This window comes from Vibrio sp. HS-50-1 (assembly GCF_024747315.1).
GTDB classification, from domain to species: Bacteria; Pseudomonadota; Gammaproteobacteria; order Enterobacterales; family Vibrionaceae; genus Vibrio; species Vibrio diabolicus.
This window is the reverse complement of sequence record NZ_JAMPZF010000004.1, coordinates 57672-172000: the sequence shown is the minus strand read 5'-3', so window position 1 is coordinate 172000 and position 114329 is coordinate 57672. Positions and strand designations below refer to the sequence as shown.

Sequence of the window (114329 nt, the reverse complement as noted above, 5' to 3'; positions counted from 1 at the left end):
TTTACAATGTAAATCGGGCTTTTTTTGACCTATTTTTTACCTCGAAAACTTGTTGTTCCTGATTGAATCAGGCAAGCTCGCTGGTTTGTTTATCATCAATCGCTAATGCATTGGGGAGCCACACATGTTGAAAAGGCTTAAGTCATTTCTATTTAAAATGGTGTTGATATTACTGATCGCCCCAGTCGTTTTGGTTGGTGTGGTGAAATATGTCGATCCGCCAATATGGGGATGGAAGTTAAGCCGCATTGTTGCGCCACCAAAGAACTATCCAAATAGCAGCCAACACGAATGGGTACCCTTGTCGCGTATTTCAAAAAATATGCAGTTAGCGGTGATTGCGACCGAAGACCAAAAATTCCCTCATCACTATGGATTGGACTTCGAATCGCTATTCGACGTGATTGCCGAAGCAGGTGACAATGGCCCGTCGAGAGGCGCGAGCACGATTACCCAACAAGCCGCGAAAAATGTGTTTTTGTTTCCTTCTCACTCCTACGCTCGCAAGGCTTACGAGCTTTACTTTGCTTTGCTGATGGAGCTGATATGGAGTAAAGAGCGCATTCTCGAAGTGTATCTAAATGTGGTTGAATTTGGTCCCGGTATTTACGGTGCTGAAGCGGCGGCGCAGAATTATTTTGGTGTCAGTGCAAAGCAACTCTCGAAGTGGCAAGCAGCGCGTTTAGCCGTGGTGTTGCCAAACCCATATCGAATCAAAGTCTATCCACAAAGTGATTACACTGCTCGCCGCACAAGATGGGCGATGAATCAAATGAGCAATCTTGGCAGCGTGCAACTTTAAGTCCCTCAATCCATTGCGCTTAAATAGAACTACGCCCCTATATCAATAAAATGTGAAGCGTCACGACCTTTGGGGCGTAGGCAGTTAGAATGATGTGTTCAGTTTCTTATCTAGGCACAATTAGTGTGAATAAAACTAATAAATGTGCATGGTTACCATGTGCTGCCAATGGACTGAATGATGAAACTGAACCTGATTACCACTACTTTACTGCTTGCGTCGGCAAGTGCCATCGCCGAGCCTAACATCACCATTTCTACCACGACCAACAGCCGTGACTTCCCGCTAAGTGTAGAGCAGCCTTTGGTTGTGCCTCTAACCAAAGACGGATACACGCTTAAAATCACGGGCGTTGAAGGCGACTGCATTGCCCCCGATGGTCAGAAAGTGAAGTTCAATAAACCTCTTGCGCTAAACTGCGGTAAGCCAACGGAGCTGCCATTAAAAATCCGCTTTACCGGCGATTACTCTTTTGCTTTTGATGCAGAAGCCAAAACACTGCGTTTTAAGCGTGAACCTAAGAAAGCCGCCAAAAGTGAGTTCAAACGCCCAATTCCACAAGTACAATGTGAGGTTTACCAAGGCGGAGAAGTCACCATTGCGTTAGGTGACAGTTTCCCGGATGGCACCAAGTTGCGAGATGCTTACTCGGGGCAAATGGTTGAAGTGCAAGATCAGCAAGTATCGCTGACGCCAAGCAAAGATTCCGGCGGTTTGGTGCTACTAGAGCCAGTAAAGAAAACCAAAGAAGCAGTGCCGTTTGATTATCGCAATGCCAACATTTACTTCGTGATGGTTGACCGTTTCAACAATGCTGATACGAGCAATGACAACAGCTATGGACGCAAGAAAGACGGCAAAGATGAAGTCGGCACGTTCCACGGCGGTGACCTTAAAGGTGTAATTGAGAAACTGGATTACATCAAGAGCCTAGGTACAGACGCGATTTGGTTGTCGCCAATCGTTGAACAAGTGCACGGTTTTGTCGGTGGTGGCGATAGTGGCTCATTCCCGTTTTATGCTTACCACGGCTACTGGACGCGCGATTTCACCAAGATTGATGAGAACTTCGGTAACGAAGAAGATTTAAAAACGCTGGTGGAAGAGGCGCACAAGCGTGGCCTCAAAGTCTTGATGGATGCGGTTATCAACCATTCTGGTTACTCAACATTGGCGGATCTACAGTTTGATGGTATCGATGTGTTAAAGCCTAATGCCGAACTGCCCAAGAAATGGGGCGACTGGCAACCAAAAGCAGGCGAAAATTGGCATAGCTACCACCAGAATATTGATTATCAGAGTCCGAACTGGGCGAAGTGGTGGGGCGGCGATTGGGTAAGAACCGGCTTGCCAGGTTACCCAGCTCCGGGCAGTAGCGACATCACCATGTCATTGGCGGGGCTGCCTGACTTTATCACCGAGTCAGGCAAAGCTGTAAAACCAGCTCAGTGGCTATTAGATAACCCTGGCACTCGCGTAGAAGCTCGTGACAACTACACCGTGGCGGATTACTTGATTGAGTGGCAAACCGATTGGGTGAAACGCTTCGGCATTGATGGCTATCGCGTCGATACGGTGAAACACGTCGAAGGTGAAGTTTGGAAGCGTATAAAAGAAGAAGCATCGAACAGCTTAGAACAGTGGCGTAAAGAAAATGGCAAATCAGGTCAGCCGTTCTGGATGATGGGCGAAGTCTGGGGACACACCGCGTATCGTAGCCCTTATTTCGATGATGGTTTTGACGCGTTGATCAACTTCGATATGCAGAAGAAGCTAGACAAAGGCGCGGCGTGCTTTAGCCAAATGGCAGACACTTACCAAAGCTATGCGGACACTATCGCGAACGAGAAAGACTTCAACCCAGTCAGTTACATGTCTTCTCACGATACGGAGTTGTTCTTCTCACGTTTTAAAGATTACGGCATGCAACGTAATGCCGCGAACGCATTGCTCCTTAGCCCAGGAGCGGTTCAGGTTTATTATGGCGATGAAGTAGGCCGTAACATTGGCCCTTACGCGGATGATTTCCACCAAGGCACACGTTCAGACATGGTTTGGAAGCTATCTGATGACAAACAAGCTTTGCTGAAACACTGGCAAACCCTTGGTCAGTTTCGTAAAGCGCACCCAGCGATTGGTGCGGGTCAGCACGAAGTGATTGAACAAGAAGGCGCGTATGTGTTCTCTCGTTCACTTGGCAATGACAAAGTCGTCGTGGCGTTTGTAGGACGTGATAAGTAACTAAACGCTCTTTATGTCGATAAATAAAAAGCCCTTCCTTGAGTTATCAAGGAAGGGCTTTGTTGTTTTAGTTCGCCAGTTCTTGGTCGATGACTTTTTCTAGCTCGTCAAACGGCACATAGCCAGGAATGACTTGATCATTAATGATCAACGCAGGCGTGCCGCGTAAACCAAGTTGCGTGAAATACTGATAGTTCTTATCAAGCAGCGCTTTGGTCTCTTTGTCGTCGACAAGCTGCGCTTCTGTCCCCGTTTTTTTCGCGATTTGTTTTAACGAACGTGCATCATGTGCGCCCGGCTTTTTCACCAGTAACTCATGCACTTGTTCGTACTTATCTCGCTGGTTTTGCCAAACATTTAATGCGTAACTTGCCGAGTTGTAGCCGTTTTTCTCGTATTGTTCTTTAAAAGAGACATTGAGGTTAAGCACTTTTATCTGCGGATATTCTTTGCCAACTTTGACCAGTTCTCCTTCTAAACGTTTACAAAAAGGGCAACTGTAGTCCGTTACGTTAATAATGGTTAACTCAGGGTTTTCAGCTCCAAAAGAGGAATGTTTGCCATCACTTAGATAGTGACGAACCTCCTTCAAGGTATCTCCAAATGACTGTTGATACGCAATGTACTCTTGAAGGTTTTGGTGTAATGAATCAAGAATTTGAGGATTCTCTTTTAGTATCTGAGTAACTTCCTCTAGCTTTTGTTCTGCGGTCTTTTCTGATGCGAAAGATACGGCAGGTACGATAGCCATCATTAACGTCAAAAGTGTACGAGTGAATGTCATAATATTTCCTAAAACTTTTAGATTTCGTTGTTTGTTATGTGAAGTGAATAAAATACGTACAAAAGTCAGGCGAGAAGGTCTCTCGCCTTGCTAGGTTTATTCTCTAAACACACAAAGTTTTAGGTGAACCCGACACTTTTCCGGTATCGGTTCTGTGTATTCCAGATAATGAATTGCTGTGGATGCCATCGGCAGCGCCACAATCAAAGCAAACAGAAAAAATGGAATAAGAATATGGTCCAACTGGTGTTGGTACGCTTGAACTAGCTTCTCTGAAAGGTCGCAAGATGGTGATAAATTCACGCTTTCATCTTGCTGACTCTGTATTTGGTGAGCCTTAGGGCAGCTTTTCGAGAAGCCGGAATTTTGGCTTAAACATACCATCACCACCCAAAACACGAGGGCGAGTGTCCACTTGGCTATTTTAGGTTGTGAGCGTAACAATGGGCTGCCTAGTCCTGTTGATTCTGGTTTATGCCGTTTGCATATGACCGGACAATCCTAACCTAAATTTCATTATGGAATGTTACTTTCGAGTTAATCGATATCGCCTCAATGCCAAAGTATGAAGTACGTCATGAATGTTGTAGAAAGCAATATTCGTTGGAATCATTGGTCTGATTGATGAAGAAGTCCAGAGGTATCGATATAGATTAATATACCTAATTGTTAGCACAAATTTTTATTATCTTTCAAATGTGATTAAAATCATAAAACAAAACTTCATAACTGAGTCGCTAGAATGTTCGGCAGGCGGATTGATTTTGATCATCTCTCTAGCACATTATTCGAGTGAACATATGTGTCCTGTCCCACATGTGTAGGTAATGTTATGAAAAATCCTGTTCAAACCGAGCGCAAGGTTACGCTGGGGTGCTACGTTGCACTGGCGTTTGCGGTCGTCTTCTTTTCTGGTCTCATGCAATCGAACGAATGGTATGGCGTATTTGATTTCACCACGTTGAATGGCTCTTTCGGCAAGGTGGCTTATGGTGTCACCGAAACGGCTGACGGTGTGCAAGTTGCAACAACGTCGCTTCGTGGTACTGGTGGTAGCGGTGCACGTGACGGTTTCATTTTTGCACTTACTTTGATTCCTACCGTTATGTTCGCACTGGGTATGATCAATGTACTTGAGCACTATGGCGCACTAGAAGCAGCACGCAAACTGTTAACGCCGCTTCTTCGTCCAACTATGGGTATTCCGGGTAATTCTGGTTTGGCTCTTATCGCTTCGCTGCAAAGTACCGACGCAGGTGCGGCGATGACTCGTCAGCTTAAAGATGAAGGCCATCTTACCAAACGCGAAACCGATGTGTTCACTATGTTCCAGTTCACCGCTGGTGCCACCATTGTTAACTTTTTTTCCTCAGGGGCGGTGCTGTTTACGCTGACGATGGCGGATGGTTCGCTTGCCGTAACGTCTTCTATTGGTTTGGCGGTTGTGGTGATGTTCTTATTTAAAATTGTGGGCGCGAACTTATTCCGTATCTACCTAAACATCACAGAAGGTAAAGAAGACAAGCAAGATCAAAACAAATCTGAGAACTTAAAAGAGGAGACGGCGTAATGAGTGACGTAAAAGCAAGTAAGCCGATGGTGACGGATATTTTCGTTGAAGGCGCTAAAAAAGGCTGGGTTATTGCGACAACATCAACCGTGCCTAACGTTCTTATGGCGTTTGTCATCATTAAAGCGTTACAGATTACTGGCGCGTTGGATTTGATGGGCTCGGTATTTTCTCCAGTAATGGCGGTTTTTGGTTTGCCAGGTGAAGCTGCTGCGGTGCTGATTGGTGCTTGGATGTCGATGGGCGGCGCAGTTGGCGTGGTTATCACATTGTTTGACCAAGGCATCTTGAATGGTACGCACATCGCGATTCTTGCACCTGCAATTTACCTAATGGGCTCACAGGTTCAGTACATGGGTCGAATTATGGGACCTATCGGTACTGAAGGTCGTTATATCCCAATTATGATTGCGATTTCCGTATTGAACGCATTTGGCGCAATGCTAGTCATGAACTTATTTGTTTAGGGGGCAATCATGCAGTTTTCTCTCAATGAATATCTCGAAGAACTTCGTCCTCTCATCAATGTCGATTGTGGCACGTACACGACTGATGGCATTGAGTTCATCGCTTCTCAATTTGAAGAGAAGTACCAAGCGATGTCAGGTTGGAGCGTAAAACGCATCGACTGTGGCAGAGCGGGCATCGGTCTTGAAGTTCGAAACAAGCCTGAGGCTGAGCAAGTTGACGTGATGCTGATTGGTCACATGGATACCGTGTTCCCTGTCGGCACCGCTGAATTACGCCCTATGTCTCAAGACGCTGACAAAGCGTACGGTCCGGGTGTCTCGGACATGAAAACTGGCTTGCTGAATATTGTGTACGCGATGCGTAACCTCGACCAGGCGGTGTTGGATAAACTGTCGATTTGTATCTGCATGAACCCAGACGAAGAAACCGGATCGTTAGATTCGGTCGACTGGATTCAATCTGTTGCAAAAAATGCGAAAAACGTATTGGTGGCAGAAGCAGCACGCGCAGACGGAGGTTTAGTCAAAGCGCGCAAAGGCATGGCGCGTTACAAAATCACGTTTAATGGCATTGCAGCCCACGCTGGCAACGAGCCAGAAAATGGCCGCAGTGCAATCACCGAGATGGCGAACTGGATTCTCGTAATCAATGCCATGACGAACTTCGAATCTGGCACCACATTAAACGTGGGTATTGTGTCTGGCGGTAACGGCGCAAACATCGTCCCTGAGCACGCTGAAGCGATCGTGGATGTGCGTTTCTGGAGTAATGAAGAATACGATGATGTCGATAGCAAGCTAAACGGCATGCTGGAAACACCATTCGTTGATGGCGTTAGCATCGAGTTGGTTCGTGAAGCTTACAAACCTTCTATGGTGCCAAGCGCGCAAACCGAAAGCCTGATGGCATTAGTTGAAGACGCAGCAAGTGAACTGGCTATCGACATCAACTGGAAAGAAGTGGGTGGCGGCTCTGATGCAAACAATACGGCAATTCTTGGCGTTCCAACTTTGGATGGTCTAGGACCTATCGGTGCAGGTTTCCACAGTGACCAAGAGTACTTGTTGCTTGAGTCTATCGAACCACGTATCAAAATGCTGATGCGTGTACTGGAGAAGATTGCTCAATAAGGCATTCTGCTTCTAAAGCTTGGTTCCCAAGACAATAATCCCCGGACTTCGGTTTTGGGGATTTTTCTATCTGTGTTTTTGTTTCACTTTACTATCATTTCTTGTTATTAATCTTGCGTTCAGGTTCGATTTATTAATATGTTGGCCACAGTCATAAATTTCGGAGGCAACGATGAGCACAACAATGTCTGTAAAATCGGCGCCGAAAGACGCCAAAGATAAAACGATGCAAGCGCCAGATGAGAAAACATTCTGGCGCAAAATGAAAGGGTCGGTTAAGAAAGCGGGTGAAGAAATTGCCGTTATGGGCATCAAATCATGGCTCGCGATGACAGATTCCAACACCGCCGTTCGCCATAAGGCGATTTTAGGTGGCGCATTGGCTTACTTCGTATTACCCACCGATATGGTGCCAGATGTGTTAGCAGGCGTCGGCTTTACCGATGACATGGCAGCGCTTACGTTAGCCGCTAACTCTGTCGGCAATGCCATCACTAAAGAACACGAAGAACGAGCCAGAGAAAAATTGAATTCGATGGCGGATTAGAAAGAGCGTTTCTAGACGCGGAGAAAACAAAAGCCCCGATGTTTCCATCGGGGCTTTTGTTTTAGACAGGACTATATAATTTCAGAATGGTAATCGTAAAACGATTTAGGCGTCAGCACGTTTAAGGTGCACTTCTTCTTCGGCTACGCCTGCCATTGGGTCGTTGAAGCGAGCTTCATCCAATGCACCTTCTGATTTTGCGACAATGACGGTAACTGCACTGTCACCAGTAATGTTTACCGCAGTACGAATCATATCAAGTAGACGGTCAACACCCATGATGAGCGCGATACCTTCAAGCGGCAGACCAACTTGGTTCAATACCATGGCTAGCATTACAAGGCCAACACCAGGGACACCCGCAGTACCGATAGATGCCAATGTAGCTGTCATGATTACCATGAGGTAATCGCCCATAGTTAAATCAATATTGAAGGCTTGAGCAATAAAGGCGGTTGCTACACCTTGCATGATCGCCGTACCGTCCATGTTCACGGTTGCACCAAGTGGTACTGTGAACGATGATACGCGGTTCTCAACCCCCATACGGTGCTTAGCCGTTTCCATTGTCACTGGAATCGTCGCGTTTGATGATGCGGTCGAGAAAGCAAACATGATCGCGTCTTCCATCTTACGTAGGAACGTAATGGGATTTAGACCGGTGAAACCTTTTAACATTAAGCTGTAAGTGACTAGGCCGTGCAGGACAAGCGTACCCGCCAGTACTAAGAAGTACTCTGCCAGATTGACGATTGCGCCCAGACCAAGACCAGTAAATAGCTTCGCCATTAAGAAGAACACACCATAAGGCGCCAAGTTCATCAAAATCGCAACCAGTTTCATGATCACTTCATTCAGATCAGAGAAGAACGCTGCAATACGTTCACCAGGTTTGCCTGCTGCGCTGATCGCGATACCAAATAGCACTGCGAAAACAATGACTTGCAGGGTTTTACCTTCAGCCATTGCACTGATAGGGTTGGTTGGGAACATATCGATGATCACCTGACCCAAAGATGGTGCTTCTGCTGATTTGAATGAACTTGCTGCGGTTAGGTCAGCGCCAGCACCTGGCTGGAACAGAGTACCCATAGTTAGAGCAAGCGTAATCGCGATAGCCGTTGTTGTAACGTAGAAAGCGAGGGTTTTACCACCCATGCGACCCAGTGTAGAAAGGTCTTTGAGGGAGCTAGTACCACAAACTAGTGAAACAAACACTAGAGGGACTACGAGCATTTTTAAGCTGGCGACGAAGATCTGTCCACCAACTTCAAATAATCCATTAACAATGTATGCGTCGACAAATCCGTTGCCGGCAAAAAGTGTGCGAATTGCAAATCCTGTCAAGATACCCGCTACCATACCCAAAATTACGCGGCTGGTTAGCGACATCGGTTTCTTGGTATTCATGAGAACACTCCTTATAGTTATGCACCTTGAGTTCACTTCAAAGCGGCGAGCAGAGTAGCAGTGGAGTGAGAAAATACGAAAGAATAATCCTCTAAATGGTTAATAGATGTGAACTTTATCACTAATAAAAATAGAATTTTAACCAAATCTTAACTATTTGACTGGTCGAAAAGTTTGTATTTTAACACTTTTATCGAACATACAACCGATAGGAAGGAGTGTTTACATTTATTTTTAGTAGTAAATGAAGTGCATATTATCTTTAAGGAGTGTTGCTCTTGCATAACTATCTAGATTTTATTCAGGCTAGAAGCCGTCTCTTTTTGACTGTTTTTGTATTGGGCTGAACACAAGGGGTTAACGAGCCGTCTATGCCCCTGCTTATGTTACCTATCCGCTGAATCAATGATGGTTGGTCAATGTAGATAATTGGAGGTGATCCCAACTCCAATAATTCTGATTGGTATTGCTAATACCCCCAACCCAATAGCATTGCTTCGCTAGCATGAAGCCTTCCAAACAATGCTGACCAGCCTCAGTGATATGGACGCTCTGTTCCCACCAGTCCCTTTCACGTGACTCAATCGTGATTAAAGGCGTTTGACATTGTGCTAGAGGGAGGAGTAAGGCGTAAAACATCACATCGCCCAGGTAAGGTAGAGGTTCACGTTGTTGATATTGCTCAAACCAATCTTTGATGAGAATTGAACGATTTTGAGAACTTAGGACCTCTAATGCAATCTGTTGAGTCAAGCTTAATCCTGTTTGTGAATGAGGTAACTCTTGCATATGGCGTATGAGCACGTTGAGCATATTGGGTAAGCAATCTAGATCATGCTGTTCGATCAAATTAACCATAGAGGTGGGTGTCGGTGATGTGACAGCGTGCCAGGAATGTTTAGCCTGACAGAATAATTTGGCTGTCACGGGTTTACGGTATTGCCAACAAGCGCGAATAGCCTCTTTAGGCAACTGCCCCAAACCGATGAATCGCTCAGTGCCAGGGAACTGGTTCAACTCAATGATCTCTATCACCTTGTTTTCTACATTCTCTAACAAGGTTAGGGCACGAAGCAGCATTAATTGGTCATAGCTGTCATGTTCGACCCAAAAGACGATTCGTTCAAATGTATCACTGAGCAGCGTATCAATATTAGCTTGCTCAAATTTGACAATATCTTGCACTGAATCTTCACGCTTCATCACGGGCAGCAGAGTCTCTACGACATATTGGGCACGAATGGCAAGGAAGTTTTGTGGTGTTGCTGGTATGGGGCCAATACAAAGCGGATCTATTAGGGCTAAAAATGCTCCCTCGAATCCGCTGTCTTTAAGCCGTTGCTGAATATCATGCCCACAGCGGACATGGAGCGTTTTTAGCTCGCTATCAAGAGAAGGGAAGTGATTTTTGATGGCGTCTTTGTGAGCTTCTAACTCTTCGACATGCGCTTTTAATTTACTCCAACTTGGTAAACCTAATTCTCTGGCTAGCGAATGTTGAACGTCAGCTAATTGAATTGTATTGGGAGCTAATGATTCTGGTTTGGAGTGAAATCGCTTAACTCGAACCAACATCTCATCATCGTGTTGACGTATAGCTTTGAGCCTTTTTTTAGCAACGGATTTTTGTTGGTTAATGTTGATTAAGAAGCTATTTGTAGAGTTCATTTTTCACCTTTCTTATCTCTTCCACACTCGCCTAAATAGAAGCTAAAAGAAGGTAAAAACAGATTGTGCCTGCTACACAGAGCAGAAGAGTTGCCGTGAACCAAGTTCTTTCCGCGAGTGTTGGGGGCTTTAGGCGTGAGCAGACTGATAGTAGGGTTTCACAATCGATCATGCAACTATTCATGAGAGAACCGCATCACAAAATATCAGCCCCATTAAAGAAGTGCTGAATAGTTTGACAGCCAATGCCTATGTAGATGTGAACGACCATCCGTTTTCTAGTAGATATGCATTACAGGATCCAGTAATAAAAAAGCCCTGCTAGGTCTAGCAGGGCTTTGTAATACATGTAGATATTAATTACTCGCTCTTGTAAGCGTAGTTATAGTAACCGTAACCATATCCGTATGAGTTTGACGCTTTCTTCTCTACGGCGTTTAGAATCACGCCTTTTACTTCCACGCCGGATTGTTCAAAGCGGCCTTGTGCGACTTCAATTTCCTTCAAAGTCGTTTGATCAAAACGAGCTACCATCAATGTTGTTCCTGCGATTGCACCAACAATGCTTGGGTCGGTAACCGCGAGTACAGGCGGCGTATCGATGATCACAAGATCGTACTGCGCCGACATTTCGTCAACAAAGCTCTTAAAGCGAGGATGCATCAAAAGCTCTGACGGGTTTGGTGGTACTTGGCCACGAGTAACCACATCTAGATTGTCGATGGATGTTGATTTAATGATATTGCTATGGGATGTCTTGCCGCTCAAATAATCAGAAAGGCCGTTATCCCAACGTAAACCAAAACATTGCTGCAAATAACCTTTACGCATATCCGCATCGATAAGCAGTACTTTCTGACCTGTTTTCGCAGCGACGGCTGCAAAGTTTGTCGATACGAACGTTTTACCGATAGATGGTGCTGGACCTGAAATCATAAGAACATTGTTCTTCGCTTCCATCATCGCAAAGTGCAGGCTAGTACGAAGACTACGCAGGGCCTCGATGGAAAGATCGGCCGGGTTAGCTTCAGCAAGAAGGACTAGCTCATCGTTGCTGCCTTTGTTTCGTTTAAGCTTGTTTGCAAATTCCAGTTGTTGAATAGATTTTGGAACGCTAGCGTAAACAGGCATACCAATCTGCTCAATTTGATCTGGTGTTTCTACACCACGGTGGAATGCCGCACGAATTAATACGAAAGCCACGCCTGCCATGCCGCCAAGCAGTGTTGCTAGCACAACGATAAGCGCTTTTTTCGGCTTGATTGGCTTCGAGAACGATTGAGCGTTATCTAAGATTCGAACGTTGCCAACGGTTCCTGCTTTAATGATGTTGAGCTCTTGAACCTTGTTCAATAGCTGGATGTAGATTTGTTGGTTTACTTCTACATCGCGCGTCATGCGTAGAACTTCACGCTGTGTTTTCGGTAACTTTTGAACTTGTTTATTAAGACGCTCTTTCTCTTTGAGTAGCGTCTCACGTTTATCAAGCAGAGACTTATAAGCCGGGTGATCTTGTGTAAAGCGCTGGCTGATTTCACTCTCTTTGAATGTCAGCTCATTTAACTGCGCTTCTAGTTCAACCATCACTTTCAGCGTTGATTGAGCTTCAAGGCCTAAGTCGATAGATTCATTTTCTTGACGGAATCGATTTAAAACGTCTTCAGAAGCGGTCAGTTTTGTTTTGATGTCTGGAAGATGGCCTTTCAAGAACTCGAGACTTTGTTCTGCCTCTGCTGAGTTTCTTTGAACGTTTTGCAAGAAGTAGTTCTGGCTAATGTCGTTCAAGATAGCTTGAATCTTAGCGCGATCTTCACCAGAGAAGCTTAAAGAAATAATCCCGGTTTGCTTACCACGTTCGCTTATCGATAAGTTTTCTTGAAGTTTATTAATTGCATCTAATTTGCTGATTTTACTCACGGTAAACGATGCGCCGTCTTGCGCTATCATTTCTGTAGCTAAGAATTGATAGCCATTCTTTTCAATGAGCTCGCCAACCTTACCTTCTAAAATGACGTTATTGTCATCTTCTATAAGTCTGAACGTCTGTTTTTCAGAATCAATAACTTCGAGAGTTAGAGGAATTCCAACTGCGTAAGAAGGGGTATTAAATCGTGAAACGCTCAGACTGATTTGTTCGCCTTGCAGTCGAGCTAAGCCCTTACCGACGATAGGCATGTAATTCGGAGAGACGACCGTGGTTAAGTTGAATTTATCAACTGTGCCACCCAAAATCATACGAGATTTAATGATCTCAATTTCTGTTGTCGCTGATGACTCTGCTGAAAACAGCTCTCCCATATCACCAACCATCGCTGAAATACCACCGGAGCTCTTACTTTCAATTTGGATAAGAGCATCAGCTTTGTAGATAGGTGTTGATAGAATGGCAACGCCGACGCCTATAATTGAAAATAGGACTACGGTACATAGAATGAGCCATTTGGCATCAAGAATGATCCCAAATAACTTTCCCAAATCGATCTCATCGTCGGCTTGACGTGATTGCTTAATAGTTTGTGTTGTCATTACTTTAACTTCTTAAATACCTTGCCATTGGCGTTTATATATTTAGCCTTGCGGCTTATAGTTTTTGAGACCACGCTTTTGCTGCTTTTTCTATAAGCGTATAAGCATGTTCGAAGGCTTCTCTACTTTGTCTGTATGGATCAGGAATGTTTTTTTCACTTATCCATTGTCCAAACAGCATCGTTTTGCCTCGTGCCTCAGGAGCGACTTTGGTTAAGGCTTCTAAATGACCTTTTTCCATAACCAATATCAGATCGTATTGAGCGCAAAGCTCAGGTGTTAATTGTCGTGCTTCGTGTCCATCTAAGCTTACGCCATGTTCGTTCGCGATGGTGGTTGCCATATCATCAGCAGCTTTTCCTGTTAAATGACTTTTATCCACCGCGATTCCCGCTGACGCGACATGTTTGTTTGGTAATAAAGACTGCAAAAGCCGCTCTCCTGTTGGAGAGCGGCAAATATTACCTACACAGACGACAAGAATATTAGAAAACAAATGCTTACCCTATTTTAAATTGTATGCCTATGATCCCAACTGAATTGCTTGCTTCTTTATATTGCACAATTGAGCTACGTAACTATTGAATGCATGCCGCAAGAGATAACTTTCTTGCGGCATGTCGTTTTTACGGCCAAGTGCGTACTCGTAGTACACCTTCGGTTAATTCGTTAAAGCCGGAAATGGTTGGAACAAGTTGAGCAATAACGCGGTTCCAACGGCTAACAGGCGCAGCTGTTACATAGACTATGTCGTATGGGTTGAGATCAAACTCTGTTCCAATCACCAAAGCAGAAGCATCAGAAACATCTAACTGATAGATGTCCGCCATTTTAGCTTCTTCTTTTGAACGTCTGATGACGAAAACGCCAGTGGCATCGGCGGAGATTTCATTAATACCACCAACGCTACTTAGAGCCTCAGTAAGGCTCATACCGCTGCGATCAATTTTGAGTAGCTTCGGATCGTTAACTTCGCCCATAACAAATACTTTTTGTGCATCGTTACGGGGAATATGAACAATATCACCTGGCTTTAGAAGACGGTTTTGAGTTAAGTCGCCTTGTTGCATCAGAGCGTATAAAGAGACATTTTCAACCACACCGTTTCGCGTCAGTGTTGCATTACGCCAATCGGCTTCGGCTGCTAGTCCGCCTGCTCTATTTACGGCATCAAGAAGTGTAAGAGGAATGTTTGTGATTGGTTGTTGCCCTGGCTTGTTCACTTCGCCAGTCACATAAGTCTTTTTAGAACGAAAAGCTGCAACGCTTACATCGACTTGCGGGCTCTCAATGTATTTTGCAAGACGGTTGGCAATGTCTGCACGAATTTGGCGAACGTTTTTACCTTCAACGTGTACAACGCCAATGTAAGGGTAGAAGATCGTGCCATCTGAGTGCACCCAGTTACCTGCTTCGGCTGAACTACGATATGAGCCAGCTGGGATCGTGAGCTCTGGGTGGTCCCAAATAGTAATATTTAAGATATCGCCAGGTCCTACTTCGTATTCATACTTGGCGATTTCAATATCTAACTCTGGATTTGGCTTTGAAAAAGGATCTATTGAATTTAAAGAGGTCACTCGCTCCAAAGTTAAAGGATAAACCGTAACCTGCGATTCTATATCACTCGATTCAGTGCTCATTACTGTTTTGTCACTGACCGAAAGGTGGCTACCAGGCAGAGTACACCCTGTAAGAAGGATAGGAAGTACTGATATCCCCAAAAATTTATTAAATGTGTTCATTGGTTTATAACTACCGAAAGAAAGTTTGCCGACTGAAATTGGTTCATTCTAATTGAACTGCATTTCATCAATGTTGACGATTTACTGCAGTTTTAAGCCTTTAGAAAGCGAGTCCATTCAGAATTATTTGTGTAATAAACACTCCAAATGGCTGCTAGCGACTTAGAGCTCTTAGTTTCATTAATGAAGGTGTAAAAATCTGACCCACAAAAAATAGTCAACTATTATCCATCTGGTTGCAATAAAGGCAACAAGATACTTAAAAAAATACTGACGAATACATGACAAAATTGTGTCTATTTAACGTTATTGAGATGAATGCATGGTTTTGCACAAGTAAACAGGCGGGAATGTGAAAAAACTCATGCCAAAGTTGTATGTATACTATTTACACCATATGCAACTGCCGTTATGCTTCCTGTTGCGGTCGGATATAACAACAAATATTGGAGCTAATTTTGAAAATCAAACTTTTAACGGCAAGTGTGGCAGCAGTCCTACTAGCAGGTTGTGGTAGTGACAGCGACCCTGAGGTAAAAAGATACTCGGTTCAGGCTTATGACCCAGCTGTTATCGGCATGAAGGTTCAAGCTGTATGTGGTGGTGAAACATACGACGCGATTGAAAATACAACAAACTATGAAGGTATGGTTGGTGAAGCGCGTTTTGAAAATATCAATGTCGTAAATGCGCCAGGTGACTGTGCTTTCGTATTGACGCATACTGATGAGAGTAAAGACGCATCAAATGGCAAACCTATTACATCTGACTACAAAATCCCTCAAGGCTTAGCGCAGGCGGATTCATTAGTAACAGGCTCTCCATTTACGACTTTGGTTTCTAACTCTTTGAAAGAAGGTGAGATTTACTCTTCTGATATCGCCGAAAAAGTATTCGAGAACTTAGGTATTGATATCAATGCAAGTGGTAAAACGGTTGATGAAATCCTTCGTGATACAGAGTCAGTAGTTGAAGATCTTCAAGGTGAAGGCGGTAATAGTGCACTTGCTACGAAGTTAGTTGCTACAGCGAACGTTGTATCGGATATCATTAAAGCAAACCCAACAGCTGCACCTGAAGCTGTAGCAGTTGCTGCAAAATCGATTACCGAAGAAGTGATTGCGAAAAATCCACATTACCCTAAAGCTAGTGCGGGTTCTGATGAAGTGATTTACGTAGAGATTTCTGAAGAAGATACAAAGAACGTTGTTGAGCAGGTTGAAAAAGATATCGCTGAAGGTAAACCTGTAGATCAAATTAAACCAACTGTTCCTACAATTCCTGAAGCGAAACCTGGTAAGCCAATTAAACCAGAACCACAACCAGGCGATGGTACTGGCGCGACAGGCGGTAACTAAGCGAGTTTTTGCTGATAAATTCTAAAGGCCTCTTCAGAGGCCTTTTTTGATCCTATCATACTGCGTTCATCACCTTTTAGTGAGCCCTTTACTGTTTAAGTAAGGCAGGATGTGCGGACGTGATTCGCCAGCCAGTTTACTGGTGACTTCTTGTGACCAAGTGCTTTGTTTTTGATTGCTCGAACGGTTTGCATAGTAGTTTTGCATGGTTTGGTCATAAGCCTGAATATCATCCAAATTTAGGTCTTGATATTGATTCTCATGCACCACGACATGAGCAGGTAGACGTGGCTTCACTTCAGGGGCTTGATCTGGATGACCAAGACACATACCAAATAAAATGGCTGTATTTTTAGGTAAGCCTAGTAACTCGTCGACTTTTTGAACATTGTTTCGTAAGCCACCAATATACACGCCTCCTAGTCCCATAGACTCTGCCGCAAGTAAGCAGTTTTGGGCCATGATGCCAGAATCAACAGCACCGATAAGTGTTAACTCGGTGAAATCAGCTTGAACATCAGGATTGATAGTGGCGTGGCGCTGGTAATCAATGCAAAACACCAAAAACTCAGCAGCGCTTTCAACGTACCCTTGATTCCCCGCAAATTGTGCCAATAGCGTACGCTTTTCTTTATCAGTCACGCGGATAATTGAGACGACTTGCAACATACTTGATGAAGACGCCGCAAGGCCAGCTTGTAGAATCGTTTCTAATTGTTCGCTTTCAATAGGTTGTGAGGTGAACTTTCGAATTGAGCGGTGATTGAGAATTGTTTGTATCGTACTGTTCATGGTGACTTAACATCCCCTGTTACATGTAAAGGCTGAAGCCTCACCTTAGCGATATTTGATGAGTCGGTAAACTATCTCAAAAGAAAAACAATGCTTAGCGCATAAGTGTGAAGATGAATAGAGAATACATCACTCGTTCTGCTTGAGAGCGTATATACTGTTTTTAGAATCAACAATTTAACTGCAGTGGAAAATATGAAAGAACTCATCGTTCATACAGTCACGGTGTTTATGGGCTTCTTTGCGATCATGAACCCCATCGCCAATATTCCTATCTTTTTGAGTTTAACGGCTGATGAGGATAGGGAAACCGTACGTTCCATGGCGCTTCGTTCGGTTTTTATTGCATTTGTCATCATTGCGATATTTTCGATCGCCGGTAAATTAATTTTTGATTTGTTTGGTATCACGCTGTACGCCTTGCGAATAACGGGCGGTATCTTGGTGTTTTTGATCGGTTTTAATATGCTTCAAGGTGATTCGACGCATCAGAAAACTAAAGAGAAAGCGTATTCTCCAGCGCAGCAGCAGGCGGCGTTGAGCATTGCCGTTTCTCCACTTGCGATGCCGATATTAGCAGGGCCTGGAACGATTGCTACCGCGATGAACTTTGCTACGGCGGGTGGTTTTGATCAAACCATTATTACCATCGTTTCTTTTGCTGTGTTGTGTGTTATTACCTATATACTGTTTTTATTTGGAGACAAATTGGTCAAAGCAGTTGGACCGAGTGCTCTGAACGTCGTAACGAAAATGATGGGCTTAATCCTAGCGGTTATCGGTACTCAAATGTTTATTGATGGTGCGGGCGAAGCCTATAAAACTGTTTTCTCATAGGCGTCTCCATCTCGTCTAAATCCACACCTACATATCTAGCTGGTGTGGATTTTTTGAACTTTAGTTTTCACTTTCTAAGAAAGAAATAAATAGACTTCACCTATTTCAATAATAAGAATATTCAATTGTTTTGATTGCACGAATTTCATTACTCTTTTGGCAAGAACAATGGGGGAAATATGGCAACAAAAGCAATTGTAGTGGAAGGTGGCGCGATGCGAGGTGTCTTCGCAAGCGGAGTGCTAGATGCGTTTTTAGAGCAGAGTTATAAACCGTTTGATTTTGCCATTGGTGTATCTGCTGGCGCATCAAACTTGATTGGTTATTTGACCGACTATCCGCATCGCAGCATTAATGTCATTACTAAGCTGGCAACGAGTAAACGCTTTTTTGATCCGACTCGCTTCGTTAAAGGTGGGGATCTCATTGATGTGAAGTGGCTGTTTGAAGAGTCTAATCGTTTGTATCCCGTCGATGAAAATAAACTGTTTAATGGTATTCCTTTTCTGGCAGCGACGACGAATGTAGATACAGGACAGGCAGATTATTATCGCGTGACGCGTGATAATTTTCATCATGCGATTGAAGCGACAACAGCGTTACCCATTGCATACAAGCATACCCCTTGTTTTTCTGGAGGCTGCTATACCGATGGCGGGGTTGCAGATTCTATCCCAGTGCGTGAGGCTTATCGTCGCGGGGCTCGCGACATAACCGTTGTGCTTTCTCACCCGCTAAATTATGCCAAGAAGCCAGTAAAAACCACATGGCTGATGAAGAAGTTATTTGCCGAACATCCTAAAATGGCGGACGCGATGTTAAGACGTGCAGATAACTACAATCAATCGTTGGAATTTATTCGTAATCCTCCACCGGGAACCCATGTCAGAGTGATTGCACCACCAAATAATTTTCCTGTTCAGCGCTTATCAATGCGACAAACCGTTCTATTGGAAGGTTATGAAATGGGGCTGATTGAAGGGCGGGCTCATTTGGCTAATTTGTCAGGCGTTCATGGTTTAGATCGGGAAAACTGCCATTTTTGCGTTTGATAATGAAAGAGCCTCATAGCGAGGCTCTTTTTACTTAACGTTCAAAGGGCGATTTAGTTGACTTTATCCCAAGCGATTTCCCAGTGTGAACCTGTTCCTGGTTCGTATTGGTTTGCGCTTTCTTTCCACTGTACACAGTAACCAGAGTATGGGAAGGGTTTACATTGGTAAATGGCACCGTCGCTTGCAAGCACTTTTGTGCCCGCCGTGTAGCTAGATAGCCCTTCAGGGAAGACAAAATCGTACTCGCCAGATGGTGGTGGCGTTACTGACTCTTCTTTTAACTGAAAGTCGAGCGTTTGCTGATCCACCAAGTTGCCATCTTTGTCTTTAATACGAGTCACGAGCATATGGTGACCAGGCTCTGATTTGCTTAAAGCGAGCGATATAGCCTCCACCGAGCCGTCTTTCATTTCGTCTGCCCAGCTTGCAAGTGGCTCACGGTGGTGATTGTACACGGTGAGTTCTGCGTTTAAATCGCCTTCAGCAGTTAGTGTCAGCTCCAACGTTGTCGGTGTTGACTCAATAATATATTCGTCTGTTAAGCCATCTACTGTGAGTGAGTACTCTGGAACGGGAGTTTCTATCTTGTAGCCGACTTCTACACGCTCAAGGCCGCTATTAGCTTGCAGATACACCGGGTTAGTACCATAAACAGGAGTGAATTTATCCTCGGCATACTGTCCAGCTTGCAGTTTAGTTTGCTCTTGGTTGATCTTCGTTGCTAGAGCGTAAGACCAGTTTTTCGCTTTGCCCATGACTGCATCGGTAATTTCTAGCTCGGTTCGATAAGCTATGTTTTCACCCGCCGGATCAAATACGCGTGTATAAACTGAATCTCCAACATTTAAATCCATCGTCGGAATAATTTGACCGCCTTGCGTCCAATCTGGAATGACTGGACTGTCACCATCAAATTTCACATCGATCACGTTATAAAATGAAGCCGCTGTGTCGCCAACATCCCATACCGCCAGAATGACGTGATACCCCTCGCGAGTAGGCACATTACATTGGTGGCTCACCTGTTTTGGAGGTTGAACCATATTGCCGTCGACTACGCAGAAAGGAGTCAGATCAAACGAGTCGCGTGATAGTGAGGCATTTGGGTTCCAATCAGGTTTGGTGATGTAATATTTCCAGTCACGCGTCACATGGTTAGCTGTAAATGTCCATTCAAAAGTCTGTGTACCTGATTGAATAGGACGTTTAACCCAGCGGTCGGCAGTTTGTTCATCAAGAGCGGCAGCTAGAGCGGTTTCGGCACTTGCTATTTTTCCATCGCGAGGCCCTGTTTGTGGAAAACCATCAGGACCTTCAACACTTTGTGGCTCGTATTGAATGGCACCGCAGTTATTATTTTTTTCGTTGGTATCAGGTGTTGGATACTTACATAGTGCCGCGCGACTTGCAGCGACACCATCATTGGTTTCTGATACGTAGCCGTGAGCCGCAGCACTTGAGCTAATGCTTGCAAGTGCTAATGCAAGTACGGATTTGGTTGGGAAGGATTTCATCACATGTCCTCTGTTATGGCTGACAAATTAATGTCACACCTCGGCGCATGCTGAGCATGAAGCAACGCTGCATGAATCCATACTTTGGATAATGTAGTGTTACAACATGGCAACCCCGCTATCATGAGCATTACTTTTGATGATGGAATGCTGACAGACCGGAAGCTTTGTGTCCCACCCTTTCGAATGGTTTGCCGAAATGTGATTGAGCAGCCAAAATTTAGCTCAAGAATTTACATGTGGAAAAGTAAACGACACTGACATGGAATCATGTTCTCAAATTGAAAGGTAACGGTACGCCAACCTCATTGATATTGTGCTTTTTTGTTTCTAAGGTATTGGTTTTAATGTTGTTTTTGTCTTTTTAATAGTTGGAGTGAATGAGTAATTGGTTGTTGGGTCGAAGGTAGGGAAGGGGCAGTATTAAGGATAGAAGAAGCACCGTTTAAAGGGCGGAATATACCGCCCTCTGAATCATGTTATTTAGGCATAATGACGGTATCAATAACATGAATGACGCCGTTTTTAGCTTTCACATCGGTTGCCATTACATTTGCATCGTTGACCATGACTTTGTCGCCCATGGTTTTAATCATCACGTCTTGCCCCTGAACCGTAGTTGCTTTGTCTAGCTTAACAACATCGGCAGCCATTACTTTCCCTGGGACGACGTGATAAGTCAAAATGGATACTAACTTGTCTTTGTTTTCCGGCATTAAGAGCATATCGATTGTACCGTCAGGCAGTTTTGCAAAAGCGTCATCCGTTGGTGCAAAAACAGTAAATGGGCCTTCTCCTTTGAGTGTATCGACTAGATCAGCCGCTTTCACTGCAGCGACAAGTGTATTGAAAGAGCCGTTTTCAGTGGCAACGTCGACAATATCAGCCTTCATCATGCCATGCTCATGAGCCTTGACGGGAAGCATAAAAGATAAAGTCGCCATCAATGTAGCCGTGATAACCAAGATACGTTTAAACATAATGTGTTCCTTACGAGTTGGGGGTCCAACGGTTTCCCTAGAGAATGTCTTCGTTTGTACGCATCTAAATGAAAAGATGATCAACGAGCCCTGCTTTCTTTCGATGGCCTCACGTGTCGCGTTAAAATCCGTTTGCCTTCTTGTTTTACATCGGCCCGTTTCCGCCATGCCCATAGACGCTCCCTTGCATCTTTAGCTGCGCTATTTAGGTCGACAATAGGCACTAGGTAACGGCTATCCGGTTTCAAGTGGTACATGACGGTTTCCATCTGTGTCATTTTCCAGGGCTCGAACAATAGTGGGGTGGGGACCATTTGCAATTCAGGCACCCATTTATAGATGAACGCGCCATCAGGGTCATGTTCTTGGGCTTGCTTAACCGGGTTGTAAATCCGGATTGTATTGGTCCCAGTTACCCCGGCTTGCATTTGGAATTGTGTGTAATGAATACCAGGCTCAAAGTCGAGGAATAGTTGCGCTAAATGCGTCACGCCAGTTCGCCAATCCATGTTCATGTGATGAGTGAGAAAACTAACCAGCATGGCGCGCATGCGAAAGTTTATATAGCCAGTCTGATGCAAACAGCGCATACAGGCATCGATCAAAGGTATGCCAGTATATCCAGATTTCCATGCTGCTAACTTTTCTTCATCGAAAGTGCTACTTTGTTTAATCAACGATTCGTAAGCCCGGTTAACACAGTAAAACTCCATGTCGTATTCCGACTCGAATTTCTGTATGAAATGGCAGTGCCAATGCAGCCGTGAAGACAACGCAATTAAGCTGCGACGAAACCCAACAACTTGCCAGTGTTTCAATAGGTACTGATAAACTTCACGCAAGGATATATTACCCCAAGCGAGGTATGGAGAAAGGCGAGTACAGGCTGTACGTGAGGCTGTGGGACTAGAAATGCTTCGATAGTAATCACGACCTCGACGATTGAAAAAGTCCTCCAGTGTTTTCCAAGCGAGTTGGCTTCCTCCCGTTTGCATTCCTTTGCATTTTGATAGCCAGGATGAAGGTGGCGAAAACGCGCAGCCGAGTGATTCTGCATCCAATGAATGCAACAAGTTGGTTTGCAGCTCAAGAGGGCTTATGGAGGCTCTCATGACCAAATCCCAATGTTTGTCCCAACCCTGCCGGTCTTTTGCTCCTCTAATAACAGCACCGTGCTCGAACTCAAACCACGTGATGTTCTGCTCATGCAGCCAGTCGGCAATTTGCTTATCGCGCTCAAAGGTGCAGTTGAGCCCTATTTCCTGATGAGAAAACACAGCGTTGATTTGATATTGCATTTGAATTGATTGAAAACATGCTAAGGCATCGCCAAACAGAACCGTGATGCGGTGTCCGTAGGCTTTGAGCGTCTCATTCATGTCTTGCAATGATTGCCAAATAAATCGCCAGTGACGCTCAGAATAGTGAGGGTTGTTTAACAGCAACGGTTCAACAATATATAAAAGTACCGTTGGGTGCTTTGACGACAATGCTTGTGTTAAGGGCTGGTGGTCAGTCAGTCTTAAATCTCGTTTTAACCACACAACATTGATTGTTTGCATCGGAATCCTCTTTGTTTCCGATGTTGTACGCAAATGATCCGAAGAGATCTCACCTAATGATCGGTTTTGTTCATTAAAACGTAGAGGTTGCTCACAAGGAGGTGAGATATGTCGATACCACTGAGTAAGTTAGAAAAGTTCTTCTACGTAGATAAATTGATCATTCACTCGCTTGATCTCGCATTGTATCAAGCATCTGTCGTAGTTGATGGGAAAGCGCAATTCATCACTGATGACAACGGTATCTTTTTGAGGGCTCATTCCCTTATCGAGATGCAAAAGAAGTGCAAGAATATCAAAGCAAATAAGCAGGTTTTAGTACATAAAAGTGCTTATGACGAGATGGTGGGGCTACCCGAAGGCAAAAGAGACAATCAACTAGAGGTTTTGGTGAGGGATACAAAACTGTATTGAAAGAGTGTTGGTGCATAGTAAAAGCGAGCCACCTTACGGCAGCTCGCTTAAAATAGAATTAGAGTCGAGCTTAGTCTTGTTTACGCTGAGCTTCTTTTTGTGCGTACTTAGCGGCACGTCGAGCTTCTCTTTGCTTGGCACTTTCGCCACCAACATGCTGCTCGCCTCGCTGTTCTGCAAGAACAATTTGTTTTTCACGTTCGCGGAATCGAGCAATTTGTTCTTCTGAGTGCGTGCCGTGACATTTCGGGCAGCTCACGCCTTGCTCGAACAAATCAGACTGTTTATCTTCTTCAGTGATTGGTAGACGACAAGCGTTACATAAGTCGTAATCTGCTTTTTCTAGCTGGTGGTTTACTGCAACACGGCCATCAAAAACGTAGCAGTCACCTTCCCACATGCTCTCTTCTTGAGGAACTTCTTCAAGATATTTAAGAATGCCGCCTTCTAAGTGGTAGACCTCATCAAAGCCCTGTTCTTTCATGTAAGCAGTTGATTTCTCACAGCGGATGCCACCGGTACAGAACATCGCCACTTTCTTATGCTTTTCCGGGTCCATGTTTTCTTTTACATAGTCTGGGAATTCACGAAAGGTTTCAGTATTTGGGTTTACAGCGCCTTTGAATGTGCCGATCTCGATTTCGTAATCATTACGTGTATCGACAACAAACACTTCAGGATCAGCAATAAGATCGTTCCACTCTTGAGGTTTCACGTAAGTACCCACTACGTGGCGAGGGTCGATGCCTTCGACACCCAATGTTACGATCTCTTTTTTCAATTTTACTTTGGTGCGATTGAATGGCTGGGTCTCAGAATACGACTCTTTGTATACGGTGCCTGTCAAACGAGGCTCGTTGTTTAGCCACTCCAGTAGCGTATCAATACCTGCACGATCAGAGGCAACAGTGCCGTTGATGCCTTCACTTGCCAGCAGTAATGTCCCGCGAATATGGTGTTTTTCCATCAACGCAAGTAATGGCTCGCGTAGTTCTTGATAGTTATTCAGCTCAACAAACTTGTACAGCGCACAAACTACATACTGACTCATGAGGTTTCCTTTAAAAATACAGGTGGTCAACGACCTTAAAATTTTAGCGGCACGAAGTATACCTGACTAAATTAGTCGGAAATACGGACAAATTATGCGGATATTATGGCTAGGCAGGATGTAGCGGTGTTTTGATGCGGCAAAGCGTCACGCGGGTAAAATCGCTATGTGTTCAAATTATAAGCATAAATTGTAGAGAACAAGGTAAGTTGAACTCGACACTTTTGGTTTAAATTTGTACTGTGATTCCTTCTTCGGCTCTTCATTAAAGTTGTGCGCAAGAGCTACAAAATAATAATCGTATCAGTTGGCAAGGAAAGGACATGCAGCAGTTTTATATCAGGCGGCTGAGGGAAGAAGATGCTCCCTTGCTCAAACAATTACTCGTTGAACTCGATACATCGCACTATGAAGCTGAACCGAACTTCTATCGTCCACCCAAGGAATTGGCGCAACTAAGAGAATCATATAGCACCTTCGAAAAGTATTTTGACGGGAGCGTGAGCGCTTTTATTGCTTGCTCGCAAAGAAAGGTCGTCGGTTTTATCTCTGGTTCGGTTCGTAACGTTCAGTCGCTGATTTCACCAGAAAAACGCGTTGGCTTTATTAATGAGCTTATTGTTTCAGAGAACCATCGAAACTTAGGAATAGGTTTATCGCTGATGGATAAGATGGAAAGTGATTTGTGTGCTCAAGGAATAGAAGAAATCGGCTTAACCGTGGCGTCATTTAACCATGAAGGTGAGGATTTCTATCATAAAATGGGCTACCGGGTGATGACGAAACGTATGACCAAGCGCGTAAGAGATTCGTAAAAACAAGATGGTAGGAATGAAACGCCTCTTACCTCTAGAAGAGGCGTTTTTATAGTATTTATTTCAAATTAGCGGCGGTTTGATTCCCCATCGCAATTAACTTATCTAAAACGCGCTCACCGTCGGCACGTAAACCGTTGTGCTCGTACTCGTTAGTGATCCACGCTTTTGAGTTTGGGATTAACGCGAGCGTTTCTCGGCTGATATCCATTTCCACAAACATATCATCGGCGTAAACGGCGCAACTGACAGGCACTTTGTTTTGAGCCAGTTGTGTTTGATCGTACAGCGCAGTCCAATCTTCTTTCGCGGCCAATATTTCAGCGGCATCTTTTAGTGGCTTGAGGTTGACGTATTGATCGAACATCCATGGGAAGACCATTTCCCCCGTAAAGTAAAATGGCTTGCCAGGTTCATAATTAAACTCTGGTCGGGTTTGGCGAACACGGTGTGCACTCCAATTTGACGCAAAGCCTTGGCAATAAATCGATTCATGCAAAATGGCGTAAATCGGGTTGGCTTGGAAGTTTTGTTGCGCCAACATATCGTTCAAGAACTCATAACGAAGTTGTTGTTTGCCGTTCACTTCAATCAATGCACTTTCTAGCCAGTAATAAGTTGGCAAGAAGGTATCACTGACACCAAAGTTAATCCCAATTTGTTGGAACTGTTCGACAGTAAAACGCTGACCATTTGGCAGAAACTCTTCTTGCTCCAATAAGTGATTGGCAATGTTTTGGCAAAGTTGCTGTGCATTGGGAAATTGTTGGAAGAACGCTTGGTTTTTCTCCATGGTGCGTTTGAAGGTGGCTTCATACACATCGTCGGCATGACGCGAGACTGATGGCACGCCACCTGTGATGTAGCTTTGTAGCAAGCTGTCTGGGAACAAAGACAAATAGGTGAGGGAGCAAAATCCACCAAAGCTTTGACCTAAGATCGCCCATTTGTCGACGCCAAATTGCTCACGAATGTATTCCGCGTCGCGCACGATGTTATCCGCTCGGAAGTGGCTTAAGTACTCGGCCTGTTGTTGCGGCGTGAAATGAGCCAGAGTCTGATGATTAACCATCGAACTATTGCCCGTACCGCGCTGGTCGAGAAGCAAAACTCGGTACTCTTGCAGCGCGCGTTTTACCCAGCCGTTATTGCCGTTTTGACGCGGAGAGGGAAAGCCTGGCCCGCCCTGAAAGTAAACCAACCAAGGTTTGGTCGATTCTTCATCGCCAACTAGGCAAACCGCACGAGCGAAGACTTCAATGGTGCCTTTACTCACGTTTTGGTAATCCAGAGGAACGGTAAAACTGTGGGGAGTGTAATGCAATCCTGCGTCGATAAATGATTGAGCGTTCATTGTTATCTTTATTTCCTTATTGATGGGTAGCGCTACTTTACTGCGAATGGCGTGAAGAACCAATGCTATTTCCAAATCGCTTCGTCAGTTCTATACCTTGGTCAAATCAATGTAAGTTCAAGAAAATGAAACGATTAGCGACTGGTGCAACTGGTTGAGTGAGCTATGCTCAATAGAGTTGCGACAAAGTGAGAGCATGGAGGAAGTCGGATGAAAGTGTCACTGGCTCGATGGATTATTGTGACTTGTTTAATAAGCGTACCTACTTTTGCCGTTGTTACGCCCAACCCACCTCAATTAAAGGCGAAAGGTTACGTATTAATGGACTTTCAATCCGGTGCCATTATTGCCGAGCATAACGGGCGAGCAGGCCTTGCTCCAGCTAGTTTAACCAAGTTGATGACCGCTTATGTAGTTGGGCAAGAAATCAAAGCGGGGCGTTTGAAATGGGATGATGTTGTCACCGTGAGCGAAAACGCGTGGTCGGCCAAGTTTCCCGGATCTTCTAAAATGTTCATCAAACCGAAAGATGAAATTAGTGTTGCGAACTTAATGCGCGGTGTGATCATCCAATCGGGTAATGACGCGTGTGTTGCACTGGCTGAGCACGTTGCTGGCAGTGAACGCGGCTTTGTCGCCTTGATGAATGGTTGGGCGGAGAAGTTAGGGCTGCAAGACACTTATTTTGTAAACTCCCATGGTCTCGATAGTGAAGGCATCCAAACCTCACCTACCGATATGGCAAAACTCATGCAGTCGATCATCAATGATGTTCCCGCTGTGTATGCGCTATACAGTGAGAAAGTCTTCAAGTGGAACGACATTACGCAGTACAACCGCAATAAATTACTGTGGGACAATTCCATTGATGTCGACGGGGGCAAAACCGGTTACACCAGCAATGCGGGATACAGTTTGGTGAGCTCGGCCAAAGAAGGGAAAATGCGGTTGATTTCGGTAGTGATGGGCACGCCAAGTAAACAGGCTCGAACGAGCCAATCCAAGAATTTACTCAGTTATGGTTTTCGTTTTTATGACACCAAACAAGTTGCCAAACAAGGGCAGGTTGAGTCTACAGCTCGCGTTTGGAAGGGAAATGCCAATCAAGTTGAGGCGATCTTCGCCAAAGATACCTATCTCACTCTGCCTCGTTCTATGACGGCTGGGCTTGATAAGAGTGTGGTGTTAAATGAACCGTTGATTGCGCCGCTCGCGCAAGGAGATGAGATTGGTAAGGTCGTTTGGAAAAGCGATGACAGTACCGTGGCGAGTTATCCCTTGGTCAGCAGCCAAGCGGTAGAAGAGGGCTCGTGGTTTGGTCAGCTTTGGGACAGTTTGGTGCTGTGGGTGAAATCATTCTTTAACTAGAATAAAAACGAGCAGAAGTGTCTTTCTGCATTCTTTGGTTGATGACCCGCCCAGCTAAACGCTGGGCGGTGTCTTATTTAACGGTTTATTCCGACAAGGTGATGATTGGTAAATCGTCCCAAATCTTACTTTCATCCGATGCGCCACCGGAGAAGTTCCAAGGGCCTTTGTTTTGTTCTAGCGGACGGTAAGTTGCTGAAAGGCCGTCTAAGTCCCAAGTCGTGACATAGAAGCGGATACCATCGAGCGACTCTGGGCGGCCTAGTGCATCGCTAGCAAAGTCCATTGAAATGGTGTTGTTGGCTTTGTCTACTGTCACTGTTGGTGCTGGCGTTACGGCTTCTCCCCATGTCGTCGCATTTGCTCCTTTGGTGTTGTAAATCGAGCTTTGCCAGCCAAAAACAACCGCATTGCGACTCCAGGTTCCGTTTGGCATAGAAGCGTTGATCTTCGGTAGCTCAGACAAGTTAGTTGCGGCTTCTTCAGGTAAATCAATAAAGATGGTGAAACCCACGTGGTCGAAGCCGTTTGGTGGCAACCAAGTGTCGGTGATGTTGTCCATGGTGAAGGTCAAGCGTACGTTACTGCCAACGGTAAACACCTCTGCTTTGTTGATTGCGAGTTGGCTGTTGTCTTTGTCGAACGTTGGATCGGTTGGTAATGAGTAGTTACCGTTAGGACCGCCAGTGCCGTCTTGCGCATCACCTGCATCATCAATGGTGTCATCCGGCGTGTTTGACCAGTTTAGGTTCGAGACAAAACTCACGTCCTCGATGCCTGCTTTTTTCTCGGTGGAATAAATCGCGAAGCGGTGCTGTTGCTCGCCAATCGCAAAATGACGAGTCGACAGCGTGACGCTAAACTGACCATCAGCGCCTACAGTAATGGTTTGCGCTGTTTCCAAGTTACCATCGATGACGAGGTTCAACTTCTCGTTGGCGTTCGCACTACCCGCGATAGCAATATCACCAGTGATGGTTTGTCCTTCCCAATCCTGCGCTAGTTGGATGTTGAGGTCTGGGGTCTCTACAGATTGGTTGTTGCTTGTTTTTGAGTAAATCACTGCAGACTTGGCTGGTAGCTCCAACGTCACATGGCCATTTTCATCTGCGACTAACTGTTCTGGAGCTTCTGCCCAGTTCGACATGATTTGTTGTTTGAAGACGGTGCCGCCAACTTGTTCTACATCGAGTTGGTTCATCAACATTGGCGAGTTGGATGTGTTCATCACAACCAAGACTTCGTCGTTATCCAACGTTCGGGTAAAGGCGAAGACGCCCGCGCCCGCTTTATCGCTGCCAATCACTTTTATTTCGCCACGTGTCATGACTTTGTTTTCAGTGCGTAGCTTAGCAAGCTCTTGGATGAACAAGTACATCTCGCTGTTTTGGTCGAATGAGTCTACGTAGTTGCCATCTTCACGATACCCTCCGGCGAACATCGCATTACGCGCCGCTGACATTGCTTGCTCTGTACCTTGGTAAATCACAGGAATACCCGGTACGCTCATCATGGTGATCAGTGCTTGTTTCATGTCATTCACGCTACCTTGCGACAGAAAGCGCGGCATGTCGTGATTATCAATGAAGTTCGGCATGATGTATGGATTCGGGAACATCTCCATCATTTTCTCAAGACGGAAACGCAAATAGTCGGTCGGTTGCCCTGATGCAAATACGCGCGTCATGGTCGCTTGCAGTGGAAAGTTCAGTACCGAGGTTAGCTGTTTCGGTGAGCCACTTTCACCGATGTAAGTCAACATTTTCTCTTCGCCTTCGGTGTGGTAAGGCGTAGATGTTTCGAATACTTCACCAAAAGTGAGGAAGTTGTCACGACCGGTATCAACCGCTTGCGTCATCACACCATCGTTGGCGTGTAGGAAATCGTTCCAGAAATCGTGTTCAACAAACTTCACCGTATCGATACGGAATCCGTCGACGCCGACTTCGCGAATCCATTTTCGGTAGCTCTCTTTTAAGTAAGCGCGCACTTCGGGATCGGACGTATTAAGGTCATCCAAATCAGAGAGTTGCCAGGTTTTTTCTTGTACCGGATCGTTGTGGTCGGTGATGGTTGGCGTCCAGTGGTAACTACCTGTGCCGTCTGTTTTACACTCGTTCATGTTGAGTGGGTACGGCAGTTCTTGCCCGGCGGGTAGTGCATTTTTTATCAAACGGAAGCCTTGGCAAGGTAGGCTTGGATCATAACTGTAAGGATCATCGTAGGTGAAGAAGTTGCCTACATGGTTGGTCACGATGTCCTGAATTAAGAACATGTTACGCGCATGCACTTCGCGTGCTAACGCTTGGTAGCTTTCCATGTCACCAAAGTGTTCATCCACTTTTTGGAAATCGCGCGCCCAGTACCCGTGGTAGCCGCCGTAGTTTTGCTCTGCATCCCACCATTGGTTAGCAACTGGTGGAGTAATCCAGATAGATGTGGCTCCGAGATCTTCGATGTAGCTTAACTTATCACTCACGCCAACGAGGTCGCCGCCGCTGAATTTTTTATCCGAAGTCGGATCGAATTCGTTTTGCCCTTGATCATTAAGAGCGCTGTCGCCGTCGTTAAAACGGTCGATCATCAGGAAGTAGATGATTTGATCTTGCCAATCAGGAGATGCCACGTGGCTGCCTGTATCTACTGGTGTGGTTTCGTCGCTTCCACAGCCAGAAAGAGCAAGAGCGATCGCTAAAGGAAGTATTTTTATTTTATTCATTGGGTTAGGTAGAGTTTCAAACACAGTTTTTGCCTCCGTTATGCAGCAATGCAGAAACGATAAAGCAAAGGTTTGAAATTGAGAGTGTCATTTTACGCCAAAAAAGACGTGAAATGATGTCACGAAGCGGCGATTTTGATCTGACCGACAGTTTTAATTGAGCGGTTGCACAATAGGATATTGTATCGGGTAATGCTCTTTCGCGAGCTCGTTGTCGGATTCATCATAAAGGCGGAAACGGCACTGCTTTGCAGTTTGAGTGAGCGATAATTGTAGCACCCAACAAGCATAATGTAGCGAGTGTTGGGTCAAGCGCATTGCGTGAGGTGTGGGGCCATCATCGACGTAACCGTCAATCCTCACAACGTTTTCAAGTCGGCATGCCAGTTCGATAACGAGCGTGTATTGCGCCCCAATATTAATCAGCTGCCGAGTCGGGACAATATATTCCGTTGCGCCAATTAAAAGCCCCTTAGAAACCACATAATCACGCTGGTGGTTATTCTCAATGTAACGTTCCCCATCGACTTCATAACACAGGCGAAAGGTAAGGGGATGCGCCACCGGAAGTTCGGTCGTTGCCCAGAGTTCGGTGCCATGACTTAAAAAACGCTCGAAGAAGGCGGGGTAGCGCCGCCATGCGCCATCACGGTCACGGCATTCTACCGAGACCACTTTTTCAAACGCAATATTGTCCACTTCCATCCAGATTTTACCGACAGGTTGGTCGATGTGGTTATCGTCGAAGGTATTGGCTTTGGCGTAGTACAAGCGGATCGGTTGTTGATTTAGTTGAGTTCGGTTATCCAAACATTGTTGGCGATACTGCATTGGTGAAAACGGATACCAACGACGAAAAGTGCGGTGAAAGTTCGATGGTTCTTCATAACCAAGTTGATAGGCGATTTGCTGCGTCGTGAGTTGGGTGTCAGCAAGCAAAGTGAGTGCTTGCTTTCTTTTGGCGAAATCAACGCATTGAGAGTAGTTCATTTGCTTTTCTTGCAGTCGACGTTGCAAGGTGCGTTTGGAGACGCCCAGTTGCCTTGCCGCTTGCTCTAACTTGAGCGCGTAATTGCTGTTTTTGATGAACAAGGCGTTCAAAACACTCAGTAATTCTGGTTGCTCAATTGGCTGGTGAGAAAGCAGCAAATAAACATGTTTCACCAATTCAAACACGTTTGAACTCGTTTTAGAATCTTGCGTTTCCTCTAGAAAAATATCGGCCGCGAGTGGATTGCTGGCTTGAACTTGTACCTGTATTGATTCGCTTAGCTCAAGCATTTCCAATTGCATTTTGAGCAAGCCAAACACCGACTCCGCCCAATTTGGCATATCGGCCGTTCTGCATTCGACTTGCAGATGGATTTGGGCATCACCATGTTGAAATGTGACGTACAAACGGCGGTCGAATAATGAAACACTTTTACTCCACCAAAGCAGCCCTTCTTGGAGGTTAGGCGCTTCTTTCAACATCATGCATTGCAAGGCAACCAACTTCTCAATGTGCCAATATTCGCCGGCAATTCGCAGATGATTGTGACCGAGCTTTTTGCACAGAAAGGATGTAATAACGTTATCTTGAGGCAGCATTAGTTGAGTTCGGTTGCGATCAAACATGCATTATTGCTGAAAGGATGAAGAAGTTCAGTGAGAACGCTCAAAGCCTTTCTTATCGTTTTATTTTCAAATTTATTTTGAAAATGTTTTTAATCGAAATCGGTTTTTCCCTTTATCTCATGAGGTTATGCTGTTACTCAGCTTAAATTCATTAATTGGAGAACCTCATGGATATCGTACAAGCTGCAAAATCTCGTTACTCAACGAAAGTGTTTGACCCAACGCGCAAGCTACCTCAAGAAAAAATCGATGCAGTTAAAGAGCTGATTCGTTTTAGTCCATCGAGTGTGAACTCTCAACCTTGGCATTTCATTCTGGCAAGCACAGAAGAAGGCAAACAGCGCATCGCTAAAGCGGCGCAAGAGAACTACGCGTTTAACGCGGCGAAGATTCTCAACGCTTCTCACGTATTGGTGTTTTGTGCAAAAACAGGCATCGATAACGACTACATTGAAGCGCTAATGGTGCAAGAAGAAAAAGATGGCCGATTCCCAACTGAAGAAGCGAAAGCGGCTGTGCGCGGTGGTCGTAGCTACTTTGTGAACATGCACCGTTTTGATCTGAAAGATGCGAACCATTGGATGGAGAAACAAGTTTACCTCAACGTGGGTACGTTGCTGTTGGGTGCTTCGACGCTAGAAATCGATGCAGTGCCAATTGAAGGGTTTGATCCCAAAGTGCTGGATGAAGAATTTGGCTTGCGTGAAAAAGGTTACACCAGCGTTGTGATCGTGCCGCTTGGCTACCACGCGGAAGATGACTTCAACGCGAAAACGCCAAAGTCTCGCTGGGATGCAGAAACCGTATTCACCGAGATCTAATTCGAGCTTACTTGCAGGTTACGTAGAACCCTGTAATCAATATATAAATCGCAAAAGAGTGATAAAACGATGATCCACTTAGTTGCAGAAGTGAAAGCCTATCCAGATAGTAAGGATCAGGTGGCGAATTTGCTTGCTGGTTTACTAGAGCCAACCCGCAAAGAAGAAGGCTGTTGCCAATACGAGTTGTATCTCGACGAAAAAGTTGAAGGCCTATTTATGTTCCAAGAAATTTGGGCATCGCAAGAGGCCTTGGATAAGCATTTGCAAAGCCCGCACATGGCGACGTTTCTTGAAACATTGGAAGAGAACGATTGGGTTGAATATACCCAGATTCGTCCTCTTCGATTTATCGCCTAATGACAGAAGGTTGCCAGCACGTTGGCGCGTTGCTGGCAGCATTTTTGTTGGATAAAGTCGCGGAAAGTCCGAATCGTTGGCGTCAGTAAGCGACGATCGGCGCACACCATGTAGAGTGGCACTGGGCCGCAATCCCACTCTGGTAACACTCGCACCAATCTTCCCTCGATTAAGTCTCGGCTGATGTCCATCAACGACTTATTCGCAATGCCTTTGCCTTTGATCGCTAACCGATGTGGCAAGTCACTATCGTTGCTCATCAAGTTACCGCTGACCACGACTTGTTCTTTCTCGCCGCCACGCGTGAGCGTCCATTTGTTGTAGACCGAATCCGCGACCATATAGCACAAGCAGTTGTGTTGCATTAAATCGGCAGGAGAGGTGAGTTCTGGGTGTGTAGCTACGTACTCTGGCGATGCACATAAGATCCGTTCGTTTGACCCACACAAAGCCAACACGACCAGATTGGAGTCGGCAGGCTCGCCGTAGCGAATCGCAATATCGACAGGCTTGGTGTACATATCCGTCAAGCTATCGGACAGCTCTAGTTTTATGGAAACATTTGGGTAGAGATCGATGAACTCATCCACCCAATCGAGCAACATATTGCGACCAAAATCGGAGGGCGCAGTAATGTGCAGTTGACCAGATAACTCACCACGCGCACTTGAGATCTGATCCAACCCCTCTTGCAATGTTGCCAACGCTTGCGTGGTTTTGTCTAAAAATAGTTCGCCCTCTGAGGTTAAACGCAGGCTTCGGGTAGAACGCACAAACAGCGGGAAACCGATTTGCCCTTCAAGACGCTTAATCGATGCGCTAATGGCGGCAGGTGTCATGTCCATGCTGTTAGCGGCTTTTGAAAAGCTGCCTTGGCGCGCGGTTTCGACAAAAATATTGAGGTCGTTGAGGGCTTTCATCGTGAAAAGGATGTTTGTGAAGTTTGAGCTACTATAGGGGAGATGAGCAAAGTAATTCAAGCTAAACGCCTTTGAAGGTGAAAACATTAGGTTAAGTGGTCACTTTGAGTTAGATTAGCCCGCCACTTACATCGCTACTGGATCAACAACATGAGCAACGAACAGCCGAATAACCCTCTGCATGGGTTGAGTTTAGAAAAAATCGTCACCCGACTAGTTGAACACTTTGGTTGGAATGGCCTGTATGAGCGCGTTCGAGTGAACTGTTTTAAGAAAGATCCGTCGATCAAATCTTCGCTGAAGTTTTTGCGTAAAACGCAATGGGCAAGAGATAAGGTGGAAGCGCTATATATCGAGACGTTCTGCTGATCACTCTATGGTCTGCAGCAAGCGTTATGTAGATTCTTAGTCTCGCCTTGGCTCGCTAGAATGACGTCACTTTTCTTATCGTGTGGGCTTTAAGAGTGGCTCTGCTGTTACGTCTAAAGCGTGATTCAGAATCTACCCTCAGATTGTATTGAGTTTATTCATCGCTCTAGGGTCTGCAGCAAGCGGTAAGTAGATTCTTAGTCTCGCTTTGGCTCGCTAGAATGACGCAGCTTTTCTTATCGCGTAGGCTGGAAGAGTAGCTCTGCTGATACGTCTAAAGCGAGATTCTGGATGACTCGCTTGTGCTCGTCCGCGATGGTTTTCTTAGATAGTGTTGTAGAGTTCAGAACCTAAACAGGTTCGTCATTCTGAACAGCGAGGAACGAGCGTGATTCAGAATCTACTCTCAGAATATATTGAGTCCATTCATTGCTCTATGGTCTGCAGCAAGCGGTATGTAGATTCTTCGTCGCGCTTTGGCTTGCTAGAATGACGCAGCTTTTCTTATCGCGTAGGCAGGAAGAGTAGCTCTGCTGTTACATTTAAGGCGAGATTCCGGATGGTCACTTAGGCTTGTCTGGAATAGCTTTTTAGATGGTTTTATAGAGGTCAGAGCTAAACTCGAACCGTCATTCTGAACAGCGAGGAACGAGCGTGATTCAGAATCTACTCTCAGATTGTATTGAGTTTATTCATCGCTCTAGGGTCTGCAGCAAGCGGTAAGTAGATTCTTAGTCTCGCTATGGCTCGCTAGAATGACGCAGCTTTTCTTATCGTGTAGGCTGGAATAGTACCTCAGCATTATTCCCGATAGCGATGAAGAAGCGCTGTCGGGAACCTCGCCTTTAATCTCTCGTTTCTTGCTACTCTAAATGATGCGTGCTACCCACAGTTCCTTCCAAGTCTAAAATCGACTGGCGAACGTGGTCTGGAATCGCCGCTTTTACGTTGTTCTTAAAATCAAACATCACACCAGTAGCGGTGGCGATGGTCGCAATCTTACCCCACTTCTTACTCAGCACTTGGTATTCCATCGTGATGCGATCTTCTTGCATGTCGATCACGCGCGAGCCGACTAATAACGTGTCTGGGTAAGTGACAGGAAGCTTGTAGCGGCATTGCGTCTCGCTCAGTACTGGCCCAATTTGCGAGGTTTGCAGGTCGACTAGCAGATTAATTTTGTTGAAGTAATCTAAACGCGCCGTCTCAAAGTAGCGAAAATAGACAACGTTATTGACGTGTTGCAGAGCATCCATTTCACCCCATGCGACTTTGATCTCTGTGATAACGGGAAAGTCCTTTAACAGTGTGTCCATTTTTAGTGCTCCTTTTTCATCTGCATTGCCACAAATTGCGACGCGACTTATCACTTTGAGCATTTATTCTAGATGTAATCATTTAATATGTAATAAAATTGTTTTTAAAATGTGAAATGAAATGGCAATCTTATTATGTAAACTAGAAACTTTACATAATCGAGTTGAAGGCGTAAGTTTAACTAAGAGTAACCAAATAGGAGGTGTCTCATGACTGAGCTGAAAGGTTTCAATCTAGCCAAGGTGGAAAAACGCATTGACTGGACTGGCGAGCTGTTCAGTTTAAGGGTCTCAGGCGCGCCTCTTACCTTTAAAGCCGGCCAGTTCACCAAGCTTGCTTTGCTAGATGATGAGGGCAAGCCGATCAGCCGTGCTTACTCTGTGGTTAATGCACCAAGCGAACAGTTCGATTGGTTGGAGTTCCTAATAGTAGCGGACCCTCAAGGACAACTTTCCCCAAGGCTCCAAAAGCTTAAATCTGGTGATAGTATTTATGTTGGTGAGACCGCACATGGTGACTTAATCCACGACTCTATTCCTAAACAGGCTCATGATCTGTGGCTGCTATCTACAGGTACAGGTATTGGACCGTTTTTATCGCTACTGGATGATATAAACTTACCACCCCATAATGAGCGAATTGTGCTTGTTCATGCGGTTCGCTACGAAAAAGATCTGGTCTACAAATATCTGATTGAGCAACTACAGCAACGATATGAAGGCAGATTAAAGTACATCCCGATAGTCAGTAGGGAAGTGGTGGATGGCCAGTTACAAGGTCGAATTCCCGAACTCATCGAATCGGGTAGACTGTCCAACGCTGCTGATGTGCCATTCTCTGCTCAAAGTAGTTTTGTCATGATGTGTGGGAACCCGCAGATGATCAAAGATACCTTGCCAGTCTTACAAGATCTTGGGTTGGAAAAGTATCGTCCTAAAACAGGAGGCAATATCATCTATGAGCGTTACTGGTAGCGTTTGGTTAAATTGATATAACCATATTGAACACATGATGATCACCAATACCAAAGTCGTTCAAACGTCCTAGCTTGTTCGATCAAAAAAGCCACATGAAGTGGCTTTTTAATATCGATAGAGTCAATCAGACTTATTGTTGATTAACGTACGCTTTAAAGCGAGCTTTGGTTTCTGCGTCTGCTTTTTGGTACCAGAAGTGCAGCATCTCTTCTGCTGTCGAATCTGATTTAACCGCAGTCGCTCTTGCTTGTTGCATATCTTCAGGAATCTTTGCTGGTAGTGTGACTGGTTGAGCAACGGCTGCACCAGCAACAGCGATAGCAGCAACGCCGCCTGTTTTGTTGTAGCTTTCCACTTCACGCACGTAATCACGACCGATTTGCATACCCGGTTTGATCAATTTGTCTTGCTCAACGGCGACGGTGTTGCCTGAATCATCAACGAGTTTCCAATCTAAGTCCTTGATCTTTTCTTCCGCATCGCGAAGGTTGCGGTATTCTGGCATTTGTAGCGTCAGCTCGGCATTGGCAGCGTCAAATCGTGTAACGATAACATCGCTTTCAACACTTAAACGGTCATTGCCTTGGTTAAAGTAAGGGGCGAAGCGAAATACGACTTGGTTAACGCCATCAGGTAACGTTAGTGTTCTTTCCGAGGCGAAAAAACCACCCGAAAGGTCTGCTTTTTCACCGTTAGCCGCTAATACTGAAACGTTGTCAGGAACACTCACGGTTACATCTGCGAATGCCATGCCACTCATTGCGAGAGCAAGCGCACAAGTTAAAGGCTTGATCAATTTCATTGTTTTTATCCTAAGCAAATTAGTGGTCATCGAGAGTGCATCGTTCATTGCCCGATTGCAACTCCCAAGTGTAAGAAGTATGAAAATTTAACAAGAACGTCATTTTTATCGCATTTATTACGGGGAAACTGTGATCCAAATAGAATCAAACCGCTGCAATAGAGCGGTTTGATATCATAAGTTATAGATTAAATTTCTTTCTAACTTATTGATTTATTATATGCCAGCACCGTGTCCAGGCTCTGATTGGTCATCAGAAGCGTCTTGTTGTTCTGCCATTTCTTCTTGCTGTTGTGCTTTCTCAATGCTCAACCACCAAACAAATAACTCATACCAAATCGCCAGGATAACAGCACCTAAGAACAGACCAACGATGCCGTAGAAAAGCATACCACCGATGGCACCGAGCAGAATCACAGGCATTGGTACGTCGACACCACGTCCCATTAACATTGGTTTGAACAGGTTTTCAGAAAGAGCTGCAACTACTACCCAGACAGTAAACATGGTGGCTGTCGTTGTATCTTGAGTCATGTACATAAAGCCGATCACTGGTAGTACGGCAAGCAGCGCTGGTAGCTGAGCGATACACAAGATCATCAGAATCAGAGTGAGCAAACCAGCTGCTGGAACGCCAAATACAAAGAAACCAGCACCGATCAATAGGGCTTGAATCGCCGCCACACCGACTACGCCAAGCAGTACGCTTTTAATGGTTGCTGCGATAAGCGTGGTCCAGCTTTTAGCGTTTTCACCAGCGGTACGAATAGCGATGGTTCTTAGCCCTGATGCTGCAGATTCAGAGTACGTCATAAAACCTGCTGCAATCGCAAGTGACAAGATTGAAAGCAGTAAACTGCCCAATACACCGCCAAGTGTGCCTAGCAAAGAAGTGAGCGCGGACTTTATCTGCGGCATAAAGGTTTGAATCGCTTGTTCAAGGTTAGTCGCGAATAGGGTCCACACCTCATAGAGCTTATCACCTACGACAGGCCAATCCGCAACGGAAGGTTTTGGACCTGGGATCTTCACTTGTCCGTTTTGCAATACTTCAAGCGCATGCGTTGCACCATCCACAATAGAACCTGACACCATAACAAGTGGTGTGACTAAGAGTGCAATACCAAGTAAAGCAATCGTCGTGGCTGCCAGCCCTCTGCGACCGCCATATGCACGCTCCAGCTTTTTTGTAAGTGGCATTAAAGCGACGGCTATAATTGCACCCCAAATAACGGGAAGAATGAAGGGTTTGATGATGTCGTACGTAAACATCAGCAAGACGAAGATCAAGCCAATGCGTATTGCTGATTCCACCATATTACTGATGAAAAGCTTACTGTCGATTTTTACCGATTGTTTATCCATTTTTGTTTACCTGATGATCAATGTTAGAACTGACGAGACTTGAAACAACAATCGCCATATAGAACACACCTGTAATGGCCTCTAAATACACCACGACTTGAGCCAATGGCGTTAGAGGGCTGATATCGCCATAACCAAGCGTGGTTAAGGTGACGAAACTAAAATACGCCGCATTAGAGAAATTCTGCCCCCAAGAAATGGCTTCCATACCAGTGAATGAGGTTGGCGAGAACTCTAGAAGAATGAGATAGGCAATTGCCCACATCAGACCAAGCAGCAAGAAAAGCGCGACTGAGCCAATGACTTTGTTGCTATTGACGTGGCCAGTGAAAAGAATCTGCCTTGCGATGGATTTAAAAGTGCCGAAAAAGAACGCGAAGGTGAGGGCAAGCATCACTACATTCATCTCTCGGATGTTGAAAACGGTCTTGATCACAATCACAAGAACCCAAACGCCAAACAGGGTATAGAGGAAACGAGACCACATTTTGTCGAAGCGAAGGCTGGCAAAACAGACAATGAACGTGAGAACCGTGAACGCCTGCAGTATGTGTTCAATCGTCCCTTCACCCACCACTTGTGCCATCGCACTCCCTAGCAACAAAATCACCAGCGCTAAAGTTAGATAGAAGAAGTTGTTTTCTTCATTAATGTTTTTGAGTTTTTTACCAATGACCATGGTTCTTCTCACTTAGTTACTGTTCATTTTCTGCCGATGAATCTTTCATCACCATGATGGACGCAGAAAGCCCGAATCGAAGATCAACATCTTCTGGAAGTTCTTGGATTGAGATTCGCACCGGAATACGTTGTGCTAAGCGAATCCACTGAAATACAGGGTTCACGTTTGGAAGAAGGTTGTAGCCGACCGTGCCGTCTTTCGGCGCAATACCCCAACCGATAGAGTCAACCGTTGCGTCAATTGGCGTGTCTGGGTGAGACATCAAAGTGACGCGTGCTTGGCTGCCAGGTTCGATTTGCGCGAGTTGGTTTTCACGGAAGAAACCAAACACCCAGAAACTGTTCTTGTCGAGCAGCGCCAGCAGTGGCTGGTTTGCGACCGCTTGCGTACCGTTTCGAATATCGAGGTTAGACACAAAACCATCGACGGTCGCATAAACTTTGGTAAAGCTGAGGTTAAGGCGCGCTGATTTTAATTGCTCTTCTGCAGATTTGATTTGCAGTAGCGATTCTTCGTAAGCGATTTCACGACGAATCAGATCCTTATGAGAAACCGCGCCGCGGTCTTTGGCGCGAATATCTTTAAGGCGGTCGTATTCGATTTTTTTACCGCGAGAGCTAACAATGGCGCGTTCTAGTGCCACTTCGGCTTGAGACAAAGCAACTTCGTAAGTCGCAGGGTCGATTTCAAACAGTAAATCGCCTGTTTTCACTTCTTGGTTGTCTTGCACCGCGACATTTACAATTGGGCCTGATACACGAGGAGCTACTTTGATGACGTTCGCGCGCACTTGGCCGTCGCGTGTCCAAGGGTTATTAAAATACTCTTCAAATTTTTGATAGCCGAGCCAAGCTGCGCCACCAAGAATGACAAGATTGAGTGCGATTACGAATAGTTTTTTCATCTTGTTTGGCACCTAAAATTGAATATAAAAGCTGTCGATGGCCACCACATAACCGACCATGATGGCAATAAACGTCAGAGACGGAAAAGCAATGAAGCGAGACAGACGTGTCTTGTTCAATATCATCACCGTTATCCACGTTGCCGTGACGGCGAGAAAGAGCACCAGTAACGTAGGAGAAAAGTAAATGTCTCCCCAAGAGAGTTCATGAGGCATTAGAGATCCTCCGTTTTGTTCTCATCACTGGTCTCATCCGGAGTTTCGAGGCGCAAAGGCGGCAATACACGGTTTTCTTCATTTAAATAACCATCCCAGTCAGTTCGTTCTGTCATTTGCTTGGCAATAGATTCACTGAGGAAGGGTTTGCCTGTTTGGGTTTGCCAGCCTCCACCTAGGGCTTTGTAGAGCGCTACAACTTGGTTCGCGACGTTCCCTTTGATCGTTGCGTAGCTGTCTTCCGCACGGGTCATTTTCTCTACCGAGTTGAGCAGACGTTCAAAAGAAATTTGGCCGTTTTCGTACTGCGTCATGGAGATGTTGAACGCACGAATGGAAGAGTTGACAGATTGCAAACGTAAATCTTTTTGCTGCAAATACAGGTCATACGCTTCGATCGCATTGGTCACTTCGTTCACGGCTTGCAGCACTTTTTTGTTGTAGTTGGTCAGCGTTTCTTGGAAGCGAGCATCTTCGAAACGAATGTTATTTTTCACGCGTCCGTATTGGAAAATGTTCCAACTGAACGTTGGGCCAACCACCATGGTGAGCGAATCGCTAAAACTGAAACTGCTGCCATCGGGAACCGTACTGTCGATACCGATGGAACCGAACAGCGAAAAGCTTGGGTACAGAGCCGTTTCCGCCACGCCAATCTGCGCACTTTGCGCGCGAGCTTGCATCTCGGAGACTTGCAAATCAGGGCGGCGCATCACTAAGTTCGCGTCCACTTGGGTATCCAACAGCGGTGGGCGCGGCACAATGGAGCGCTCGTCGGTGCCCGATAGCGCCGATTTTCTGCCCGTCGATTTGAACTGTTTTTCGTAGTCAGCAATTTGCTTATGCATTCCATCTGATTGCAGCAGCTCGTCTACTTCTTCCGGTAATGCACCTAGTAATAACGCCAACGCGGTACGTGATTGTTTCATCGCGACTTCGAGACTCGGTAATGCCGCTTTGGTAGTATAGAGTTGGTTTTTCGCCTGCTGAACGTCCAATTCTGTAACGTTGCCAGAGTCGAACTGCACCTGCGTAATGCGGACGACACGCTCTTGAATTTCGATGTTGCGACGAGACAGCAAAATGCGCTCTTGGAACGTGCGATAGTTAATGTAGTTACGCGCCACTTCTGCGGTGATGGTGACCATGATGTCGTGATACGACGCGATGGATGCGTAATAACCCGCTTCTGCCGACTCAATACCGCGAGCATACTTGCCCCAAACATCCATTTCCCAAGCAGCATCAAACGACAAAGTGGCGTTATTCACGCCCTGATCATTCACGTAGGCACGCGTTAGATTTCCTGACACGGTTTGAACTTGCGGGTATTGCAAGCCAGTCGAAATGCCAAGTAATGAACGAGCTTGGACAATGCGCAGTCCCGCGGCTTCTAAATCGAGGTTTTGTTTGCTCGCCAACTCAACCAGCTGATTGAGAGTTGAGTCATTAAATTGCTGCCACCATTGTTGTAGCTGTTGCTCTGATTGCTGCGTATCTTTGGCTGCTTTTTGCACCGACCAGTCACTTGGCATTGGCGCCTGCTTTGGATGAACATAGTCTGGCCCCACAGTGGTACACGCACTGAGTCCGAGCAAAGAAAGTATGGCGAGGCTTGGTTTGGTTAGTTTTGGAAGCATCATATCCCCACCTTTAAAAACGCTTCTGTTGTAAGTTCACCCAATCGATATCCTCGTAGGTTTGCTTGCAATGCTTGATTGCTTCGAACACGTTCCGTTTTAAATTCAGCAAGATATAAAAACCGGCTATCTCAGAATAAGCGTAGTCAGATAAATCTAACTCACTAAAAAAATCTTCCAGTTTATCTTCGAATGATTGGTAATCCTGACTGTATTGGTCGAATACGGAATCGAGTTCTTGTGTTGCTTGATGGCTGGCTAAAGCGCCCGCCATCAAAGGAATGATGGAATCGCGGTGTTGTTGGCGAAGTTGAGTAATCAGCGGATTGGTCAGCAACTTTTTCTCGGCGGCCATTAAGATGTTGATGTGACTACTGAGTACATCACACGCTTTGCTAAACGCGCCGATCGCTTCTGGCGTGGTTTTGTCAAAGTGTTTGTGGTTGATTTTTGAACCCCACACCTTGAGCTTTTTCGATGAAACGTTGAGCGTCACCAAATGCAAGGCCCGTTTGAGCGGCGTAATAATCGAGCTGGACTGCTTCTGATAGGAGTCAAACAGATCCCGAGTGTGCCTAAAATAGCGCTCTTTTATAGTCAAAAAGAGGTGTTCTGGTCGTGAGCTAAACGGGAAGTAGTGCGCGAAAATGATCATGAATACCACCATGTAGAACAGCAGCATGATCGTCATGAGGATCCCGAAGTGATAGAACATGTTGTTATCTAAACCGAGAACAAACAAGCCCACCATGTAGAAAATCGTCACTGGCCCGTTGAACAGATAAAAGCCGATAAAGGTGTAGATAAAGATGAATAGGCCAAGCTCTAACCCTAGATCCAATTGGGGAAGAATGAAGACGTAAGAAGGCACCGCGAACAAGAAGCCGAAAGTGAAAAGCACTAGCAACAAAATCGGGTGCACAGGCACGAACGACAGCAAAGACATAAACATGGTCGAGAAGACCACGAACGAGTAGCCGCCTGGTGGATTGAAATAAATCCAAATCAGTCCTGCAACCCAATAAGTGACAAAGGTTTTGACCGCGGTTTTAAAATTTTCTGCGTCCCACCATAGAAACTTGCCTTTCGGTTTCGGCAGCGGTACGTCAAAGGAGACATTGTTCGTCACAGAGTCAATACAACTAATGCTTTCCGCCAAACGCGACAAGTTTTGATGCATGAGCCCCAAGAGGTGCCCCAGCATAAGCGCAGAGCCTTTCTCTAGGTGCGCTGCGTCTTCAAGCAACGCTTGGTTGTATTCGACTTTGAATTCTTGAGCACGAAAAGCGGGCTCTTTTTCGTCCCACACTTGTTGGCAGGTATCAAATAGCGCGTCAATTTCCGCAACGGCTTGATCAAAGTTGCTGATGCTTTCACGGTCTTGCTGGTGGCTAAAGTGGCTGTGTGCCGCGACGGTCAATTGTTGCGTTATTTGCTTGTTCAAATGAACCGCTAAGCGCCACTCTTTCATGTAGGCCGACACGTCGCTGCATTCCACACTGACTGTGGCAAAACGCTGTTCGAGCGCATTTTGGGCGGCAAACATCTGTTCGATGAGAGTGTCTACGCTAGGTTGTGGCTCTTCCGCTTCTGGATTTTCGTCTCCGCTTTCTTGAGGAGAGATTTGCCCTGCCGATTTTTGCTCGAAATTTTGCAAGATAGCGGAGAACAACGCGCGTTGTGCTTGGTTGAGTTGTTCGATGAGCTGTCTTAGGTTTTGTTCTGTTTTGGTTGGGAATAAGAAAGTCCCCACGAGTGTGTAAACCACCACCCCAAACACCGTCATATAGGCGCGGTCAACGCCATAAAGAAACGCACCTTCTGCGTCACCGCCATTGGACATCATCAACGTCATCACACCGGTCAGCATGAGTAGCGTAGGATCTTTTTGATAGGCATTACGGAAGTAAAAAATGAATGAGACCACAACCGACACGCTCAGCATGTACAGCAAGCGATCTTGAGCAAACAACCCCACCAGTAACAAGCCAACCACGGCACCAACCAATGTACCTAACACGCGTAAGGTACCTTTGGCGAGTGATTCACGACGACTGCCTGTCGATGCAATCAGCATTACAGTGGTTGCGGCCGTCGATGCTTGCGGCCAACCCATGGCAAACGGGATCAGATAAGCCAGAGTTAGGCTAAGCGATACTTTAATAGCGAATTTTATTTTGTCGTTCATAGTGTCAAAGTTTGCTCAGGCTTATCGTTATAAGTTGATGAATTTCTTATGTGAATAATCAGAATATTGTTCTGAATAAATTCGGGGGGCGGAATATAGCGGGTGAAAAAGTGTGCTTTGTAAACCCTTTGTCAAAACACAAAGTGCGTATTTGGCTCGATCTCGCGCTAGCCCTTGGCGTTATTGACGAAACGGCTAAAACGAGCAAAATCTCGATCTGTGACGATTCTCACTTTTGAAACAAAATCGTTGTGTTGTGTGAGCCAATTCTCGCCTTATATCCTTCGCCTGATACTAAAGCAGGCCACTCGTACCATCTGCAATGAGCTTTGCTGCTTTAAAAAGCATAGATGATGAATGGGTATTTGAGAGGGAAAGTTATTATTTTTTATCGGCTTGCCGATTGTTCGCTTGCTTTTTTGGATCGAGATAAAAAACCAAAGCGATGCCACCAAGAATGATGCCACTGGTTAAAAGTGTGTGTAGTGAAAGAGGTTCGTGGAGTACGACGGTACCTAACAGCAAAGCAATGGCTGGCACGGAAAGTTGGCTGACGGCGGCTTGAAGCAAAGAGAGCTTACGTACGACTTGGTACCAAAGTGTATAACCAAGGCCAGAGGCAATGGCGCCAGACGTGATAGCGAGCAAGATTCCACTCAGAGAGAGATGGATTGAGGACAGCATCAACGGCGATAGCAGTATGCCAATCATAGATGCAGCGATAAATCCCCACGTGATGCCACTACTTGGAGAAGGCGCTTGTTTACCGAGCGCAGTAAACGCAGCCCAACAAACGCCAGAAATCAACATGAGAAGTGCAGAACTGATATCGGGGCGAGTGGCTGATGGCAACATTAACCAAACAAAGCCAACAATCGAAAGGCCGATACCGATGATTTCGAGAAACTGAAAGCGCTCACCTTGCCACCAATAGATTGCCAGTAATGTAAGTTGCACGGCACCAAACAAAAGCAAAGCACCAGTTCCTGTCGCCAGTTGTAAGTACGCGAAAGAAAAAAGGGCAGCATAACCAAATAACGCCACGCCAGCAAAAAAGCGAAAGCGAGAAGTTGGCCGATCGGCTTTCCACTGACCTCTCACGACAAGCAATGCGATTAAGGTAATCGCGCCAGATATCAATCGGACGAGAGTGAAGCTTCCTGCATCAATTAACCCTTCGGCCAATGCAAGTCGGCACAATAATGAATTGGCGGCGAACGCCAGCATCGTAATAGCAGTGAGTAAAAAGGTCGACATCCTTGGCCCTTAACGCAGAAATATGGATTGAGTGTAGCGTCAAACGACCTTTTTCATTAGTTGATAAAGTGATTAGTTATAGCTGTCAGAGCGAGAAAATCAGCAAAAATCACCAGAGAAAACCTGACCTTAGCCTGAGTGTTACTGTGGTAGGGATGGTTGTTCGTACAATGACTTGATGGTGTTTTTCAACCATAGCAATTTGGGATTGTACGCATTGCGTTTATGCCAAATCATGGTAAATGGAATCAGTAACTTGTCTTGTTGAGTTTGGTCTAACGGAATTGGCAAGCACACCAAATCGAGATGCAGCTTTTCTGTGTAGCTTTTGCAATAGTGCGGCGCGGTGGTGATCATGCCATGCGTCGGCTGCGCTGCCATAAAAAGGGATTGCTCAAAGTTGGACATCGTCAGCCCGATAGAGCGCTGTAGCCCTAGTTCCGTTAACACTTCATCCAACGCCCAAGTTTCACTTTTTTCCCAAACAATATTGATGTGTTGGTAGTTCAGAAAGGTCTCGAGATTCCACTCTTGCTGTAATGCCGGATGATCTTTATGCAAATACACCATCGGTAGGTCATAAAATAGAATCTCAAAATCCAAGAAATACGGCAGAAGATCCAACGACTCTTTCGATCTAGGGTGACTTTCTCGGCCGGTAAAACCGATATCCGCCTCGCCTCGAATGATGGCGTCGAGTGAATCGTAATCCCAGTTACTGGTTTTTACTTTCGCTTCAGGGTATCGCTGGTGGATAGCGACGATGAGTCTGTCTAGCACCGTGAGTACTAATGGCGACTCAATCGTGATATCAAAACGCACTCCTTTAGGCGTAATATCGCTGCGTTTTTCTGCAATCTGGCTGCCAATTTGCAGCCATTCTGCAAGATCTTGCTCCATGCTTTGCGCCAAAGGTGTTGGCGCAAGACCTTTAGGTGTTTTGACAAACAAAGGATCATCGAACCAATGACGAAGTTTGTTGAGCGACTTACTTACGGTAGAGGGCGTAACGTTCAGCTTTTTCGAGGCTTTCGAGACGCTTTGTTCTTGCAGCAATAATTGCAGAGTGAACAATAAGTTTAAATCAAGTCGCGCTAGGGATTTCTTCATAATGGGTATCGTGAACAGGCTTTGGAATCAATAGTATTAGAGCAAGGCTGATTACGCTACCTAACACTAAGATAAACACCAACATATTCAGAGCACTAACGCCGATGAAACCCATAAACCAAATATAGAACGCTGAACTACAAACTTGAGCAATGCCCAGTAACGAGCTTGCCACGCCAGCTTGTTGAGAGAATGGGCTGAGCGCTTGGCTCATGGCCACGCCAAAGCCACAAGCGAAGCCAGCGCAAATCAGCCCAAGTCCGAATACATAGTAAAGAGATTGTCCATCATGGAAATGGGCAGCACTGAGTACTATGGCTGCACAAGCGAGCAATACTTGAGAGGTCATCATTAAGGTTCGCTGCTTAAAAATCCCCAATGCCAATGGCGCCGAGAACGAAATCAACATACTGATCGTCGCAGTCCCTGCCATGATGGAAGAATAGCCACCGCGATCAAAACCAAGCATGCTCATCACGACAATTGGTGAAGCGTTAACAAAGGTCAGAATGGTGGTCACTCCAAGCGCAGTAATGATCAGCCTACTGATAAAAAATCGCTCGAAGAAAGTCTCTTGATGGCTCTCTGGCGCTGTCTGTTCTTCCCCTTGTTGGTTGGGTAGTGATTCCTTGAGAACAAAAATGGCCAATACACTGACGAGAATGCCCATTCCTGCCATCGTGGTAAACAAACTCGGCCAAGGAAATTTCAGCATAATCAAGTGACCAATCACGGGTGCGATCACTGGAATGATACAGGTGATGCCATTGAGCATCGACAATACTTTCGCGCGGCGTTCATCGTCTAACGTGTCGCGTAAAATCGCGAACGCGACGACATAGCAAGATCCAGCCCCGATGCCTTGGCAAAAGCGAGCAATCAAGAAAGCGTTTGGTTGCTCAGCCATCCCGCCGAGAAAAGACGCTAGCACGAAGATCATCGCGCCGACGACGGCAACAGGTTTTCGTCCCACAGAGTCTGCAATTTTCCCCGCGAATAACATGGTGGTAGCCATGCCAGCTAAATAGATCGAAAACGCAATATGCAACTGAGATTCACTGGCGTTGAGATCTGACGCAATTTGAGGCAAACCAACAAGATACAAATCAATGGCAGTAGGGTAGAGTAAAACGAGTGCAAAACTACAAAGTAAAAAACGGGACATGGAAACCTCTCTATCGAATGGCGAGGATAATAGAGTGCTAAACGTTTGCCTGCGAGTGGGAAATACGACACTAGGTATTTCTATTTACGACATACCCTGTATGAATTGAGCATAAAAACAACAAGGAAGATTATGATTACTATTGAAAAGTATTCGCCTGAGCGACATGAACAAACTTGCGAACTTAGCGTGCTAGAAGATCAATCGCAGTTTACGGTCGCGGATGTGGGTGAAATGCTTACACGTCTTGAACCTACAGAACTTCCGCATCTGATTTTGGCAGACGATGACGTGGTTGGCTTTTTTCTATTTGATGCAGCTTACAGCGAGAAATACGATTTTTGCCCGAAAAACAGTTTAGGCGTGCGTGCTTTGCTGGTGGATCACCGTCATCAAGGCAAAGGCATCGCCAAGCAAGCCATTCAACAGTTTGCCGATTTCGCCAAACGCCATTATCCCGAGTTTGATGCGCTTTATCTCACCGTGAATTGCCGCAACATACCCGCTTATCAGTGTTACTTAAAATCAGGGTTTGAAGATACCAATGAGCTTTACCACGGCGGCCCCGTTGGACCGCAGCACATCATGATGCAGCCGCTTTAACTAGAAAAACACCAAGGATGGATATATGAGAATTGAAATCGACAATTTAGAACGGCAGCAGGTGCTTGCGTTGTTGGAAGAGCATTTGCAGGACATGTACGCTACATCGCCACCAGAGAGCGTGCATGCGTTAGATGTAAGCAAGTTGAAGTTGCCTTCAATCACGTTTTGGACGGGCTGGGATGGTGAGCAGCTATTGGGATGTGTGGCAATTAGCCAACTAGAAGATCGTCACGCAGAGTTGAAATCGATGCGTACGACGCCGTCGGCGAGAAAACAGGGCGTGGCATCCCGCTTACTCAATCACGTGATTGAGCAAGCGAAACATCAGGGGATACAACGTTTAAGTTTGGAAACTGGGTCGATGGCATTTTTTGAACCCGCGCATCGCCTATATGAAAAACATGGCTTCGCGTACTGCGAGCCGTTTGGCGACTATCAACCTGATCCAAATAGCCGCTTTATGACCCTAGCGTTGTAGCCCGTCGCGACTAAAAGTTAAAGTAGTAATTAGCTCCTGGCGAGATGAGTGATGCACGCTCACGCGCCAGTTGTTTTCTTCTCTCTCTAATACGCTTCGCGTTGTCTTTATCTAAGTTTGCATCCAATTGATGATCAAGGCGTGATATCTCCGCATCTAACGCGTTAATGCGCTGTTGAAGCTGATATTCTTGATGGCCTAACTGATAGTTTTTAAGGAAAAGATCGTTAGAGCAAACGCCATAGTAGGTTTTTCCTTCTACACCCACCGTGTAACCATTGTCTGGCGAACAGTAAAGAATAGTGCCTTTATCAAAACCGTCTTGCCACTCAACGTGATTTGGCGTTACGCCTGCTTCGCGACAGTCTTTAATGTATTCGTACAAAATGTTTGGGTTGTTGCCTGAGCGGCCATCTTGGTAGCCGACGCGATACCAATCTGCGGTTTGGCATTGTTCTGGCGACATGCTGCTACAACCAGAAAGTAATGCAAACATGGCAAAGAGAAGCGCAATGCGTTTCATGAAGTGGATTCCTTGTTACTGCGTTAGGTTCGCTGATTATAAATGAACAGTGTTCATTTCCAATAGATAAAATTAATAATTACCGACTTATTGATGCGTTGAGATTGTGAGTTTGTCGGCTTGAAGCAAAAATTTTTTGCTTGTGGAACGAGCGTTGTTCGTCAGTAGTGATGTTACGAATAGAGTACTTTGCGTGAAGGTAGAGGCGAGATTAGTGAGGTGGGAACCTCTTCGTAAGCCGCATCTATAAACAGTTGCCTGCGCGAATGTTACTTTTTCTCAGAGATTCCCATATCAAAAGCCCCTCGTTCGAGGAGGAACGGGACTTTCGATAATTTTATGCTTAACTTTCAAATGAAAGTTTGTTGCCAAACGCGGACTTCCAGTCTTTATCAAATTGATCGACAGCCGACTGAACTGCTGGATGAGAAAACATCTGCGCGGCCACATCGACAGGCAAGGTAATCGCTTCAATACCTAACTTCATCACTTCCATCGCTTGTTGGGTATTCTTAAAACTCGCTGCCAAAATTTTTGCAGGCAGTTGGTTTTGATCCAGTAGCAATTGCAGGTCTGCGACCACTTCTACACCGTTTCCGTTCATCGCATCAATACGGTTCACATAAGGCGCAAGATAGTCAGCGCCACACAATGCCGCAAGGAAACCTTGCTGGGCAGAGTAAATAGCAGTGGCGAGCACTTGAATTCCCTCTTTTTTCATTAACTTAATTGCCGATAAGCCTGTTTCGGTTGCTGGCACTTTGACGACCATATCATAAGGTAATTCATGGATTTGGCGCGCTTCTTCCACCATGCCTTCTACAGTTGTGCTCACCACTTGAGCATGGAAACGGGGTGTGCCCCCTAACGCTTCTTGCATGCCAGCTAAGGTTTGGTTCAAGCCTTGTTTTGATTTCGCCAAAATACTTGGATTTGTGGTTACCCCTTTCAGAGGTAGGCATTGGTTAAAGCGTTTTACTTCTGCCACGTCAGCAGTATCTAAATAGAGTTCGATCATGGGTTCTACCTTATACAAAATCTTCGTTTTGATGATGGGATCACTATAGATCTGACAATCCGCTGAGATCTTGATTTTGATCAATTGTAATTTCAATTGAAACTATAATAATTTCACAAAACGAAAGTTAAGTAGCAATGTTTCATTATCAAATGAAGCTTTCAGAAAAAGAAAAGCGTGAAAAGTAGAAGAGCAAACCAAGAGGCGGACAGCAATGTATTTCAATATTCAGAGGTTCTCGACCCACGATGGTGATGGTATTCGCACCATTCTGTTTCTGAAGGGATGCAGTTTGTCCTGTCCTTGGTGCCAAAACCCAGAAAGCCGCAGTGAAAAGCACTCTCTGCTGTTTGATGAGCGCAGTTGTATAGCGGACTGCCAGCTTTGTGTGTCGGCTTATAAACAAACCGTAAACGGCGACATGGCAAGCGATGGTATCCGACGCATTGACGATCAAATCATCATCAATCGAAAAGCCATGAGCGAGGCGCAGATCATAGCGCTGCGAAACGTATGTCCAACACAAGCGCTCAGCATATGTGGAGAAGCGGCGAAATCGGACGACTTGTTTGAAGTGTTGATGAAAGACAAGCCTTTTTACGATCAAAGCCAAGGTGGCGTGACGTTTTCTGGTGGCGAGCCGCTGATGCAGCCAAATCTTGTGGCAGAACTTGCCGAACGTTTGCATCAAAACCATGTGTCTACGGCGGTGGAGTCGTGCATGCATGTTCCGTGGAAAAACGTAGAAAAAGTTGCGCCGTATATCGATTGCTGGTTAGCGGATCTTAAACACACCGACGAAGAAAAGTTTCTCTGCTGGGCGAAGGGATCGTTAAAACGCATCAAAGACAATTTTAGAAAATTGGCACCGATGGCTAAACGCATTGTTATTCGCGTGCCGGTTGTGCCGGGCTTCAATGACACCATTGATGAGCTCAAAGCGATCATTGATTTCGCAGCTTCATTAGAAAGCTGTCAAGAACTTCACTTGCTGCCGTATCACACCCTCGGCATCAATAAATACCGTTTGCTCGATATGCCTTACGAGTGTTCTGACAAACCATTAAATAATCCAGAACTGCTAGAAAACGCAATGCAATACGCAAGCGAACATACTCAACTTAACGTGATTGTTAGAGGTTAACCATGGACCTACATACCCTTCCAGAGCGAATCAAAGCCCACAAATCTGCACTGGTCAACATCGTAACGCCGCCTATCTGTACCGAGCGCGCAGAGGCTTACACTCGGGCGTATCAGGCAAATGAAGACAAACCTGTGATTGTGCAACGAGCGCTGGCGCTACAAGAGCACTTACGTACTCGCACCATTTGGATTAAGCACGACGAGCTGATTGTCGGTAACCAAGCGAGCAAAGTACGCGCTGCGCCGATCTTCCCTGAATACACGGTGCGTTGGATTGAAGCGGAAATCGACGAACTGGCCGACCGACCTGGGGCTGGTTTTGCGGTAAGTGAAGAAGACAAACAAAGCATTCACGCCATTACGCCATACTGGCGCGGTAAAACGGTTCAAGATCGCTGCTATGGACTTTTTACCGACGAGCAACAAGAGATTCTAGCCAGCACCATCATTAAAGCCGAAGGCAACATGACTTCGGGCGACGCGCACCTTGCAGTGGATAACGAAAAAATCCTGAAGATCGGTATGAACGGTCTGCTGGATGAGGTTCGTCAGCATCGCGCTAATAACGACGTGTCGACGCATGAAGGGTTGAAGAAAGAGCAGTTTTATAAGTCCGTCGAAATTGTCTTGCTTGCGATTCAGGAGCACATGGTGAGTTACGCCGATCTCGCTCTGGAAATGGCACAAAACGAAACGCGACCAGAGAGGAAAGCGGAACTGGAGACAATCGCAGAAAACTGTCGTCATGTGGCTTTCCATGCGCCAACCAACTTCTGGCAAGCTCTGCAACTGAGCTATTTTGTGCAGTTGATGTTGCAAATTGAATCGAATGGCCACTCTGTTTCATTCGGTCGGATGGACCAGTTCCTAAACGACTACTACGTGCGTGATCTTGAAAGTGGCACGATGAACAAAGCGTTCGCCCTTGAGTTATTGCAAAGCTGTTGGTTGAAATTGCTTGAAGTAAACAAGATTCGCTCTGGCTCGCACTCAAAAGCGTCGGCAGGTTCTCCGCTGTATCAAAATGTCTGTATCGGTGGCCAAAAGCTGAATGAGAATGGAGAACCTGAAGATGCCGTAAATCCGCTATCTTGGGCGATTTTGGAGTCTTGTGGTCAGCTACGTTCCACGCAACCGAACTTGAGTGTTCGCTATCATAAAGGTCTGAATCAAGAGTTCTTGATGGGCTGTATTGAAGTGATCAAATGCGGATTCGGTATGCCTGCATTCAACAACGATGAAATCGTCATTCCAGAGTTCATCAAGCTAGGTGTCGAGAAAGAAGATGCTTACAACTATGCGTCTATTGGCTGTATTGAAACCGCTGTTCCAGGCAAATGGGGTTACCGTTGCACGGGTATGAGCTTCATTAACTTTGCGCGTATTTTGCTGGCGGCGCTTAACGAAGGTGTGGATGCAACCACGGGCAAAGCCTTCTTGCCGCATGATAAGTCGTTGGCAAAAGGCAACTTCGAGAGTTTTGATCAAGTCACCGCTTCTTGGGCGGAGCAAATTCGCTACTACACACGTAAATCGATTGAGATCGATACCGTAGTCGACAGCGTGCTTGAGCAGCAAGCGCAAGATATTTTCTGCTCATCGCTGGTGGATGACTGTTTGGCGCGCGGTAAAACAGTAAAAGAAGGCGGAGCGAAATACGATTGGGTATCTGGCCTGCAAGTGGGTATCGCCAATTTGGGTAACAGTTTGGCGGCGATCAAACATTTGGTGTTTGAAGAAGCACAAATCAGCCAAACGGAACTGGCAAAAGCATTAGAAGAAGACTTCTATGGTATTGAGAACGAACAACTTCGCCAACGCTTAATCAACTTCGCGCCAAAATACGGCAATGACGACGATTATGTCGACCAACTGCTGGCTGATGCTTACCAAGTTTATATCGATGAGTTGGCGCAATTTGTCAACACACGTCATGGGCGCGGGCCAATTGGTGGTGGCTACTACGCGGGAACATCAAGCATCTCTGCCAACGTGCCATTTGGCGCATCCACGATGGCAACACCAGATGGTCGAAAAGCGAAAACACCACTGGCGGAAGGCGCAAGTCCAGCATCGGGCTCTGACCGTTTGGGACCAACGGCGGTGTACAACTCAGTCGGTAAAATTCAAGCCAATAAAATCTTGGGTGGTGTGCTGCTTAACCAGAAGTTAAGCCCAGCGGCTGTCGCTTCAGAAGGAGATAAGCTCAAGCTTTCAATGCTGATTCGCACCTTCTTTAATCACCATAAAGGTTGGCACGTGCAGTACAACATCGTCTCTCGTGAAACCTTGCTGGCGGCGAAAAAGAACCCTGAGCAGTATCGCGATCTCGTTGTACGAGTTGCGGGCTATTCAGCCTTCTTTACCGCGCTGTCACGAGACGCGCAGGATGACATCATCGCCCGTACCGAACACGAGTTGTGATGGTCTCAACCCCTGTTAATGCAGAAGGCACCGATAGGTGCCTTTTTGTTTACTCTTCAATGGTTATGCCACTAGAGCCGGGAAGCTGCGACACAAAATTGGAGCCCATGAGTTTAGAGGGTGTGTATACACCGGCTTCAGGCTTCGTATGTAGCAGGTGTTCTACAATCGCCAGAGATCCCGTTACGGTTAAGCTGTAGCCATTGGCCGTTTGTACTCGTGCTGTTTTGCTTTGTCCGAGTTTGTTACTTGCTTTACCCCACACATATGTGGGTAATTGGTTTCTTTGCTCCTCATTCGGTCCTTTTACGGTTCTTTCAATACGGCTTTTTATGAGGTTTTGTACCCAGGTTATGCCGAGAAGGGGGCGAACCCAATTCGCTCGTTTAGCGTTTTTTATCATGTTCGGCGATCCGGGAATAAAAACATCAATATTCTCAATCCCCGTGGTGTAATAGGCGGTTGAAACATCGCCCCACGGAATGGTCATCGCAAGTTTTTCGCCGTCACCAAAATCAATGTTGCGAACTTTATACGCTAGCGGAACGGTGGTGATTTTTCCGTTAAGTCTCACTTTTCCGCCTTGAGCCAAACCTTCGACAGACGTTTTCGCTGTGCCCGGAGAAAAACCAGAGCGAGAGTCAAAACCGAGAGACAAGTGGGTTGCATCTGGTAGCGCAGCTTTCAATGTGGCTGCAATGCAATCCGTTGGAATAACATCAAAACCAACACCAGAGCACAATACGACACTAGCTTCCTTTGCTTGTGATTGCAGCGTTTGTGCAAACTCAAATACAGAGATCTCACCTGTAATATCGAGATAATGCGCGCCTGCTTCTAGGCACGCTTTCATCATCGGTTTTGCCGTCGAAGAAAAGGGCCCTGCGCAGTTTAATACCAGTGAGGAACCCGAAATATGTTGGACCGCGCTGCTTTTATCCTCAAGAGAAAAAGCAAGACTTTGCAGCCCTAGTTCAGCCGCTAGGCTTTGTACTTTCTCTAAACTTCTACCTGCAAGGATTGGGTGGTGACCCCGTTTTACGGCCTCTCTCGCAATCAGCTCGCCTGTATAACCATTGGCTCCGTATATGATCCAACGCTCTGGGGATGATGCCGGTGTGTTATCTTTCATCAAAAAGCTCCTATCAATGCCTGCTTAAAGAGGTTTCTGGTCATTGGCTTTTTCTTGTTGAATTGTGGTCAAGCCTTGTTCGAATGTGGTGATTTGAAAATCTGGAAAACGAGTCTGAAACTTATCTGAAACAAAAAGGTTGTCAGATTCGTAGCGAGGCAAAAGCTCGGCTGCATCTCGAATGGTTTGATTAAATCGCCCAGCTAGCCACAATTGCCAGCGCTTGATGACTTTGTATTTCGGCTGAACGTTAAAAACCTTTGCCGCAACAGCGATAAACTCCCGATACGTCAGTCGACGATCATCGCAAGGCAAATGCCAAGTTTGTCCGTAAGCATCGGGCGTATTCCCAATTAGCGCCATGGCTCGGCTTGCGTCTGGCGTATAAATTAAGCTGCGTTTGGTGTCATCACGTAAAAACACTTTTGCGCTCTTTTGGTTAAGTAGATTATCGATAATGGCGGAATTAGTGATGCTTTGCGTTTTTCCCGGGCCGTAAAACTCCGGAGCGCGACAGATAACGGCTTCGATTTCTCCTTTATTCATCGATTCTAGCAGCATGTCAGTAATGACCGCACGAATTCGACCTTTTTCTCCATTAGGTTGAAATGGTGCATCTTCTTGTTGAGGCGTATCCGTTTGCGGGTACATGTAGGTATTATCAAAGTAAACAAGCTTTGCTTGATGAGTTTTACATGCGGCGATGACATTACGCATCATTGTTGGCCACTGTTCCACCCACAGTTGGGTATCCATTGGTAGCCCTGCAGTAAGGTAAACGATACTAGAACCTTTTACGGCATCTGATGTTTGTTTCGCGTCGAGCAAGTCCGCTTTTACCAGTTGATCCGTCTCGTTGACTCGATGCGGATTGCGGCTCACTAAACGGATGTCGCTCGTAAAGTCTCGTTTTAGGCTTAATGATAGCTCACGGCCAATTTGCCCACTTGCACCTAATATCGTTTGCATTCACCAATCTCCTGCTGTGTTGCTTTGATATTCATCCTAAGATTAAAGTTAGGTTTAAGGTCAACCCGCATTTTGAAGATAAATCAGATTAATTTTTATTGAATATAGAAATAAGGAGATGGCAGACCTGAGCTAAGAGCGAATGGTTTTGACAAACTCAATTTAGTGGCAGGTAGGGAACTTGCGAATCTTTAACTCAACATCAAGAGTAAAGCTTCGCTTGTTAACGTTGCTTTGCTTTGGTGACGGCTTTATTTTTATTTGAAGGGTTTTCTTTGGTCAGAATCGTTTGACCAAGCTGAGACATGACGCGTTTTGCATTCATTGCACAGTCCATGTCATCTGGCTTAGCTTCAATCTCTTTAAGTACTTTTTTTAACTTGCTTTTACTCTGCGCAATTTTTCGCTCAAGTTCGTCTAGCTCTTGGACTTTTTGCTGCAAGGTTGTCAACAACTGATGATGATCCCAGCTAGAAAGGTCGGATGGCAGTAACGCACTTAGTTCATCCAAACTGAATCCAGCTTGCTGACCCGTTGTGATCATGTCCAGAATCATTAACGCTTCTTGCGGATACTCGCGGTACCCATTGGCTTTACGGGTCACGGTTTTTAGCAGTCCGATGCGCTCGTAAAATCGAATACGCGAGGGAGCAAGGCCCGTTTTTTGCGCCAGTTCGCCAATTTTCATATCAAGCGTGTCTCATTAGGTTGATAAAATAACCTTACCATTTCTGAACATTCTCGCCAGTTTGGTGCTCGGTCGATTCGTTTCTTGCTTTCTTACCGTTACAGCTTGTGCAAAATTTCCACGCATTTCTTTGTGACGTCGTCGTACTCTTTTGTCATGTAAGCGGTAGTGATGGCACCTTCTTTCATGATGCAAATAGCATCGAGTAATGATGTGTTGTCTGATTTGAGATAGCGTTGAATTAGCTCACGAACCTGTTTTTTATGGTGGCGGCAATACGTTGCGATCTCGCCGCTGTCGTCACTGAATTCGGCGGACGTGTTGATGAAGAAACAGCCGCGAAACTCGCCCAATTTTTCCTCAGAACCATGAAACCAGCCGTTAAGCGCGGTAAACAACTGGTCGATCACGTCTGTGCTCGATTGTGCTGATGACAGTTTTTCCTCTAGCCACGCCATGAAGATTTGGTGGCGTTGTTCTAGTGCGGCGAGGATGAGCGCTTCTTTGCTCTCAAAATGGCTGTACAGTGTGCGTTTAGCCACGCCAGATACTTTAAGGACTTCATTGATGCCAATGGAGTTGATGCCCTGTTTGTAAAACAGCGACAACGCGGTATCGATCAATAACTGTTTCTTTTTGTTCATAACTACGTCCTCAAAAAGTTCTACAAACACATATTGACAAAGGTAGACAGATTTGTCTATTTTAATTTGTAGACAATTCGGTCTACCTTGAGGTGTTTATGAATAATTTAATTTTATCTTTGGTCGCGGGGCTTGGTGCGACATTGGCTATTGGTGTGTTGTCTTACGCCGAGGTATCTCTTACTGAGGTTGTACTTCTCATGGCGCCATTTGGTGCTACTGCGGTGTTGGTGTTTGGGGTGCCTAGCAGCCCTCTAGCTCAACCAAAAAATGTGATCATTGGTCACTTCATTACGGCATCTATCGGTATTGCGTTTAGCCAATACGTTGAGATCACGCCAATCACGCTGGCGATTGCGACTGGGTTAGGTGTGTCAGCGATGCTGATTACGAAGACAACGCATCCACCTGCGGGCGCAAATCCTATCTTGATCATGGCCTCTGGGCAGGGGTGGAGCTTTTTGTTCACGCCAGTACTGATCGGCGCGGTAGTGATTGTGCTGGTTGGTAAGGCGTTGCAGTTGCTACAGAGTCAGTACTTAACCCCTCGTTTGAACGGTCAAAAGACCTAATTGGGTTGCAAGTAAGGCCGCATTAGGGGATGACCTCTTTTGCGGCTTTTTCTTTTCGTGGATGCTTAAAAATAAAATCTGATTCTCTCTTGGTATTCAGTCGTATACATAAAGATGTTAGTTAAATTGGTATACCACTATGAATAAAATTCACCCCAAGAAGCTATTGCACAGCAAATGGACGGCGACGTCACCTAAAAATAAAGAGAAGCACTTTGTCGTAACAGAAATGGAGCTGGATGAAGAAGGCAATGTTGTGAAATGTGTCATTGAGGCGGTTATGAGTAAACGTGAGCAAGAGATGAACTGGCAAGACCTGAAAGACCCAGAGCTATGGCGGCAGGGCTGGAAGTAATGCACTTTGTTGAATTTTTCCTAGGTTTGAAATCGAAAGATGGTACTTAGCTGATAGGCAACGGTCTGTGTATCTGCTACGTTGAGTTTGTTCGTTATCAACTAAAAAGGAATGACTATGATCGATTTCGACAATTCATCAGTGTTTAAGCTTAAACCCATTGAGGTATCAAAAGTTAGGGAAGATTTTCACAAGTTTCTTATTGATGGCGAGTCGGTATTTGCGGGCTTTAAAACGGTTCGCGACCAAGTGGTGTTTACCAACAAGCGAGTGATTGCGGCGAATGTGCAAGGGATTACGGGCTCAAAAGTGGATTACACGTCGCTGCCTTATAGCAAGATCAATGCATTTTCTATCGAGACGTCTGGTACTTTTGACTTAGATTGTGAAATTGAGTTCTTCATGAGTGAGGTGGGAAGAGTACGTTTTGAAATTAAAGGTTCGTTTGATCTGATTTCTTTCAACCGTATGGTTAGTGAGTATGTACTAGCGTAAGGGAATAGAAATGAGAGCTTCATTGAGAGACAAAATAATAGAGGTCTGTGACAAAAAGATCGAAAGCAAAGGTGAGCAGGTTGGGCTCTCATTTTATGCGTTTTTCGCCAACAAAAATGATGATCCAGAACGGTTGATGGAGGCGGCTACGTGGTGGATTCAGACCCACCGGCTCGACCACTTCGAAAAAGCATTAAAAATCAAATCAATGGTGGAGTCTGGTATCTAAATTAAAAAAAAGAAATAAAGAAAGCAGACAAATGCCAACAACGTCGCGGATAAAACAGGGTAGATAATATAAGAGTCCTGTTTATTGGTTCTTTGAAAGCACAGAGAAACGAGTAAGACGTTGTAGACGACGAGCAGCATACTGATCATGGTCCCACTGTTAAGCGTTAAACTGGACAGCTGAGTTAAGAAAAACGCCAATAAAAGGTAGTCGAAGACAATTAACCATAAAAAGGCTTTCTTCAACAGATCGCGTTTTTTGTTTTCGGAAGGTGTTATGTGCATATAGAACTCAACTAAAAAGTCACAGTAACAGAGGTTTCAGTTAGAAAGGTCACCATCAGGCGAGGTGACCTTTTGAGGTTATAATTGTTGAATATTTACTTCGTTGGTGGCCGTATCACCCGAGTAATTGATGACTTCTTGTCGAATGACTGGTTGGTTAAATTCGGCTTTATCTTTCGCTTTTTGCAGTTCACTTTCTTGGTGGTTACCAAAAAGAGTTTCGAGTACTTTGGCTGCTGGCGTCGTTAAAATGAACAGCTCGATACGGCGGTTTTCGCTTGAATCTGGTTCATCAGGGTTGAGCAGTGCTCTATCCGACATGCCTGTGACCTGCATGACTCGATCATCCGGCATGCCACCTTCAACCAGCGTATTTCTTGCGACATCAGCTCGAGATGCAGATAGCGCCCAGTTTGATTGACGACCAAAGCGTTTTTTAAATGGAATCGCATCCGTATGTCCGCTGATGATCAGTGGGTTGTTCACACGCTGAAATACAGGCGCAAGTGCAAGTAATAAGTCTTCGAAGAAAGGGGTCAGCTCTGCGCCACCACGACTGAACATATGCTGTTTGTAATCATCTTGAAGGACGATACGTAGGCCTTGTGGGGTCACGGTGACGTTGACATTTCCTTGTGCGTTAATCTGAGCGGTCATTCGTTCAATGACTTTCGCCAGCGCTGCAAGTTGCTCCTGAGTATCGAAGTTACCAGGAATCAACGAGTCGATTTCTGGCCCATCGCCGTCACCTCGAAAGTATGAGCTCACCACGTGGTTGGAATTGTGTTTACTTGGCACAGAAGAGTCCTGTGCCAAGTCAATAGGAGAGATACTTTGTGAAGTATCAAATGGATTACCGTAACTCTTGTCGAATACGCTTGAGCTATGTAAGTGGGCGACAATTGCTTTACGCTCTTCTTTGTCTACCACCTGCATAACCCAAAGCACAAGAAACAGCGCCATTAGGGCGATCATGAAGTCAGCAAACGCGACTTTCCACGCGCCGCCATGAGGTTCATCATGGCTGTGTGCTTTGGCACGTTTGAACACTACATGCTCTTGTTTTTGCATTATCCCTCCTGTTCAGCTAACCACTTCTCCATTTGGTTGAATGTTGGTTTGATGTCTAGCTGAATATGTTTACGACCAGCGTCAATGGCGAGCAATGTCGGCTTCTTCGCTACGTAGGCAACCAAGGTTGCGCGTACGCATTCAAAAGCAGTCATATTACGTTTTACTCGCTGAGCCATGGCGTTACTTAGTGGGTCTAAACCACAGTAACAACCGAAAATACCAATGAATGTACCTACGAGAGCTGCTGCAACGTGATAACCAATCATAGCGATTGAGCCATCAATGGCCTGCATGGTGATAATGATGCCACCAACTGCTGCAAGAATACCGAAGCCAGGTAGTGCTTCTGCTGTACGCTGTAGTGAGCGTGAAGGCAAAAGCATTTCGTTTTGGATAGCTTCAATTTCTTGCTCTAGCAGTCCCTCTAATTCATGAGGCGACATTTGTCCCATTGCCATTAAACGTAAATTATCAGTAATGAAAGAAATTAGGCGATGATCCTCAGCAATCGTCGGGTAAGCGAGAAACATAGAGCTCTGTTCTGGCGACTCAATGTGAGAGTCGAGAAACTTATAACCACGGTTGCGCGCTGTCTCAAGCAAGTTATTGAGTAGCGCCATTAATTCCATGTAGTACTCATGCTCTTCTGTCGGGCCTTTGATGGTCGCAGGCACTTGGCGACGCATTTCTTTCAGTACGTGAGGTGGGTTACCGATGATCAAAGAACCAGCAGCAGCGCCAATGATGATAAGGAATTCGGCTGGTTGCCAGATAGCGCCTAAGTTACCGCCGGCCCACATGTATCCACCGAAGACGCACACCAGGATAGTGAGGACTCCAAAAAACTTTTGCATCTTGTGACTCCTAAGAGGACATTAATTGGTTGAGTTGTTTCAGCGCTTGTTTGTGAAGCTGACATATACGAGGTGGTGTCAGATCCAATACCAGAGCTATTTCGTGTAAGTTGAGTTCATGTTGATAGAACAGAGTAAGCAGCAATTGATCACGCTTCGGCAATTTGCCTAAAGCGCTATCTAAACTGCGACGAATATGCTCATGTTCCATGCCATCATATTGCCCGCCAATATAGCTATCACCACTGCTTTCCATCAGTTGGTCAAGGCTTTGCATCTCTCCCGCAAGGGCGGCATTTTGGCGGTTGTAATAGTCCTGCTCATTCGTCCCCAAGGCTTGGATGATTTCTGCATCCGTAGGCATCCGACCTAAAGAGCGTGTGAGATCTCGAGTCACGTCGTTGAGTTCGTGAGCCTGTTGGCGAGTTTTACGTGAGCGCCAATCTAACCGGCGTAATTCGTCTAAAATTGCACCTCGAACGCGACACACGGCAAAGGCAGGGAAATGAGGATCGTCAACATCGCCGTATCGGCGTCCAGCTTCAACTAGAGCGATAAGGCCAATTTGCTGCATATCTTCAATACTACAGTGAGAAGTGGCATGAACACGTAGCTGGTTAACGACGCGTTTCACCATAACTTGATGACGTTGCAGCAGTGCATTTTCGTCAATTGGGCGTGATGGCGTCGTCACTTCCTCTTCTGTGGTATAGGTGTCTTGTATATTCATGTCTAACATGGTTGTGCTCCGTTATTGCACAACATATTTAGTCAACAAAACATCGTCGATTTCGCGAACGATGTCTGTCTTAGCAAAAGCCAGTAAAAGCGTTTGTTTTACTTCGTTTTGCAGAATATCGATGGCACCCGCTTGCTGTAACTCATCAAATGTTTTGTCGCTAAACAATTTTAATAATGAGTTTTGTACCATTGGCATGTACTCATCAATGTCTTTGATGCGCTCAGGACGGCGTGTTTCAATTGCTAGTTCTAGCATGACAAAGTGAGTCTGTTTTTTACCTTTTACGGTCAAAACGACTTTGTCTAAAGGATGGAAGCTAGGACCTTTGCTTGTCGGTTCTTCTGTGACTAAAAATGACAATGGAGAATCATCGATCAAGGAACCAGAGTCAGGTGACTCTTGAGCGTGTTTGTTTAAGTACCAGATTCCGCCCATAATCGTGGCGGCCGAAACGAGGGCGCTGGTGATGATCATGGCGATAAACAGGGCGATCATTTGTTGTTTGGTCATAACCTTTTTCCTCGAGGATTAACTAGGCTTGAGTGTTCAGCCAGTGTTCTGAATAGTTTGTTGTTGTAGTTTGGAATGCACCAGATTCTCGTGCTGCGAAAATAGTGGCGTCTTCTTCATTTGTATGTTGGTCATTGCGACTCTGGCTTTGATCAGAGCCCACGTTGACATCGACATGGACGAAGTTCTGCTCTTGCAGTTCTGTGCGTAGACGCTCAGACACTTGCATTAAAGCTTCTCGTGTTGCGGCTGCATTGGCATTGATGTGCACGCTTAGTCGGTCGCCTTCAACACGTACAAGTAAATCCAGCTTACCTAAATCCGGTGGGTCGAGGCGGATTTTGGCTTCTTGTACATTTTGTTGCGCTTGAAGAGTCACACGGTCATGCAGAACTTGCATCATTTGCTCTCCCCATTTCCCAGCACTGGTGTCAACGCGCACAGCCGCCCACTCAGAGCCTTGAGTTTGAATATGACTCGTGGCAACGGCGGTGTTCGGGGCTTGTGGCGTTGGTGTTTGTCCTTGGAGTGGTGAGGCCGTTGGTTGCCCTTGAGCTGGTTGACTCAATAGGGTCTGAAAGTCGGCACTGGAGATTGATAGACGCGAGTTCGATGACATCGGTTGGCTTTGTTGCACCTCTTGTTGCTTTGGAGAGGTGTTTAGTAAGGCGTTATTTGAGTCTTGTATTGTAGACTTAACATCGTTAGCTACCGATAAAGGCGGAGTTTTTCCGAACTGACCCGACTGCTTTTCTGCCATAGTGAGCATACTCTGGGTTAGAGCCTGAGCTTGCATAGCAAGATCAGGTGATTCTGTTGAACCCAGTGTACTTGTCAGGTGAGCATCTGCTTCAGAAGCCGAGTGTTCGTCAGTATCCAAACCATGAGCATGCGCCTTTTCTTCGCTGTCCAAAGCTGGAGCGGTAAGATGAAAACTCGGCACGGTTGAAGCTGAGGCGAAACCTTGGCCGTCATACTGGCTATGCTCAGACATAGGGTTATGAGAAAAACCGTGTACAGCTCTTGCTTGTTTTATGTTGCCTTCATGGCCAGGTGATGCATTGCCGGATATTTGAGTTGAAGGAGATACGATCATTGAGTTAGCTCCATGGTCATCGCTAATTGATAGGCCATAGCGCGCTCTTGATGGTCATTGACCATGTTCATCTCTTTTTCTAACTCGTTCTTCGACTTTTCTAATCTAGCGAATGCATCAGCATGAACGGTTTTGGCACGTTGAATTTCAGGTGCAAGCTTAGGATCCTTCAAAAAAGGTTTGTGACTGATCAATAGCTCTCGCAACTGCAAGTCATAGCGCTTAAGCGCATGCCAATCTGCTGTTTTTGTAGCGAATTGGATGAGCTGAGATAAATGACGAAATCGCTCTGGCGACACTTTATGCTTGTTGTCCAAAATTCATCCAACCTTCACGAATGTTACCCATTACACGCTCGACATTAACCAAGCGATTCGCATCGTTCTGCACGCTGGCGTAATAAAGCTCAACTTGGCAGAAGTCATACAGCTGGCGTAAGTTTTCAGCAATTTCGCCACCATTCTCATCATCTAGAGCGCTTGTGAGCCCAATCAAGATGTTCATGCATTTGTTGATTCCGTTACCTTTCTCAGCCAAGCGATTCGCAGCCAAATGGCCACGAATACGTTCAACTTCATCAAGTAAGCCATCGATCAACATAATGACTAATTGGTGTGGGTTTGCTGCTGCCGCTTGCGCGTCGAGATCGACTTGTTGGTACGAGTCATAGCCAGAGTCCATAAGCATGAGATATTCTCCTAAAGCCTTAGCCAAACATTGACATGGTTTGGTTCATTTGGGTCATTAATGTATTCATTTGAGTGAACTGTTTTAGGTAACGCTTGTACGACATGTCGTATTTACGCTCTAAAGTAGTTTGTTTATCTGAGATGCGATCAATGTTTGCTTGTAGCGATTCTTTACGAGATTTGAACGCTCCAGAAGAGAATTTGAGGAATGGTTCGACCATAGCATCAATAGAGTCGAGTAAAGCGCCGTCGCCATTGAACATCGCTTCCAAGCCCGCACCGTTGTTTTTTTGTGCCTCGGCAAACTTTTCTTGGTCCACTTTCATTTTGCCATTGCGGTCCAATGTCACACCGATTTCGCTCAAGCGCATGCCGCCGTGCTCACCTCGAACCAGGCTGGTTAACTGGCTTTCAATCGAACGCATAGTTGGGTCGCTTGCCAGAGCGCCTCGCTTTTTATCTTCGCCGCCGATTTGCGTGTGCTCATCAATCGCAGATATCAATGTGTTGTAGGCTTCTACGAACTTATTGAGCTGCTCTTTTGTTGCTTCGTCGTCAGCTCCGATACCCAAACCAATAGCGGTTTCTCCTGAGGTTTGAGCTTTGGTAACGGTAATATCTACGCCATCGATAACACCTTCAAACGTATTGCTTGAGTTTGTTAGTTTTAGCCCAGTTCCTTCTGCTCCTAACCAAATCACAGCATCCTGTGGAGCACTTATCTGATTGAGGTTTGTGAATGCATCTTCAAACCAGGCTTGGCCAGTACCAGACGCTGATACGTTGATTTGGTTAGCAACACCTGTTTCAGTGCTTGAAAGCATAAAGTGAGTCTGGCCGTTTGAGCGCACTAAGGTTGCATTTACACCTGGGTTATCGCTGTCGTTATTAATTGCAGTCGCTAAGTCACTTATTGTTGCTGTACCATCACCGTCGGTATCGACTGTTGATAGATCAAGTGTCATCGTTTCACCGTTGATGGTGAATTCGAGAGTTCCTGAAGTCGGAACCTCTGTAGTGGCGTCAAGGTCTGCAGGCATGCCTGTAGAGACTTGATGTGATGTTGCAACTTGTTCAACGAAAATCTGGTAGCTACCGGATAGCGCTTTTGCGTCAGCATTAGCTGTAAAGTAACCTTCTTGAGAAATGCTTGTTGAGTTTTTAATGATGCTGCTAGTACTGCTGTTCATCTCTTTGAGAGCAGTTCGGAACTCACGCATTGCACTTTCAACTTTGCCCAAGGCAGATAACTGAGATTGGTATTTATCGGCTTGTAGCTGATAGCGCTGTTTAAATGGTTGAACGTCGTACGTAGCCAACTTAGTTGCCATGGATATTGGATCTAATGAACTCACGAGCTTATTCCCTCTCTCATCGGTAATTGGCGTAACTCTATGCCTGGAATATATGTCTTATCGCAAGATACGTGCCCAATTGAAATGAGCTTTTAAAACATAAGCTTACGATGTTATCTGGATTTGAGAGGAAGTAGATTTTCCACCTAGTGTGTTCCGCCTTCCTCTAGAAAACATCTAGTGTTTCCTTATAAGACAAGGCGACTAAAAAACTAAATTATTTAATCCACTTTAGGGGGGAGGGAGTTTAAGTAAACTATCAATAGTGCGGTATTTTAGGTTCTTCCTGCTATTTTATTGGGACTATTCCTACATAGTGGGATGTCGCTTTTTGGTATCTTTAACTTGGTATGTATTTGGTGTTTGTATTTTTCCAACGTTAGTTTAACACTTAGATAAGAACGGCAGAAATGAATGAATTTGTTTTGCGACTGATGAAATGTGCTCGATCTTACGAAACGTTTATTAGTGCTAAGTTACTGAGCAAACAAAATATTAATTCAGATGAACTAGCAAGTATCCTACAAGAAGCGATATCCAAGTTCCCTGAGTTGAAAACATATCAGCAAGGACAGGGAAGCGAGACAGTTGAGTTGGAGCTATTTAATAAAGTGCTTCATAATATAATGCGGAAAATAGGTTTTAGAGTACCGGAAGAGCAACGTGGGAATAAAAGCTATATTTATATTCGCAGGTGATAAAAAAGCCTCCCATAGGGAGGCTTTTTATTTTGGTATATTTTATTTCTAGTTCGTTATTAACGAAGTAGAGACATTGCCATACCAGGTAGCTGGTTAGTTTGAGACAGAACTGTCGTACCAGCTTGCATTAGCATTTGGTTCTTAGTCATGTTTGAAGATTCTACAGCGAAATCTGCGTCCATGATACGGCCTTTAGCAGCAGAAGTATTCTCAACCATGTTACCCAGGTTAGTCATAGTGTGCTCAAGACGGTTGATGTTCGCACCAAATTGAGCACGAGTAGCACCGATATCTTCCACTAGACCAGCTGCGCCACTGATTTTATCAAGAGCTGCTTTCGCTTTAGTTGTATCACCGATACCGTCTGTGATTGCTGCGTCAGCAAGAGTCGCTGCAACTTTCTGGATGCTTGCAGATGCGTCAACATCTAGAGTTTCAGCAGAAGAAGCACCGATTTGGAAGGTAACTGCACCAGCTTCAAAACCACCACCAGTTGCTAGTAGTTTTTGGCCACCAAAAGAGGTGTTGTCCACGATGTTCTTTAGTTCAGCTGTAAGCTGTTTAAATTCTGCGTCCATTGCCGCGCGGTCTTTATCGCTGTTTGAACCGTTCAAAGACTGTGTTGCTAGGTCGTTCATACGGTATGTGATGTTAGTCATCTCATCCATTGCGCCCTCAGCTGTTTGCATCATAGAGATGCCGTCTTGAGCGTTACGCATTGCTACTGACATACCACGCGTTTGTGCTTCTAGACGGTTAGCAATTTGAAGACCAGCAGCGTCATCTGCAGCTGAGTTTACACGGTAGCCTGTGCTTAGACGTTCCATTGCGGTGTTTAGAAGACCGCTTGTGTTGTTCAGAGTGTTTTGAGTTACAAGCGATGCGTAGTTAGTGTGCATTGATAAAGCCATCTTAGTCTCCTTAGTTAGTCACTATATCTTTCAGGCCTCGGGATATTCCCTAGTCACTAACTAGAGGCGGTCGGTCAGCTTTAATGATTAATTTGAAAATTAAAAAATTCCTAAAAAAGATCAAAATTGATGATTTTTAGTGACTTGTATTCCATGAAAATACAGATATAACATCAAATAACCTGAATAAGCCTGACTTAATCAGGGAAGCAGTCATCTATCAATATTGTCGTTCTTCGTTATAAATAAAAAAACAGCGCGAATAATTCGCGCTGTTTTATAAAGATTAATAGTTAGGATTCTGTCATTCCTCACCAAAAGATTGAAAAGAGAGGGAGGTCGGGATGTCACTGAAATAACCAAAGTAATAATTGGCCCCTAACAAGCGATAGCGGTTTAGCTCTGTTTGGCTCGCTACCCGCCCGGCTACCCAAGGGTATTTGTGCTTTCTTAAGAACTTAGCAATCGGTAGGAAAGCATGTCTTTCTTCTTTATCCTCTAATGTGACCGATAGTTTGATCATATCGGGGCTAAAGTCAGCGACTCGTTCGAAGTTCACTTGTGATGTCGCGACTTCAAACCAAAGTGAGTAGGCGTTTTCTCTTAACTTCTCTATCAGCGCTGAGACTTTATCATAGGCGCATAGCGTTTTGTCTGCTTGAAGAGAAGGAATCACATGTTGAAAAGCGGAAGAGTGAAACTGAATCATCTGTTCGAGAAAGTATATGCCTGGTTCCCATAGTAATGCGTCAATTCTTATCGGCACGACGACGTTACTGATTAAGTCGGGGTGAAAGGCTTCTAGCTGAAACTGTGTTTGTCGCAATGCGAGATAAAGACTGAACAAATCTAGGCAGTACTGCATTTGTTCAGAGAGTTCGAATTGATAGACGCTTTGTTCTCCACGCGTGCCAAATCTCAACGTCAGGTGTTGGAATTCTACCTCTCCTGATTGAGTCTCGCGAATGGCTTGGCACGCGTGTTGAATGTCATTGTGCTTTAAAGCATCAAATACTAATTGATCGTCATCCGTGACGATATGTTGTACTGCGAGACCAACCAAATGTTCGTACATCGCATGTGTTGAAATAAGATTAACCAAGGTTTCCTACCACATTGATTTGTTTGTTTTCTGGAATTTCGTTGTAAGACAATACTGCCAGTCCTTGCGTAAATGTGCGTGCGTAACGAGCCAGAAGTGGACGTAACTGAGGCATAACGAGAAGAATCGGAGGTAATCCCTGTTGTTTGAGCTGTTGTCTTATCAGTGGCAAGTTTTGTTGGAACTGACCAAGAATATTCGGCTCAATTGGGAAGCTGTCTAACATTACTGTACCAGAAGATTGTGCTTGTTGTAGCGAAGTCAGTAGCATTTGTTCTAGTTCATCAGAGAGAGCATAGACATTTAATTCGTTTTTCTGTCCCGCAATCAGGTTTACGAGCGTGCGTTTTAGTGCGCAACGCACATCAGATGCCAGTAAAATCGGGTCTTTAGTGTTTTCTGCGGATTCCAACATCGTGTTAGCAATCGTGCGAATATCTTTTAGTGGTACTTGGTCTAGTAACAACTGGCGATATACTTTGAGTTGCTGCGCAGGGTTAAGTGCCGCGGCTAGGGCTTCGGCTAACTTCGGTGCTTGCTGTGTCAAACGTTGCGTCATGGCTTCAACATCGTCGTGCGTAAACAACTCAGCAAGGTTTGTTTTCATTATCTTACTAATATGAGTCGCGATGACCGTGCCATCATCGACCACTTGATAACCCATGTTCAGCGCTTTCGCTTTGTCTTGATGTTCAATCCACACTGCTGGTAATTGGTAAGCAGGATCACTGCCCAAAATACCATCTACTTCACCGTACGTTTCGCCGACTGCAATCGCCATCAAACGTTCTGGCTCGATAAAGCCCTGTTCGATCACTTCGCCATTGAGAGAAATTGTATACTGATTCGGCTTAAGGCTTAGGTTGTCTCGAATACGCACCTCTGGTAATAAAAAGCCGACTTGTTCAGATAGGTTACGGCGCACACCGCGAATACGCTGTGATAAAGGTGCACCTTGTTCTTTGTTGACTAGGTGAACGAGACGGTAACCCAGGGAAAGCGACAACGTTTGAACATGAGGAATATCTTCCCACGTAAGCGGTGTATCGTCCTCTTGCATGGCTTGTGAAAGTGCTTCGACCTCCTCGATTTGGGAGTCTTGCACGGGCTTTTTCGTTTGACGCCAACCCGCGAAAGCTAAAGCACCCGCGAAAGCAAAAAAGGCCAAATGTGGCATGCCTGGTACCATGCCTATCACAGCCATGATGCCTGCGACGGTAAACAGTGTCGCCGGGGTTGCCAGCAATTGTTTTTGCATGGTTTCCGACATGCCATTATCGCTATCATTAATTCGCGTAACGATAATCGCTGCAGCCGTTGCCAATAGAAGTGACGGAATTTGAGCTACTAAGCCATCACCGATTGTAAGTAGTGCGTATGTTTTAAAGGCGTCAGATGCTGCGAGTCCATGCTCAAAGACGCCGATGCTGATACCACCAATGATGTTGATAAACAGAATAAGCAAACCAGCGATAGCATCGCCTCGCACAAACTTTGAGGCACCGTCCATCGAGCCATGGAAATCGGCTTCGTTAGCGACTTCTTTACGACGCAATCGAGCGGTTTCCTGATCGATAAGACCGGCATTTAAGTCGGCATCAATCGCCATCTGTTTGCCCGGTAAGGCATCCAAAGTAAAGCGCGCTGACACCTCAGAGATACGTTCGCCACCTTTGGTAATTACGACGAAGTTGATGATCATCAAGATAACAAACACCACCATACCAACGACGTAGTTACCGCCAATAACGACTTCACCGAACGCTTGGATGACTTTACCTGCCGCATCCCCCCCATTATGTCCTTCTAGGAGTACGATTCGTGTGGAAGCGACGTTCAGTGTAAGACGCAATAATGTCGCGACTAACAAAATTGTTGGAAAAACTGAGAAGTCTAATGGTCGCTTTGCGGTAGTGCTGACCAGCAATACTAGGATTGCCAAGACGATATTGAAGGTAAACAACGCATCCAATAGCAGGGGAGGCAAAGGTAAAATCACCATTGCCAAAATCATTAGCAAGACAATTGGAATGCCAATGTAGCCTTTGGTTGATGTTTGAAGTTGTTTTAACCGGTTAAGCATACTTTCGTGTCCTTGGATAAACGCGGGTTAATCAGTGCTGCAAATGTTTTGGAATCGAAAAATGAGGCAAAGGAGTTGGCTCTTTTCCTTCACCTTTACGGAAGGCTTTCAATTGCAAAACGTAAGTAAGAATATGTGCCACGGCAATGTACAGTTGGCTTGGGATTGCTTGTTCAATCGCCGTGGTGTGATAGATCGAACGAGTCAACGGTGGTGAGTTGATGATCTCCACCTTGTTTTCTCGGGCGATTCGTTGAATGTGCATGGCAGTTTCGTCTACGCCTTTTGCAACCACAAATGGAGCATCAGAAAGTGAAGGTTCGTACTTCAGAGCGACAGCGTAGTGAGTTGGGTTAGTGATGATCACGTCAGCCGTTGGTACCATCTTATCGATTTTACGGCGTGCAAACTGCTGTTGAATTTGACGGATTCGCTGCTTTACTTCTGGGCGGCCCTCGTTGTTCTTGAATTCCTCCTTCAGCTCTTGTTTGGTCATACGCAGCTCTTTTAGGTGCTCCCAACGTTGGTAGGGAATGTCTACAACACCAAATAACAACAACGCAAACCCCATCAACAGTAAGCCTTCAAAGAGAATAGACATCACGAGGGAAAAGCCTTGGCTTAAAGGTAAGTTTTGCATGCCTAGCAGAGGCTGTAAGTGGTTGTCTAAATAGCCATATAAGATGCCGAAGATAACGGCTACTTTGAACGTGGACTTTAAGAGTTCAACCACTGAGCGTGTCGAAAAAATGCGCTTTATCCCACTTAAAGGATTAATTTTGCTCAGCTTTGGCATCACGTTCGCTGGACGGAACATCCAACCGCCTAGCACAAGGCTACTACCACAGGTCACGATAATAATGACGGTAAACAATGGTAATAGCATGTCGATGATGACCGCTAAACTTTGTCCCAATTGCTCGACAAGTTGTTTAGGGTTTTCTAGGTCGGCTCGCGTCAGCATCATGTTGTAGCGAAAGATACCCGACATGCTTTCCCAAATACTATTAAGCTGAGAGTAAAAGTAGAGCGCTACCGCTAGAAATATCACCGCAGTAGTAAACTCTTTTGCACGAGGAATTTGTCCTTCCTGACGTGCTTTTTTTACTTTCTGCGGCGAGGCTTTTTCAGTTTTGTCCTGAGACGATTGATCGCTCATGCGCCCCCCAACATAAAGTTACTCAAGTGTCTGATGGTGTCGTGTACAAGCGCGGTGTAGCGACCCGGCACACCAGATACTGAAATTAATACGCTGAACAGGCCAAGAAGCATCGTCATTGGAAAGCCTAACGCATACACGTTGAGTGAGGGGGCGGCGCGATTCATCACACCAAAACTGATGTTGGCTAAGAGCATTGAAACAATAGCAGGCAGCGCTAGTGCTAAAGCAGAGGCAAACATCCAACCGAAAATATTTACAACGCCTTGCAGAGAAAGCGATGTGATGCCAGAACCGACCGGCCACACGACAAAACTTTGAATCACGATATCAATGACGAGCAAGTGTCCTTCTAGCGCGAGAAATAACAAGGTTGAAAATATAAGAAATATGCGGCCCAAAATGGCGACAGAAAGTCCGTTGATAGGATCATTCATCATTGCCATACCCAATCCCATTTGCAGAGAAACGACCTGACCAAGCATGGTGAAAACGTTAAAGAGCATGTGCAAAATTAGCCCAAACATCACGCCCCAAATCGCTTGCTCAAAAGCAAGGAATAGAGACGTCATGGAGAATAATTCGACTTGTGGCATTGGTGGCATCAATGGTGCGGTAATCACGACGATCGAAAGTGCCAGTAAGGTACGGATCCAAACGGGAATGATTGCATCACCAAAGAAGGGCATCGAAATAAATACAGCTCCCACACGAAAAAACGGCCACCAGAGTTGACCGAGTATCGCTGAGAGCTCTGCAAATGTGATGGCCATTAGCCAATCATCCCCGGTATGTTGTGGAATAAGAAATCAAACAGTTCCATGATTTTTCGGAGCATCCAATGACCCGCAAAAATCACCATCAATAGCGTAACGAGCAAACGTGGTAAAAAGCTGAGTGTTTGCTCGTTGATTTGTGTGGCGGCCTGGAAAACGGCGATACACAAACCGACAATTAAGCCAGGAACAACCAGTACCGCAACCATCAAAATGATCAGCCATACTGCATCGGAAAATAACGTTACGGTTAGTTCAGGGGTCATAGCATGCTCCTATTTAACCGAAACTGGCAGATAATGTGCCAACCGTCATTGCCCAGCCATCCACGAGTACAAACACCACCAGTTTAAAAGGGAGTGAAACAATCAAAGGCGATAGCATCATCATACCCATTGCCATGAGCACACTGGCGACAACCAAGTCGATAACCAAGAAGGGGATGAAGAGCATAAAGCCAATTTGAAAGGCGGTTTTTAGTTCACTGATGACAAACGCAGGCAAGACAACCGCAAAAGAAATATCTTCAACGTTTTGGTCGAGTGGTTCATTGGCAATACGCAGCATTTGCTCAAGAGAGCTTTGATGAGTTTGTGCCAGCATGAACTCTCTCACTGGTTTCTCTGCTACAGAGAATGCTTGTATTAGCGTGATTTCACCATTGTCATACGGTTGAAATGCATTTTCATGAATATCGCTCCAAACAGGTCGCATGATCAGCAAGGTCAATGCCAAAGCAATCCCAACCAATACGCGGTTAGGAGGGCTTTGTTGAAGACCAAGGGCTTGGCGCAAAATCGCGAGGACGACGATAATCCGAGTAAAGCTCGTTGCCATCAGAATGAATGCTGGAAGAAAACTGAGCGCCGTCATCAACAACAGAATTTGCAATTTAACGCTGTATTCTTGCTGTGTGTCGCCATCAGAAACGGACAGGATAGTTAAGCCGTTGTCAGCCGCCATGGTTGGGAAAGCAAACAAAAGTGACACCAGTACCAAAAGAGGTAACCAACGGTGCCAAGCGCTCAGATTTTTCATTGTGATGCCTACCTAAGATTATTGACCAACGCCACTCAATGCAGAGTCATGTACATCGATCAGACGAAGTCCGTACTTATCATTAACGACGACGACTTCAGCGTGACCCATTAGAGAGCCGTTTACCTTTACGTCTAAAGGCTCACCATTGAGCTTTTCAAGTTCGATAACCGTGCCTTCTCCGGCTTTCATTAAGTCCCCAAGTGGGATTTCTTTGCTTGCAACTTCCAGCGTGACAGTGACGGGAATACTTTTGAAAAAGCTAAGATCACGTTCCGCAGTTGCTGGTTCTTGTTGGAGCGTACTTTCAGCTTCAAAGTCTTCTAATTGAAAATCGTCAAAGTTCAATTCTTCTGCGTCGAATGCATTCGTTTCTGGCGCTTCGCTCATCGCTGCGGTTCCTTATCAGGGTTAAAGATCAAAACAAGTTGGCCGTCTTGCTCAGCAATACGACCTGTAAATAAAGATTGGTTACCAATGCTGACTGGAACCGTATTAAGAAGCTCAATTGGTAAAATATCGTTAGGTTGTAAGCCAACAACGTCGCTCAACGGCATCTTCTTTTTACTTAAAACAACATTCAGTCGAACAGGCGTTGCCTCTAAAGAGCGACAGAATGGTTGGTACAAATCCGTATCGGGCTGCAGTTCAAGCTGCTCGATCAGCGTTTGAATAAGGTGGCTATCTAGTTTGAGATGAATTGAGCCTTGGTGATCGTCAAACGCGATGTTTAATTGCACGTTAATTCCAATCCCTCGGGGCGCTTCGTACTCACCCATTTCCCACATCTCACCAGGTGCAAGCCAACCAATAATGATACGACTGATTCGCTCTTGTAAGCGGAGGTCACTTGCTGTCAGTGTTGTTGCTGAACGCTCAGTGCTGGCGCCATAGAACCGATCTGCCAGTTTTATTAACGTGTGAGAATCTCCATGAACAAATACCATGCCGCCTTCTTGGTGTTGATAGGTTGACGTTTGGTCTTTATCCATTTTTATCGGTGTAAAGCGATGCAAGTCTACAGAGGTTAAGCTAGCTTCCACTTTACTCGTACTGAGCCAATTTTGTAATTCAATCGTAAGGCTGGAACAAGACTCTGAAATCAAGCCTTCAAGCTTTTCACGAATGATATGAATAGGTTTGCCTAATAATTCTACATCAAGTAGTTGAATATCAGAAATAGGCTCGCTAACTCTATTTTCCATTTATATTTTACCGTGCGTTAACAATCGAAACTGTTTTAACTTAATGGCGTGTAGTCTACACAGAAATTTTAATGATCTTTTAGTTTCAAACTCTAAGATTGTGACTTTAGTTCACATGTTGCCTTGAGCATATAGTCTTAATCTTTTAATAAAATTTAAAAAGGGTTAGTTTCCTTTATAAATTGCTTAATAAGAAAATATAAAAATATTAAGCGTTTTTAGTTGTTATTAACTTTTTAAAACCATCTTCATGGTGTAACGGCTAATTTAGATAATTAAAATATAAGGCATTGTTTTTAAAGCTTAAATCTTGATTTTAAAGGTTTAGCTATGCTCTTGTGAGTATTTTGTAACCAGTTTCAATATTCAGAATAGGTAATTAACATGATTAGCTATGCCAGTTATCACGGCTTAGTGGCATATTTAATTAAATTGATAAGGTCATGGAATTGTAAGATATACATGAACCCTAACGGTTTAATAAATTGTAAAATATTTATTTTTGTCAGTTTGCTAGTGTCTAAGGTGACATATTCAGGTGAAGTTGTGACCATCCCCATGGACCTTTCAAAGTGGACATATAAAGGAAATAACTTTGAATGCAACTTATTGCACTCAAGCACGCCGTATGGGAAGTTTTATTTCCGTTCGGAACCTAACAATAAAACTTATTTTATTTCCGATATACATTATGAAAATAATAAATGGAAAACGATTGCTCTAATAAGTCAAAGTGCCCCTTGGTCTAGTGAGCTTTATAGAAAAGAGTTTGCTACCCTTGATTTTACTAAGCCATCCCAACGATTTGTCTTCAGCAAAGGTGCTGATGAACTCATGGATTTAATTGCTACTGGCAATTGGGTGACGTTGTCACTAAAGGGAAGTAATGCTTCCTCTTCGTCGGAGATTGTGATTCCGACTATTCAAATTCAAAACGCGCTCAAGTCATTTAATGCCTGTCGAGCGCGTTTGCCTAAGCTTTCGTTTTCAGAGGCACGAAATCTTGTTCTGTCTTTTGACTTTGGTCAGAAGGCGCTCAGTCGTAAGCAGCAAGAAACGCTCGCAGCGCTAAATAGCTATGTATCTGTTGATGATCGTGTGACCAAGATCTTAATTGATGGCCACACCGATAACGTTGGTTCTAGCTTGGCGAACCTTTCAGTATCACGTACTAGAGCAGAGCAAGTTGCCGAGGCCTTAGTTGAACTTGGTATTGATAAATCGATGATCGAAACAAGAGCGCATGGTTCTCGTTACCCAATTGCCAGCAATAGTTCGACGAAGGGCCAAGCGAAAAATCGACGTGTAACGTTGCGCCTAGTTAGAGATAACGAGCGAACGGCAGTGAAACACCACCCTGATGTACAACAACAAAATCAACAAACGAAAGTTAAGGTTCAATGATGACGAAAACGAAAATTTTGTTGGTTGAGCCGAATGAAGCTCTTGCTCAACCAGTATTGGATGTGTTGCAAAATGCAGGTTACACCGCAAAACACACTCGTACTGGCCGAGGCGCATTACTTGAAGAGCGAGCAGAAATCACTCTTGTGAGCTCTACTTTACCGGATATGTGTGTCCGCGAGTTTGTTGCTTGCCACCAAAAGCAACGTAACTCTGGTGTTGTTATCGCTATTGTCGATCAAGAGCAGGGAATCTTGGCGGCTGAGATGATGAAATCGGGAGCAACCGATTATCTATTACGCCCATTTGAAGCGAATCAGCTGCTCAATTTACTGAAGCGCGTTGAAGCGTTAGGTAAGCCAATGGCCAACATTGTTGCGGAATCTTGGCGAAGCAAGCAGGTACTGCAATTGGCGCATCGTGCCGCTTGCACCAGCGCCAGTGTGTTAATTACAGGCGAATCGGGAACGGGTAAAGAAGTGCTGGCTCGATATGTGCATGAGCACTCTCCACGTATTGATGGTCCATTTGTGGCGGTTAACTGCGCCGCCATTCCAGAGTCGATGCTAGAAGCGGTTCTATTTGGTCATGTAAAAGGTGCCTTCACAGGAGCGACTAACTCTCAAAGCGGTAAGTTTGAAGAAGCGAATGGCGGGACGATTTTGTTAGATGAAATCGGTGAAATGTCCCCTGCAGTTCAAGCCAAGTTATTACGCGTTCTTCAAGAGCGTGAAGTGGAACGCGTAGGCAGCCACAAGGCGGTGAAGCTTGATATTCGTGTTATTGCGGCAACCAATAAAGACTTACGTGAAGAAGTTCAAAAAGGCACATTCCGTGAAGACCTTTATTACCGATTGGATGTTTTGCCTCTGCACTGGCCGCCTTTGCGTGAAAGAAAAGAAGATATTTTACCGATCAGCCAGTTCTTTATTGAAAAGTATCAAGATAGCAGTCGCTGTCATCTATCCCAAGATGCGATCAGTGCGCTGAGTCAGTATCACTGGCCAGGCAATATTCGCGAGTTGGAAAATGTCATTCAGCGTGCATTGGTCATGCGTCATGGTGACTACATTACTGCCCATGATCTGATGCTGCCTATTGAACTTGTTGCGCCAGTTCCATCCGCTGAGCCAGCTTCAAGCTTTGGTCATGTAGAAGCGAAGAAGCAGGCCGAATATCAATTTATTTTAGAAAAATTACGTCAGTTTGGTGGAAACCGAACGAAAACCGCAAACGCGCTTGGAGTATCAACTCGAGCGCTACGCTACAAACTCGCAGCCATGCGAGAACATGGTATTGATTTACAGTCGGCACTAGGCTCGGCTGCCTAATAGGAGAAAAAATAGATGGCAAGTCAACCTACTCATGCGGTCTCGGCAGAGCAACTTATGTTGTCAAAAATGCAGGCGATGCAGGCACAAGTGCAGCCGCCAGAGTTTATCGTGAGTGCAAATCCTTTAGATCAACAATCACTAAACGCACCATTATCGTTCTCACAAGCGATGACAAATGTGTTGGATACAGTGAATCAACATCAATCAGTGGCTAGTCAAAAAATGACGGCCGTAGAAACAGGAAAAAGTGATGACCTAGTTGGTGCGATGGTCGCTAGCCAAAAAGCCAGCTTATCATTTAATGCTTTGATGCAAGTGCGCAACAAAGTCGTGACCTCATTTGAAGATATTATGAAGATGCCGGTGTAATTCATGTCAGAACTAACCCCCCAAGTCGCCGGAAATACAGCCATGACCTCCGGCTCAGCACAGACATTTTCTACTGCGAATAGCATGGACGATGTAACAACGAAGCTGAAGCAAATCTGGTCGAGTAGCCAGAGAAACCTAGTGTTATCTGCCGTACTCGCTGCGATTGTTGCGGCAATCATTGTGGTCGCTCTTTGGAGTTCCTCACAAAGCTTCCGTCCACTGTATAGCCAACAAGAACGTTTTGATATCGGAGAGATTGTCTCGGTATTAGAAAGTGAAGGTGTGAGCTACCGTATGCAAGAGCAAAATGGCCAAGTTCTTGTGCCAGAAGGCGAAGTTGCGAAAGTTCGCATGTTGCTTGCGTCAAAAGGTGTTAAAGCCAAACTGCCGACAGGTTTGGATTCGCTTAAAGAAGACAGCTCTCTCGGTACAAGCCAATTTATGGAAACGGCGCGTTACCGTCATGGTTTAGAAGGTGAGTTAGTACGCACTATCATGTCTCTGAATTCAGTGGCGAATGCGCGTGTTCACTTAGCTATTCCTCGTCAAACCTTATTTGTTCGTCAAAACAGCGAGAACCCTTCAGCGTCAGTGATGCTTGAGCTGAAACCTGGCGAAGACCTCAAGTCTGAGCAAGTTGAAGCAATCATCAACTTAGTGGTTGGTAGCGTGACGGCGATGAAGCCTGAATTTGTATCTGTTATCGACCAATATGGCCGTTTACTCAGTGCAGATGTTGCTTCGGCGGAAGCAGGTAAAGTCAATGCAAAATACCTTGAATATCAAAAGAACGTTGAGAAGCAGATCATTCAACGCGCAGCAGACATGCTTACGCCAATTGTGGGTCCGAGTAACTTCCGTGTGCAAGTCGCTGCTGATATGGACTTTAGCCAAGTTGAAGAAACGCAAGAGATTTTGGATAACGCACCTGTCGTACGTAACGAGCACACCATTCACAACAACTCAGTTGACCAAATTGCGCTAGGCGTACCAGGTTCTCTAAGCAACCAACCGCCGGTAACTGGTGAAGAAGTAGAAACGAACGATAGCCAAAACACCAACGCACGCTCTGAAGTAAACCGTCAGTATGCAGTGGGGAGTAGTGTTCGTCGTACTCAATACCAACAAGGTCAAATTGAGAAAATGAGCGTGTCGGTACTGTTGAACTCGAAAGCCTCTCCGGATGGTGTTGCTTGGAGTGAAGCAGATAAAGAGCAGATTTCAAATATGATCATGGATGCTGTCGGTATTTCTGCGGCACGAGGTGACAGCTTAAGCTTGATGAGTTTCAACTTCACTCCAATTGAAATTGATGCGCCTCCTGCGCTGCCGTGGTGGCAAGACCCTACAGTACAGCAGCCAATACGTTACGTTATCGGTGGTTTGTTAGGCTTGGCGATGATCTTCTTCGTACTACGCCCATTGATCATGCACCTCACAGGCGTTGATAAGCCAGTACCAGAGTTAGACTTTGCTGAGCCGCAAGAAGAGCCTGATTACGACAACCTGCAAACGCGTGAAGAGCGTGAACATGAAGAAGTGCTTGATCGCCGTCTATCAGAAAAAGGTATCTCAGCCTCTTCCGGCTTAGATGTAAACAGCGACATGCTGCCTCCTGCCGGTTCGCCACTAGAGATTCAATTGAAACACCTACAGCTTATTGCCAATGAAGAGCCAGAGCGCGTAGCCGAAATACTGAAACAATGGGTAAACATCAATGAACACAGTTCCATCAAAGCAGACGCTTAGTTATGTAGAACAAACCGCGCTCGTGCTATTAGGCATGGGCGAGGATGCCGCTGCGAAGGTTTTACAGCACTTTAGCCGTGATGAAACCCAGCGGGTGACTCGTGCAATGGCGAAGTTGAATGGCATTAAGAGCGATTCCGCTCGCGGCGTTATTCAAACTTTCTTTGAAGACTTTCGTGAGCACAGTGGCATTCGTGGAGCTTCTAAAGAATATTTGTCCAATACGCTACGTAAAGCATTGGGTAATGATTTGGCAAAAGGGCTGCTGAATACGTTGTATGGTGATGAAATTCGCAACAATATGCAGCGCTTACAGTGGGTGGAAGCAGAAACGCTTGCTCGTTTCATTGTGAATGAGCACCCGCAAATGCAAGCGATTTTTCTTGCCTATTTGCCAGCCGATAGCTCTTCAGCGGTGTTGAAGCACCTGCCACAAGATTACCATGACGAAATCTTGTTCCGAATTGCTCAGCTGCAAGACATCGATCATCAAGTTGCTATTGATTTGCATGAGCTCGTTGAGCGCTGCATTGAAAAAGTATCTGCAAGCCAAAGCACACCGCTATCTGGTGTCAAGCAAGCTGCTGACATCATTAACCGCTTTGAAGGTGATCGCGGGTCGTTGATGGAAATGCTGAAGTTGCATGATGAAGATGTCGTTAATGCCATTGAAGAGAATATGTTCGACTTTATGGTTCTTGGTCGTCAGCGTGAAGAAACCATGGACATGCTGGTGCAGCAGATCCCACTAGAATTGTGGGCGGTTGCACTTAAAGGTTCAGAAATTACGTTACAGCAAGCCATTAAACGTTCTATGCCTCAGCGTATGGTGAAAGCACTGGAAGACGATATGGAAGCGCGCGGGGCTGTTGCGCTAAGTCGTGTTCAAAAAGCGCGTCAAGACATCATGCAAATGGTGCGTGAATTGGATGAATCTGGTGAAGTTCAGTTGCTTCTTTATGAAGAGCCAACGGTGGAGTAACGTCATGGTAGAGACAAAATCAAGTACGATGCGACTGCCGCCGAGTGGATACCGTTTGCACCGTTTTCCGCCTTTGGCGCAGCCTAAGGCTATAGAAGACGAATTCGGGCTAGATAACCAAGGTTGGCAAGAGCCGCAAGTTGATATTCAACAACAGCTTGAAGCCGGTTTTCAACAAGGTTTACAACAAGGGCATGAGGAAGGCTTACGTCAAGGTATCGAGCAGGGTAAGCAACAAGGTCTGCTAGATGGGCAAAAAGAAGGCTTCCAAAAAGGCTTTGTGTCTGGTGAGCAGTCAGGAAAACAGAGTTTTCTAGAGGCGGCGAAACCCGTGAACGAGCTCTTTCATGCGCTGTCTCGCTGGCAAGACGAAAAAGAGCAACAGCAACGCCATATGATTTGTGAGCTGGTACAAAAAGTGGCTCAGCAAGTGATTCGTGCTGAGCTCACTTTAATGCCTCAACAGATCCTTGCTTTGGTGGATGAGACATTGTCTGCCATGCCAGGCAAAGCGGAAACCGTAACCGTGCATTTAAATCCGCAGGATTTAGAACGAATTACTCACATTAATGCTGATCTACCACAATCTTGGAAACTGGTGGCTAATACGGAACTTCCGATTGGTGGCTGCCAACTAGTGACCGATGATGCAGAGGCGGATGCAAGTTGCGACTCTCGTTTAGAAGCCTGTATGGACAATGTAAAACAACACCTTTTGGATGAAGTTAGTATTCCGCAGGTAGAATCAGAGCATGAGTAATACCTTAAGCCATGAGCTATTGAGTGAGCGTTTGAGCGAAGCATTGGCTTCGCTCGATTCAATCCCTGTTGCTCGCGTGACAGGGCGCTTGATTAAAGTAAACGGCTTAATGTTACAAGCCGTTGGGTGCCGGTTTAAACTGGAGCAGCGCTGTCTCGTAGAAACCGCAGAAGGCGACATGATCGAAGCGCAAGTGGTGGGCTTTGAGCACACTATTGCTTACCTAATGCCTATTCGGCGCTTAGGTGGCTTATTTGCTGGTGCGAAAGTCATTCCTCTGGACGGTGACAGTACCGTGCAGTTAAGTGCTCAGTGGTTAGGGCGAGTGCTGAATGGTTTAGGTGAGCCGTTGGATGACGGGGCACCGCTTAAAGGGGGAGATCGTGTTTCACTTGAACCAAAACCGATTAACCCATTGAAGCGACGTCCTGTTGATACCCCACTCAACGTTGGGGTGCGCGCAATCAATGGACTCTTGACCGTCGGAAAAGGGCAACGCATTGGCTTAATGGCGGGCAGTGGTGTCGGTAAAAGTGTTTTAATGGGGATGATCACCAAAAACACCGAAGCCGATGTGATTGTGGTCGGTCTTATTGGTGAGCGAGGCCGAGAAGTACGCGAATTCATCGAACGAAACTTAACCCCAGAGGCGCGCAAGAAGGCGATTATCATCGCAGCTCCTGCTGATGAATCCCCGCTGATGAGGTTAAGAGCGACACTGCTTTGTCATCGCGTTTCCGAGTATTTTCGAGACCAAGGCAAAGATGTTCTGTTGTTGATGGACTCTCTCACTCGATACGCCATGGCACAGCGTGAAATCGCTCTTTCGCTTGGCGAGCCTCCGGCATCTCGCGGTTATCCGCCCTCTGTCTTCAGCGTGTTACCGCAACTCCTTGAGCGTGCGGGCAACAGTGAAAATCAGCACGGTAGCCTAACCGCAATTTATACCGTGTTGGCGGAAGGGGACGACCAGCAAGATCCTGTCGTGGATTCTGCGCGTGCTATCTTAGATGGGCATGTCGTATTATCGCGTCAACTTGCCGAGCAAGGGCACTATCCTGCCATTGATATTAATGCGTCTATTAGCCGTTGTATGAGCACCTGTACACAGGAGGCGCATAGCACGATCGCGAATAATTTCCGCCAGATGTACTCCAACTATCTTCAGGTGAAAGAACTGTTGCCGTTAGGAGGCTATCAACCGGGGCAAGATCCTGAATTAGATCAATCTGTTGCTATGTATCCAAACTTACGTGCGTATTTACAACAAGCCGCTAATGAGTCAGTGGATTACCCAACCAGTTTGACCGAGCTCGCGCAGCTTTTTCAAAGTGCTTAACCAAGTGGGAGTGGCATCGTTGAGATGAAATCCAAGTTAAAAGCAGTGGGTAAGCTGCAACAAATGGAAGAAAAGCAACGTGATCGTGTGGGTCAACAACTTGATGCCATGCGTCAACGTCACTCCCATCTTTCAATGCAGTTGGAACAATTGTCAGCATTGAAAGGTCATGCGGGACAATCAACCAGAACTGTTCCAACACTGACAAGCGCAGCACTGATGAACTTTAATCGTGTCGATCAAATGCTGCAAAAAATGCTTCGCCACCATGAGCATGAACAAGCCGTCATGCAAGCGGAATGCGCGTCTGTACAAAAAACGCTGGAGCACAAACACGCTCGTGTTCAAGGGTTAGAAAAAGTGCTCGAACGATGGCGTACTAAGCAAAATTATGAAAAAGCGAAAAAAGAGCAAAAAATAATAGAAGACATCATCAACTCTCGTGTTAAGCGCAAGATATTATGATGTCTTATCGAAGCTATTTGGAGCGCGAATAATTTCTTCGGCGTCTTAGCCAACCAAACCAGCCTCCAAGCATGATCATCCCTGCGCCAAGTGCGCCACCACTACTGCCATTGTCCTCAAAGCCAGATGTGTTGGTATCTTCTGGTTCAAAGCCGGAATCACCTTCACTATGATAATCTTCTGTGCTTGCTAAGAGGGCATTGTAACGAGTCTTCACTCCCGAACTGGTTTGGGCTTCAATCCATGTTGTGTAATTTAGAACCTCAGTAAACACACTCGGAATCGCAGCGGATTCACAAACAGAAGAACCATAGCTTACAATACCGATTTGTTGATACATTCCGTTATTGTCTTGATAGGTGAGAGGGCCACCAGAGTCACCGCTACAAATACCGGTATAACTGCGCTCAGGAAACCCATTGGCACATAAGCTTTCTTGAGCATTAAACCCGGTCACTAAAGAAGCACATTGCGCATCGGTGAGTGGTTTTACTTCCGCCCATCGCAAATAACTTGGTCCATTTTCATCGTTGGTCGAGGTTTGCCCTAAACCGAATATCTGATAAACCGATTGGCTGTTGTAATCACCAAAATCTTGCGGCAACGTAATGGATTGAACGTTGTCGGTGATCGGGTGGGTAAGTTCAAGTACGGCGATATCATTAATCCATAAATCACTAGGCTCGTAATTTGGATGAATGACGATAGAGCGAACATCTTTGAATTCTTCAACAAACACATCATTCATTGTCGGGTTTTTTACTAAAACTCGTAGATCATTGATTGTCCATCCGTCAGAAAAAACACTCGGCTCTACACAGTGAGCGGCGGTTAAAATGAAGCGGTCATTAACAATCGTGCCGCCACAGATGTTGGCAAATTGATTAGCGCCAGTTTTGTGTAGAATGAGTCGTGCGAAAAAGGGCAATTGATTTTGAGTGGCTTGCTGGCCGCCTATGATTGCCGTTGAGATGCCTTGCTCTGAATGAGCGTCTTCACTTTCAGCGACTGCACTCATGGGTACTGTGAGGCAGAGTACGCTTAACCATATTTGATAACGCTTCATAAACCATCCTTGGATGAAAAGTGCTCTTTCTAACTTTATACTAATTTTTCAATGAATGTGCTTAACAAAAGGTTTCTTTAATTGAATGATTGTTGCAACCACGAGCGCAGAAGGTGAAACGATTCCAGCTTTAGCTTGTGTGGCGGGCATACAAAGTAAAGCTGTTGATGAGGATTAATTACGGGTTCGCCCAGCTCGATTAACTGGCCATATTTGATGTCATCTTTCACAAACAAGCGATGAGTGACCAATAACCCCAAACGACGAGTTGTGGCCTGGACGGCTTGTATCGACATATTAAAAGTGATTGGTTTTTTGCTTTTAGGTCGCAGGATGCCAGTCGCATTCTGCCACACGTTCCAGTCATTTTTTCTTCGTTCGTTAGTGACTTCAATGATGGGATACTGCTTTAACAGTTGAGCGATATTTGAGTCATTCGTCTTAGCTATCAATTCAGGGCTACACACCAAAACCAGTTCATCTTCACTGAGCTTTTCACAGTAATAATCTTGCCATTCCTCGGTGTTTCCATGCACGAGTGCTGCGTCGATGCCTTCTTGTTCTAGATTAAACTTGCCAGACAGGTTGGATAAACGAACGTCTAATTGCGGAGCAAAGTCCTGCAAACTCGACATTCGCGGAATCCACCAATGCAGCGCCAAGGAATTCACCATATTAAGCGTAACACGTTGTAAGTTTTGGTCTTGGATTAGCGCTTCTGTGGCATCGACAATTTGTTCTAAAGCTGGCGCAACCTTTCGATAATATTTTTTACCGTCAGCATTAAGTTGAACTTGTCTGCCTACGCGATCAAACAGAGGCTTGTTGACCTGACTCTCCAGTGATTTTATCGCCTGACTCACCGCCGAGTGACTCACACTTAATATCTGCGCTGCTTCTGTCATGCTGCCAGATTCCGCCACAGCGACAAATGCATAGATGGATTTTAGAGGGACTAATTTACGCATATTTTAGAAACCATAACATGATGAGAGATAAGTTGACTTGTAAGTTTTTCTTACATTAATAGTTAATATTACTCGCTATTTACAATAAGTGATATCTCATAAAATACTCCACATATTAAGGAGTATCGAATGAATGCAGTAAATAAATCTATCCTTTTCATGCTGATGTCTACGTTAAGCTTATCTGTTACTGGGTTGTTAGCAAAGCAGTTGACAGGTGAACTTTCCGTCACACTGTTTAGCTTCTTACGCTTTTTGGCTCCTACACTTATTTTGCTTGTCTTACTTCGTTTCAAAAATCTTACCTTTCCTAAAGCTGGGACGTTAAAACCGATTTTGCTTCGCGCCTTCTGTATCGGCTTATCACAGTTGTGTTTCATCGCGTCATTACAAACGTTAACGCTGGTAGAAGGGGTGGTATTGTTTGCCACTGGCCCATTATTTATTCCTTTGGTTGAAAAGCTGTTTATGGGAGGCCACATTCGCGTTTCAACATTGGCGGCTTTAGCAATGGCGTTTACTGGAGTGGTTATGTTGGCGGGAGTTGGTGGGGAGTTTACTTGGCGCTCGGATTTATTACTCGGTCTAGCTGGTGGACTCTTCAATTCCGGCTCTCAGCTTACGCTATATAAAGTGAGTAAAACTGATATGTCGCCATTAGAAATCAACTTTTGGGCGTTTGGGTTTGCTGCCGTATTTCTGTTACCGCTAACGTTGTTTAACGACATCGATGTTTTCCTCAAAGCCAATGTGATGGAATCTACTGTTTCTTCTAATATGCTGTGGCTCGGTGTGATGTCCCTGATGATCATTAACACCCAAGTTTTCCGCTCCAAAGCGTATCAACTGGCAAGCAGCGGCTCTCAACTTGCACCACTTATTTTTACTAACCTACTGTTCACCGCGGTTTGGCAGAGTGCGTTTTTCGATGACCGAATGAGTCAAAGCCAAATTATCGGGATGAGTTTAATCGTGCTCGCAACCATACTGAACACATGTTGGGTTCGCTTTACGGCGCATCGTGGTGGTAGGTTACAAGCGAGAACTTCTTAGCCTGTCGGAAAATAGAGGATTAAATAAGGCAAATCAGAGGTGAGGTTTGATTTTTTCTGACAATGAACTAGCGTCAAGAAAGGTTCAGGGAGAGAAATAATGCTTACGCTAAATTATTACGTTGAGATTTCGGCTACACCGCAACGGGTGTGGGAAGTGCTAACCGATGCTGAGTTATACAAACGCTGGGCACAGGCTTTCTCACCCCAGTCTCAATTTGATGGGATATGGGAAGAAGGGCAAGACATCACTTTTTTTGATCCCGATATGGGCGGAACGCGAGCGACTATCGATATCGTGCAACCGCAACAGCGCCTTGAATTTCATCACATTGCCATTTTTAATCCGGATAATAGGCAGCAACTGGATGGAGATTTAGCATCTAAGTGGATTGGATCACGAGAGATCTATCAGATCGACACCAACAGTGATCGTTTGTTACTCAATGTCACCATTCATACGCACAGCGACTTTGTTTCTATGTTTAATCACGGATGGGAAAAAGCGTTGCCCCTAATAAAAGCCATCAGTGAGGAGCAAGCTTAAGTCTGATACTCATCTTGGGCTGACGGTACGTCACGTGTAGGTATACAATAGCACGCAAGATAGCGCACCTAAGAGAGTGGATGATGGAATTTAAAGTTGATACCCATACACATACGTACGCCAGTGGTCATGCGTACAGCACCTTGATTGAAAATGCAAAATTGGCGAAAGAGAATGGCTTGGATATGTTCTGTACGACCGATCACGCAGAATCAATGCCGGGCGCGCCGCATTACTGGTTTTTCTCCAACCAAAAAATCCTGCCTCGATTTTTAGACGGTATCGCGATCATTCGGGGTGTGGAATCCAACATTCTTAATACCGAAGGCGACATCGATATTCCGCTGAGTGTCGATCGTAACCTAGATTGGGTTATTGCAAGTTTCCATGAACCTGTTTTTCGTCCTGCAAACAAAGAAACTCATACGGAAGCGCTCATTAATGTGATTCAAAACGGTCGTATTGATGCGCTTGGCCATCTTGGGAATCCAAATTTCGACTTTGATTTTCAGGCCGTTTTAGCGTGCGCGAAAGAGCATAATGTTGCGATTGAAATCAATAACACCACGCTAAAAGGGAATAGCCGAGTGGGTAGTGTAGACCGTTGCCACGAGATTGCACAAATCGGTAAAGAGCTTGGCGTCTTCTTCACAACGGGAAGTGATGCGCATTTCTGTCATGATGTTGGTAATCTGGATTTGGTTGGAGAGCTAATGGATAGAGTGGGTATCGATAGCAAAAAAGTGATTACTCACACCGCTCAGCAGTTTTTGTCTTTCTTAGCTCTGAGAGGCCGTAAGCCAATTCCAGAGTATGACGACATTCGCAACGCATAAACTTGATTACATTTTAGGTATGCACCTGGCGTAAGATTGCTTTACACTGCGACCCGGAAATACTCAACTAAGCTAGTTTGTCGCCTTTTATGGCGTGGGTTACTTGGGTAAATAAAGCCGACAGAGAATTCGGCACTATAAATGGAGAAGTGAAAATGTTACGTCCTTTAGTCCTAGGGTGTGCGATTGCGTTTGGCTCAACATACGCAATGGCAGAAGCGGTTGATTTAAAACAAAACATGAAGCAGATGAAGATGGAATTCAAACAGGCGGCAGAAGCGTCGGATGTTGAAACCATGAAGTCTGCAATTGATAGCTTGCAAGCAATCGTCGAGCAATCTAAGCGCGGCAACTATCCACCAGAGAAATTCGATACCTACTTAGAAGGCTTTAATAAACTAACGGTAACGTTAGACAAGATTGAGGCAGACTTAGACGCTGGTAACCTGCAAGACGCGAAAGCACAATTACGTGAAATTGATAGCCTACGTGAAGAATACCACGACAAGCGTAACCCAAGTATTTGGAGTAAGCTGTTCGGCTAATCGCGATAAAAGCTGACAATAGAATATGAAAATAGCCTGCCGTTTTGGTGGGCTTTTTTGTGTCTGTCAATTGCGTTATTGAAGAAAAGCTGTGAGGTGGCAACCACTTATTGATCCTGTTTTTGAGCTAGCACTCAGAATTAGTTACGCTGAATTAAATTTGTTAAGTCACCGTTATGCGTAGATTAATTCCTTTTTATCGCTCCATGCTATTTGCTAGTGCTCTAAGTTGGGTGCTAGTGACGCTGATGCCTGTTATCAATGCTCATGGTAACAGCATGGGCGTGTGGGCGACGCTATGTACGCTTAATGGTTTTGAATTGGTTCAAATCGAAGAAAGTGACAATGCCGTCAGCCATAAAGGCAAACCTTGTCCTTTTAGCCACTTTTCGACTTTTCATCATGATTCACTTCCAACTACACCAATACTTCCACAACTGAGCTTGGTCATTTCTGAAAGCTACACTTTTTTGGCTCTAAGTGTACGATTTGAAACGCCAGTTCCTAGAGCGCCGCCAGTTTCCCTTTTCTCATAACGAAAACAATAACAAGTAAAGTCACATAACACTGCCACTTTGAGCAGTAGTACTCCCGAATCTAAGTCAATTAGCGCCACATACGAATGTGTATGTGCAGGATGCGTTTGACTGAATTTGGGTGTTCAACAATGAAAAAAGGAAAATACACATGTTGAGAAACTCGGCAAAGCCTCAACTCAAGGAAGCCTCACGCGCAAAATCCATCTACTTTATGACTTGGCGATGGCACTTCTACGCAGGTTTGTTCGTCATTCCATTTATGCTCATGCTTTCCCTCACTGGGTTGGTGATGTTGTTTGATGATGAAATCGAACTGGCTCGATATGAAGCGACATTACAAGTTTCACCACAAGAGCACATGGTTCCTGTCTCTGCACAACTGGAAACCGTCAAGCAGGCGTATCCCGATTTTAATGTCACTCAATTTGTACCTGCTAAAACGGCCGATATTGCCAACCGCTTCTCGATTCAAAACCAAGAAGGCAGCTCACTGATTGTTGCAGTAAATCCTTATACAGGAGACGTACAAGGCACCATTAATCGTGGTGACAGCATCTATGAACTGATGAACAGCATTCACGGTACGTTGCTCATCGGCGACCTAGGCGACCGTTTAATTGAAATCGCCGCAAGTCTGGGGATTTTGCTGTTGGTGTCTGGTTTGTACCTTTGGTTACCTAGAGACAACGCCAGCCGCGGCGGCTTTTTGAAAATTCGCCTTAACAATGGTCCTCGAATTTTGATGCGTGACCTGCATGCGAATTTAGGTGGTGTGCTGTCGATTGTACTGTTGTTCTTTTTGATTTCAGGTTTGTCGTGGGCAGGGATCTGGGGAGCGAAAATGGTGCAAGCTTGGAATACCTTCCCAACCTATTACACATGGGGTGAGAAACCGGAATCCACACTGACACATAAAGATCTTAACCACGGTGCTTCAGAAGAGATGCCATGGAACTTAGAGCTTGCTGCTGTGCCAGAATCGAAAGATAAGCCCGCTCATGATCATGCCAATATGAAGGAAGAGATGGCATACGCAGGCAGTCATGATGCGCTCTCCATTGATGATATCATCCTCAAGGCTGAAATGATGGGCTTCACTGGCTATAAGCTGTTTTTACCACGCTCTGAGACGGGCGTTTACACCGTTGCAGCTAACTCTATGGGCGGCGACATTTCCGACCCAAGACAAGATCGCACCAGCCACTTTGACCAATATTCCGGTCGCTTGTTGGTGGATGTAACGTGGCAAGATTACAGCCTATTTGCCAAGTTCATGGCGGCAGGTGTGTCATTGCATCAAGGTGATGTCAGTGTGGTTAACAAAGTGCTCAACGTAGTGTTCTGTTTGGCGTTCATTTTAATCTCAATCACAGGTGTGGTGATGTGGTGGATTCGTAGACCAAGTCGCAGTGCCGCATTGGGCGCGCCACCTAAGTTTCAGCAAGACGGCATTTGGAAGCTTGGTTTAGTAACGTTGGTAGTATTGTGTCTGGCGTTCCCGATGGGCGGTTTGGCAATTGTTACCGTTCTCGCACTGGATTGGCTGTTGTTTAACCGCGTTGAGAAGCTGAAAACAGCGTTGAATTAGTAACAGACAAAGAATGGAATGGTAAAAGAGCCAGCGACGTGCTGGCTCTTTTTATTTCTGGTAAATCTCCAGTGGCAAGCCATCTGGATCTTGGAAGAAGGTAAAGGCTTTGCCTGTGAATTCATCAATACGAATTGGCTCAACTTCAACGTCATTCGATTCTAGGTAGGCTTTCACCTGTTCAACATCATCAACCAAAAAAGCGAGATGCCGTAGCCCTTGTGCTTCAGGAAAGCTCGGTCTCTCTGGTGCGCCCGGAAAGCTAAATAGTTCGACTTGGCTGCCGTCAGGTAAAGCGAGGTCAAGCTTGTATGAGTCTCTGGCTTCACGATAGTTCTCGGCAATGACTTTTAACCCCAACACTTCAGTGTAAAAGCGTTTTGACCTTGGGTAATCGCTGCAAATGATCGCGACATGATGAATGGCATTAAACATGGTTAGCCTCTTCAAACATGGTTAGTATCCTCGGAGACTAAATGCTCCTTAACGAAGTCAATAAACACGCGCAGGCGAGCAGGCATGTATTTGGTTTGTGCATACTGCATCGCGATAGCACCGTGGTAGTTACTCTTGATCATCCAATCCGATAGAACCTCCACCACTTCTCCTTGCTCTAACGCGTCTTTGATCACGAAGTCATGGAAGATTCCAATTCCCAAGCCAGACTTAACCCCGTTCAAGCGCATTTGAGAATGGTTGACGGCGTAGCGCCCACTGACTGCAATCGAATGAAAGGCTTCCTCTTTAAAGAACGACCAGATGTTGTCTTTGTCGTTCTCGGCAAGGTAAATACAATCGTGCTGCTCAAGTTCAGTCGGATGCTCAGGCATACCGTGTTTGGTGAGGTAATCTGGAGAGGCACATAAAACGAGATTGGTCTTGCTGATCTCTTTGAGTACCAGATTCTCATCGGGTTTGTCGGTGAGCTTAAACGCGACATCAATTCCTTGGCGGAACAGATCGATCTCACCATCTGCTGCACGCAGCTTAAGCTGAATATTTGGATAACGTTCAAGGAATGGCAAAACAAACGGTTGAAGCACCGAATTAAGAAATGCTTCAGGGGCTGCTACTGTGAGTGCGCCTGTTGGCTCAGCATGATCTTCCGCAGATAGCTCAACGGCTTGCTGCGCGGCATTCACCATTGCGATGCTTTGGTCGTAAACCTTTTGCCCAGCTTGAGTGATGATCAACTTACGAGTCGTGCGCTCAAACAATTTGACCGAAAGCGCTTGCTCTAATCGCGTGATCAACTTACTTAAAGCCGATGGCGTTACGCCGAGTTGTTTAGCAGCAGCGGTAAAACTGCCTTCGTTTACCACTAAGATAAACGACGCAAGATCAGGAAGTAGGGCAATGAGTTTTGGATTAACCATAATTGTTCAGTTCTGCGCAGCGGAATAACGATATTGTCTGGTACGGTTTCACGAGGTTCAAGTGTCACCATCTCGCTTTAACGATATTTTGCCAAAAATGCATTGAGTGCAGGCAAGCCAGATTCACCAGTATGGTATTGCTGCCAACAGTGATAAATGGCCGTTTCATGGTCTGCAATTAACTCGATAGCTTCTCGCTCAGCGATTGAATACTGTTGTGAAGCGTTCACTTCTTCATGCCACTCTCGATATTTGACCTCATAAGGTTCTACCCACTTCAGAAGAGTCGCTACCAACTCTTGCCATGGTAAACCAATCCACTTGGTTGCATCTGCCAAGCCTTTATCTAGCATCTCTTGGTATCGACTTTCGATATCCATGCCATTTGTCAGCAGTACAGGTTTGAGCTTTTCTGCGGTGAGTTCTTCCACTTCAATCAAGGTTTGCCACAGCGTTTGTTGTTCACTTTGGGCGTAATGGCTCAAGTAGTGGTTGAAAAAAGCGATGCCGTAGATTTCGCCATAGTAGGCAGACAGAACGTTATGAATCATGGTGAGAATCGTGATTTAAACAGAGAATACCGCATTGTAGGAGGGGAAAGCGCGACGTGTAAATACCTGAATATACTCAAGTGACTTCAAGATACATGGTTCAGAGCGTTATCACTGATTCAAGTTCAAGGAAAACAACGAAGCGGAATAGCGAGCTCTTTCCAAGTTGTTTGACGAAGAAATTGCTTCAGTGACACGCTCCCAAAGGGCGAGTTGCCTTGGTTCGCATGCTTCGTTAACAATTTTCGATTTAGAACCACTAGATCTTCAAATTGTTGCCTCGCCTTCAAACCAAGTCATTCTCGCTGAGCCAAGCATCTCGAGGTTACTTGAGTATAAATAAAAAAGTGCTGCTGACAGAATTCGAACAGAACTTGTGAGAATTTTATGAGAATTCGATGAAGTTGCTGATAGATTTGCTCGTCATTCTTAGAGGCAAGAACGCAAAACGTTCGAAACGTAATGCTTAACCTACTCAAGTCACGAACAAAGAAGCAAAGCCGTACACATGGGCTTGGGTAGTTCAACCCTCATTAAAGGATGGAATCACAATGAAAAAACGTACCCAACTCGGACTCGTCATGACTTCAGTCGCAATGGCATTAGGCTCTGCATCAGTGAATGCGGCGGAATTGGAAATCACCGTGACAAACGCAACCAAAGGCATCTACTTTACGCCACTTATTGTTGCTGCACATGGCTCTGACCTTCAAATGTTCAGAACGGGTCAAGCAGCAACGCCAGAACTAGAAGCAATGGCAGAAGGCGGTGATATCTCTGGTCTTGCTAGTGTGATTGGTAACGCTGGTGGTGCGGTGGTTGAGAACCCTGCTGGTGGCATTTTGAATCCGGGTGTAGCAACCACCTTCACCTTAGACAGTGGCGACCACGGTTATCTTTCTCTGAGCGCGATGTTGTTGCCAACCAATGACGGTTTTGTCGGCCTAGATAGCTGGAAGATTCCAACGGAAGCGGGTACATACCGAGCAACGCTAAGAAGTTACGATGCCGGTACAGAAGCGAACGATGAACTTGCGTCTAGCATGCCAAACCCACCTTTCATTACCTTTGGTACTGGCGGCACAGGCGTTGAAGCAACGGTAACTAACGACAAAGTTCACGTGCATCCGGGTAACCTTGGTGATAGCGATCCAACCGGCGGCATCAGTGACCTAGACAGCAGCAGCCATCGTTGGTTAAACCCAGTTGCAACCATCACAATCGTTGTGAAGTAAGGGGGATGTATGAAATACAGAATCTTACTAGTAGCAGCTTCAGTCGGCTTGCTCGCCGGTTGTCCAAGCGATGATGATAACGACGTAGTGAAATCGTACCGTTACACCGTCAACGTGGCGAACTTGACTGCGAATCAACCTATGTCTCCGCTTGCGGTACTCACTCACAATGGTGACTACCAACTGTTTGAAGTTGGCCAAGCGGCATCTGTTGAACTTGAGCATCTTGCCGAAGGTGGTAGTAACGCCGAGCTGATTGAATTGATGAACAGCAATGACAGTGTCTATCAAGGTATTTCAGGTAATGGATTGGTATTGCCTGGCGCATCGGACGAAGTCACCATCACGGTTGACCCTAGTCGTTACGGTTACTTGTCTGTGGCGTCTATGTTTGTGAATACCAACGATGCCTTTGTTGGTGAAACGGGGCTATCGCTCAAATCGCTCGCAGTGGGTGAAAGCTACGAAATGAGCATGAACGTTTGGGATTCGGGTACAGAGCTAAACGATGAGCTTGCCGAAACTATTCCGGGCCCAGCAGGTGGCGGTGAGGGCTTCAATGCCGCTCGTAATGACAGCAGTGACGTTGTTGCATTCCATGCGGGTGTTGTTAGCCAAGATGACGGATTAGCAAACTCAGCCCTCTCTGCGAACCATCGTTTCTTGAACCCAGGTGCGAAAGTCACCATCACTCGAGTCGAGTAACACAGGCTCCGATGACGTCTCCTTTCCAAAGCGTTTGTAGCCGAGCGCTTTAACCCTCATGGCGTCATCGGTGCCTTTTTTGAAAGAAATGCGTGCTTGTTCCGGTCATGTGCAAAATGAGGATACTCGAAGGCAAGGAAAGGACCATGGAACAACAGGCAATCAATTTAGTCGCGAACATTTTGCTGGTGGAAGATGACGATGATTTGGCAGAACTGGTTCAGATGCATCTCAAGTTTCAAGGACACCAAGTGGCGCGAGCAACAAATGTCGCCGATGCGAAAGCGCAATATCAGCAACAACCCTTTGATTTATTGATCCTTGACCGAGGTTTACCAGATGGTGATGGTCTCGATATCTGCCATTATTTGCGTCAGCAACAAGATTGGAGCCCAGTGCTCATGCTGACAGCCAGAGACGGTGAAATGGACAAGGTTGACGGCTTAGAAGCGGGTGTTGATGACTACATCACTAAGCCATTTAGCGTATTAGAATTCCAAGCACGAGTGCGAAACGTGCTACGCAGAGTCAGCCAAACCGCAGAAGCCAAAGTAGCAGATGAAGTCCTAGACGATGCGATGGATTTTGGTCCGCTGAGAATTATTCCGGAGTTGCACCAAGTATCCCTAAACGACAAAGACGTCACTCTTACCGCGACGGAGTTTACTTTGCTGCAGTTTCTCGCGACTCGTCCGGGTAGAGTCTACAGTAAAGATGAATTGCTCGATCATGTATGGAACACCAGTCATTCTGGTTATCACCACACTGTGTGTAGCACCGTAAATCGCCTACGCAGTAAGTTGTCTTTGTCTGACTCTGAGCATCACTTTATTCAAACGGTCTGGGGCGTGGGGTACAAGTTTCAGCCACGACAATAACTTTTCTCTTCCAGTCATTAGTGCTGTTTAAGGAGGCGATAGGATGAGCTTCAAATCTCGCTTAGTGGTATTTACTAGCTTGTGGTTCTGTCTCGCGGCGGTAGTGATTGCACTGACTTACAATTGGCAAAAAGAAACCATTGAGTTACGCACTAAGCAAAGCCTGCATAAAGAGCTAGCTAGCCACATGCGTGACGACAATCCGCTGATGATCGGGACGGATTACAACCCTAAAGCGCTCAAGTCGATCTTTCATACGCTCATGCTGATCGGCCCTGATTTTGAAATCTACTTCCTCGATAGCCAAGGCAACATCACCACTCATGCAGCACCAGAAGGGGCGGAGATCATGGGAGCGGTGGATCTGAACCCCATTCAGCAATTTTTAAACAACGAACCGCTTCCCATCTTAGGCGAAGATCCTCGTAATCGCGGTGAACACAAAGTGTTTTCTGTTGCGGCGATAGAGGAATTAGGCTCTACGGTCGGTTATCTCTATGTGGTGATTGGCAGTACCCGACATGACGCCATTGCCAATGCGCAAGTCGATACCCCTTACATCGCGCTGGCAGGATTGGTCTTAGTGTCCATTTTAGGCTTTGCTCTCGGGGCTTATGTGCTGGTCAAACGTAGCCTGTTGAACCCGATTGAGCGTGTGATCAAGCAACTTCAACAGCAAGCTGAACATGATTTTCACCTGCAACCTGACTTTACTCACCAAGTGCCGGAGCTCGTGCCGATTGCGCACTCTTATCAGATGATGGCGAAGCACATTCAGCAGCAGTTTTTACAGTTGGAGTATCAGTCTTCTCATCGTCGTCAGAGCTTGTTGCAGCTCAGTCATGATTTAAAAACGCCGTTATCGAGTGTGCTTGGTTATTTGGAAACGTGGCGTTTGAAACATCCGGAATCTGATCCTTTGATTGATGTCGCGTTCCGAAATTGTGAGAAGCTCTCAACTCAATTGCATTCTTTATTAGACGCTGCCCGTAAAGAAGCCCCAATGCCAAACTACGAGTACCGCCCCGTGGATCTTGGCGCGTTGATGGCAGAATGTGCTGAAACGATGCAGAGCCAGTTTTCTCGTAAAGAAGTGGTGTTGAAAGTGGATATCGATAGCGAAATCCAAACCGTGGGTGACAAGGGGCTATTGGAGCGGTTGGTATTTAACCTGCTTGAAAATGCGTTGCGCCACAGCCCAATCGGCTCGGAAGTGCATTGCCAAGCGCATTTGAGTGAGGATAAGTCGCGAATCCTGTTCACTTTTGTCAATCGAATTGATAAAGATGCCGTCGGGGGCGCATTAGGAATTGGTACAAAGATAGTGCAGTCAATTTTAATGTTGCACCACAGCTACTTAGAGACGTGCGAGACGGACACTGAGTATCAACAAAAATTCGCACTTCTCGCTGCTTGAGGAGAAGCGCGAATTTGGCTTATCGAATGACTACTTAATAACGCCACATACAACGCGCGCACCGCCGCCGCCTAATTTAGCGGGGTGGTCGGAGTGATTGTCGCCGCCAGCATGAATCATTAACGCTCGGCCTTTTAAATCTGATAATTTTAGGCGAGGCGCGACAACGGGCTGATTGGCATTGCCATCCATGTCCACATAGAGTGGAGGCAGGTCGCCTAAATGATTGTCATCGGTCCAAGGATAGCCATGCTTCCCTGTGTTGTTAGGATCATAATGGCCACCTGCTGCGCCGCCTAATACGGTTTTGTCATCCTTCTCTATGCTATCGCAAGATGGATTAGTGTGAACATGGAAACCGTGCACACCTGCTGACAAACCTGATAACTGAGGCATAAATACCACGCCATAGTCACTTTGTGAAATCTCAATGGTGCCAGCGCTCTTCTTGCTGTTGAGATCGGTCATCGCGACAGTCTGCGCAAGTACATTAGGAGCGGCTACGAGAGTGGCAGCAACTGAAATGCATAGCAATCCTTTTAACATGGGACTTCCTTCTTTTTGGTTGTACGCTCAAGCACATATTAGTGAAAACTTCTCTTCCTTATGTCTGTTTAGCGGTGGGTTTATGTCAGAGAGTGATGTGTCTCACTCTATGGTCTTAAACTGGTATCTATCTGCGAAACCAGCTCTCCATTATTACGACTTAACATATTGAGATTGTTCAGATATAAAAAGAATAGACGTCAATCAAAAAATAGCCTGAATATTTTTAAATTAACGCAAAGTTAAATTTTTAATGACTTTATAACAAAGCTCATAATTGTTTTATAAAGAAGTTGTCGGAATTGTCTTCTATAAAAAATAATCAATTTAATGAATATTTTAATGTGAATATGGTTGTTTATAGGTTTGTGGTCAAACTGTTGCTTATATCATCAAATAAGATAAAAAATTGGAACTAAAGTCACTTAATGGCAGAGGAAAAAATTAAACTCTGGTTTTAATGGGTAATAATGTTTTAGTAACAGATAGTTACGCACTTAAAATTAATAATATGGCTAATTTCCGACAAGGATTGAAAAAGATGAAAGACAAGGAATCTATTCAGACTAATAGCAGCCGCCGTAATTTTCTGAAAGGCGCAACAGGAGCTGTTGTTGCTGGTGTGAGTGCTTCCGCTTTCTCGGGCGCAGTTCAAGCACGAGAACAGAAAATTGATTGGAGCAGCCGCGGGCTAGGTAGAAAACACGATAAGCGCTTTTGGCGTAAAGTGCAACGACAGTTCGTTTTGGATAAACGTACGACTTACATGAACATTGGCACAACGGGTTCTATGCCAAGACAAGTTCTTCAAGATTACGAGCATAACAACAAGTTGGTGGCTAAGTATCCTTGGGATATGAAGGGCAAATTTGGCTCTTGGCCTTATGTCTCTGAGATGGTTCAAGAAGTAGCGTCTGGCTTTGGTGCTAACCCAGAAGAAATCATTCTCAGCCGCAATACTACTGATGGTCTATGTTCGATCATTAACGGCTTACACTTTGAACCAGGTGATGTGATTTTAACGACGCACCATGAGCATATGGCTGCAACATCACCGATGAACGTCGCAAAACATCGTTTTGGCGTCGATGTTGTTGAAATTCAACTACCGGTATTTACCGGTACTGAAGACGTTTCTGAACAAGATTACATCCAAGCTTTCCGCGACGCGCTTGATGCGCATCAAAACGTTCGCCTCATCATGTTCTCTCATATCACCTATAAAACGGGAACGGCGTTACCAGCCAAAGCCATTTGTGCTTTAGCGAAAGAATATGGTGTGCCTACGCTTGTAGATGGAGCGCATACTGTCGGTATGTTTGACCTCGATTTCCATGATATGGATTGTGATTTCTATGCAGGTTCTGGTCACAAATGGCAGTGTGGTCCTGGCGCAACCGGTATTTTGTACGTACGTGATAACGCCAATCGCTTGAATGAGTATTGGAGTGATCGTGAAAACCCGTTGTGGTTGATCAACTCTTCACTTTCTCATGCGGATTACTTAGGCAAGCAGTTACAGATGCAGTACATCGGGAACGACAACTATCCTGCTAAACAAGCGTTAGTTGATAGCTGTAAACTGTGGGATGAGATTGGTCGTGATCGCATTGAAGAACGTGTTCTAAGTCTTGGTAGTTTGTGTAAAACCTTACTTCAAGAGTACTTGCCACAAGCCCAAATGTACTCACCAAACGTGGAAGGTTTAACGAGTGGCTTAACCACAGTTAACCCATTCTCTGATGTGACGAATGAAGACATATTGACTGAATTCAGAGATCGTCTGCGTGAAGAATATGGCTACATCATTCGAACAACCAGCTTTAAGCTGCATAAAGATGATGACTTTGATACTTACGCACTCCGTATCTCCACGCACTTGTTCCATGACGAGCAGGATGTTGAAGGGCTCGTGGTGGCGATGACGAATTTGTATTACTCGTCGTTCTAACATCGTTGTTTATCACTCAAGCGCCCATGATTGGGCGCTTTGTGAAAGGTAAGGATATTATTATGTCAGTCAAAACATTCAAAAGAACTTTAGCGGCGATGGCGCTTATGGCGGCCTCTGTTATGTCCTCTTCCGCTTGGTCAGACGACTTACAACAGATCCGTGATCGCGGAGTGTTGCGCCATATTGGTGTGCCGTACGCTAACTTCGTTTCTTATATTGAACAAGGTGAAGTGGAAACCTTGACTGGCTTAGATGTAGAGATAGTAAAAGGCTTTGCCAAGTCGTTGGGCGTTAAGTACCAATATGTTCCAGCTCAGTGGAGCGATATGGTCGGTAAGCTGACGGGCCAAGATGTTCAATACCATAATAAGCAAGCCGTCGTGGGAGAAAGTGTTCCAATCGAGGGGGACTTGATCGCAAATGGCGTTACCATTCTTGACTGGCGTTCTGAAGTTTTAGACTTTTCACAAGATTACTTCCCGTCAGGCGTTTGGTTAGTTTCCAGAACAGATTCCACGCTGAGTCCGATTAAACCCAGTGGGTCGGTTGATGAAGATGTAAAAACCGTCAAGCAGCTTATTCATGGTCGCGAAGTGTTGGCGTTGGAGCACTCTTGCTTGGACCCTAACCTTTATGACTTATATGACACAGGCGCAAAAGTCATACTGCCTGATGGGGCTCGTCTTCTGAATGAGATGGTGCCAGCGATAATGAAAAATGATGCGGAAAGCACATTACTAGACGTCGCCGATACGTTAATTGCATTAGAAAAATGGCCAGGTGAAATAAAAGTCATTGGTCCAGTATCCGAAAATCAGAAAATGGCTGTTGCATTCCGGAAAAACTCGCCGGAATTACGCAAAGCATTTGATCGTTATTTAGATTCAATAAAGAAAGATGGAACCTACGAAAAATTAGTAAAAAAATACTATCCATCTATTTACTACTTTTATAACGATTACTTCATAGAAGATAGTAAGAAAACCCGATGAAAAAGGCCGTTAAAAAAATATCCAGTAAAAAATTTATTGCAATAAGCGCAATATTAGTCTCTATTTATTTAGCTATGCTTATTGTTGTGACAAGTTTGGGGCAAAATAAATTAAAAGAATCCCAACATAGGGAACTCGGTTTAAAAGTAAAAAGCTACGCAAGCACACTCGATAATTTATTTACCATTGCCAGTGAGGATGTTGATAATTTATCTACAGATAAAACAGTACAAACCTTCTTTGCTAATTTAGCCTCTGGCATGTCAATGGAGTACGGATTAGGAGCGAGTTTAATTAACTTGAAGCGTCGTTTCGATGAAAAGATAGATGGTAAGTTAATTAATAGCAGCCAAATCTATAAAAAGCTCACACTGGTAGGAAGTGATGGCACAACGATTGTCACGACGGGCTCTGAAGACAACATAGAGCATAAGATGGATATCCAAACCTTAATGACTCAACATGGGCATCCCGAAGAGGTTTGTGCAACTCGATATAACGACGACGTGCGTATTCAAGTCATTAAGCAAGTTAAGTTCTCTGGAAAGCCAGTTGCCTTTCTAATTGCAGATCTCAATAAAAACATTGTTATTGATCAGCTCACTAATCAAGAGCACGAAGACAGTTATAGCCGGATGGTGCTCAAAATAAAAGACGTTGAGATGGTCGTATGGGATACAATAAATAAAACGTCTTCTCATAATAAAGATGAGAATTATTTAATATCTGAAGCCGTTGATGGAAAGATATATTTTGAAGTGCCTGTTGAAAAACATCACTTCAAACTTATGGCTTGGTTTGAGCCTTTGAGTGAGCGAGATATTTTCACATCACGGATCTTCATTCTCGGTTTGAGTATTCTTGCTGTTATGGTTGTTATTGCGCTGTGTTATGCGTTCATTACAAACAATAATAGAATTGAATTGAAAATTAAACTTGAAGAAGAGAAAAAGCGAAAAGACATTCTTTCTCAACAGAACCAAAAACTAACTAACGAAATTGAACGCCGAAAAGCGTCTGAAAAAGAACTCGCCTTCCAAGCTAAATACGATACGTTGACTAACTTGCCTAATCGCAGCTACGGTTCTGAGAGACTAGCTTTGGAGTTGATTAGAGCGTCACGTAGTGGTTCAAAAGTATTGGTCATGTTTATTGACTTAGACCACTTTAAGCAGATTAACGATTCAATGGGTCACTTTGTTGGCGACGAGATCCTTAAACTTAGTGCTCAACGACTGCATCAAGTCGCGAGAAAAACAGACTTATTGGCGAGAATTGGTGGGGATGAGTTTTTATTAGTGATTCCTGACTTGCCTGATAATGACACCGCGAAGCGCGTTGCTTCAAGCGTGCTTTCGGCGTTTAACGATCCATTTGTATGGAACAACCATGAATTCTTCTTGAGTAGCAGCGTCGGAATGTCTGTATTTCCGGATGATGGAGATAATGCCGAGCAGCTCCTCGCCTGTGCTGACATGGCGATGTATCGCGTGAAGCAAGATGGACGCGATGCCTTCTGCTTTTATAACCACAATATGAACCAAGACTTGCAACGCTATTTGGATTTGGAAAACCGACTAAGAAATGCCATCTCCAGCCAATTACTAGAGTTGTATTATCAACCTATTATTGAGCTGAGCAGTAATAAAATTGTTGGCGCAGAAGCGTTAATGCGTTGGAATGATGAGAAGTACGGATTCGTAAATCCTGAAGAGTTTATCTCTATTGCTGAGAAAAATGGCTTGATTCATCAAATTGGTGAATTCGCTATCCAGCAAGCGTGCCGCCAAGCGGCGCAATGGCAAAGTCTGACGCCGCTGTTTGTTTCTGTGAATTTCTCCAGTGTTCAATTTAGGTATTGTGATCGCTTACTTGCGTTTATTAAGAAGAGCCTTGAGGAATCTGGTCTTCCATCAGATAAGTTCGATATTGAGGTGACAGAGAGCCTTCTCTTTAACCACGACTCAGAGCTATTAGACATGCTCAATAACTTAAGAGCGTTAGGCACTAAGCTTACCATCGATGACTTTGGTACTGGCTATTCTGCGTTGAGTTACTTACAGAAATTCCCGTTCGATCGCCTTAAGATTGATCGCAGCTTTATGCAAAATATGTTCGAAAACGACTCCGATCGTGAGCTCGTCAACGTGATCATTGCAATGGCGAAAGCGCTGAACCTTAAGATTGTTGCTGAAGGCATTGAAGAACAGCGTCATGTCGATTATCTAAAAGGCTTAAACTGTGAGTTCGGGCAAGGTTTCCACTATAGCCGCCCGTTACCAGCCAAAGACTTTGAAGCACTACTTAAACAACCAACTGGGCGATAACTCCTTTTATTACAATAATATAGGAAAGCATTAATTGAATTCGTGCTTTGAATTCATTAATGCTTTTCCACCTTAAGGGATAATCCTTCTTCCTTCCTTGAATTACACTACAATTAATTGATGAGTGATAGCCCGTGATGCCCGTCACATAAAGGCTCAACCTAATTCTAAACGAGTAAATACTCGCCAAAATAACCAGGAAGGAATTTCAAATGTCTTCTGCATTCTACCAACAGATTCAGCAGCAAATTGAAGAAGTGAAGGCTGAAGGTCTTTACAAATCAGAGCGCGTAATCACGTCTCAGCAGCAAGCGGCTGTTAAAATCTCTACCGGTGAAGAAGTATTAAACTTCTGTGCAAACAACTACCTTGGTCTTGCTAACCATCCTGCGCTAATTGAAGCGGGTAAAGCGGGTATGGACGAACACGGTTTTGGTATGGCTTCAGTACGCTTCATCTGTGGTACTCAAGACATCCACAAAGAGCTTGAGCAGAAGCTTTCTAAGTTCCTAGGTAAAGAAGACACGATTCTTTACACATCATGTTTCGACGCAAACGCGGGCCTATTTGAAACGATTCTAGGTAAAGAAGACGCAATCATCTCTGACGCACTAAACCATGCGTCAATCATCGACGGTGTTCGTCTATGTAAAGCAATGCGTTTCCGCTACTCGAACAACAACATGGAAGAGCTAGAGCAACAACTGATTGCTGCGAAAGAAGCAGGCGCACGCCACATTCTTATCGTTACTGACGGTGTGTTCTCAATGGATGGCGTAGTGGCGAACCTTCCGGCTATTTGTGACCTAGCTGAAAAATACGGCGCACTGACCATGGTTGATGACTCTCACGCGGTTGGCTTCATGGGTAAAACGGGTGCAGGTACGCACGAATACCACAACGTGGTTGACCGTATCGACATTATTACAGGTACGCTAGGTAAAGCAATGGGTGGCGCTTCAGGCGGTTACACGTCTGGTAAAGCGGAAGTGATCGACTGGTTACGTCAGCGTTCTCGTCCATACCTATTCTCTAACTCTGTTGCACCAGCAATCGTAAGCGCTTCTATCCGAGTTCTAGATCTACTAGAAGAGAGCGGTGACCTACGTGACCGTCTATGGGAAAACGCAGCACACTTCCGCGCACGTATGGAAGCTGCTGGTTTCACAATGGGCGGCGCTGACCATGCGATCATTCCAATCATGCTAGGTGATGCGAAAGTGGCAGCAGAATTTGCTGAACGAGCACTAGAGAAAGGCATCTACGTAATCGGCTTCTCATTCCCTGTGGTACCAAAAGGCCAAGCGCGTATCCGTACTCAAATGTCAGCAGCGCATTCTCGTGAGCAGCTAGATCGTGCAATTGATGCGTTCATCGAAGTTGGTAAGGACATGGGTCTTATTTAAGACTCTAGGTCCTAGATAATAGGGCCTTTAATTAAGGTTACATTATGAAAATTAAAGCATTATCAAAGCTAAAGCCTGAAGAAGGCATCTGGATGACTGAGGTTGATAAACCTGAAGTTGGCCATAATGACATTCTGATCAAAATTAAGAAAACCGCTATCTGTGGTACGGACGTACACATCTACAACTGGGACGAATGGTCACAAAAGACAATTCCAGTGCCTATGGTTGTCGGTCACGAATACGTGGGTGAAGTGGTTGCGATTGGTCAGGAAGTTCGTGGCTTTGAAATCGGTGACCGCGTATCTGGTGAAGGTCACATCACTTGTGGTCACTGCCGTAACTGTCGTGGCGGTCGTACTCACTTGTGTCGCAACACGATCGGTGTGGGTGTAAACCGTGAAGGCGCATTTGCAGAATACCTAGTGATTCCTGCATTTAACGCGTTTAAGATCCCTGACGAGATTTCTGACGATCTAGCATCGATCTTCGACCCGTTCGGTAACGCGGTACACACTGCGCTTTCTTTCGATCTAGTCGGTGAAGACGTGCTCATCACTGGTGCTGGCCCAATCGGCATCATGGCCGCCGCAGTTGCGAAACACGTCGGCGCTCGTCATGTGGTTATCACAGACGTAAACGAGTACCGTTTAGAGCTAGCTCGTAAAATGGGTGTAACACGCGCAGTAAATGTTGCTGAAGAGAAGCTTGAAGATGTAATGGCTGAACTAGGCATGACAGAAGGCTTTGACGTAGGCCTAGAAATGTCTGGTAACCCAGCGGCATTCAACTCAATGCTAACCACAATGAACCACGGTGGCCGTATTGCATTACTCGGTATTCCACCATCAGATATGGGCATTGATTGGAACCAAGTGATCTTCAAAGGCCTAGTTATCAAAGGCATCTATGGTCGTGAAATGTTCGAAACATGGTACAAGATGGCTTCACTGATTCAATCTGGTCTGGATCTATCACCAATTATTACGCACCACTACAAGATTGATGACTTCCAAGAAGGCTTCGATGTCATGCGTTCAGGCATGTCTGGCAAAGTTATCCTTGATTGGGAATAATCTGCTCAAATAAGAAAGCGCTCCGAAAGGGGCGTTTTTTTTCGTTTTTTAAACGCTTAGATTTTTTATTATTTAGCTCACACCCTATCTCTTTTCGTTTCTAAAAGCTGTCTAATTCAGAAAAAACTGCCTTCTTCGTGTTTCAACGTATGCAGAATACACTAAAGGCCTTTTACTTTGTGTGGTTAATTGGTGGTTTTATATTCCAACCTAAAAGAATATCTCGGTGTAAAGCACTGCTTTTCTTTTGACAACTACAATGAACTGACTTCTTTTTATCTTTTTAATCTTGATATGCACTTTGTTTTATTTGTTGAGCTATAACTAATAATACAATCATCTGTATAGAGTTCACAGAGATAGAAATGGAGCTTCATATGAAAATTTTTTGTTTGATTATTCCCTTGTTATTTACAGTGTTGAGCTTACAAACGAGGGCAGAGACAATTAGCGGTACGATAGACGTTTCGATCAATTTAGTGGAAGGCTGTGTCATTAATGGCAACAATGCGGTGAACGGTTCCAGTAATATTGGTTTTGGCTCATTAAATTTTGGTGACGTTCCGGCCATTTTTACTGAGCAAGAAGCAGTCTTGACTGGGGAAGGTGGTACGGGGATCGAAATACTTTGCAGCAATGGAGTCACGCCTACTTTCTCTTTAGTCAGTGGTGCCAACGATCCCAGTTCGACGACAGGTAATCACGCAATGACCAACGGATCCGAGTTTGTGGATTACACTCTCTTCACTGATTCAGATCGTTCTACCCAGTTTACCTCGAGTAACCCTATAGCACTCTCTACATTTAATGGTGTTGATTCAGAGACCATTAATTTGTACGCCACGGCATACGGTACCAGCAGCGTCGCAGGAAATTATGTTGATACACTAAACGTAACTCTGAGTTGGTAAGTGAACTCTATATTACTCAAAGCATTTTTATTCACCGCCTGTGCCACTTTTTCCTATCCTATTTTTGCAGCGCAGAGTGAAACTTTCCAAGTGTCAGCGACCATTGATACGGGGTGTCTGATCAATGGTGCGCTGACAGAAGAGAGTAACACTCAAATTGGAACAATAGGAGAGTTAAACTTTGGTGAACATTCTGCTATTTATGTTGCGGAAGTAGAAGGCAGCATCACCTACAACGGTGGGCTTACGTTAAGTTGTACCCCTGGCATAGCCATGAATATTAAGATTGACGGTGGTTTGAACGCTTCGCTAGGAGTACGCAAGCTGAAGCACACAGAAAAGTCGAGTACGGTGGATTATTTATTATTTGAAGATGCAGAGCACTCTCAAGTATTAGACATTGATACCCCCTATTCTGTTGGAACTAATGAAGACCCTGACAACATTCAGGTGCCAATTTGGGCAAAGGCGATCTTAAATGGAAATGAAATCGCTGGTATTTATACAGATACTCTTACCTTAACGCTTGAGTGGTAAGCGCTGTTTCGAAGAAATGATAACCTTCGGAGAAATTAAATGGATTTAATAATAAAAAGACTGGTTTTCGTCATTATTTTCTTATCAACGTTAACTTCACAGGCCTATGCTAATTCTCTCCTTATTTGGCCTATTTACCCTAAAATATCTTCTGAATCGAATGCGACATCAATTTGGATGGTTAATCAAGGCACTGAAGATTTTTATTTGCAGGTTCGTATTTTTCAGTGGGGACAGAAGGATGGACAGGATACATATGCGCAGCAACGACAACTGATAGCTACGCCTCCTTTTGTGAAAATTGCACCTGGTGCCAAGCAACTTATTCGTATATTAAATCAAGATGGGGCGCTTTCGAATAAAGAGTACGCATATCGTATTATCATCGATGAACTCCCGCCAGCTAAAGGGCCTCAAGATGAAAATAAAGAAAATGATCTGGCAGTAAAAGTGAGAATGAGATATTCCATACCATTGTTTATGTACGGTAAAGGGATGAAAAGACAATCCCAAGGAACAAATGAAGTTTGGAGCGGACTACAGGCAAAGATTATAAAGAGTAAAGATAAGAGCCTTATTCATATAGAAAACACCAGTAATCACTATGTCAGATTAGTCAACCTAGCAGTGACCGCGCCAAACCAATTGCCTTTTATCGTTTCGAAAGGGTTAGCAGGGTATATATTACCTGAGCAATATAAAACGTGGCCTATTTCTTACTCCAATATGAAAAATATAAAAGTAAAGGCGGATATTGAAGGTAAGCGTTACGTTATTCCACTCGAACAAAATGAATAAGATTTTATATTTATCTTGTTTATTTACCAGTATGACGTCTGGCGTGGGTTGGTGCGATAACGTAGTGACCCATTTATCGCAGTTACCTAGCCCTGAAAACTTTTCTTATGAGAACTTTGAAAATATTCATTTGTCGTTAGAACTAGTCATTAATCAACGACCGACTGGTTTAATCTCGGATGTTGAACGTAAAGGCGAGCGTTACTTCGTGTATAGAGACGATTTACTGTCTGCTGGCGTGGTCGCGGATGTATTACCTGGAACCCAAGAGAAGTTAGACATAACATCAATATCGGGTGTAGAGGTCGATTATTTGCAATCGTCACTGCAATTATCAATCACATTGCCTCCGAATTGGTTGCCGATGCAACGCTTTTCTGCGCAGAACAGGAGGCGTTTTTCCCCTGCTAAATTCGGAACTGGTGGGTTATTTAATTACAGTGTGTTTGGTGTTTATGATCACGAGAGTAGTCAAAAAGAAGTATCTATTAACCACGAATTGAGAGCCTTTTCTGAATTCGGCGTACTTTCTACGACGGGAATATTTAAATCTAACCTTCATCGAGATGTTCAAGCGCAACAAAGTAATAAATATACGCGCTTCGACACGAGGTACGAATATGTTGATCAAAGTCGTCGATTGCGCTTTGAAGTAGGGGATTACATTGTGAGGCCCCTTGCATGGAGTCAACCAGTTCGAATGGCTGGTATTCAACTGTCACATGACTTCTCTATGCGTCCAGATGTGGTTACCGCCCCTTTACCTGCATTTTATGGCGAAGTAACTGCTCCCACGACGTTAGATTTATTTGTAAACGGATTAAAAACCGATTCACTGTTTGTGGGGCCGGGACCGTTTGTTATCAATGATATTCCAATGGTATCGGGAGCTGGTGAAGCCACAGTGATTGCAACGGATGCCCAGGGAAGGCGGACTGCAATGACCAGTCCATTTTTCCTTTCAGCTAACTTGCTGAAGGCTAACTACACCTCTTACAACGCCAGTTTTGGTGCTTTACGCCAAAACTATGGCAACGCTTCAAATGACTATGGCGATGGTGCTGTTGTCGCAGCTGCGAGGCACGGAATGACAAACTGGCTAACGTTGGAGGCACAAACCGAAGCGAAAGATGACTTAATTGTTGCGGGAGTCGGTTTTGTTACCAACCTATTCAATATGGGAACGATTGATGGGGCGGTAAGGTTTAGCAATTATGAGCAGAGAGCGAGTTCCTATTCAGTTGGTTATAGTTATCAATCTCGAATGTTTAGCTTTTCCGCTCGTACCCAAGTTGAGAGCGAGGGATTTTACACGCTTTCCCAAGCACCAGAGAACTTGAGAAGTGACAACACTAACGAGCGAGAGAATTTGTCTCGGCATGTCTCTCAGATAAATGTTGGCGCCCGGCTGAATGAGTGGGGTTCGTTATCAGGGGGATACTTTGATGTTCAGCAAACCGACTCTCGATCGAGAATACTTAATGTAACTTACAGCCGCTCGCTTCCGTTCGATATCAACATGTCATTATCGTTTAATCGAAACATCGGTGGGGAGGCAGTTACGTTAGCACAATTCTCATTACCTTTGAGCGCTTTCTCTGGTAGCGCGGGATTAACCATGAAGCGTGAAAGCGATGGTCATCTTAGTGGCCGTGCTAGTGTTAGTCGACTTGCGCCGATTCGAGGTGGTTGGGGAATCAACTTAGCGCATGATATTAATGAAAAGCCTGACAATAGAAAGCAGGCCGATGTTACTTACCGAGCCTCTTGGGCGGAGTTCCGAGCGGGCTTAAACGGGACGAGTGGTAATTACGATTATTTTGCCGAAATGTCGGGTTCGGTTGCGTCACTCGATGGTGAAATATTCCCTGCAAATAATGTGTATGATAGTTTCGCTGTTGTCAGTACTAGCGGTTTTGAAGGTGTGCCCGTCAAATATGAGAATCAAGTCGTTGGATTAACTGATGATGACGGTTACTTACTTGTGCCGTGGGCAATGGCATATTACACCGCAAAATATGAAATTGATCCGCTTAGATTACCAGCCAATGCTTTTTTCCCAACAACAGAACAATACGCGTCGATACATTCTGGGTACGGCTATTTGCTCGAGTTCCCAATAGCTTTGCAAGTTGCGTTAAGCATGGAGGTTGTTGATGAAAATGACGCCTACTTGCCATTAGGAACTTATGGTCAATCAGATACTGGAGTGGTAGGGCAAATTGGTTGGGATGGAGTGACGTATTTTGAGGGGCGTAATGTAGGTGAGTACATTATCTTTTACCCCGAAGGCTTTCCACCATGTAAAGTATTTATAACGGGACTCTATCAAACACGGAGCGAGAAAATACAGACATTAGGTAAACAAGTCTGCACGAAAGAGCAAAAAGCAGAGGTACAATTATGAGTCGGTATTCTCGTTATCTTTGGTTTTTTCTTCTTTTTATATCGTCCGGTAACATGGCTTGTGAGCTCACTGCGCCGACGCCTTTGATTCAATTTGGAAGCGTTTCCTCGTTTACCGTTTCAACTATTCAGCAACAGAGCTCAGCCCAGCCTCACGCAGGGATAACGTGTGACTTTTCTACACTTGTTTCTTTGTTGAGTGGCGACTATGTGTCTGCAACGTTTAACAGTACTAACGATGGGCGGTTGCTTAATGCGGCGGATATTAGTTCGGAACTTAGCTATCAGATTTTTGGAGATCCAAGCCTTTCGCAAGAGTACATTTTTGGCCAAACTTACAATTTTTTTGAAATTGGGCTGCTCGATTTACTAGGTTTATTTGGCACTCAAGCTGAATTTCCGCTTTATGCCCGGACAGGAGCTGGTAGTAATCTCTCAGCAGGGACTTATCGAGACCATATTACGGTGTCTTGGATTTGGAATTATTGCTCAGGAATTGGAGTTGGAGGCGTATGTCTTGGGCGAGAAACAGGCAATGCACAAAGCTTGATTACGGTAGAGTTGGAAGTCACTCCCGATTGTATGATCACGGCGCCAGATATTAATTTTGGTTCATCACCATTGGTGGCAGGTTTTGACCCTGTCAGTCAGGTTATATCATTAACCTGTACCAAGAACAGTGCTTTTACCATTGGTTTAAACGACGGTGTGAATGCCTCCGGAGGCCAACGACGGATGGCATCTGGCGGTAACTATTTGGAGTATGAAATCTATAAATCCTCATCGACGGAGCGGTGGGGGGATACTGGTTCTGAACGTCGTGAACAGAGCGATGTGGATACGGGTGACACCATTCCCGATGGCATCACTCCGCAGAACTTCAATTATCGCGCAGAGATAATAACAAGCCAAACCACCCCACCTGCTGGCACTTATACCGACTCGATAATCGTTGATGTTCAATTTTGAGCATCATATCAATTGCATAACTAGAGGCATCTATTCCAAAAAACTTTTGTAATCATAGTTTTCACTCTATTCCCGCTTAATTCTGTGCGATTAGTATGGTTTTGTTTTCACAACATTTAACTTGAAGGAATAAGGAAAACTATGAAGAAGTCACTGGCAGCACTAGGTTTGGCGTTGGTATTTACAGGAACAGCTTACGCAGCAAGCTGGGGTTACGAGGGGAGTCACGGGCCTGAGCATTGGGGCGAGTTTGCGTCTGAATGTTCCAAAGGTCAAAACCAAAGCCCAATTAATATTGTCTCCGCAGCAGAAGCGAAGTTAGACAAATTGCAGTTCGACTACCATGGCAAAGCAATCTCATTGCTCAATAACGGCCACACCCTGCAAACCAGCCTAGAGGGTGACAACACACTGTTGATTGATGGCAATGCATTTACGTTAAAGCAGTTCCACTTCCATACCCCGTCAGAAAACCATGTGGATGGCAAAGAATACCCTTTAGAAGCGCACTTTGTGCATGCTGATACAACTGGCCATTTGGCGGTTGTGGCCGTGTTTTTTCAATCCGGAAAAGCGAATCCAGATTTAGCGAAGTTACTAGCAAACATACCAAGTAAAGATCAAGGTGTAGAGATTAAATTGCCATTTGAAGCGGATGCGTTGCTTCCAAAAGACAAAGCGTATTATCGCTTTAATGGCTCACTAACGACACCACCATGCTCTGAAGGGGTACGTTGGTTAGTGATGAAAGAAGCACAAACCATTTCCCCTGAGCAGATTAAAGCGTTTACGACAGTGATGGGGAAAAACAATCGTCCTATCCAACCATTGAATGCTCGTATGGTGTTAATGCAACACTAACCAATCCAAGCAAATAAAAAATGAAAAAGCCCGCTTGAATAAAGCGGGCTTTGTTATTGGTATTGATGGAAATTAGAAGCCGTGATCTTCTTGCTCTTCAGCTTTTATCATTTGAACTGGGTCGAGCTTGAGTGTTTGAGTTGGGAAGGCGATATCTGCTTCGTGTTCTTTAATGATGTTAATTACTTGAAGAAGAACATCCTGTTTAACCTCATGGTATCTCACCCAATTCACGGTTTTTGTGAAGGTATAAATGAAGAAATGCAGTGACGATGGACCGAACGTATCGAAGTTGACGATAAGCGTTTGGCGTGCATCAATATCTTTGTGATTCTTAAGCATCTCTTTCACCGCTGTAATGATTTGCGGCATTTTTTCGGCGTCGTCGTAACGAAGTCCAATTTTTTCGTAGATGCGTCGGTTTAGCATGCGAGATGGGTTTTCTACGACTATGTTGCTAAACACAGAGTTTGGCACATAAAGAGGACGCTTATCGAAAGTTCGGATGATGGTCATTCTCCAGCCAATTCGTTCTACCGTACCTTCAATTTGGCGATCTGGAGAGCGGATCCAGTCGCCAACTTTAAACGGACGATCGAAGTAGATCATAAGGCCGCCAAAGAAGTTCGACAGCAGATCTTTCGCCGCTAAACCAACGATTAAACCACCGACACCACCAAAGGTGAGCAATCCTGACAGTGACAAGCCAAACGCCTGCATCACAGTGAGAATTCCGACGGTAATAAAGAACAAGCGCGCGACTTTAGCTATCGCTTGCACTGTGGTTTCATCTCGGTTTTTTTGTTCTAGGACGTACTCTTCAACATTGGTGATGAGTCGCATAACGGTCCAGACGAAGATACTGATCACCAAAATCAGTTTCAGCGTGCTTAACCAGTTTATTTTATCGTTGAGCTCGCTCTCTAATATGATGCCGATAGAGACGGTTGCTGGCCAACACCAAATGAGTGTACTGACTGGCGCTTTTAGCGCATCAAGCAACATGTCATCCCAGTGGAAAGGGGTTTTCTCTACTAGTACTGCGAGACGAGAGCGGATCAGTCGCCAAGCTATCCAAGCAATAAAGCTGGCGAGTGTAATGAAAAGGACACTCCCACTCCAATCTTGATGAGATGTTTCAATATAGCTTTGCAAATCGGTAAACCACTGTGACATATGTAACTTCTTTCTAGTGAACCATGGAAGGAAAGGTAGCAGATATTACTCCTTCACCCCAGTGATTTCCTTTAAATCATTTACTTATGTATAAATCGCCTGAGGTAGGCTATTTCGTGAGGTGAAAAGTGAGTGGTCGAAACTGGGTGATGAGCCGCCGTTCCATTCGTGTGCGGAGCTTCGTCATCTCCGATATGCGTTGATATTTGAACGATCAATTATAACTTCTCTGACTTATCGCTAACATTTATCTTAAGTAAGTGTGAGAGTGTATTGGCTCTTGAATTAGCGGAGGCAGATATGGAATTTACAGAGCTGGATCGAAACGCGCTCTACGACATCTGGATGTCACAAAAAGCCAAAATGCACATCACTCAAATGGAAATGGCGAAGCGCCTTGGTTTGAGTCTACACGAGTTTTCTGGCTTGTTACGTGGTAATTCTCCACTGACGCTAGGTTTTGTAAAACAGCTATGCGAGCAGCTACATGTACGTCCTGGTCAGGTGATTCCGTCTTTGACGGAGCGTGATCTATCTGCATCTGGTACGGTTTATTTACAAAATCGTGTGACGGTGGATGGCGATATCAGTAACGTGTTTATCGACGGAAACCAAGTCGTGATCGAGTACGTTCACCAAGTTAGTTAGCTTGCTCGTCAAATTATCGGGTTGAAGAGCAATAAAAAACGAGCCAATTGTGGCTCGTTTTTTCGTTTCTGTTTTTAATCGCCAGCAAAGATTATGGGATTTTCACCAAGGAATCGCGAGAAAGATCCGCGATAGACTTCGCACCAGTAAGCGTCATAGCTACACGCATTTCTTTGTCGTACAGATCCAGTAGGTTTTCAACGCCTGCTCCGCCTTGTGCTGCCAATGCGTACACAAATGAACGGCCAAGAAGCGTACAGTCTGCACCAAGTGCGAGCATACGAACGACATCAAGACCAGTACGAATACCAGAGTCTACGAAGATCTTAAGATCGCCTTTTACCGCATCTGCAATGCTTGGTAGTGCTTTAGCACTTGAAAGCACGCCATCTAACTGACGACCACCATGGTTAGATACCACAATGCCATCCGCGCCGAAACGTACCGCATCTTTCGCGTCTTCTTCGTCGAGGATGCCTTTGATGACCATAGGGCCATCCCAAAAGTCACGAATCCACTCAAGATCTTTCCAGGAGATAGACGGGTCGAAGTTTGCGCCTAACCAGCCGATGTAATCTTCTAGTTTTGTTGGTTCGCCGCGATACGTTGAGATGTTACCTAAGTCGTGCGGTTTACCAAGTAGACCCACATCCAATGCCCAGCTTGGGTGGCGCATCGCCTGGAATACACGACGCATGGCTGCGTTAGGGCCACTCATGCCTGAGTGCATGTC

113 protein-coding genes, 1 pseudogene and 1 riboswitch (1 of these 115 only partly in view) are annotated in these 114329 nt (G+C 45.2%); of the genes and pseudogenes, 55 read left to right on the top strand and 59 right to left on the bottom strand.

Annotation, left to right across the window (positions count from 1 at the left end; genetic code table 11):
• The first annotated feature begins 124 nt into the window (after positions 1 to 124).
• Both mtgA and NDJ01_RS04000 read left to right on the top strand, forming a co-directional pair.
• Positions 125 to 802, top strand: coding sequence for a monofunctional biosynthetic peptidoglycan transglycosylase (gene mtgA / locus NDJ01_RS04005; RefSeq protein ID WP_258586282.1), 678 nt, complete (start codon positions 125 to 127; stop codon positions 800 to 802).
• A 180-nt stretch (positions 803 to 982) separates the two neighbouring features.
• On the top strand, positions 983 to 3043 hold the full coding sequence (locus tag NDJ01_RS04000; RefSeq protein ID WP_258586390.1) for an alpha-amylase: 2061 nt from the start codon (positions 983 to 985) through the stop codon (positions 3041 to 3043).
• Positions 3044 to 3110: 67 nt separating this feature from the next.
• Here the strand turns inward: NDJ01_RS04000 and NDJ01_RS03995 are convergent, their stop codons facing one another.
• Together NDJ01_RS03995 and NDJ01_RS03990 are read right to left on the bottom strand one after the other, a co-directional pair.
• Entirely contained in the window at positions 3111 to 3827 is a 717-nt protein-coding gene (locus NDJ01_RS03995; protein ID WP_006740805.1) for a DsbA family protein, read from the bottom strand.
• Positions 3828 to 3923: 96 nt separating this feature from the next.
• Positions 3924 to 4211, bottom strand: a complete 288-nt coding sequence (locus NDJ01_RS03990) for a hypothetical protein (protein ID WP_054866868.1) — start codon at positions 4209 to 4211, stop codon at positions 3924 to 3926.
• A gap of 448 nt (positions 4212 to 4659) precedes the next feature.
• Between NDJ01_RS03990 and NDJ01_RS03985 the strand changes: the two genes are divergently transcribed.
• From NDJ01_RS03985 to NDJ01_RS03970, 4 genes are all read left to right on the top strand, one after another.
• A complete protein-coding gene (locus NDJ01_RS03985) occupies positions 4660 to 5397 on the top strand; it encodes a nucleoside recognition domain-containing protein (protein ID WP_237311398.1) in 738 nt (245 codons plus the stop codon).
• A complete protein-coding gene (locus tag NDJ01_RS03980; RefSeq protein WP_085342508.1) occupies positions 5397 to 5864 on the top strand; it encodes a YjiG family protein in 468 nt (155 codons plus the stop codon). Before NDJ01_RS03985 ends, NDJ01_RS03980 begins: the two co-directional genes overlap by 1 nt.
• A gap of 9 nt (positions 5865 to 5873) precedes the next feature.
• The gene (locus tag NDJ01_RS03975; RefSeq protein WP_258586281.1) at positions 5874 to 6998 is read left to right on the top strand and encodes a M20 family metallopeptidase; all 1125 of its coding nucleotides are present in this window, start codon (positions 5874 to 5876) and stop codon (positions 6996 to 6998) included.
• 172 nt (positions 6999 to 7170) lie between these two features.
• Complete coding sequence (locus NDJ01_RS03970; protein ID WP_170902752.1) at positions 7171 to 7545, top strand: YkvA family protein; 375 nt, start codon at positions 7171 to 7173, stop codon at positions 7543 to 7545.
• Between the two features lie 105 nt (positions 7546 to 7650).
• On the opposite strand, the gene NDJ01_RS03965 is transcribed toward NDJ01_RS03970, so the two are convergent.
• The 5 genes from NDJ01_RS03965 to NDJ01_RS03945 all read right to left on the bottom strand — a co-directional run bounded on the left by NDJ01_RS03965 (position 7651) and on the right by NDJ01_RS03945 (position 14894).
• Positions 7651 to 8955 carry a dicarboxylate/amino acid:cation symporter gene (locus tag NDJ01_RS03965; RefSeq protein WP_005397791.1) on the bottom strand — a complete coding sequence of 435 codons (1305 nt, stop codon included), beginning with the start codon at positions 8953 to 8955 and terminating at the stop codon, positions 7651 to 7653.
• A gap of 402 nt (positions 8956 to 9357) precedes the next feature.
• Positions 9358 to 10623, bottom strand: a complete 1266-nt coding sequence (locus tag NDJ01_RS03960; protein WP_258586280.1) for a DUF1835 domain-containing protein — start codon at positions 10621 to 10623, stop codon at positions 9358 to 9360.
• Between the two features lie 360 nt (positions 10624 to 10983).
• On the bottom strand, positions 10984 to 13149 hold the full coding sequence (locus NDJ01_RS03955; protein ID WP_258586279.1) for a polysaccharide biosynthesis tyrosine autokinase: 2166 nt from the start codon (positions 13147 to 13149) through the stop codon (positions 10984 to 10986).
• A 55-nt stretch (positions 13150 to 13204) separates the two neighbouring features.
• On the bottom strand, positions 13205 to 13645 hold the full coding sequence (locus NDJ01_RS03950; RefSeq protein ID WP_031780663.1) for a phosphotyrosine protein phosphatase: 441 nt from the start codon (positions 13643 to 13645) through the stop codon (positions 13205 to 13207).
• A gap of 130 nt (positions 13646 to 13775) precedes the next feature.
• Complete coding sequence (locus NDJ01_RS03945; RefSeq protein ID WP_006740798.1) at positions 13776 to 14894, bottom strand: polysaccharide export protein; 1119 nt, start codon at positions 14892 to 14894, stop codon at positions 13776 to 13778.
• Positions 14895 to 15352: 458 nt separating this feature from the next.
• Between NDJ01_RS03945 and NDJ01_RS03940 the strand changes: the two genes are divergently transcribed.
• Positions 15353 to 16252 carry a hypothetical protein gene (locus NDJ01_RS03940; protein ID WP_258586278.1) on the top strand — a complete coding sequence of 300 codons (900 nt, stop codon included), beginning with the start codon at positions 15353 to 15355 and terminating at the stop codon, positions 16250 to 16252.
• 69 nt (positions 16253 to 16321) lie between these two features.
• Here the strand turns inward: NDJ01_RS03940 and nfsA are convergent, their stop codons facing one another.
• Complete coding sequence (gene nfsA / locus NDJ01_RS03935; protein WP_258586277.1) at positions 16322 to 17044, bottom strand: oxygen-insensitive NADPH nitroreductase; 723 nt, start codon at positions 17042 to 17044, stop codon at positions 16322 to 16324.
• Positions 17045 to 17239: 195 nt separating this feature from the next.
• Here nfsA and NDJ01_RS03930 point away from each other — a divergent pair, with 195 nt between their 5' ends.
• Together NDJ01_RS03930 and NDJ01_RS03925 are read left to right on the top strand one after the other, a co-directional pair.
• Positions 17240 to 17881 (top strand): MarC family protein, encoded by a 642-nt coding sequence (locus tag NDJ01_RS03930; RefSeq protein ID WP_046875716.1) that lies wholly within the window; start codon positions 17240 to 17242, stop codon positions 17879 to 17881.
• 179 nt (positions 17882 to 18060) lie between these two features.
• The gene (locus NDJ01_RS03925) at positions 18061 to 18933 is read left to right on the top strand and encodes a patatin family protein (protein ID WP_258586276.1); all 873 of its coding nucleotides are present in this window, start codon (positions 18061 to 18063) and stop codon (positions 18931 to 18933) included.
• 53 nt (positions 18934 to 18986) lie between these two features.
• On the opposite strand, the gene gbpA is transcribed toward NDJ01_RS03925, so the two are convergent.
• The 3 genes from gbpA to NDJ01_RS03910 form a co-directional block, all read right to left on the bottom strand.
• Positions 18987 to 20450, bottom strand: a complete 1464-nt coding sequence (gene gbpA, locus NDJ01_RS03920) for an N-acetylglucosamine-binding protein GbpA (protein WP_258586275.1) — start codon at positions 20448 to 20450, stop codon at positions 18987 to 18989.
• A gap of 105 nt (positions 20451 to 20555) precedes the next feature.
• Positions 20556 to 20656: riboswitch (cyclic di-GMP riboswitch) on the bottom strand.
• Positions 20657 to 20929: 273 nt separating this feature from the next.
• Positions 20930 to 21430, bottom strand: coding sequence for a fasciclin domain-containing protein (locus tag NDJ01_RS03915; RefSeq protein WP_046875719.1), 501 nt, complete (start codon positions 21428 to 21430; stop codon positions 20930 to 20932).
• An 80-nt stretch (positions 21431 to 21510) separates the two neighbouring features.
• Positions 21511 to 22992: a deoxyribodipyrimidine photo-lyase gene (locus NDJ01_RS03910; protein WP_258586274.1), complete on the bottom strand. Its 1482-nt coding sequence runs from the start codon at positions 22990 to 22992 to the stop codon at positions 21511 to 21513.
• 108 nt (positions 22993 to 23100) lie between these two features.
• Here NDJ01_RS03910 and NDJ01_RS03905 point away from each other — a divergent pair, with 108 nt between their 5' ends.
• Entirely contained in the window at positions 23101 to 23406 is a 306-nt protein-coding gene (locus NDJ01_RS03905; RefSeq protein ID WP_005397804.1) for a DUF6482 family protein, read from the top strand.
• Between the two features lie 70 nt (positions 23407 to 23476).
• On the opposite strand, the gene NDJ01_RS03900 is transcribed toward NDJ01_RS03905, so the two are convergent.
• On the bottom strand, positions 23477 to 24457 hold the full coding sequence (locus NDJ01_RS03900) for a rhodanese-related sulfurtransferase (RefSeq protein WP_047009631.1): 981 nt from the start codon (positions 24455 to 24457) through the stop codon (positions 23477 to 23479).
• Between the two features lie 323 nt (positions 24458 to 24780).
• Here NDJ01_RS03900 and NDJ01_RS03895 point away from each other — a divergent pair, with 323 nt between their 5' ends.
• Complete coding sequence (locus NDJ01_RS03895; protein WP_006740790.1) at positions 24781 to 25272, top strand: GNAT family N-acetyltransferase; 492 nt, start codon at positions 24781 to 24783, stop codon at positions 25270 to 25272.
• A 58-nt stretch (positions 25273 to 25330) separates the two neighbouring features.
• Here NDJ01_RS03895 and NDJ01_RS03890 read toward each other — a convergent pair whose 3' ends face one another.
• Positions 25331 to 26626: an alpha/beta hydrolase gene (locus NDJ01_RS03890; protein ID WP_258586273.1), complete on the bottom strand. Its 1296-nt coding sequence runs from the start codon at positions 26624 to 26626 to the stop codon at positions 25331 to 25333.
• A 210-nt stretch (positions 26627 to 26836) separates the two neighbouring features.
• Between NDJ01_RS03890 and NDJ01_RS03885 the strand changes: the two genes are divergently transcribed.
• Positions 26837 to 27994, top strand: a complete 1158-nt coding sequence (locus tag NDJ01_RS03885; RefSeq protein WP_047009629.1) for a D-alanyl-D-alanine carboxypeptidase family protein — start codon at positions 26837 to 26839, stop codon at positions 27992 to 27994.
• A gap of 85 nt (positions 27995 to 28079) precedes the next feature.
• On the opposite strand, the gene NDJ01_RS03880 is transcribed toward NDJ01_RS03885, so the two are convergent.
• The gene (locus NDJ01_RS03880; protein WP_258586272.1) at positions 28080 to 30737 is read right to left on the bottom strand and encodes an alpha-amylase family glycosyl hydrolase; all 2658 of its coding nucleotides are present in this window, start codon (positions 30735 to 30737) and stop codon (positions 28080 to 28082) included.
• Positions 30738 to 30866: 129 nt separating this feature from the next.
• Positions 30867 to 32330, bottom strand: a complete 1464-nt coding sequence (locus tag NDJ01_RS03875; protein WP_258586271.1) for an AraC family transcriptional regulator — start codon at positions 32328 to 32330, stop codon at positions 30867 to 30869.
• A gap of 167 nt (positions 32331 to 32497) precedes the next feature.
• Here NDJ01_RS03875 and NDJ01_RS03870 point away from each other — a divergent pair, with 167 nt between their 5' ends.
• Both NDJ01_RS03870 and NDJ01_RS03865 read left to right on the top strand, forming a co-directional pair.
• Positions 32498 to 33151, top strand: coding sequence for an oxygen-insensitive NAD(P)H-dependent nitroreductase NfsB (locus tag NDJ01_RS03870; RefSeq protein WP_005374924.1), 654 nt, complete (start codon positions 32498 to 32500; stop codon positions 33149 to 33151).
• Between the two features lie 69 nt (positions 33152 to 33220).
• Positions 33221 to 33511, top strand: a complete 291-nt coding sequence (locus NDJ01_RS03865; protein ID WP_047009627.1) for a putative quinol monooxygenase — start codon at positions 33221 to 33223, stop codon at positions 33509 to 33511.
• Here the strand turns inward: NDJ01_RS03865 and NDJ01_RS03860 are convergent.
• The gene (locus NDJ01_RS03860) at positions 33508 to 34431 is read right to left on the bottom strand and encodes a LysR family transcriptional regulator (RefSeq protein ID WP_046875727.1); all 924 of its coding nucleotides are present in this window, start codon (positions 34429 to 34431) and stop codon (positions 33508 to 33510) included. The genes NDJ01_RS03865 and NDJ01_RS03860 overlap by 4 nt on opposite strands.
• A 150-nt stretch (positions 34432 to 34581) precedes the next feature.
• Here NDJ01_RS03860 and NDJ01_RS03855 point away from each other — a divergent pair, with 150 nt between their 5' ends.
• Positions 34582 to 34800 carry a VF530 family DNA-binding protein gene (locus NDJ01_RS03855; RefSeq protein ID WP_005396617.1) on the top strand — a complete coding sequence of 73 codons (219 nt, stop codon included), beginning with the start codon at positions 34582 to 34584 and terminating at the stop codon, positions 34798 to 34800.
• 863 nt (positions 34801 to 35663) lie between these two features.
• Here NDJ01_RS03855 and NDJ01_RS03850 read toward each other — a convergent pair.
• Complete coding sequence (locus NDJ01_RS03850) at positions 35664 to 36116, bottom strand: thioesterase family protein (RefSeq protein WP_005374933.1); 453 nt, start codon at positions 36114 to 36116, stop codon at positions 35664 to 35666.
• Positions 36117 to 36326: 210 nt separating this feature from the next.
• Between NDJ01_RS03850 and NDJ01_RS03845 the strand changes: the two genes are divergently transcribed.
• Positions 36327 to 37091, top strand: a complete 765-nt coding sequence (locus NDJ01_RS03845; protein WP_006740782.1) for a ferredoxin--NADP reductase — start codon at positions 36327 to 36329, stop codon at positions 37089 to 37091.
• A gap of 133 nt (positions 37092 to 37224) precedes the next feature.
• Here NDJ01_RS03845 and NDJ01_RS03840 read toward each other — a convergent pair whose 3' ends face one another.
• From NDJ01_RS03840 to NDJ01_RS03795, 10 genes and pseudogenes are all read right to left on the bottom strand, one after another.
• On the bottom strand, positions 37225 to 37896 hold the full coding sequence (locus tag NDJ01_RS03840; protein WP_048625417.1) for a DUF2057 domain-containing protein: 672 nt from the start codon (positions 37894 to 37896) through the stop codon (positions 37225 to 37227).
• Positions 37897 to 38112: 216 nt separating this feature from the next.
• Entirely contained in the window at positions 38113 to 39261 is a 1149-nt protein-coding gene (locus NDJ01_RS03835; RefSeq protein ID WP_005396613.1) for an AI-2E family transporter, read from the bottom strand.
• A complete protein-coding gene (locus NDJ01_RS03830) occupies positions 39254 to 39940 on the bottom strand; it encodes a potassium channel family protein (RefSeq protein WP_005396612.1) in 687 nt (228 codons plus the stop codon). The genes NDJ01_RS03835 and NDJ01_RS03830 overlap by 8 nt, the downstream gene beginning before the upstream one ends.
• Before the next feature lie 16 nt (positions 39941 to 39956).
• A complete protein-coding gene (locus NDJ01_RS03825) occupies positions 39957 to 40847 on the bottom strand; it encodes an HlyD family secretion protein (RefSeq protein WP_258586270.1) in 891 nt (296 codons plus the stop codon).
• A 12-nt stretch (positions 40848 to 40859) separates the two neighbouring features.
• Complete coding sequence (locus NDJ01_RS03820) at positions 40860 to 41063, bottom strand: DUF1656 domain-containing protein (RefSeq protein ID WP_005462724.1); 204 nt, start codon at positions 41061 to 41063, stop codon at positions 40860 to 40862.
• A complete protein-coding gene (locus NDJ01_RS03815; RefSeq protein ID WP_258586269.1) occupies positions 41063 to 42706 on the bottom strand; it encodes a TolC family protein in 1644 nt (547 codons plus the stop codon). Before NDJ01_RS03815 ends, NDJ01_RS03820 begins: the two co-directional genes overlap by 1 nt.
• A gap of 10 nt (positions 42707 to 42716) precedes the next feature.
• On the bottom strand, positions 42717 to 44891 hold the full coding sequence (locus tag NDJ01_RS03810; RefSeq protein WP_258586268.1) for an FUSC family protein: 2175 nt from the start codon (positions 44889 to 44891) through the stop codon (positions 42717 to 42719).
• A 388-nt stretch (positions 44892 to 45279) separates the two neighbouring features.
• Positions 45280 to 46148 (bottom strand): annotated as a pseudogene (locus tag NDJ01_RS03805) (DMT family transporter).
• A 141-nt stretch (positions 46149 to 46289) separates the two neighbouring features.
• Positions 46290 to 47258, bottom strand: a complete 969-nt coding sequence (gene yidZ / locus NDJ01_RS03800) for an HTH-type transcriptional regulator YidZ (protein ID WP_152813222.1) — start codon at positions 47256 to 47258, stop codon at positions 46290 to 46292.
• A complete protein-coding gene (locus NDJ01_RS03795; RefSeq protein WP_258586266.1) occupies positions 47233 to 48423 on the bottom strand; it encodes an MFS transporter in 1191 nt (396 codons plus the stop codon). Before NDJ01_RS03795 ends, yidZ begins: the two co-directional genes overlap by 26 nt.
• A 132-nt stretch (positions 48424 to 48555) precedes the next feature.
• On the opposite strand from NDJ01_RS03795, the gene NDJ01_RS03790 reads away from it, so the two are divergent.
• Both NDJ01_RS03790 and NDJ01_RS03785 read left to right on the top strand, forming a co-directional pair.
• Complete coding sequence (locus NDJ01_RS03790) at positions 48556 to 49026, top strand: GNAT family N-acetyltransferase (RefSeq protein ID WP_258586265.1); 471 nt, start codon at positions 48556 to 48558, stop codon at positions 49024 to 49026.
• 25 nt (positions 49027 to 49051) lie between these two features.
• Positions 49052 to 49507, top strand: coding sequence for a GNAT family N-acetyltransferase (locus tag NDJ01_RS03785; RefSeq protein WP_139060955.1), 456 nt, complete (start codon positions 49052 to 49054; stop codon positions 49505 to 49507).
• Between the two features lie 10 nt (positions 49508 to 49517).
• Here the strand turns inward: NDJ01_RS03785 and NDJ01_RS03780 are convergent, their stop codons facing one another.
• Both NDJ01_RS03780 and NDJ01_RS03775 read right to left on the bottom strand, forming a co-directional pair.
• Positions 49518 to 50030, bottom strand: a complete 513-nt coding sequence (locus tag NDJ01_RS03780; RefSeq protein WP_139060956.1) for a DUF2799 domain-containing protein — start codon at positions 50028 to 50030, stop codon at positions 49518 to 49520.
• Positions 50031 to 50373: 343 nt separating this feature from the next.
• A complete protein-coding gene (locus NDJ01_RS03775; protein WP_139060957.1) occupies positions 50374 to 51048 on the bottom strand; it encodes a fructose-6-phosphate aldolase in 675 nt (224 codons plus the stop codon).
• 214 nt (positions 51049 to 51262) lie between these two features.
• Here NDJ01_RS03775 and NDJ01_RS03770 point away from each other — a divergent pair, with 214 nt between their 5' ends.
• A complete protein-coding gene (locus tag NDJ01_RS03770; protein WP_139060958.1) occupies positions 51263 to 52192 on the top strand; it encodes a glycyl-radical enzyme activating protein in 930 nt (309 codons plus the stop codon).
• 2 nt (positions 52193 to 52194) lie between these two features.
• Positions 52195 to 54618: a formate C-acetyltransferase/glycerol dehydratase family glycyl radical enzyme gene (locus NDJ01_RS03765; protein WP_258586264.1), complete on the top strand. Its 2424-nt coding sequence runs from the start codon at positions 52195 to 52197 to the stop codon at positions 54616 to 54618.
• Between the two features lie 49 nt (positions 54619 to 54667).
• Here the strand turns inward: NDJ01_RS03765 and NDJ01_RS03760 are convergent, their stop codons facing one another.
• The 4 genes from NDJ01_RS03760 to NDJ01_RS03745 form a co-directional block, all read right to left on the bottom strand.
• Positions 54668 to 55750, bottom strand: a complete 1083-nt coding sequence (locus tag NDJ01_RS03760) for a trans-acting enoyl reductase family protein (protein WP_025508146.1) — start codon at positions 55748 to 55750, stop codon at positions 54668 to 54670.
• Between the two features lie 24 nt (positions 55751 to 55774).
• Positions 55775 to 56719: an SDR family oxidoreductase gene (locus NDJ01_RS03755; protein WP_258432045.1), complete on the bottom strand. Its 945-nt coding sequence runs from the start codon at positions 56717 to 56719 to the stop codon at positions 55775 to 55777.
• 223 nt (positions 56720 to 56942) lie between these two features.
• Positions 56943 to 57407, bottom strand: a complete 465-nt coding sequence (locus tag NDJ01_RS03750; protein ID WP_258459248.1) for a MerR family transcriptional regulator — start codon at positions 57405 to 57407, stop codon at positions 56943 to 56945.
• 98 nt (positions 57408 to 57505) lie between these two features.
• Positions 57506 to 58051 carry a TetR/AcrR family transcriptional regulator gene (locus tag NDJ01_RS03745; protein WP_080535357.1) on the bottom strand — a complete coding sequence of 182 codons (546 nt, stop codon included), beginning with the start codon at positions 58049 to 58051 and terminating at the stop codon, positions 57506 to 57508.
• A 98-nt stretch (positions 58052 to 58149) separates the two neighbouring features.
• Between NDJ01_RS03745 and NDJ01_RS03740 the strand changes: the two genes are divergently transcribed.
• From NDJ01_RS03740 to NDJ01_RS03725, 4 genes are all read left to right on the top strand, one after another.
• Positions 58150 to 58623 carry an HPP family protein gene (locus NDJ01_RS03740; RefSeq protein WP_006741990.1) on the top strand — a complete coding sequence of 158 codons (474 nt, stop codon included), beginning with the start codon at positions 58150 to 58152 and terminating at the stop codon, positions 58621 to 58623.
• Positions 58624 to 58762: 139 nt separating this feature from the next.
• Complete coding sequence (locus NDJ01_RS03735; RefSeq protein WP_047009614.1) at positions 58763 to 58978, top strand: TIGR02450 family Trp-rich protein; 216 nt, start codon at positions 58763 to 58765, stop codon at positions 58976 to 58978.
• A 117-nt stretch (positions 58979 to 59095) separates the two neighbouring features.
• Positions 59096 to 59473, top strand: a complete 378-nt coding sequence (locus tag NDJ01_RS03730) for a PH domain-containing protein (RefSeq protein WP_005396583.1) — start codon at positions 59096 to 59098, stop codon at positions 59471 to 59473.
• Between the two features lie 10 nt (positions 59474 to 59483).
• Positions 59484 to 59702 (top strand): DUF6500 family protein, encoded by a 219-nt coding sequence (locus NDJ01_RS03725; RefSeq protein ID WP_104970449.1) that lies wholly within the window; start codon positions 59484 to 59486, stop codon positions 59700 to 59702.
• Here the strand turns inward: NDJ01_RS03725 and NDJ01_RS03720 are convergent.
• The 9 genes from NDJ01_RS03720 to fliD all read right to left on the bottom strand — a co-directional run bounded on the left by NDJ01_RS03720 (position 59699) and on the right by fliD (position 66306).
• Positions 59699 to 59986 (bottom strand): hypothetical protein, encoded by a 288-nt coding sequence (locus tag NDJ01_RS03720; protein WP_031780567.1) that lies wholly within the window; start codon positions 59984 to 59986, stop codon positions 59699 to 59701. The two genes, NDJ01_RS03725 and NDJ01_RS03720, sit on opposite strands and share 4 nt — an antisense overlap.
• A gap of 78 nt (positions 59987 to 60064) precedes the next feature.
• Positions 60065 to 61057, bottom strand: coding sequence for a flagellar motor protein MotB (locus NDJ01_RS03715; protein ID WP_104972922.1), 993 nt, complete (start codon positions 61055 to 61057; stop codon positions 60065 to 60067).
• The gene (motA, locus tag NDJ01_RS03710; protein WP_005396580.1) at positions 61057 to 61914 is read right to left on the bottom strand and encodes a flagellar motor stator protein MotA; all 858 of its coding nucleotides are present in this window, start codon (positions 61912 to 61914) and stop codon (positions 61057 to 61059) included. The genes NDJ01_RS03715 and motA overlap by 1 nt, the downstream gene beginning before the upstream one ends.
• Before the next feature lie 10 nt (positions 61915 to 61924).
• Positions 61925 to 62653 (bottom strand): FliA/WhiG family RNA polymerase sigma factor, encoded by a 729-nt coding sequence (locus NDJ01_RS03705; RefSeq protein ID WP_005396579.1) that lies wholly within the window; start codon positions 62651 to 62653, stop codon positions 61925 to 61927.
• Between the two features lie 12 nt (positions 62654 to 62665).
• Complete coding sequence (gene fliL / locus NDJ01_RS03700; protein WP_005398533.1) at positions 62666 to 63166, bottom strand: flagellar basal body-associated protein FliL; 501 nt, start codon at positions 63164 to 63166, stop codon at positions 62666 to 62668.
• A 22-nt stretch (positions 63167 to 63188) separates the two neighbouring features.
• Positions 63189 to 64262, bottom strand: coding sequence for a flagellar hook-length control protein FliK (locus tag NDJ01_RS03695; RefSeq protein WP_258586263.1), 1074 nt, complete (start codon positions 64260 to 64262; stop codon positions 63189 to 63191).
• Positions 64259 to 64579, bottom strand: coding sequence for a hypothetical protein (locus NDJ01_RS03690; RefSeq protein ID WP_005398525.1), 321 nt, complete (start codon positions 64577 to 64579; stop codon positions 64259 to 64261). Before NDJ01_RS03690 ends, NDJ01_RS03695 begins: the two co-directional genes overlap by 4 nt.
• A complete protein-coding gene (gene fliS / locus NDJ01_RS03685; RefSeq protein ID WP_005375014.1) occupies positions 64563 to 64949 on the bottom strand; it encodes a flagellar export chaperone FliS in 387 nt (128 codons plus the stop codon). Before fliS ends, NDJ01_RS03690 begins: the two co-directional genes overlap by 17 nt.
• Positions 64950 to 64968: 19 nt before the next feature.
• On the bottom strand, positions 64969 to 66306 hold the full coding sequence (fliD, locus tag NDJ01_RS03680; RefSeq protein WP_104970451.1) for a flagellar filament capping protein FliD: 1338 nt from the start codon (positions 66304 to 66306) through the stop codon (positions 64969 to 64971).
• 410 nt (positions 66307 to 66716) lie between these two features.
• Here fliD and NDJ01_RS03675 point away from each other — a divergent pair, with 410 nt between their 5' ends.
• Entirely contained in the window at positions 66717 to 67004 is a 288-nt protein-coding gene (locus NDJ01_RS03675; protein ID WP_053807552.1) for a hypothetical protein, read from the top strand.
• A 59-nt stretch (positions 67005 to 67063) separates the two neighbouring features.
• Here NDJ01_RS03675 and lafA read toward each other — a convergent pair whose 3' ends face one another.
• The 9 genes from lafA to NDJ01_RS03630 form a co-directional block, all read right to left on the bottom strand.
• Positions 67064 to 67918 carry a lateral flagellin LafA gene (gene lafA, locus NDJ01_RS03670; RefSeq protein ID WP_053807553.1) on the bottom strand — a complete coding sequence of 285 codons (855 nt, stop codon included), beginning with the start codon at positions 67916 to 67918 and terminating at the stop codon, positions 67064 to 67066.
• A 304-nt stretch (positions 67919 to 68222) separates the two neighbouring features.
• A complete protein-coding gene (locus NDJ01_RS03665) occupies positions 68223 to 68993 on the bottom strand; it encodes an EAL domain-containing protein (protein WP_046875750.1) in 771 nt (256 codons plus the stop codon).
• A gap of 19 nt (positions 68994 to 69012) precedes the next feature.
• Positions 69013 to 71103: a flagellar biosynthesis protein FlhA gene (flhA, locus tag NDJ01_RS03660; protein WP_006741984.1), complete on the bottom strand. Its 2091-nt coding sequence runs from the start codon at positions 71101 to 71103 to the stop codon at positions 69013 to 69015.
• 31 nt (positions 71104 to 71134) lie between these two features.
• Positions 71135 to 72262 carry a flagellar biosynthesis protein FlhB gene (flhB, locus tag NDJ01_RS03655; protein WP_006741983.1) on the bottom strand — a complete coding sequence of 376 codons (1128 nt, stop codon included), beginning with the start codon at positions 72260 to 72262 and terminating at the stop codon, positions 71135 to 71137.
• On the bottom strand, positions 72259 to 73035 hold the full coding sequence (gene fliR, locus NDJ01_RS03650) for a flagellar biosynthetic protein FliR (protein ID WP_006741982.1): 777 nt from the start codon (positions 73033 to 73035) through the stop codon (positions 72259 to 72261). Before fliR ends, flhB begins: the two co-directional genes overlap by 4 nt.
• Positions 73035 to 73304: a flagellar biosynthesis protein FliQ gene (gene fliQ, locus NDJ01_RS03645; protein ID WP_005375036.1), complete on the bottom strand. Its 270-nt coding sequence runs from the start codon at positions 73302 to 73304 to the stop codon at positions 73035 to 73037. The genes fliR and fliQ overlap by 1 nt, the downstream gene beginning before the upstream one ends.
• A 13-nt stretch (positions 73305 to 73317) precedes the next feature.
• Positions 73318 to 74076, bottom strand: a complete 759-nt coding sequence (fliP, locus tag NDJ01_RS03640; protein WP_005398045.1) for a flagellar type III secretion system pore protein FliP — start codon at positions 74074 to 74076, stop codon at positions 73318 to 73320.
• A gap of 18 nt (positions 74077 to 74094) precedes the next feature.
• The gene (gene fliN / locus NDJ01_RS03635; protein WP_005398044.1) at positions 74095 to 74466 is read right to left on the bottom strand and encodes a flagellar motor switch protein FliN; all 372 of its coding nucleotides are present in this window, start codon (positions 74464 to 74466) and stop codon (positions 74095 to 74097) included.
• On the bottom strand, positions 74463 to 75281 hold the full coding sequence (locus tag NDJ01_RS03630) for a FliM/FliN family flagellar motor switch protein (RefSeq protein WP_074190374.1): 819 nt from the start codon (positions 75279 to 75281) through the stop codon (positions 74463 to 74465). Before NDJ01_RS03630 ends, fliN begins: the two co-directional genes overlap by 4 nt.
• Before the next feature lie 384 nt (positions 75282 to 75665).
• Here NDJ01_RS03630 and NDJ01_RS03625 point away from each other — a divergent pair, with 384 nt between their 5' ends.
• Genes NDJ01_RS03625 through fliJ form a run of 8 tightly spaced genes read left to right on the top strand, consistent with a single transcriptional unit; the run spans position 75666 to position 83686 of the window.
• Entirely contained in the window at positions 75666 to 76685 is a 1020-nt protein-coding gene (locus NDJ01_RS03625) for an OmpA family protein (protein ID WP_257889536.1), read from the top strand.
• Positions 76685 to 78016, top strand: coding sequence for a sigma-54-dependent Fis family transcriptional regulator (locus NDJ01_RS03620; protein WP_258586262.1), 1332 nt, complete (start codon positions 76685 to 76687; stop codon positions 78014 to 78016). Before NDJ01_RS03625 ends, NDJ01_RS03620 begins: the two co-directional genes overlap by 1 nt.
• Before the next feature lie 15 nt (positions 78017 to 78031).
• A complete protein-coding gene (gene fliE / locus NDJ01_RS03615) occupies positions 78032 to 78388 on the top strand; it encodes a flagellar hook-basal body complex protein FliE (RefSeq protein ID WP_005375045.1) in 357 nt (118 codons plus the stop codon).
• A gap of 3 nt (positions 78389 to 78391) precedes the next feature.
• Positions 78392 to 80140: a flagellar basal-body MS-ring/collar protein FliF gene (gene fliF / locus NDJ01_RS03610; RefSeq protein ID WP_031780427.1), complete on the top strand. Its 1749-nt coding sequence runs from the start codon at positions 78392 to 78394 to the stop codon at positions 80138 to 80140.
• Positions 80109 to 81122 carry a flagellar motor switch protein FliG gene (locus tag NDJ01_RS03605; RefSeq protein ID WP_005394839.1) on the top strand — a complete coding sequence of 338 codons (1014 nt, stop codon included), beginning with the start codon at positions 80109 to 80111 and terminating at the stop codon, positions 81120 to 81122. Before fliF ends, NDJ01_RS03605 begins: the two co-directional genes overlap by 32 nt.
• A gap of 4 nt (positions 81123 to 81126) precedes the next feature.
• Entirely contained in the window at positions 81127 to 81882 is a 756-nt protein-coding gene (fliH, locus tag NDJ01_RS03600) for a flagellar assembly protein FliH (RefSeq protein ID WP_005394841.1), read from the top strand.
• Positions 81875 to 83221: a flagellar protein export ATPase FliI gene (gene fliI / locus NDJ01_RS03595; protein ID WP_005394843.1), complete on the top strand. Its 1347-nt coding sequence runs from the start codon at positions 81875 to 81877 to the stop codon at positions 83219 to 83221. Before fliH ends, fliI begins: the two co-directional genes overlap by 8 nt.
• Before the next feature lie 24 nt (positions 83222 to 83245).
• Positions 83246 to 83686: a flagellar export protein FliJ gene (gene fliJ / locus NDJ01_RS03590; RefSeq protein WP_005394844.1), complete on the top strand. Its 441-nt coding sequence runs from the start codon at positions 83246 to 83248 to the stop codon at positions 83684 to 83686.
• A gap of 13 nt (positions 83687 to 83699) precedes the next feature.
• On the opposite strand, the gene NDJ01_RS03585 is transcribed toward fliJ, so the two are convergent.
• Together NDJ01_RS03585 and NDJ01_RS03580 are read right to left on the bottom strand one after the other, a co-directional pair.
• On the bottom strand, positions 83700 to 84704 hold the full coding sequence (locus NDJ01_RS03585) for a trypsin-like serine protease (protein WP_374044953.1): 1005 nt from the start codon (positions 84702 to 84704) through the stop codon (positions 83700 to 83702).
• Between the two features lie 125 nt (positions 84705 to 84829).
• Positions 84830 to 85720: a LysR substrate-binding domain-containing protein gene (locus NDJ01_RS03580; protein WP_258586260.1), complete on the bottom strand. Its 891-nt coding sequence runs from the start codon at positions 85718 to 85720 to the stop codon at positions 84830 to 84832.
• A 129-nt stretch (positions 85721 to 85849) separates the two neighbouring features.
• Between NDJ01_RS03580 and NDJ01_RS03575 the strand changes: the two genes are divergently transcribed.
• From NDJ01_RS03575 to NDJ01_RS03550, 6 genes are all read left to right on the top strand, one after another.
• Complete coding sequence (locus NDJ01_RS03575) at positions 85850 to 86773, top strand: DMT family transporter (RefSeq protein ID WP_258586259.1); 924 nt, start codon at positions 85850 to 85852, stop codon at positions 86771 to 86773.
• A gap of 99 nt (positions 86774 to 86872) precedes the next feature.
• Positions 86873 to 87319 carry an SRPBCC domain-containing protein gene (locus NDJ01_RS03570; RefSeq protein ID WP_005394850.1) on the top strand — a complete coding sequence of 149 codons (447 nt, stop codon included), beginning with the start codon at positions 86873 to 86875 and terminating at the stop codon, positions 87317 to 87319.
• 83 nt (positions 87320 to 87402) lie between these two features.
• Positions 87403 to 88155, top strand: coding sequence for a phosphatase (locus NDJ01_RS03565; protein ID WP_258586389.1), 753 nt, complete (start codon positions 87403 to 87405; stop codon positions 88153 to 88155).
• Between the two features lie 155 nt (positions 88156 to 88310).
• Positions 88311 to 88700 carry a cytochrome b562 gene (locus NDJ01_RS03560; protein WP_005394852.1) on the top strand — a complete coding sequence of 130 codons (390 nt, stop codon included), beginning with the start codon at positions 88311 to 88313 and terminating at the stop codon, positions 88698 to 88700.
• Between the two features lie 176 nt (positions 88701 to 88876).
• The gene (locus NDJ01_RS03555) at positions 88877 to 89236 is read left to right on the top strand and encodes a hypothetical protein (protein ID WP_257081890.1); all 360 of its coding nucleotides are present in this window, start codon (positions 88877 to 88879) and stop codon (positions 89234 to 89236) included.
• A gap of 151 nt (positions 89237 to 89387) precedes the next feature.
• Positions 89388 to 90827 (top strand): PepSY domain-containing protein, encoded by a 1440-nt coding sequence (locus NDJ01_RS03550; protein WP_145533794.1) that lies wholly within the window; start codon positions 89388 to 89390, stop codon positions 90825 to 90827.
• 51 nt (positions 90828 to 90878) lie between these two features.
• Here the strand turns inward: NDJ01_RS03550 and NDJ01_RS03545 are convergent, their stop codons facing one another.
• The 3 genes from NDJ01_RS03545 to NDJ01_RS03535 all read right to left on the bottom strand — a co-directional run bounded on the left by NDJ01_RS03545 (position 90879) and on the right by NDJ01_RS03535 (position 92754).
• Entirely contained in the window at positions 90879 to 91262 is a 384-nt protein-coding gene (locus tag NDJ01_RS03545; RefSeq protein ID WP_009704980.1) for a VOC family protein, read from the bottom strand.
• 11 nt (positions 91263 to 91273) lie between these two features.
• On the bottom strand, positions 91274 to 92203 hold the full coding sequence (locus NDJ01_RS03540; protein ID WP_203343043.1) for a LysR family transcriptional regulator: 930 nt from the start codon (positions 92201 to 92203) through the stop codon (positions 91274 to 91276).
• A 77-nt stretch (positions 92204 to 92280) separates the two neighbouring features.
• The gene (locus NDJ01_RS03535) at positions 92281 to 92754 is read right to left on the bottom strand and encodes a hypothetical protein (RefSeq protein ID WP_045479764.1); all 474 of its coding nucleotides are present in this window, start codon (positions 92752 to 92754) and stop codon (positions 92281 to 92283) included.
• A gap of 551 nt (positions 92755 to 93305) precedes the next feature.
• On the opposite strand from NDJ01_RS03535, the gene NDJ01_RS03530 reads away from it, so the two are divergent.
• The 4 genes from NDJ01_RS03530 to NDJ01_RS03515 all read left to right on the top strand — a co-directional run bounded on the left by NDJ01_RS03530 (position 93306) and on the right by NDJ01_RS03515 (position 96989).
• The gene (locus tag NDJ01_RS03530; protein ID WP_005384002.1) at positions 93306 to 93989 is read left to right on the top strand and encodes a spondin domain-containing protein; all 684 of its coding nucleotides are present in this window, start codon (positions 93306 to 93308) and stop codon (positions 93987 to 93989) included.
• A 9-nt stretch (positions 93990 to 93998) separates the two neighbouring features.
• Entirely contained in the window at positions 93999 to 94694 is a 696-nt protein-coding gene (locus NDJ01_RS03525; RefSeq protein WP_105067525.1) for a spondin domain-containing protein, read from the top strand.
• Between the two features lie 146 nt (positions 94695 to 94840).
• Complete coding sequence (locus NDJ01_RS03520; RefSeq protein WP_054755106.1) at positions 94841 to 95572, top strand: response regulator transcription factor; 732 nt, start codon at positions 94841 to 94843, stop codon at positions 95570 to 95572.
• Between the two features lie 43 nt (positions 95573 to 95615).
• A complete protein-coding gene (locus NDJ01_RS03515) occupies positions 95616 to 96989 on the top strand; it encodes a sensor histidine kinase KdpD (protein WP_258586258.1) in 1374 nt (457 codons plus the stop codon).
• A 30-nt stretch (positions 96990 to 97019) separates the two neighbouring features.
• Here NDJ01_RS03515 and NDJ01_RS03510 read toward each other — a convergent pair whose 3' ends face one another.
• Entirely contained in the window at positions 97020 to 97535 is a 516-nt protein-coding gene (locus NDJ01_RS03510; protein ID WP_309474516.1) for a superoxide dismutase family protein, read from the bottom strand.
• Positions 97536 to 98076: 541 nt separating this feature from the next.
• Here NDJ01_RS03510 and NDJ01_RS03505 point away from each other — a divergent pair.
• The 11 genes from NDJ01_RS03505 to NDJ01_RS03455 all read left to right on the top strand — a co-directional run bounded on the left by NDJ01_RS03505 (position 98077) and on the right by NDJ01_RS03455 (position 111772).
• Entirely contained in the window at positions 98077 to 99486 is a 1410-nt protein-coding gene (locus NDJ01_RS03505) for an aminotransferase class V-fold PLP-dependent enzyme (RefSeq protein WP_258586257.1), read from the top strand.
• A 62-nt stretch (positions 99487 to 99548) separates the two neighbouring features.
• The gene (locus tag NDJ01_RS03500) at positions 99549 to 100481 is read left to right on the top strand and encodes a transporter substrate-binding domain-containing protein (RefSeq protein WP_005394865.1); all 933 of its coding nucleotides are present in this window, start codon (positions 99549 to 99551) and stop codon (positions 100479 to 100481) included.
• Positions 100478 to 102808, top strand: a complete 2331-nt coding sequence (locus NDJ01_RS03495) for a bifunctional diguanylate cyclase/phosphodiesterase (protein ID WP_258586256.1) — start codon at positions 100478 to 100480, stop codon at positions 102806 to 102808. Before NDJ01_RS03500 ends, NDJ01_RS03495 begins: the two co-directional genes overlap by 4 nt.
• Before the next feature lie 212 nt (positions 102809 to 103020).
• Complete coding sequence (locus NDJ01_RS03490; RefSeq protein ID WP_005394869.1) at positions 103021 to 104214, top strand: glycine C-acetyltransferase; 1194 nt, start codon at positions 103021 to 103023, stop codon at positions 104212 to 104214.
• Between the two features lie 44 nt (positions 104215 to 104258).
• A complete protein-coding gene (gene tdh / locus NDJ01_RS03485) occupies positions 104259 to 105290 on the top strand; it encodes an L-threonine 3-dehydrogenase (protein ID WP_005394871.1) in 1032 nt (343 codons plus the stop codon).
• Positions 105291 to 105667: 377 nt separating this feature from the next.
• Complete coding sequence (locus tag NDJ01_RS03480; protein ID WP_233059815.1) at positions 105668 to 106201, top strand: spore coat protein U domain-containing protein; 534 nt, start codon at positions 105668 to 105670, stop codon at positions 106199 to 106201.
• Positions 106202 to 106738 (top strand): spore coat U domain-containing protein, encoded by a 537-nt coding sequence (locus NDJ01_RS03475; RefSeq protein ID WP_258586255.1) that lies wholly within the window; start codon positions 106202 to 106204, stop codon positions 106736 to 106738.
• A gap of 39 nt (positions 106739 to 106777) precedes the next feature.
• Positions 106778 to 107536 (top strand): molecular chaperone, encoded by a 759-nt coding sequence (locus NDJ01_RS03470; protein ID WP_258487969.1) that lies wholly within the window; start codon positions 106778 to 106780, stop codon positions 107534 to 107536.
• The gene (locus NDJ01_RS03465) at positions 107529 to 109943 is read left to right on the top strand and encodes a fimbria/pilus outer membrane usher protein (protein ID WP_145472194.1); all 2415 of its coding nucleotides are present in this window, start codon (positions 107529 to 107531) and stop codon (positions 109941 to 109943) included. Before NDJ01_RS03470 ends, NDJ01_RS03465 begins: the two co-directional genes overlap by 8 nt.
• Complete coding sequence (locus tag NDJ01_RS03460) at positions 109940 to 110911, top strand: spore coat U domain-containing protein (protein WP_186437715.1); 972 nt, start codon at positions 109940 to 109942, stop codon at positions 110909 to 110911. The genes NDJ01_RS03465 and NDJ01_RS03460 overlap by 4 nt, the downstream gene beginning before the upstream one ends.
• Positions 110912 to 111052: 141 nt before the next feature.
• Positions 111053 to 111772 carry a carbonic anhydrase gene (locus tag NDJ01_RS03455; RefSeq protein WP_048625383.1) on the top strand — a complete coding sequence of 240 codons (720 nt, stop codon included), beginning with the start codon at positions 111053 to 111055 and terminating at the stop codon, positions 111770 to 111772.
• A gap of 72 nt (positions 111773 to 111844) precedes the next feature.
• Here NDJ01_RS03455 and NDJ01_RS03450 read toward each other — a convergent pair whose 3' ends face one another.
• On the bottom strand, positions 111845 to 112948 hold the full coding sequence (locus tag NDJ01_RS03450) for a mechanosensitive ion channel family protein (RefSeq protein ID WP_046875767.1): 1104 nt from the start codon (positions 112946 to 112948) through the stop codon (positions 111845 to 111847).
• A gap of 300 nt (positions 112949 to 113248) precedes the next feature.
• Between NDJ01_RS03450 and NDJ01_RS03445 the strand changes: the two genes are divergently transcribed.
• Positions 113249 to 113596 carry a helix-turn-helix transcriptional regulator gene (locus NDJ01_RS03445; RefSeq protein ID WP_005375109.1) on the top strand — a complete coding sequence of 116 codons (348 nt, stop codon included), beginning with the start codon at positions 113249 to 113251 and terminating at the stop codon, positions 113594 to 113596.
• A 91-nt stretch (positions 113597 to 113687) separates the two neighbouring features.
• Here the strand turns inward: NDJ01_RS03445 and lldD are convergent, their stop codons facing one another.
• Positions 113688 to 114329 carry the 3' portion of an FMN-dependent L-lactate dehydrogenase LldD gene (gene lldD / locus NDJ01_RS03440; protein ID WP_005383962.1) on the bottom strand. Its footprint extends 498 nt past the window's final position, so only the last 642 of its 1140 coding nucleotides appear in the window; the start codon falls outside the window, past its right edge; the stop codon is at positions 113688 to 113690.

Bases quoted from the DNA above. Each gene is read 5' to 3' on its own strand.
- NDJ01_RS03695 (WP_258586263.1), bottom strand. From the start codon at position 64,262: ATGATCGTATCTCCTTCAACTCAAATATCCGGCAATGCATCACCTGGC.
- NDJ01_RS03505 (WP_258586257.1), top strand. From the start codon at position 98,077: ATGAAAGACAAGGAATCTATTCAGACTAATAGCAGCCGCCGTAATTTT.
- NDJ01_RS03825 (WP_258586270.1), bottom strand. From the start codon at position 40,847: ATGAAAAAACTATTCGTAATCGCACTCAATCTTGTCATTCTTGGTGGC.
- NDJ01_RS03830 (WP_005396612.1), bottom strand. From the start codon at position 39,940: ATGGTCATTGGTAAAAAACTCAAAAACATTAATGAAGAAAACAACTTC.
- NDJ01_RS03790 (WP_258586265.1), top strand. From the start codon at position 48,556: ATGATTACTATTGAAAAGTATTCGCCTGAGCGACATGAACAAACTTGC.
- fliJ (WP_005394844.1), top strand. From the start codon at position 83,246: ATGAAATCCAAGTTAAAAGCAGTGGGTAAGCTGCAACAAATGGAAGAA.
- NDJ01_RS03910 (WP_258586274.1), bottom strand. From the start codon at position 22,992: ATGCAAACAATCAATGTTGTGTGGTTAAAACGAGATTTAAGACTGACT.
- NDJ01_RS03765 (WP_258586264.1), top strand. From the start codon at position 52,195: ATGGACCTACATACCCTTCCAGAGCGAATCAAAGCCCACAAATCTGCA.
- NDJ01_RS03480 (WP_233059815.1), top strand. From the start codon at position 105,668: ATGAAAATTTTTTGTTTGATTATTCCCTTGTTATTTACAGTGTTGAGC.
- NDJ01_RS03545 (WP_009704980.1), bottom strand. From the start codon at position 91,262: ATGTTTAATGCCATTCATCATGTCGCGATCATTTGCAGCGATTACCCA.
- NDJ01_RS03780 (WP_139060956.1), bottom strand. From the start codon at position 50,030: ATGAAACGCATTGCGCTTCTCTTTGCCATGTTTGCATTACTTTCTGGT.
- NDJ01_RS04000 (WP_258586390.1), top strand. From the start codon at position 983: ATGAAACTGAACCTGATTACCACTACTTTACTGCTTGCGTCGGCAAGT.
- NDJ01_RS03990 (WP_054866868.1), bottom strand. From the start codon at position 4,211: ATGGTATGTTTAAGCCAAAATTCCGGCTTCTCGAAAAGCTGCCCTAAG.
- NDJ01_RS03490 (WP_005394869.1), top strand. From the start codon at position 103,021: ATGTCTTCTGCATTCTACCAACAGATTCAGCAGCAAATTGAAGAAGTG.
- NDJ01_RS03450 (WP_046875767.1), bottom strand. From the start codon at position 112,948: ATGTCACAGTGGTTTACCGATTTGCAAAGCTATATTGAAACATCTCAT.
- NDJ01_RS03585 (WP_374044953.1), bottom strand. From the start codon at position 84,704: ATGAGTGCAGTCGCTGAAAGTGAAGACGCTCATTCAGAGCAAGGCATC.
- NDJ01_RS03965 (WP_005397791.1), bottom strand. From the start codon at position 8,955: ATGAATACCAAGAAACCGATGTCGCTAACCAGCCGCGTAATTTTGGGT.
- NDJ01_RS03530 (WP_005384002.1), top strand. From the start codon at position 93,306: ATGAAAAAACGTACCCAACTCGGACTCGTCATGACTTCAGTCGCAATG.
- nfsA (WP_258586277.1), bottom strand. From the start codon at position 17,044: ATGAACAGTACGATACAAACAATTCTCAATCACCGCTCAATTCGAAAG.
- tdh (WP_005394871.1), top strand. From the start codon at position 104,259: ATGAAAATTAAAGCATTATCAAAGCTAAAGCCTGAAGAAGGCATCTGG.
- NDJ01_RS03770 (WP_139060958.1), top strand. From the start codon at position 51,263: ATGTATTTCAATATTCAGAGGTTCTCGACCCACGATGGTGATGGTATT.
- NDJ01_RS03930 (WP_046875716.1), top strand. From the start codon at position 17,240: ATGAAAGAACTCATCGTTCATACAGTCACGGTGTTTATGGGCTTCTTT.
- NDJ01_RS03675 (WP_053807552.1), top strand. From the start codon at position 66,717: ATGAATGAATTTGTTTTGCGACTGATGAAATGTGCTCGATCTTACGAA.
- NDJ01_RS03510 (WP_309474516.1), bottom strand. From the start codon at position 97,535: ATGTTAAAAGGATTGCTATGCATTTCAGTTGCTGCCACTCTCGTAGCC.
- NDJ01_RS03835 (WP_005396613.1), bottom strand. From the start codon at position 39,261: ATGGATAAACAATCGGTAAAAATCGACAGTAAGCTTTTCATCAGTAAT.
- flhA (WP_006741984.1), bottom strand. From the start codon at position 71,103: ATGCTTAACCGGTTAAAACAACTTCAAACATCAACCAAAGGCTACATT.
- NDJ01_RS03515 (WP_258586258.1), top strand. From the start codon at position 95,616: ATGAGCTTCAAATCTCGCTTAGTGGTATTTACTAGCTTGTGGTTCTGT.
- fliI (WP_005394843.1), top strand. From the start codon at position 81,875: ATGAGTAATACCTTAAGCCATGAGCTATTGAGTGAGCGTTTGAGCGAA.
- NDJ01_RS03845 (WP_006740782.1), top strand. From the start codon at position 36,327: ATGACTGAGCTGAAAGGTTTCAATCTAGCCAAGGTGGAAAAACGCATT.
- NDJ01_RS03540 (WP_203343043.1), bottom strand. From the start codon at position 92,203: ATGGTTAATCCAAAACTCATTGCCCTACTTCCTGATCTTGCGTCGTTT.
- NDJ01_RS03775 (WP_139060957.1), bottom strand. From the start codon at position 51,048: ATGATCGAACTCTATTTAGATACTGCTGACGTGGCAGAAGTAAAACGC.
- NDJ01_RS03905 (WP_005397804.1), top strand. From the start codon at position 23,101: ATGTCGATACCACTGAGTAAGTTAGAAAAGTTCTTCTACGTAGATAAA.
- NDJ01_RS03520 (WP_054755106.1), top strand. From the start codon at position 94,841: ATGGAACAACAGGCAATCAATTTAGTCGCGAACATTTTGCTGGTGGAA.
- NDJ01_RS03890 (WP_258586273.1), bottom strand. From the start codon at position 26,626: ATGAACGCTCAATCATTTATCGACGCAGGATTGCATTACACTCCCCAC.
- fliQ (WP_005375036.1), bottom strand. From the start codon at position 73,304: ATGACCCCTGAACTAACCGTAACGTTATTTTCCGATGCAGTATGGCTG.
- NDJ01_RS03550 (WP_145533794.1), top strand. From the start codon at position 89,388: ATGTTGAGAAACTCGGCAAAGCCTCAACTCAAGGAAGCCTCACGCGCA.
- NDJ01_RS03925 (WP_258586276.1), top strand. From the start codon at position 18,061: ATGGCAACAAAAGCAATTGTAGTGGAAGGTGGCGCGATGCGAGGTGTC.
- NDJ01_RS03970 (WP_170902752.1), top strand. From the start codon at position 7,171: ATGAGCACAACAATGTCTGTAAAATCGGCGCCGAAAGACGCCAAAGAT.
- NDJ01_RS03760 (WP_025508146.1), bottom strand. From the start codon at position 55,750: ATGAAAGATAACACACCGGCATCATCCCCAGAGCGTTGGATCATATAC.
- NDJ01_RS03895 (WP_006740790.1), top strand. From the start codon at position 24,781: ATGCAGCAGTTTTATATCAGGCGGCTGAGGGAAGAAGATGCTCCCTTG.
- NDJ01_RS03575 (WP_258586259.1), top strand. From the start codon at position 85,850: ATGAATGCAGTAAATAAATCTATCCTTTTCATGCTGATGTCTACGTTA.
- motA (WP_005396580.1), bottom strand. From the start codon at position 61,914: ATGCAAAAGTTTTTTGGAGTCCTCACTATCCTGGTGTGCGTCTTCGGT.
- NDJ01_RS03525 (WP_105067525.1), top strand. From the start codon at position 93,999: ATGAAATACAGAATCTTACTAGTAGCAGCTTCAGTCGGCTTGCTCGCC.
- fliS (WP_005375014.1), bottom strand. From the start codon at position 64,949: ATGCTTATGGACTCTGGCTATGACTCGTACCAACAAGTCGATCTCGAC.
- NDJ01_RS03840 (WP_048625417.1), bottom strand. From the start codon at position 37,896: ATGAAATTGATCAAGCCTTTAACTTGTGCGCTTGCTCTCGCAATGAGT.
- NDJ01_RS03955 (WP_258586279.1), bottom strand. From the start codon at position 13,149: ATGACAACACAAACTATTAAGCAATCACGTCAAGCCGACGATGAGATC.
- fliP (WP_005398045.1), bottom strand. From the start codon at position 74,076: ATGAAAAATCTGAGCGCTTGGCACCGTTGGTTACCTCTTTTGGTACTG.
- NDJ01_RS03865 (WP_047009627.1), top strand. From the start codon at position 33,221: ATGATCCACTTAGTTGCAGAAGTGAAAGCCTATCCAGATAGTAAGGAT.
- flhB (WP_006741983.1), bottom strand. From the start codon at position 72,262: ATGAGCGATCAATCGTCTCAGGACAAAACTGAAAAAGCCTCGCCGCAG.
- NDJ01_RS03500 (WP_005394865.1), top strand. From the start codon at position 99,549: ATGTCAGTCAAAACATTCAAAAGAACTTTAGCGGCGATGGCGCTTATG.
- fliH (WP_005394841.1), top strand. From the start codon at position 81,127: ATGGTAGAGACAAAATCAAGTACGATGCGACTGCCGCCGAGTGGATAC.
- NDJ01_RS03975 (WP_258586281.1), top strand. From the start codon at position 5,874: ATGCAGTTTTCTCTCAATGAATATCTCGAAGAACTTCGTCCTCTCATC.
- gbpA (WP_258586275.1), bottom strand. From the start codon at position 20,450: ATGAAATCCTTCCCAACCAAATCCGTACTTGCATTAGCACTTGCAAGC.
- NDJ01_RS03665 (WP_046875750.1), bottom strand. From the start codon at position 68,993: ATGTACGAACATTTGGTTGGTCTCGCAGTACAACATATCGTCACGGAT.
- NDJ01_RS03795 (WP_258586266.1), bottom strand. From the start codon at position 48,423: ATGTCCCGTTTTTTACTTTGTAGTTTTGCACTCGTTTTACTCTACCCT.
- NDJ01_RS03535 (WP_045479764.1), bottom strand. From the start codon at position 92,754: ATGATTCATAACGTTCTGTCTGCCTACTATGGCGAAATCTACGGCATC.
- NDJ01_RS03495 (WP_258586256.1), top strand. From the start codon at position 100,478: ATGAAAAAGGCCGTTAAAAAAATATCCAGTAAAAAATTTATTGCAATA.
- NDJ01_RS03875 (WP_258586271.1), bottom strand. From the start codon at position 32,330: ATGTTTGATCGCAACCGAACTCAACTAATGCTGCCTCAAGATAACGTT.
- fliR (WP_006741982.1), bottom strand. From the start codon at position 73,035: ATGGCCATCACATTTGCAGAGCTCTCAGCGATACTCGGTCAACTCTGG.
- NDJ01_RS03995 (WP_006740805.1), bottom strand. From the start codon at position 3,827: ATGACATTCACTCGTACACTTTTGACGTTAATGATGGCTATCGTACCT.
- NDJ01_RS03725 (WP_104970449.1), top strand. From the start codon at position 59,484: ATGAGAGCTTCATTGAGAGACAAAATAATAGAGGTCTGTGACAAAAAG.
- NDJ01_RS03850 (WP_005374933.1), bottom strand. From the start codon at position 36,116: ATGGACACACTGTTAAAGGACTTTCCCGTTATCACAGAGATCAAAGTC.
- fliL (WP_005398533.1), bottom strand. From the start codon at position 63,166: ATGACCAAACAACAAATGATCGCCCTGTTTATCGCCATGATCATCACC.
- NDJ01_RS03915 (WP_046875719.1), bottom strand. From the start codon at position 21,430: ATGTTTAAACGTATCTTGGTTATCACGGCTACATTGATGGCGACTTTA.
- fliN (WP_005398044.1), bottom strand. From the start codon at position 74,466: ATGAGCGAAGCGCCAGAAACGAATGCATTCGACGCAGAAGAATTGAAC.
- NDJ01_RS03870 (WP_005374924.1), top strand. From the start codon at position 32,498: ATGGATATCGTACAAGCTGCAAAATCTCGTTACTCAACGAAAGTGTTT.
- NDJ01_RS03750 (WP_258459248.1), bottom strand. From the start codon at position 57,407: ATGAAAATTGGCGAACTGGCGCAAAAAACGGGCCTTGCTCCCTCGCGT.
- NDJ01_RS03980 (WP_085342508.1), top strand. From the start codon at position 5,397: ATGAGTGACGTAAAAGCAAGTAAGCCGATGGTGACGGATATTTTCGTT.
- NDJ01_RS03755 (WP_258432045.1), bottom strand. From the start codon at position 56,719: ATGCAAACGATATTAGGTGCAAGTGGGCAAATTGGCCGTGAGCTATCA.
- lafA (WP_053807553.1), bottom strand. From the start codon at position 67,918: ATGGCTTTATCAATGCACACTAACTACGCATCGCTTGTAACTCAAAAC.
- NDJ01_RS03785 (WP_139060955.1), top strand. From the start codon at position 49,052: ATGAGAATTGAAATCGACAATTTAGAACGGCAGCAGGTGCTTGCGTTG.
- mtgA (WP_258586282.1), top strand. From the start codon at position 125: ATGTTGAAAAGGCTTAAGTCATTTCTATTTAAAATGGTGTTGATATTA.
- NDJ01_RS03855 (WP_005396617.1), top strand. From the start codon at position 34,582: ATGAGCAACGAACAGCCGAATAACCCTCTGCATGGGTTGAGTTTAGAA.
- NDJ01_RS03730 (WP_005396583.1), top strand. From the start codon at position 59,096: ATGATCGATTTCGACAATTCATCAGTGTTTAAGCTTAAACCCATTGAG.
- NDJ01_RS03560 (WP_005394852.1), top strand. From the start codon at position 88,311: ATGTTACGTCCTTTAGTCCTAGGGTGTGCGATTGCGTTTGGCTCAACA.
- NDJ01_RS03455 (WP_048625383.1), top strand. From the start codon at position 111,053: ATGAAGAAGTCACTGGCAGCACTAGGTTTGGCGTTGGTATTTACAGGA.
- NDJ01_RS03465 (WP_145472194.1), top strand. From the start codon at position 107,529: ATGAATAAGATTTTATATTTATCTTGTTTATTTACCAGTATGACGTCT.
- NDJ01_RS03810 (WP_258586268.1), bottom strand. From the start codon at position 44,891: ATGAACGACAAAATAAAATTCGCTATTAAAGTATCGCTTAGCCTAACT.
- NDJ01_RS03960 (WP_258586280.1), bottom strand. From the start codon at position 10,623: ATGAACTCTACAAATAGCTTCTTAATCAACATTAACCAACAAAAATCC.
- yidZ (WP_152813222.1), bottom strand. From the start codon at position 47,258: ATGAAGAAATCCCTAGCGCGACTTGATTTAAACTTATTGTTCACTCTG.
- NDJ01_RS03570 (WP_005394850.1), top strand. From the start codon at position 86,873: ATGCTTACGCTAAATTATTACGTTGAGATTTCGGCTACACCGCAACGG.
- NDJ01_RS03470 (WP_258487969.1), top strand. From the start codon at position 106,778: ATGGATTTAATAATAAAAAGACTGGTTTTCGTCATTATTTTCTTATCA.
- NDJ01_RS03900 (WP_047009631.1), bottom strand. From the start codon at position 24,457: ATGAGTCAGTATGTAGTTTGTGCGCTGTACAAGTTTGTTGAGCTGAAT.
- NDJ01_RS03945 (WP_006740798.1), bottom strand. From the start codon at position 14,894: ATGAACACATTTAATAAATTTTTGGGGATATCAGTACTTCCTATCCTT.
- NDJ01_RS03735 (WP_047009614.1), top strand. From the start codon at position 58,763: ATGAATAAAATTCACCCCAAGAAGCTATTGCACAGCAAATGGACGGCG.
- NDJ01_RS03715 (WP_104972922.1), bottom strand. From the start codon at position 61,057: ATGCAAAAACAAGAGCATGTAGTGTTCAAACGTGCCAAAGCACACAGC.
- NDJ01_RS03625 (WP_257889536.1), top strand. From the start codon at position 75,666: ATGATTAGCTATGCCAGTTATCACGGCTTAGTGGCATATTTAATTAAA.
- NDJ01_RS03630 (WP_074190374.1), bottom strand. From the start codon at position 75,281: ATGGAAAATAGAGTTAGCGAGCCTATTTCTGATATTCAACTACTTGAT.
- NDJ01_RS03720 (WP_031780567.1), bottom strand. From the start codon at position 59,986: ATGCACATAACACCTTCCGAAAACAAAAAACGCGATCTGTTGAAGAAA.
- NDJ01_RS03580 (WP_258586260.1), bottom strand. From the start codon at position 85,720: ATGCGTAAATTAGTCCCTCTAAAATCCATCTATGCATTTGTCGCTGTG.
- NDJ01_RS03745 (WP_080535357.1), bottom strand. From the start codon at position 58,051: ATGAACAAAAAGAAACAGTTATTGATCGATACCGCGTTGTCGCTGTTT.
- NDJ01_RS03885 (WP_047009629.1), top strand. From the start codon at position 26,837: ATGAAAGTGTCACTGGCTCGATGGATTATTGTGACTTGTTTAATAAGC.
- NDJ01_RS03740 (WP_006741990.1), top strand. From the start codon at position 58,150: ATGAATAATTTAATTTTATCTTTGGTCGCGGGGCTTGGTGCGACATTG.
- NDJ01_RS03705 (WP_005396579.1), bottom strand. From the start codon at position 62,653: ATGTTAGACATGAATATACAAGACACCTATACCACAGAAGAGGAAGTG.
- NDJ01_RS03565 (WP_258586389.1), top strand. From the start codon at position 87,403: ATGGAATTTAAAGTTGATACCCATACACATACGTACGCCAGTGGTCAT.
- NDJ01_RS03985 (WP_237311398.1), top strand. From the start codon at position 4,660: ATGAAAAATCCTGTTCAAACCGAGCGCAAGGTTACGCTGGGGTGCTAC.
- NDJ01_RS03605 (WP_005394839.1), top strand. From the start codon at position 80,109: ATGAACACAGTTCCATCAAAGCAGACGCTTAGTTATGTAGAACAAACC.
- fliE (WP_005375045.1), top strand. From the start codon at position 78,032: ATGGCAAGTCAACCTACTCATGCGGTCTCGGCAGAGCAACTTATGTTG.
- NDJ01_RS03860 (WP_046875727.1), bottom strand. From the start codon at position 34,431: ATGAAAGCCCTCAACGACCTCAATATTTTTGTCGAAACCGCGCGCCAA.
- fliF (WP_031780427.1), top strand. From the start codon at position 78,392: ATGTCAGAACTAACCCCCCAAGTCGCCGGAAATACAGCCATGACCTCC.
- NDJ01_RS03620 (WP_258586262.1), top strand. From the start codon at position 76,685: ATGACGAAAACGAAAATTTTGTTGGTTGAGCCGAATGAAGCTCTTGCT.
- NDJ01_RS03815 (WP_258586269.1), bottom strand. From the start codon at position 42,706: ATGATGCTTCCAAAACTAACCAAACCAAGCCTCGCCATACTTTCTTTG.
- NDJ01_RS03445 (WP_005375109.1), top strand. From the start codon at position 113,249: ATGGAATTTACAGAGCTGGATCGAAACGCGCTCTACGACATCTGGATG.
- NDJ01_RS03460 (WP_186437715.1), top strand. From the start codon at position 109,940: ATGAGTCGGTATTCTCGTTATCTTTGGTTTTTTCTTCTTTTTATATCG.
- NDJ01_RS03820 (WP_005462724.1), bottom strand. From the start codon at position 41,063: ATGCCTCATGAACTCTCTTGGGGAGACATTTACTTTTCTCCTACGTTA.
- NDJ01_RS03555 (WP_257081890.1), top strand. From the start codon at position 88,877: ATGCGTAGATTAATTCCTTTTTATCGCTCCATGCTATTTGCTAGTGCT.